The organism is Aeromonas sp. 602396, assembly GCF_049173735.1.
Classification (GTDB): domain Bacteria; phylum Pseudomonadota; class Gammaproteobacteria; order Enterobacterales; family Aeromonadaceae; genus Aeromonas; species Aeromonas veronii_A.
Window position 1 is genome coordinate 1 of record NZ_JAAKSD010000002.1, and the last position, 115,343, is coordinate 115,343.

General features: G+C 58.5%; 97 protein-coding genes, 3 tRNA genes, 2 pseudogenes and 1 CRISPR repeat array (1 of these 103 running past the window's edge). Of the genes and pseudogenes, 47 read left to right on the forward strand and 55 right to left on the reverse strand.

Translation table 11 applies throughout. From position 1 onward, the window contains the following. The first annotated feature begins 166 nt into the window (after positions 1 to 166). The 14 genes from G5229_RS03730 to G5229_RS03795 all read left to right on the forward strand — a co-directional run bounded on the left by G5229_RS03730 (position 167) and on the right by G5229_RS03795 (position 17,036). Positions 167 to 358 (forward strand): DUF3283 family protein, encoded by a 192-nt coding sequence (locus G5229_RS03730; RefSeq protein WP_064341176.1) that lies wholly within the window; start codon positions 167 to 169, stop codon positions 356 to 358. A 226-nt stretch (positions 359 to 584) separates the two neighbouring features. Next, positions 585 to 1,445 (forward strand): helix-turn-helix transcriptional regulator, encoded by an 861-nt coding sequence (locus G5229_RS03735; protein WP_421208537.1) that lies wholly within the window; start codon positions 585 to 587, stop codon positions 1,443 to 1,445. A 54-nt stretch (positions 1,446 to 1,499) separates the two neighbouring features. After that, positions 1,500 to 4,202, forward strand: a complete 2,703-nt coding sequence (gene cas3 / locus G5229_RS03740) for a CRISPR-associated helicase Cas3' (RefSeq protein ID WP_421208538.1) — start codon at positions 1,500 to 1,502, stop codon at positions 4,200 to 4,202. Positions 4,203 to 4,216: 14 nt separating this feature from the next. Next, positions 4,217 to 5,743 carry a type I-E CRISPR-associated protein Cse1/CasA gene (casA, locus tag G5229_RS03745; RefSeq protein WP_421208540.1) on the forward strand — a complete coding sequence of 509 codons (1,527 nt, stop codon included), beginning with the start codon at positions 4,217 to 4,219 and terminating at the stop codon, positions 5,741 to 5,743. Next, positions 5,740 to 6,255 (forward strand): type I-E CRISPR-associated protein Cse2/CasB, encoded by a 516-nt coding sequence (gene casB / locus G5229_RS03750; protein WP_421208542.1) that lies wholly within the window; start codon positions 5,740 to 5,742, stop codon positions 6,253 to 6,255. Before casA ends, casB begins: the two co-directional genes overlap by 4 nt. Before the next feature lie 19 nt (positions 6,256 to 6,274). Continuing rightward, positions 6,275 to 7,438 (forward strand): type I-E CRISPR-associated protein Cas7/Cse4/CasC, encoded by a 1,164-nt coding sequence (gene cas7e, locus G5229_RS03755; protein WP_258720296.1) that lies wholly within the window; start codon positions 6,275 to 6,277, stop codon positions 7,436 to 7,438. Between the two features lies 1 nt (position 7,439). Beyond that, positions 7,440 to 8,087 (forward strand): type I-E CRISPR-associated protein Cas5/CasD, encoded by a 648-nt coding sequence (gene cas5e / locus G5229_RS03760; RefSeq protein WP_064341170.1) that lies wholly within the window; start codon positions 7,440 to 7,442, stop codon positions 8,085 to 8,087. Then, positions 8,078 to 8,704 (forward strand): type I-E CRISPR-associated protein Cas6/Cse3/CasE, encoded by a 627-nt coding sequence (gene cas6e, locus G5229_RS03765; RefSeq protein ID WP_258720295.1) that lies wholly within the window; start codon positions 8,078 to 8,080, stop codon positions 8,702 to 8,704. Before cas5e ends, cas6e begins: the two co-directional genes overlap by 10 nt. Next, positions 8,704 to 9,618, forward strand: a complete 915-nt coding sequence (gene cas1e / locus G5229_RS03770) for a type I-E CRISPR-associated endonuclease Cas1e (RefSeq protein ID WP_207670612.1) — start codon at positions 8,704 to 8,706, stop codon at positions 9,616 to 9,618. Before cas6e ends, cas1e begins: the two co-directional genes overlap by 1 nt. Beyond that, complete coding sequence (gene cas2e / locus G5229_RS03775; protein ID WP_136501392.1) at positions 9,618 to 9,911, forward strand: type I-E CRISPR-associated endoribonuclease Cas2e; 294 nt, start codon at positions 9,618 to 9,620, stop codon at positions 9,909 to 9,911. Before cas1e ends, cas2e begins: the two co-directional genes overlap by 1 nt. An 84-nt stretch (positions 9,912 to 9,995) precedes the next feature. Continuing rightward, positions 9,996 to 13,688: a CRISPR direct-repeat array (repeat unit 29 nt; unit sequence CTGCTCCCCGCGCACGTGGGGATGAACCG). Positions 13,689 to 15,305: 1,617 nt separating this feature from the next. After that, positions 15,306 to 15,623, forward strand: a complete 318-nt coding sequence (locus G5229_RS03780; RefSeq protein WP_421208545.1) for a hypothetical protein — start codon at positions 15,306 to 15,308, stop codon at positions 15,621 to 15,623. Beyond that, positions 15,620 to 15,847, forward strand: coding sequence for a hypothetical protein (locus tag G5229_RS03785; RefSeq protein ID WP_421208546.1), 228 nt, complete (start codon positions 15,620 to 15,622; stop codon positions 15,845 to 15,847). Before G5229_RS03780 ends, G5229_RS03785 begins: the two co-directional genes overlap by 4 nt. A gap of 230 nt (positions 15,848 to 16,077) precedes the next feature. Next, positions 16,078 to 16,623 carry a Rha family transcriptional regulator gene (locus tag G5229_RS03790; protein ID WP_421208547.1) on the forward strand — a complete coding sequence of 182 codons (546 nt, stop codon included), beginning with the start codon at positions 16,078 to 16,080 and terminating at the stop codon, positions 16,621 to 16,623. Then, a complete protein-coding gene (locus G5229_RS03795; RefSeq protein ID WP_236269204.1) occupies positions 16,620 to 17,036 on the forward strand; it encodes a phage N-6-adenine-methyltransferase in 417 nt (138 codons plus the stop codon). The genes G5229_RS03790 and G5229_RS03795 overlap by 4 nt, the downstream gene beginning before the upstream one ends. A gap of 39 nt (positions 17,037 to 17,075) precedes the next feature. On the opposite strand, the gene G5229_RS03800 is transcribed toward G5229_RS03795, so the two are convergent. Beyond that, positions 17,076 to 18,092 carry a tyrosine-type recombinase/integrase gene (locus tag G5229_RS03800; protein WP_421208549.1) on the reverse strand — a complete coding sequence of 339 codons (1,017 nt, stop codon included), beginning with the start codon at positions 18,090 to 18,092 and terminating at the stop codon, positions 17,076 to 17,078. A 363-nt stretch (positions 18,093 to 18,455) separates the two neighbouring features. Further along, positions 18,456 to 19,427: pseudogene (gene glk / locus G5229_RS03805) on the reverse strand (glucokinase); the annotation flags it as partial. A gap of 344 nt (positions 19,428 to 19,771) precedes the next feature. Between glk and G5229_RS03810 the strand changes: the two are divergent. The 4 genes from G5229_RS03810 (at position 19,772) to G5229_RS03825 (ending at position 25,782) form a co-directional block, all read left to right on the forward strand. Then, positions 19,772 to 20,629, forward strand: a complete 858-nt coding sequence (locus G5229_RS03810; protein ID WP_005347620.1) for a MurR/RpiR family transcriptional regulator — start codon at positions 19,772 to 19,774, stop codon at positions 20,627 to 20,629. A gap of 174 nt (positions 20,630 to 20,803) precedes the next feature. Next, the gene (gene pyk, locus G5229_RS03815; protein ID WP_421208551.1) at positions 20,804 to 22,243 is read left to right on the forward strand and encodes a pyruvate kinase; all 1,440 of its coding nucleotides are present in this window, start codon (positions 20,804 to 20,806) and stop codon (positions 22,241 to 22,243) included. Between the two features lie 213 nt (positions 22,244 to 22,456). Next, on the forward strand, positions 22,457 to 23,233 hold the full coding sequence (gene befA, locus G5229_RS03820) for a beta cell expansion factor BefA (RefSeq protein WP_323912847.1): 777 nt from the start codon (positions 22,457 to 22,459) through the stop codon (positions 23,231 to 23,233). Between the two features lie 224 nt (positions 23,234 to 23,457). Then, the gene (locus G5229_RS03825) at positions 23,458 to 25,782 is read left to right on the forward strand and encodes a YgiQ family radical SAM protein (protein WP_421208553.1); all 2,325 of its coding nucleotides are present in this window, start codon (positions 23,458 to 23,460) and stop codon (positions 25,780 to 25,782) included. 101 nt (positions 25,783 to 25,883) lie between these two features. On the opposite strand, the gene G5229_RS03830 is transcribed toward G5229_RS03825, so the two are convergent. The 3 genes from G5229_RS03830 to G5229_RS03840 form a co-directional block, all read right to left on the reverse strand. After that, a complete protein-coding gene (locus tag G5229_RS03830; RefSeq protein ID WP_421208554.1) occupies positions 25,884 to 28,343 on the reverse strand; it encodes a DEAD/DEAH box helicase in 2,460 nt (819 codons plus the stop codon). Then, positions 28,340 to 29,107 (reverse strand): hypothetical protein, encoded by a 768-nt coding sequence (locus G5229_RS03835; protein WP_421208556.1) that lies wholly within the window; start codon positions 29,105 to 29,107, stop codon positions 28,340 to 28,342. Before G5229_RS03835 ends, G5229_RS03830 begins: the two co-directional genes overlap by 4 nt. A gap of 376 nt (positions 29,108 to 29,483) precedes the next feature. After that, positions 29,484 to 30,983, reverse strand: a complete 1,500-nt coding sequence (locus tag G5229_RS03840) for a histidine-type phosphatase (RefSeq protein ID WP_421208558.1) — start codon at positions 30,981 to 30,983, stop codon at positions 29,484 to 29,486. A 504-nt stretch (positions 30,984 to 31,487) separates the two neighbouring features. Between G5229_RS03840 and G5229_RS03845 the strand changes: the two genes are divergently transcribed. The 3 genes from G5229_RS03845 to G5229_RS03855 all read left to right on the forward strand — a co-directional run bounded on the left by G5229_RS03845 (position 31,488) and on the right by G5229_RS03855 (position 33,920). Next, a complete protein-coding gene (locus tag G5229_RS03845) occupies positions 31,488 to 32,438 on the forward strand; it encodes a transposase (RefSeq protein WP_421208560.1) in 951 nt (316 codons plus the stop codon). A gap of 187 nt (positions 32,439 to 32,625) precedes the next feature. Next, entirely contained in the window at positions 32,626 to 32,877 is a 252-nt protein-coding gene (locus G5229_RS03850) for a hypothetical protein (protein ID WP_421208561.1), read from the forward strand. A gap of 128 nt (positions 32,878 to 33,005) precedes the next feature. Then, positions 33,006 to 33,920, forward strand: coding sequence for a Gfo/Idh/MocA family protein (locus G5229_RS03855; protein ID WP_421208563.1), 915 nt, complete (start codon positions 33,006 to 33,008; stop codon positions 33,918 to 33,920). Between the two features lie 111 nt (positions 33,921 to 34,031). Here G5229_RS03855 and G5229_RS03860 read toward each other — a convergent pair whose 3' ends face one another. The 3 genes from G5229_RS03860 to G5229_RS03870 form a co-directional block, all read right to left on the reverse strand. Beyond that, positions 34,032 to 34,382: a TusE/DsrC/DsvC family sulfur relay protein gene (locus G5229_RS03860; protein ID WP_019446869.1), complete on the reverse strand. Its 351-nt coding sequence runs from the start codon at positions 34,380 to 34,382 to the stop codon at positions 34,032 to 34,034. Positions 34,383 to 34,406: 24 nt separating this feature from the next. Further along, entirely contained in the window at positions 34,407 to 36,560 is a 2,154-nt protein-coding gene (yccS, locus tag G5229_RS03865) for a YccS family putative transporter (protein WP_421208565.1), read from the reverse strand. 249 nt (positions 36,561 to 36,809) lie between these two features. Then, entirely contained in the window at positions 36,810 to 37,466 is a 657-nt protein-coding gene (locus G5229_RS03870) for a Bax inhibitor-1/YccA family protein (RefSeq protein WP_005338308.1), read from the reverse strand. Between the two features lie 208 nt (positions 37,467 to 37,674). Between G5229_RS03870 and G5229_RS03875 the strand changes: the two genes are divergently transcribed. Then, a tRNA-Ser gene (locus G5229_RS03875) sits at positions 37,675 to 37,762 on the forward strand. A gap of 138 nt (positions 37,763 to 37,900) precedes the next feature. On the opposite strand, the gene exeN is transcribed toward G5229_RS03875, so the two are convergent. The 17 genes and pseudogenes from exeN to G5229_RS03960 form a co-directional block, all read right to left on the reverse strand. Then, positions 37,901 to 38,668, reverse strand: a complete 768-nt coding sequence (gene exeN, locus G5229_RS03880; protein WP_421208567.1) for a GspN family type II secretion system protein ExeN — start codon at positions 38,666 to 38,668, stop codon at positions 37,901 to 37,903. Next, complete coding sequence (gene exeM, locus G5229_RS03885) at positions 38,665 to 39,156, reverse strand: GspM family type II secretion system protein ExeM (protein WP_335830924.1); 492 nt, start codon at positions 39,154 to 39,156, stop codon at positions 38,665 to 38,667. The genes exeN and exeM overlap by 4 nt, the downstream gene beginning before the upstream one ends. Continuing rightward, positions 39,153 to 40,337 (reverse strand): GspL family type II secretion system protein ExeL, encoded by a 1,185-nt coding sequence (gene exeL, locus G5229_RS03890; protein WP_335830923.1) that lies wholly within the window; start codon positions 40,335 to 40,337, stop codon positions 39,153 to 39,155. The genes exeM and exeL overlap by 4 nt, the downstream gene beginning before the upstream one ends. Before the next feature lie 122 nt (positions 40,338 to 40,459). Continuing rightward, complete coding sequence (exeK, locus tag G5229_RS03895; protein ID WP_421208570.1) at positions 40,460 to 41,461, reverse strand: GspK family T2SS minor pseudopilin variant ExeK; 1,002 nt, start codon at positions 41,459 to 41,461, stop codon at positions 40,460 to 40,462. Positions 41,462 to 41,573: 112 nt separating this feature from the next. Then, positions 41,574 to 42,221, reverse strand: a pseudogene (gspJ, locus tag G5229_RS03900) (type II secretion system minor pseudopilin GspJ); the annotation flags it as partial. Next, positions 42,218 to 42,577: a GspI family T2SS minor pseudopilin variant ExeI gene (exeI, locus tag G5229_RS03905; protein WP_058057786.1), complete on the reverse strand. Its 360-nt coding sequence runs from the start codon at positions 42,575 to 42,577 to the stop codon at positions 42,218 to 42,220. The gene exeI and the pseudogene gspJ, both read right to left, overlap by 4 nt. Positions 42,578 to 42,659: 82 nt before the next feature. Beyond that, on the reverse strand, positions 42,660 to 43,232 hold the full coding sequence (exeH, locus tag G5229_RS03910) for a GspH family T2SS minor pseudopilin variant ExeH (RefSeq protein WP_421208572.1): 573 nt from the start codon (positions 43,230 to 43,232) through the stop codon (positions 42,660 to 42,662). A gap of 38 nt (positions 43,233 to 43,270) precedes the next feature. Next, complete coding sequence (exeG, locus tag G5229_RS03915) at positions 43,271 to 43,702, reverse strand: GspG family T2SS major pseudopilin variant ExeG (RefSeq protein WP_005338297.1); 432 nt, start codon at positions 43,700 to 43,702, stop codon at positions 43,271 to 43,273. A gap of 97 nt (positions 43,703 to 43,799) precedes the next feature. Further along, positions 43,800 to 45,020: a GspF family T2SS innner membrane protein variant ExeF gene (gene exeF, locus G5229_RS03920; RefSeq protein WP_265783743.1), complete on the reverse strand. Its 1,221-nt coding sequence runs from the start codon at positions 45,018 to 45,020 to the stop codon at positions 43,800 to 43,802. A gap of 1 nt (position 45,021) precedes the next feature. Then, entirely contained in the window at positions 45,022 to 46,527 is a 1,506-nt protein-coding gene (exeE, locus tag G5229_RS03925; RefSeq protein WP_265783742.1) for a GspE family T2SS ATPase variant ExeE, read from the reverse strand. Further along, complete coding sequence (gene exeD, locus G5229_RS03930; RefSeq protein ID WP_159143319.1) at positions 46,527 to 48,566, reverse strand: GspD family T2SS secretin variant ExeD; 2,040 nt, start codon at positions 48,564 to 48,566, stop codon at positions 46,527 to 46,529. The genes exeE and exeD overlap by 1 nt, the downstream gene beginning before the upstream one ends. 21 nt (positions 48,567 to 48,587) lie before the next feature. Then, positions 48,588 to 49,421, reverse strand: coding sequence for a GspC family type II secretion system variant ExeC (gene exeC, locus G5229_RS03935; protein WP_322875131.1), 834 nt, complete (start codon positions 49,419 to 49,421; stop codon positions 48,588 to 48,590). 227 nt (positions 49,422 to 49,648) lie between these two features. After that, the gene (exeB, locus tag G5229_RS03940) at positions 49,649 to 50,344 is read right to left on the reverse strand and encodes a GspB family T2SS assembly factor variant ExeB (RefSeq protein WP_236301751.1); all 696 of its coding nucleotides are present in this window, start codon (positions 50,342 to 50,344) and stop codon (positions 49,649 to 49,651) included. After that, on the reverse strand, positions 50,344 to 51,912 hold the full coding sequence (locus tag G5229_RS03945) for an ExeA family protein (protein WP_421208576.1): 1,569 nt from the start codon (positions 51,910 to 51,912) through the stop codon (positions 50,344 to 50,346). The genes exeB and G5229_RS03945 overlap by 1 nt, the downstream gene beginning before the upstream one ends. 377 nt (positions 51,913 to 52,289) lie before the next feature. After that, positions 52,290 to 53,411 (reverse strand): beta-ketoacyl-ACP synthase III, encoded by a 1,122-nt coding sequence (locus tag G5229_RS03950; RefSeq protein ID WP_421208578.1) that lies wholly within the window; start codon positions 53,409 to 53,411, stop codon positions 52,290 to 52,292. Between the two features lie 54 nt (positions 53,412 to 53,465). Next, positions 53,466 to 54,629: a vWA domain-containing protein gene (locus G5229_RS03955; protein ID WP_421208580.1), complete on the reverse strand. Its 1,164-nt coding sequence runs from the start codon at positions 54,627 to 54,629 to the stop codon at positions 53,466 to 53,468. A gap of 3 nt (positions 54,630 to 54,632) precedes the next feature. After that, complete coding sequence (locus G5229_RS03960; protein WP_421208582.1) at positions 54,633 to 55,475, reverse strand: AAA family ATPase; 843 nt, start codon at positions 55,473 to 55,475, stop codon at positions 54,633 to 54,635. Positions 55,476 to 55,634: 159 nt separating this feature from the next. On the opposite strand from G5229_RS03960, the gene cysK reads away from it, so the two are divergent. From cysK to crr, 4 genes are all read left to right on the forward strand, one after another. Beyond that, positions 55,635 to 56,603 (forward strand): cysteine synthase A, encoded by a 969-nt coding sequence (gene cysK, locus G5229_RS03965; protein ID WP_005338267.1) that lies wholly within the window; start codon positions 55,635 to 55,637, stop codon positions 56,601 to 56,603. Between the two features lie 440 nt (positions 56,604 to 57,043). Beyond that, positions 57,044 to 57,301, forward strand: coding sequence for an HPr family phosphocarrier protein (locus G5229_RS03970; RefSeq protein WP_005338266.1), 258 nt, complete (start codon positions 57,044 to 57,046; stop codon positions 57,299 to 57,301). Positions 57,302 to 57,347: 46 nt separating this feature from the next. Beyond that, complete coding sequence (gene ptsI, locus G5229_RS03975; protein WP_421208584.1) at positions 57,348 to 59,075, forward strand: phosphoenolpyruvate-protein phosphotransferase PtsI; 1,728 nt, start codon at positions 57,348 to 57,350, stop codon at positions 59,073 to 59,075. A gap of 44 nt (positions 59,076 to 59,119) precedes the next feature. Continuing rightward, positions 59,120 to 59,629 (forward strand): PTS glucose transporter subunit IIA, encoded by a 510-nt coding sequence (gene crr, locus G5229_RS03980; protein WP_216953167.1) that lies wholly within the window; start codon positions 59,120 to 59,122, stop codon positions 59,627 to 59,629. Positions 59,630 to 59,728: 99 nt separating this feature from the next. Here the strand turns inward: crr and G5229_RS03985 are convergent, their stop codons facing one another. The 3 genes from G5229_RS03985 to pykF form a co-directional block, all read right to left on the reverse strand. Beyond that, on the reverse strand, positions 59,729 to 60,661 hold the full coding sequence (locus G5229_RS03985) for a GGDEF domain-containing protein (protein WP_216978329.1): 933 nt from the start codon (positions 60,659 to 60,661) through the stop codon (positions 59,729 to 59,731). 182 nt (positions 60,662 to 60,843) lie between these two features. Beyond that, positions 60,844 to 64,173, reverse strand: a complete 3,330-nt coding sequence (mscK, locus tag G5229_RS03990; protein WP_005359039.1) for a mechanosensitive channel MscK — start codon at positions 64,171 to 64,173, stop codon at positions 60,844 to 60,846. Positions 64,174 to 64,324: 151 nt separating this feature from the next. Next, complete coding sequence (gene pykF / locus G5229_RS03995; protein ID WP_031227651.1) at positions 64,325 to 65,737, reverse strand: pyruvate kinase PykF; 1,413 nt, start codon at positions 65,735 to 65,737, stop codon at positions 64,325 to 64,327. 308 nt (positions 65,738 to 66,045) lie between these two features. Here pykF and G5229_RS04000 point away from each other — a divergent pair, with 308 nt between their 5' ends. Together G5229_RS04000 and G5229_RS04005 are read left to right on the forward strand one after the other, a co-directional pair. Then, entirely contained in the window at positions 66,046 to 66,288 is a 243-nt protein-coding gene (locus G5229_RS04000; RefSeq protein WP_227342253.1) for a hypothetical protein, read from the forward strand. 167 nt (positions 66,289 to 66,455) lie between these two features. Next, positions 66,456 to 67,220 (forward strand): DODA-type extradiol aromatic ring-opening family dioxygenase, encoded by a 765-nt coding sequence (locus G5229_RS04005; protein ID WP_040065863.1) that lies wholly within the window; start codon positions 66,456 to 66,458, stop codon positions 67,218 to 67,220. A gap of 89 nt (positions 67,221 to 67,309) precedes the next feature. Here the strand turns inward: G5229_RS04005 and G5229_RS04010 are convergent, their stop codons facing one another. The 3 genes from G5229_RS04010 to G5229_RS04020 all read right to left on the reverse strand — a co-directional run bounded on the left by G5229_RS04010 (position 67,310) and on the right by G5229_RS04020 (position 72,817). Further along, complete coding sequence (locus G5229_RS04010) at positions 67,310 to 71,062, reverse strand: AAA family ATPase (RefSeq protein ID WP_421208585.1); 3,753 nt, start codon at positions 71,060 to 71,062, stop codon at positions 67,310 to 67,312. Further along, positions 71,059 to 72,285 (reverse strand): exonuclease SbcCD subunit D C-terminal domain-containing protein, encoded by a 1,227-nt coding sequence (locus tag G5229_RS04015; RefSeq protein WP_042081011.1) that lies wholly within the window; start codon positions 72,283 to 72,285, stop codon positions 71,059 to 71,061. The genes G5229_RS04010 and G5229_RS04015 overlap by 4 nt, the downstream gene beginning before the upstream one ends. A 103-nt stretch (positions 72,286 to 72,388) precedes the next feature. Further along, complete coding sequence (locus tag G5229_RS04020; protein ID WP_005338252.1) at positions 72,389 to 72,817, reverse strand: GNAT family N-acetyltransferase; 429 nt, start codon at positions 72,815 to 72,817, stop codon at positions 72,389 to 72,391. Between the two features lie 179 nt (positions 72,818 to 72,996). On the opposite strand from G5229_RS04020, the gene rdgC reads away from it, so the two are divergent. Both rdgC and ggt read left to right on the forward strand, forming a co-directional pair. Further along, complete coding sequence (gene rdgC, locus G5229_RS04025) at positions 72,997 to 73,908, forward strand: recombination-associated protein RdgC (RefSeq protein ID WP_005350107.1); 912 nt, start codon at positions 72,997 to 72,999, stop codon at positions 73,906 to 73,908. A gap of 191 nt (positions 73,909 to 74,099) precedes the next feature. Beyond that, positions 74,100 to 75,881 carry a gamma-glutamyltransferase gene (gene ggt / locus G5229_RS04030; RefSeq protein WP_421208588.1) on the forward strand — a complete coding sequence of 594 codons (1,782 nt, stop codon included), beginning with the start codon at positions 74,100 to 74,102 and terminating at the stop codon, positions 75,879 to 75,881. Between the two features lie 64 nt (positions 75,882 to 75,945). On the opposite strand, the gene G5229_RS04035 is transcribed toward ggt, so the two are convergent. Together G5229_RS04035 and G5229_RS04040 are read right to left on the reverse strand one after the other, a co-directional pair. After that, the gene (locus tag G5229_RS04035; RefSeq protein ID WP_005347462.1) at positions 75,946 to 76,416 is read right to left on the reverse strand and encodes an FKBP-type peptidyl-prolyl cis-trans isomerase; all 471 of its coding nucleotides are present in this window, start codon (positions 76,414 to 76,416) and stop codon (positions 75,946 to 75,948) included. A gap of 174 nt (positions 76,417 to 76,590) precedes the next feature. Then, entirely contained in the window at positions 76,591 to 77,739 is a 1,149-nt protein-coding gene (locus G5229_RS04040; RefSeq protein ID WP_005359054.1) for a sodium:phosphate symporter, read from the reverse strand. Positions 77,740 to 77,989: 250 nt separating this feature from the next. On the opposite strand from G5229_RS04040, the gene G5229_RS04045 reads away from it, so the two are divergent. Beyond that, positions 77,990 to 78,364, forward strand: coding sequence for a hypothetical protein (locus tag G5229_RS04045; protein WP_421171738.1), 375 nt, complete (start codon positions 77,990 to 77,992; stop codon positions 78,362 to 78,364). Positions 78,365 to 78,458: 94 nt separating this feature from the next. On the opposite strand, the gene G5229_RS04050 is transcribed toward G5229_RS04045, so the two are convergent. From G5229_RS04050 to G5229_RS04070, 5 genes are all read right to left on the reverse strand, one after another. Continuing rightward, a complete protein-coding gene (locus tag G5229_RS04050) occupies positions 78,459 to 79,805 on the reverse strand; it encodes an APC family permease (RefSeq protein ID WP_021230506.1) in 1,347 nt (448 codons plus the stop codon). Further along, complete coding sequence (locus G5229_RS04055) at positions 79,805 to 79,945, reverse strand: hypothetical protein (RefSeq protein WP_005338239.1); 141 nt, start codon at positions 79,943 to 79,945, stop codon at positions 79,805 to 79,807. Before G5229_RS04055 ends, G5229_RS04050 begins: the two co-directional genes overlap by 1 nt. A 647-nt stretch (positions 79,946 to 80,592) precedes the next feature. Further along, positions 80,593 to 81,942, reverse strand: coding sequence for an APC family permease (locus G5229_RS04060; protein ID WP_227343014.1), 1,350 nt, complete (start codon positions 81,940 to 81,942; stop codon positions 80,593 to 80,595). Between the two features lie 367 nt (positions 81,943 to 82,309). Continuing rightward, entirely contained in the window at positions 82,310 to 83,599 is a 1,290-nt protein-coding gene (gabT, locus tag G5229_RS04065) for a 4-aminobutyrate--2-oxoglutarate transaminase (RefSeq protein WP_421208590.1), read from the reverse strand. 124 nt (positions 83,600 to 83,723) lie between these two features. Continuing rightward, complete coding sequence (locus tag G5229_RS04070) at positions 83,724 to 85,187, reverse strand: NAD-dependent succinate-semialdehyde dehydrogenase (RefSeq protein ID WP_421208591.1); 1,464 nt, start codon at positions 85,185 to 85,187, stop codon at positions 83,724 to 83,726. Between the two features lie 418 nt (positions 85,188 to 85,605). Between G5229_RS04070 and puuR the strand changes: the two genes are divergently transcribed. Both puuR and G5229_RS04080 read left to right on the forward strand, forming a co-directional pair. Next, positions 85,606 to 86,142 carry an HTH-type transcriptional regulator PuuR gene (gene puuR, locus G5229_RS04075; RefSeq protein ID WP_337072501.1) on the forward strand — a complete coding sequence of 179 codons (537 nt, stop codon included), beginning with the start codon at positions 85,606 to 85,608 and terminating at the stop codon, positions 86,140 to 86,142. Positions 86,143 to 86,187: 45 nt separating this feature from the next. Further along, on the forward strand, positions 86,188 to 87,465 hold the full coding sequence (locus G5229_RS04080) for an NAD(P)/FAD-dependent oxidoreductase (protein ID WP_227342264.1): 1,278 nt from the start codon (positions 86,188 to 86,190) through the stop codon (positions 87,463 to 87,465). Positions 87,466 to 87,593: 128 nt separating this feature from the next. On the opposite strand, the gene G5229_RS04085 is transcribed toward G5229_RS04080, so the two are convergent. The 6 genes from G5229_RS04085 to tsaA all read right to left on the reverse strand — a co-directional run bounded on the left by G5229_RS04085 (position 87,594) and on the right by tsaA (position 92,547). Further along, the gene (locus G5229_RS04085; RefSeq protein ID WP_005347440.1) at positions 87,594 to 87,842 is read right to left on the reverse strand and encodes a DUF3297 family protein; all 249 of its coding nucleotides are present in this window, start codon (positions 87,840 to 87,842) and stop codon (positions 87,594 to 87,596) included. Positions 87,843 to 88,048: 206 nt separating this feature from the next. After that, entirely contained in the window at positions 88,049 to 88,537 is a 489-nt protein-coding gene (locus tag G5229_RS04090; RefSeq protein WP_040065876.1) for a TIGR00645 family protein, read from the reverse strand. A 181-nt stretch (positions 88,538 to 88,718) separates the two neighbouring features. Further along, complete coding sequence (locus G5229_RS04095; protein ID WP_216953180.1) at positions 88,719 to 90,101, reverse strand: ATP-binding protein; 1,383 nt, start codon at positions 90,099 to 90,101, stop codon at positions 88,719 to 88,721. Further along, positions 90,101 to 90,775, reverse strand: a complete 675-nt coding sequence (locus G5229_RS04100; RefSeq protein ID WP_216953181.1) for a response regulator — start codon at positions 90,773 to 90,775, stop codon at positions 90,101 to 90,103. Before G5229_RS04100 ends, G5229_RS04095 begins: the two co-directional genes overlap by 1 nt. A gap of 230 nt (positions 90,776 to 91,005) precedes the next feature. Further along, positions 91,006 to 91,554 carry a cytochrome b gene (locus G5229_RS04105; RefSeq protein WP_421208593.1) on the reverse strand — a complete coding sequence of 183 codons (549 nt, stop codon included), beginning with the start codon at positions 91,552 to 91,554 and terminating at the stop codon, positions 91,006 to 91,008. A 288-nt stretch (positions 91,555 to 91,842) separates the two neighbouring features. Further along, entirely contained in the window at positions 91,843 to 92,547 is a 705-nt protein-coding gene (tsaA, locus tag G5229_RS04110) for a tRNA (N6-threonylcarbamoyladenosine(37)-N6)-methyltransferase TrmO (protein WP_019445624.1), read from the reverse strand. Positions 92,548 to 92,760: 213 nt separating this feature from the next. Between tsaA and G5229_RS04115 the strand changes: the two genes are divergently transcribed. Continuing rightward, positions 92,761 to 93,759 carry an NAD-dependent epimerase/dehydratase family protein gene (locus G5229_RS04115; RefSeq protein ID WP_421208596.1) on the forward strand — a complete coding sequence of 333 codons (999 nt, stop codon included), beginning with the start codon at positions 92,761 to 92,763 and terminating at the stop codon, positions 93,757 to 93,759. Between the two features lie 160 nt (positions 93,760 to 93,919). On the opposite strand, the gene G5229_RS04120 is transcribed toward G5229_RS04115, so the two are convergent. The 4 genes from G5229_RS04120 to cydD all read right to left on the reverse strand — a co-directional run bounded on the left by G5229_RS04120 (position 93,920) and on the right by cydD (position 98,343). After that, positions 93,920 to 94,306: a DUF488 domain-containing protein gene (locus G5229_RS04120; protein ID WP_421208598.1), complete on the reverse strand. Its 387-nt coding sequence runs from the start codon at positions 94,304 to 94,306 to the stop codon at positions 93,920 to 93,922. A 9-nt stretch (positions 94,307 to 94,315) separates the two neighbouring features. Further along, a complete protein-coding gene (rcsF, locus tag G5229_RS04125) occupies positions 94,316 to 94,687 on the reverse strand; it encodes an Rcs stress response system protein RcsF (RefSeq protein ID WP_013723982.1) in 372 nt (123 codons plus the stop codon). A gap of 163 nt (positions 94,688 to 94,850) precedes the next feature. Next, on the reverse strand, positions 94,851 to 96,581 hold the full coding sequence (gene cydC, locus G5229_RS04130; RefSeq protein WP_421208599.1) for a heme ABC transporter ATP-binding protein/permease CydC: 1,731 nt from the start codon (positions 96,579 to 96,581) through the stop codon (positions 94,851 to 94,853). Then, entirely contained in the window at positions 96,574 to 98,343 is a 1,770-nt protein-coding gene (gene cydD, locus G5229_RS04135; protein ID WP_421208601.1) for a heme ABC transporter permease/ATP-binding protein CydD, read from the reverse strand. Before cydD ends, cydC begins: the two co-directional genes overlap by 8 nt. Before the next feature lie 201 nt (positions 98,344 to 98,544). On the opposite strand from cydD, the gene G5229_RS04140 reads away from it, so the two are divergent. Together G5229_RS04140 and G5229_RS04145 are read left to right on the forward strand one after the other, a co-directional pair. Beyond that, positions 98,545 to 98,618, forward strand: a tRNA-Gly gene (locus G5229_RS04140). Positions 98,619 to 98,633: 15 nt separating this feature from the next. Next, positions 98,634 to 98,708, forward strand: a tRNA-Gly gene (locus tag G5229_RS04145). A 162-nt stretch (positions 98,709 to 98,870) separates the two neighbouring features. On the opposite strand, the gene arcA is transcribed toward G5229_RS04145, so the two are convergent. Further along, entirely contained in the window at positions 98,871 to 99,590 is a 720-nt protein-coding gene (gene arcA, locus G5229_RS04150; protein WP_005338193.1) for a two-component system response regulator ArcA, read from the reverse strand. A 396-nt stretch (positions 99,591 to 99,986) separates the two neighbouring features. Here arcA and G5229_RS04155 point away from each other — a divergent pair, with 396 nt between their 5' ends. After that, positions 99,987 to 100,394 (forward strand): DUF3293 domain-containing protein, encoded by a 408-nt coding sequence (locus tag G5229_RS04155; protein WP_421208603.1) that lies wholly within the window; start codon positions 99,987 to 99,989, stop codon positions 100,392 to 100,394. A 42-nt stretch (positions 100,395 to 100,436) separates the two neighbouring features. Continuing rightward, positions 100,437 to 100,916 (forward strand): putative 4-hydroxy-4-methyl-2-oxoglutarate aldolase, encoded by a 480-nt coding sequence (locus tag G5229_RS04160; protein ID WP_019445630.1) that lies wholly within the window; start codon positions 100,437 to 100,439, stop codon positions 100,914 to 100,916. 1 nt (position 100,917) lies between these two features. On the opposite strand, the gene G5229_RS04165 is transcribed toward G5229_RS04160, so the two are convergent. Further along, the gene (locus G5229_RS04165; protein ID WP_064338427.1) at positions 100,918 to 101,397 is read right to left on the reverse strand and encodes a hypothetical protein; all 480 of its coding nucleotides are present in this window, start codon (positions 101,395 to 101,397) and stop codon (positions 100,918 to 100,920) included. Positions 101,398 to 101,554: 157 nt separating this feature from the next. Between G5229_RS04165 and G5229_RS04170 the strand changes: the two genes are divergently transcribed. From G5229_RS04170 to G5229_RS04205, 8 genes are all read left to right on the forward strand, one after another. Continuing rightward, the gene (locus tag G5229_RS04170) at positions 101,555 to 101,953 is read left to right on the forward strand and encodes an META domain-containing protein (protein ID WP_005359119.1); all 399 of its coding nucleotides are present in this window, start codon (positions 101,555 to 101,557) and stop codon (positions 101,951 to 101,953) included. Positions 101,954 to 102,192: 239 nt separating this feature from the next. Further along, a complete protein-coding gene (locus tag G5229_RS04175; protein ID WP_216978347.1) occupies positions 102,193 to 102,561 on the forward strand; it encodes an ArsR/SmtB family transcription factor in 369 nt (122 codons plus the stop codon). A gap of 4 nt (positions 102,562 to 102,565) precedes the next feature. Next, on the forward strand, positions 102,566 to 102,934 hold the full coding sequence (arsD, locus tag G5229_RS04180; protein WP_201909432.1) for an arsenite efflux transporter metallochaperone ArsD: 369 nt from the start codon (positions 102,566 to 102,568) through the stop codon (positions 102,932 to 102,934). Positions 102,935 to 102,961: 27 nt separating this feature from the next. Continuing rightward, entirely contained in the window at positions 102,962 to 104,725 is a 1,764-nt protein-coding gene (gene arsA, locus G5229_RS04185; protein ID WP_421208606.1) for an arsenical pump-driving ATPase, read from the forward strand. A gap of 109 nt (positions 104,726 to 104,834) precedes the next feature. Continuing rightward, entirely contained in the window at positions 104,835 to 105,899 is a 1,065-nt protein-coding gene (arsB, locus tag G5229_RS04190) for an ACR3 family arsenite efflux transporter (protein WP_005338173.1), read from the forward strand. A gap of 76 nt (positions 105,900 to 105,975) precedes the next feature. Continuing rightward, positions 105,976 to 106,401, forward strand: coding sequence for a glutaredoxin-dependent arsenate reductase (gene arsC, locus G5229_RS04195; protein ID WP_080741219.1), 426 nt, complete (start codon positions 105,976 to 105,978; stop codon positions 106,399 to 106,401). Positions 106,402 to 106,759: 358 nt separating this feature from the next. Further along, positions 106,760 to 107,971, forward strand: a complete 1,212-nt coding sequence (locus tag G5229_RS04200; RefSeq protein ID WP_216953192.1) for a NupC/NupG family nucleoside CNT transporter — start codon at positions 106,760 to 106,762, stop codon at positions 107,969 to 107,971. 466 nt (positions 107,972 to 108,437) lie between these two features. Further along, positions 108,438 to 108,587 (forward strand): hypothetical protein, encoded by a 150-nt coding sequence (locus G5229_RS04205; RefSeq protein WP_005347375.1) that lies wholly within the window; start codon positions 108,438 to 108,440, stop codon positions 108,585 to 108,587. A 182-nt stretch (positions 108,588 to 108,769) separates the two neighbouring features. Here the strand turns inward: G5229_RS04205 and G5229_RS04210 are convergent, their stop codons facing one another. After that, positions 108,770 to 109,546, reverse strand: coding sequence for a BPL-N domain-containing protein (locus G5229_RS04210; protein WP_139399422.1), 777 nt, complete (start codon positions 109,544 to 109,546; stop codon positions 108,770 to 108,772). A 334-nt stretch (positions 109,547 to 109,880) separates the two neighbouring features. On the opposite strand from G5229_RS04210, the gene G5229_RS04215 reads away from it, so the two are divergent. After that, complete coding sequence (locus G5229_RS04215) at positions 109,881 to 110,414, forward strand: metal-dependent hydrolase (protein ID WP_421208608.1); 534 nt, start codon at positions 109,881 to 109,883, stop codon at positions 110,412 to 110,414. Between the two features lie 183 nt (positions 110,415 to 110,597). On the opposite strand, the gene G5229_RS04220 is transcribed toward G5229_RS04215, so the two are convergent. The 4 genes from G5229_RS04220 to trpB form a co-directional block, all read right to left on the reverse strand. Beyond that, the gene (locus tag G5229_RS04220; protein WP_421208609.1) at positions 110,598 to 111,821 is read right to left on the reverse strand and encodes a hypothetical protein; all 1,224 of its coding nucleotides are present in this window, start codon (positions 111,819 to 111,821) and stop codon (positions 110,598 to 110,600) included. Positions 111,822 to 112,120: 299 nt separating this feature from the next. After that, the gene (locus G5229_RS04225; RefSeq protein ID WP_421208610.1) at positions 112,121 to 112,780 is read right to left on the reverse strand and encodes a hypothetical protein; all 660 of its coding nucleotides are present in this window, start codon (positions 112,778 to 112,780) and stop codon (positions 112,121 to 112,123) included. Positions 112,781 to 113,751: 971 nt separating this feature from the next. Further along, the gene (gene trpA / locus G5229_RS04230) at positions 113,752 to 114,558 is read right to left on the reverse strand and encodes a tryptophan synthase subunit alpha (protein WP_139411126.1); all 807 of its coding nucleotides are present in this window, start codon (positions 114,556 to 114,558) and stop codon (positions 113,752 to 113,754) included. After that, positions 114,555 to 115,343, reverse strand: partial view of a tryptophan synthase subunit beta gene (trpB, locus tag G5229_RS04235; protein WP_005338139.1) — the 3' portion only. 405 nt of this gene lie beyond the right edge of the window; the window shows 789 of its 1,194 coding nt (coding positions 406-1,194); the start codon falls outside the window, past its right edge; the stop codon is at positions 114,555 to 114,557. Before trpB ends, trpA begins: the two co-directional genes overlap by 4 nt.

The window sequence follows — 115,343 nt, forward strand, 5'->3', positions numbered from 1 at the left end:
CAGCGGGATGGTCACCTCGGCGGGTGATGGGTCTGGGGTTAACAGCTTCATGGCAAAACACCTGTATTTATATACAGGCATTATAGCGCACCACCTTTGAACCAGCGCAAGTCCCGCATGCCAGTGATGGCGTACCATGGCGCCAACAAATAACAAAGAGGTCAGTATGAGTCACAATCTGTGTGCCCTACCGAAAGAGCAGCAAGAACGGGTCGAGGTCGAGAAGGCCGCCGCATATGCGGTATGGAAGGAGCGCAACGGTCACTTGGCCAGCGCAGAAAGCGAAGCGAACCAACATCAAGGTGAACTGGGTCGCTACTTCCTCGAACAAGTAGCGAAATACAAGAAACTAAGATAACGCTCGGTCTTTAAAGGTCGCGTATATGTGAGACTCGATAGGGTTTTTCCATTCCTTAAGTGGTAGCCTAGTCGTTATTAACCAATAACTTAACAGAAGAATGGAACAACTTAACCGAGCCCTTGCCTTACACCAGTTACTATTGGACTTCCGTTACCCTGTTCCACGCTCCGTCATACTCGAACGACTTGCGTGCTCAGCCAGCACTTTCAAACGGCTGCTGGAATTGCTGCGAGACCGTTATCAGGCGCCAATAATCTGGGACCCGACCGCTCGTGGTTATCGTTACGATACCGATGATGGTCGATTTACCTTGCCGGGCGTCTGGCTTACCGAATCGGAAGCCTTTGCGCTCTTGATGGCCAATCGCCTGCTGCAGGATGTGCAACCGGGTCTGCAGCAGCAGGGGGTGGCTCAGTTGCAGGCACGTATCGGAGATTTGCTGGGTCCCCAGTGGCAGAATGAAGCTGACCGCCTGCGTGTGGAAAGCATCGGGCGCCAATACGTGTCCCCAGAGCTATTCCTACCTCTGGTACAAACGCTGTTTTCCAGGCGTCAACTCCACTTTCTCTATCACCCCACACAACATCAGTCCGAAGAGCGTCAAGTATCGCCACAGCGTCTCTGCTGGTATCGGGACAACTGGTATCTGCTTGCCTGGTGTCATGGACGAGAGGCCCTGCGCCTCTTTGCCTTGAGTCGAATAGTCGAACCCAAATCGCTGGATGAAGCCGCCTGCGAATGTGGGACGCCAGAGCTGGATGCACTCTTTGCAAATGGCTATGGCATCTTCGCCGGAGCTGATTTGCAACAGGCCGAACTGCGCTTTGACCCATCTGCTACCCCTTGGGTCAGAGATGTGCAGTGGCACCGGGAGCAGCTCCAGACCATAGAGCCAAGCGGTCATATTCGTCTCACTTTCCCCTATGCCGATCAACGCGAACTGGTACGCGACCTGATGCGCTTTAGTGGCGAGGTTGAGGTACTTGCGCCACTTGAACTACGTCAGAGTGTGATAGCGGCCATGGAAGCCGGATTAAAAAAACACGAGGCAGTGGCACCACTGGCTCAGCCGGTGAGCCAGTGAGAGGGGAATAATGACAGTCGAGAGTCACACTTGAGTGCCGGAGGCGACCCCGCAATGGATGGAGTAAATGAGCCTGTTCTGTTTTCAAACCTAGACCCACAGGCTGCGGTTCTCTGGGCCAAGAGTGGCGAGGATCAAGGCCACCCTTTGCTGGCTCACATGCTAGATGTCGCGGCGGTAGCAGAAGCTATCCTCGAGCTTGAACCCGCCACTACCCATCAACACCTGGCCAGTCAATTTGGTATGTCGGTTGAGGGGGCTCCCCGTTGGCTGGCGACGCTTGCTGGTTTGCATGATGTGGGCAAGGCCATCCCGGGATTCCAAGCAAAATGGGAGCAAGGGCAGGCACTTGCCAAGGCTCAAGGACTGACCTTTGCCAGTACATCGCTGCGCAGTAATCGCCATGACTGTGCCTCGACCGCCATTTTGAAGAAATGGCTACCGGTACACACAGGTGCCGAGACCCCTTGGTGCCTGAATGTGGCTGAGGCGGTTGGAGCTCATCACGGTTACCCGTTGACCACAAAGGAGGTTGGGGATGGCTTGCCGCTGCGTGAAGATAAGGCATGGCAGCAAGCCCGGCAGGCATTGCTCGATACCTACTGGAAGGTGCTGACCCCATCAGGAGTGATTACCGCTGACGAACTGGCGCTACCTGCCATCAATTGGCTGGCAGGGCTGACTTCTATTTCCGACTGGATCGGCTCTAACCCCGAGTGGTTTCCCCTCGGTATTCGTCACGACGATCTCAGGCAACACTACCTCCATGCCAAAAGACTGGCTCATAAGGCGCTGACGGCGATCGGCTGGCGTTCCTTTTCACCTTTGCTCGCAGAACCCGTCCCACTTGATAGGCAACTTGGCCAAATGTTGGCTGCCGATAAGCCTGTCATACCACGAGCCCTGCAGAGCCAGGGTATAGAGCTGTTACAAGCGAGCCAAGGGCCCGCTTTGCTGCTGGTGGAGGCCCCCATGGGGGAGGGCAAGACAGAGCTCGCCTTTATGGCGCATCTGCACTTGCAGCGTACGAATGGCCATCGCGGCTTCTATCTGGCCTTGCCAACCCAGGCCACCGGCAATGCACTGTTTGCCCGTGCTCGCCAGTTTATGGATGCTTTTGCACACGGTTCGGCGCCCGATCTGCAACTGATCCACGGTGGCGCCGCTCGTCACGAGATGATGGCAGCGCTCAAGGACGTGTGGGGTGACGATGGCAAGCAGAGTGAGGGAGTAGAAGCCGCCCGCTGGTTCTCCCGTCGCAAGCGACCGCTGATCGCTCCCTATGGAGTGGGCACCATCGATCAGGCGCTCTTCTCTGTGCTGAATGTCAAACATCACTTCGTGCGGCTCTGGGGGCTGGCCAATCGAGTGGTGGTGCTCGATGAAGTTCATGCCTACGACACCTATACCGAAGGGCTGATTGAAGCGCTGCTGCGCTGGCTAAAAGGCCTGGGCTGCTCAGTTATCCTGATGAGTGCCACCCTGCCAACCAAGCGTCGTGATGGTTTGCTCAAGGCATGGCGGGTTGACCCTGCAGTGCTGCCAGAGCTTGCCTATCCGCGGTTGGTGCTTGCCGATGACAGGGGCCTCGACTGGGATGACCAGATAGAAAGCCGAATGATGGAGCCCGTCCGGTTGGCCGGATGCGGTACTACACCCGAGGAGTTGCTCTGCGTAGCACTTGAGGCCCTGACCCACGGCGGTTGCGGCGCCATCATCGTCAATACGGTCGAGCGGGCACAGCAGCTCTATAGCCTGCTCAAGGCCAAGGCGCCGGAAGATCTCACCCTGCAGATTTTTCATGCCCGTTTCCCGTCCGATGAACGGGCACAGCGAGAAGCTGCCGTGCTCTCCACCTTTGGAAAAGAGGGGAAGCGTCCGGCCCGGGCCCTGTTGGTGGCAACCCAAGTTGTCGAGCAATCTTTGGACATTGATTTTGACTTTTTAATCAGCGATCTCGCCCCGGTCGATCTGCTATTGCAGCGGGTGGGGCGCTTGCATCGCCATCAGCGCCCAGCCCGCCCCGAGCCTCATCGTCAGCCGGTGTTGACAGTAGCCGGACTCTTACCCGGTGAATTACCCGATTTGGCGACCACCCGTTGGCGCTTTGTCTACGATCCCTACCTGCTCGCCATGACCTGGGTGCGGCTCCTCGGCGAAACCAGCTTGCAACTGCCCCAGGATATCGATCGGCTGGTTCAGGCCGTCTATGGCGATGGGGAGTTGCCCGATTCGGTGAGTGAGGCGCTACGCCAATATATCGAGGAATACAGCTACGCCACTTATCTGGCTGCAGAGCAACACCAGCGGCAGCTGGCCCGCAATATTGTTATCAGGGCCGATGCAGATCCGGGTACTGCCTATTCGAACAAGCCCAGAGGTTACGAAGAGGGGGAGGGCGAGGACAAAGGTTTAATTAACTGCACCCGGCTGGGCAAACCCAGCGTCACCGTGATCCCGCTCTTTGTCTCTGACAAGGGGGTGGCCTTGACGCCTGATGCTGAGCCCTTCGCGCTCGATGCAACTCTTTCAACTGAACTGGCCTGCCAGCTCTGCGCCCGCCAGCTCAGCCTCTCCAATCAGGCCCTGGTTAAGGCCATCAAGCAGCAGCCCGACGTGCAAGCCTTTGCTCAGAGCCCGCTGCTTCGCTACAGCTACCCGTTGTTGCTCGATAGGGAAGGAAGGGGGCGGTTGGATGGCGGGCTGGTGGTTCGGCTCGATGGGGAGTTGGGGCTTATCTACCGGAACAGGGAATAACCAAAGGAGTGACAATGACAATGCGTTTTAATCTGCTCGACGAGCCCTGGCTGCCGGTCAGGATGCTAAGTGGCGAGGTCAGGGAGCTGGGCTTGTTGGCCCTTTTTGAGCAGGCGCCGCAGATAGTGGCCCTGGCAGAGACGGCGCCGCCATCCTTGATGGCTCAATATCGTCTGCTGCTCGCTATCACTCATCGCGCGTTAAGTGCACAGACCCCGAACTGGGGGCAACGGGAGTTGCGTCATTGGTATAGTCAGGGACTCCCCACAGAGGCCATCATCTCCTACCTGGAAACATGGCGCGATCGCTTCTGGTTGTTTCACCCCGATCATCCATTTATGCAGGTGGCCGAGTTAGCCACAGCTCCCGAGACCCGTGACAAGTTCAAACCCTGGACCCAGATTGATCTGGCCAGCGTCAGCGGTAATGCTCCAGTCGTGTTTAACCACTCTCTGGATACAGTGCCGGGGGCCATCTTCCCGTCTCATGCCATTCGTCACCTGCTTGGTTTTTTACAGTGCACGCCGGGTGGTTTGATTCAAGTGTTTCGAGTATCAGACAAAATGGGCCCGCTAACCGATACGGCGGCCACCTTGCCTCTGGGGGATACCCTGGCCCAAACCCTTATCTTGGGTTTACATCCTGCCTCCCCTGATGGACATGAAGACCAGCCATGCTGGGAGCGGCCAGAACTGACCGTTGCCAATCTGAAAGCGGCGGCTGTGCTCGCCACTGGCCCCAACGATCGCTATACCCGTCAGACTCGCGCTGTGCTCTTTCACCGCGAAGAGGATGGTGCCATCCGCTGGTTGCGTTTTGCAGCAGGCATGGGGCTTGAAGAGGATTCACATGCCCCCGACCCCATGGCGAGCTTTCGGGAGGGGAGCAACGAGCCGGTACGCCTTACTTTTAGTGAAGGGCGAGCTCTGTGGCGCGATCTGCCAGCTCTATTGCCTGATGGGGGCTCACGTCCGGCAGCCATCCTTGAAAATGCCACCCGTTTAAAGAAATCGCTAGGCAGCAAACACCTGAAGTTACTTGTGGCAGGGCTGGCGTGCAAGCAGGCCAAGTTGCTGCGTTGGCGAGTCGAGCAGCTAGAGCTGCCGCAGGCTCTGCTGGATCAACCCGAGGTGACCCGAGCGGCCCGCATGATGTTGGAGATGGCCGAGACCCTGTTTGCGTCGTTTAAAGGAGCCGCAGTGCAGCTGATTGCGGATACCCTGCCAGACAGTCAGCAGAAAGATACCCGTAGCCGTGCTCGCACCCTGTTTGATGCAGGCCCCGCTACACCGATCTTCTTTGCCCGCGCCGAGCGCGCCCTGATGGCGACCCTAGCTCTTATCGAACAAGACCCCGATGCCGCGGAGAGGCAATGGCAGCAAGTGCTGAAAGAGGCGGCTATTGCTGCTTGGGAAGCACAACTGACCTGCTTGGGAGGTGGTGCCAGCGTATGGCGTGCCAATGCCAAGGTTCAGTCCCGCTTGTGGTTTGCCATTCGGGAGCAACTGACAGCCCTTAACGAAACAGGAGAAGTTCAATGAGTGATCAGCCCTTTGTTGATTATCTGCAGCGACTCGCACAGAGCAACCGTGGGGCGTTGGCCGAACTACGCCGCAGTCTCACCTTTGCCCCCGGCACGGCGCCGCGCGTCTTTCCCTACGTTGAGCCCTTTATCGCAGCAGACGAGCATCCTGATTCTGCCCGTCGTCAGTCGCACTACCTGGTGGCGGGGCTGTTTGCACTTCATCCACAGCATAGCGAGGTGACCTTGGCCAAGGCGATGGGGGGGCTCTATCGCAAGCAAGAACAAAGCCCATCCATCGAGGGGCGTTTTATCGCGCTGCTTGAGTGTGATGGCGAGACCTTGGCCGAGCCGTTACGCCACTGTGTCACCTTGTTGAGATCCCATGGTATGGCCATCGATTATCAGCGGCTGCTTTGGGATCTCACCGACTGGCTTAACCCCACTAACCCTGAGCGACTCGACCAATTGCGTCGCCGGTGGGCCACTGATTTCTACCGTGTAGCTGCCCATATCGCTTCAAACGACTAAATCTTCAAGGAGAGAAATTATGACCCTGTTTGTTGAACTGCATCTTATCCAGAACTTCGCCCCTTCCAATCTGAACCGTGATGATACCGGAGCACCCAAGGATGCAATCTTTGGTGGCCAGCGCCGAGCCAGACTTAGCAGCCAATGCCAGAAAAAATCGGTACGGGATTTGTTCAAAACATCGAATCTCATTGAAGCCGAACATCTGGGTACGCGAACCCGACATTTGGATCGTCTAGTGAAGGAAGAGCTTGAAAAGATAGGGGTAACTACAACCTCTACATTCAACGAGATCATCAAGCAAGCGTTGAAAAAGAAGAAAGATAAAGAAGAAAAAGAGACGGATAAAGAAGATGAAGCTTCGCCTGAAGCAACGCTCTCTTACCTGCTTTATATTTCAATGCCTGAAGTGAATGCACTGAAAGATCTCATATCTTCTCATGCAGAAGAAATAGTAAGCCTGAGTAATAAGAAAAAACTCAAACCGACCGATATATCTAAACAGTTCAAATCTGAACTGGAAGCATTACTTCATAGAAGTCGAGCTGTTGATATTGCCCTCTTTGGCCGAATGCTGGCCGACTTGCCTCAGGTGAATCAGGATGCTGCCTGTCAGGTAGCCCATGCCATAAGCACTCACAGGGTCGAGCGCGACTTTGACTACTTTACTGCTGTCGATGACGTGGGTGGCCCTGACGAAACCGGTGCAGGCATGATTGGCCAGGTCGAGTTCAACTCCGCTACCTTCTACCGCTATGCCGCGCTTGATGTGAGCAAGTTGTTGCAGAACCTGCAAGATGACAAGGAGCTGACAGCATCGGCCATTGAGTCTTTGATCCAGTCGATGGTCCGAGCCATACCGACTGGCAAACAAAACAGCTTCGCTGCCCACAACCTGCCTGAGTTTATCGGGGTTAGCCTGCGTAAAAGCCCTCTCAATCTGGCCAATGCCTTCGAGCGTCCGATCCAGCCGCGCCACGACAAGAGCCTCACCGAACAGTCTGTGGCGGCGCTTGGTGAGTACGAGAGCAAGCTGGCCCCCGTCTACGGAGATGCAACCGATCGCTGGGCCCATATCGATCTCACTGGCAAGTGGCAGCTCGAGAACAGTCAGGCCCGCAGCTCGGTAAGCGACTTGGCTGCTTGGGTACGCGATGTCGTCGAGACCCAGTGGGGAGAGTAACATGCCGACACTGCTACTGCGGCTGCAAGGGCCTATGCAATCCTGGGGGACTACTAGCCGCTTTGATGAACGCGACACCCAGCTGGAGCCTTCCAAATCGGGAGTGCTCGGGCTAATCTGCGCCGCCCTGGGGCGGGATCGAAGCGAGTCTGTCGATGATCTTGCGGCCCTTCAGATGGGGGTGAGGGTGGACAGGGAAGGGGTTGTGTTGCGCGATTATCAGACGGCCACCGGTATCGTTAACGCGGCTGGCAAGGTCGATATGAAGCGCACCGTGGTCAGCCCACGCTACTACTTGAGCGATGCCGCTTTTCTGGTTGGTTTTGAAGGGGAACGAGCTCTGCTCGATCAAATCCATCAGGCACTGAAAACGCCCCATTGGCCTCTTAGCTTGGGCCGCAAGGGGTGTTTGCCGTCACCGCCAGTGTATCTGCCTGATGGTGTGCGAGATAGCGCTTTGCTGGAAGCTCTGCGCGACTATCCCGAGTTGATCAAGGGGGCTGGTCTGCAAGTGCGTCGCTTGTTGTTGGAGGCGACAGAAGGGACGGTTCGCCTCGATCAACCGATAGCCCCTTTTGCAGATCGCCGCTTTGGCCCCCGTTTTGTGCTCACTGAGCAACTGGAGCCTGAGGAGGTGTCATGTCCCTGAATCAATTGCATCTGAGTCGATTGATCTTGAACCCAAGAAGCAAGGAGGCACGTCGTGACCTGGCCAATCCCTACGAGCTTCATCGTACCTTGGCCAGGGCTTTTGCTCCCGACGAAGAGACCGCGCCTGCACGCTTCTTGTGGCGTCTCGAGGCAACAGCCAATTGGCAACAGCCTCAACTGCTGGTGCAATCTCAAACCGAAGGGAACTGGGGGCCGTTACGCGATCTGCCTTACTACCTGCAAGGGGAAGTTCAAGAGAAGCGCTTTGCACCCGAGCAATGGCTTGAACAAGGTCTTTCCTATCGCTTTCGCCTGCAGGCTAACCCGACGGTAACCCGTGATGGCAAACGCAGAGGGCTGTGTAGCGAGGAAGAGCAGTTGGCTTGGCTTGCTCGGCAAGGAGATCGTCACGGTTTTAGTCTTGTCCATGCACTGGTCAGTAGCTCTGTGATGCAGCATGGGCGGAAGGGAACAAGCCGTCTTAGTGTCTTGACTGCGACCTTCGAGGGTTACTTGCAGGTTGTCGAGCCTGATGTCTTGCGAGCCGCCCTGTGTGCCGGTATCGGCCCAGCCAAGTCGCTGGGTTGCGGCTTGCTTTCTTTGGGAAAAGCCTGATGCTCCCCCCTCTAAAGCCACTCCCAATCAAGGATCGCCGGGCCATGCTGTTTCTTAAATATGGCCAGCTCGATGTGATCGACGGCGCCTTTGTGCTGGTGGACAAAGAGGGGGTACGCACTCACATACCCATTGGTACTGTCGCCTGTCTGATGCTAGAGCCCGGCACTCGGGTCTCTCACGCAGCCGTCAAGCTGGCAGCAATGGCTGGTACTCTGCTGGTTTGGGTAGGGGAGGCCGGGGTGAGGCTCTATGCTGCAGGTCAACCGGGAGGTGCCCGATCCGACCGGCTACTATTTCAGGCCAAACTTGCACTGGATGAAGAGCTGCGTCTCAAAGTAGTACGCAAGATGTTTGAGCTGCGCTTTGGCGAGCCACCTCCCAGCCGTCGTTCAGTAGACCAGTTGCGTGGGATCGAAGGGGCCAGGGTGCGTGAGACCTACAAACTGTTGGCTGCTCGATATGGGGTTAAGTGGCAGGGGAGACGCTATGATCCCAAGGATTGGGAGAAGGGCGACCTGCCCAATCAATGTATTAGCGCCGCCACATCCTGCCTCTATGGCATCACTGAGGCGGCCATCCTGGCTGCCGGGTATGCCCCCGCCATCGGCTTTATCCATAGTGGCAAGCCGCTCTCGTTTGTCTACGACATAGCCGACATCATCAAATTTGAAACCGTGGTGCCCCAGGCGTTTGAGATCGCAGCTAGGGGCGATGCCAACCCTGATCGCGCAGTACGCTTGGCTTGTCGCGACAGTTTTAACAAACTGCGCACCTTGGAAAAGCTGATCCCGCTAATTGAAGAGGTGCTTGCTGCAGGGGGGATCACCCCGCCTGAGCCTCCCAAGGATGCTCAGCCGCCCGCCATTCCCGAACCGATCGGCATGGGGGACGCCGGTCACAGGAGTCAGTGATGAGCATGTTGGTCGTCGTGACCGAAGATGTGCCCCCACGTTTGCGTGGTCGGCTGGCTATCTGGTTGCTGGAGGTCCGTGCAGGTGTGTATGTGGGAGATGTCTCGCGCCGTGCACGAGAGATGATCTGGCAGCAGTGTGAGGCATTGGTTGAGCAGGGCAATATCGTGATGGCATGGTCTGCTAACAACGACTCAGGGTTTGACTTTCAAACCTTGGGAGCAAATAGAAGGATGCCGGTGGACTTGGATGGCTGCCGGTTAGTCTCATTTCTACCCTTTGAAAATCAATAGGTTATTGTTCATTAACAATCTGGATTAGTTGGTGGCTTTTTTATGGTTTGAAAAAGCCATTTAAATCAATAACATCCATTAAGTCTGCTCCCCGCGCACGTGGGGATGAACCGGGTCAGGAACCATGAATGCTTGAGCAGCAGCACTGCTCCCCGCGCACGTGGGGATGAACCGGAGGACATTCTTGCCACCTTGCTGCCCCATGCCTGCTCCCCGCGCACGTGGGGATGAACCGTCACGGCTAGCGCGGTTCCCGTGCTTGCGCAGCTGCTCCCCGCGCACGTGGGGATGAACCGGGGGAGCTGTTCCGCTTTGCCGATGAAATCAACTGCTCCCCGCGCACGTGGGGATGAACCGCGTCACCTCAATGACCGGGACGGGGTACGCCACTGCTCCCCGCGCACGTGGGGATGAACCGCGACATGGAGATTTAATGATGACCGAGCAGCCTGCTCCCCGCGCACGTGGGGATGAACCGCAGCTGACAGAGTGGGAAAGCAGAGCCCGATTCTGCTCCCCGCGCACGTGGGGATGAACCGTTATTAGGGTTGCTCACATCTCGATTGCCAAACTGCTCCCCGCGCACGTGGGGATGAACCGAGGGATCAGGGTCGCCGAAGGCGTTCTTCTGACTGCTCCCCGCGCACGTGGGGATGAACCGGTAAATTTCGAGTACGCCAGCGGAATACTGGACTGCTCCCCGCGCACGTGGGGATGAACCGACTGCACAGGCAGCCGTGCCGATTGGCAGGGCCTGCTCCCCGCGCACGTGGGGATGAACCGACGCGCTCTGTGCCATCGAGCTGAAATTTGACCTGCTCCCCGCGCACGTGGGGATGAACCGCGACTTGATTTGGTAACGCTTGAGGCGGGTAGCTGCTCCCCGCGCACGTGGGGATGAACCGCCGGGATAGACTTGAGAACGGCGCCTTCCTTGCTGCTCCCCGCGCACGTGGGGATGAACCGGCCATCGACACCGTTCTCAGAATCGACGCTTGCTGCTCCCCGCGCACGTGGGGATGAACCGCCACCGGCCCTGTTACAGAGTTACGGAGGTTTCTGCTCCCCGCGCACGTGGGGATGAACCGAGTCCTTGTTGGATTGAGCCTTGGCTAATTCGCTGCTCCCCGCGCACGTGGGGATGAACCGCTGGCCCTGATGCTGGTTCTACTGCTGGTGAGCTGCTCCCCGCGCACGTGGGGATGAACCGCCTCGGTACTCGGGATCGGATGACAGACCCCACTGCTCCCCGCGCACGTGGGGATGAACCGCAATGCGCCAATCCATCGCGCTGGATAACAAAGCTGCTCCCCGCGCACGTGGGGATGAACCGGTCGGGCTCGGGGCGTAGGTAATGGTCCTAATCTGCTCCCCGCGCACGTGGGGATGAACCGCGATATGACGCCATCATCAAGCCGGCTGCTGGCTGCTCCCCGCGCACGTGGGGATGAACCGGCTGCATGACTCAGTTCAAGAACGCAGTGCTGCTGCTCCCCGCGTACGTGGGGATGAACCGTGGTCACTGCGAAGAGACTATCGAGATCCGCTCTGCTCCCCGCGTACGTGGGGATGAACCGGCATGCCGTGGCTGACAGACATGGTTAACCCACTGCTCCCCGCGTACGTGGGGATGAACCGTTGTAGCCCTTGGACGTGAGCGCTGTCTGCTGCTGCTCCCCGCGTACGTGGGGATGAACCGTCCATCGAGTGTCCGAAGTGCATGACTCAGAACTGCTCCCCGCGTACGTGGGGATGAACCGGTGCTGGTCGCCGCGATGCTCTACATGGCAGACTGCTCCCCGCGTACGTGGGGATGAACCGCGGAAGGTTTGAACGGTACCCAGAGAGCCAACCTGCTCCCCGCGTACGTGGGGATGAACCGGGGATGGCCCGTTTGTCCCGGGCGCTGGCTCTCTGCTCCCCGCGTACGTGGGGATGAACCGCTGGTCATCGTCCCTGCAGAGCAAGTCGGGAACTGCTCCCCGCGTACGTGGGGATGAACCGTCCAGTTCGAGTTCTTCGATAGAGTCCATTCTCCTGCTCCCCGCGTACGTGGGGATGAACCGCGGGAAATCTCACCGGCAAGCAGCGCGATATCCTGCTCCCCGCGTACGTGGGGATGAACCGACCGCATCCCGGTTGCCGACCGCCTCACCGTGCCTGCTCCCCGCGTACGTGGGGATGAACCGCGCTACTGCCAGGCCGAGCTCTACAACGTCGACTGCTCCCCGCGTACGTGGGGATGAACCGGGCACAGATTCCTCCACCCACCGCTTATCTGGCTGCTCCCCGCGTACGTGGGGATGAACCGCAATCCAGTCTGAGACTGCTGCATGTACCACTCTGCTCCCCGCGCACGCGGGGATGAACCGCTGTTCATGTTATTGCTTCCGGGCTTTATCAGCTGCTCCCCGCGCACGCGGGGATGAACCGCCGCCCGGCACCCGATGCCGCCCGACATGCATCTGCTCCCCGCGCACGCGGGGATGAACCGGCCGCCCACTGCTGTCCATTTTGAGGAAAGTGCTGCTCCCCGCGCACGCGGGGATGAACCGACGGCTAACGGGGTGTGGTTTGTTGAGAGTGTCTGCTCCCCGCGCACGCTGGGATGAACCGGCTCTCAGCGTTCTGAGGTAGGCAAACGCCTCCTGCTCCCCGCGCACGTGGGGATGAACCGTCGATGATGGGGTTGATGTAGATATCATCCAGCTGCTCCCCGCGCACGCGGGGATGAACCGAGCGGGGCAGGGGTCAATTACAACCTGTCCAACCTGCTCCCCGCGCACGTGGGGATGAACCGTGGGCATTCCGCCAAGTGCTGTCGATGTTTGGCTGCTCCCCGCGCACGCGGGGATGAACCGGGGAGCGAGTGCGAGCTGCAAAGACGGCAGAACTGCTCCCCGCGCACGCGGGGATGAACCGAACGTGAGCCGCGACGACCAGCTGGCGACCCACTGCTCCCCGCGCACGCGGGGATGAACCGCTGTTCACCCCGTCAGTGGCTACGCCGGAGGCCTGCTCCCCGCGCACGCGGGGATGAACCGTCAGTGTTAACCACCGTTTTCAGCTCTTCATGCTGCTCCCCGCGCACGCGGGGATGAACCGGAGTTCGAGAACGGGCGGGATCTCTACTACGCCTGCTCCCCGCGCACGTGGGGATGAACCGTCATCGAGCGTGGCGGGGTCGATGGGGTTATCCTGTTCCCCGCGTACGCGGGGATGAACCGGCAGAGAGGCGGGTTTGATTTCCGCACGGAGCCCGTTCCCCGCACCTGTGGGGATGAACCGCGACAGGAGCAGGCTCGCCGCAATGACATTCACCGCTCCCCGCGCACGTGGGGATGAACCGTTGCTGATGAACGGTCGGAGCTCTTTTGTCAGCTACTCCCCGCGCACGCGGGGATGAACCGTACGTGGCCAAGAAGATTGACGGCTTCGCCATCCGCTCCCCGCACCCGTGGGGATGAACCGCACGGGTTGGCTGCTGCCCCAGCGCCACAAACCTGCTCCCCGCGCACGCGGGGATGAACCGACGCTCAGCAGGGAGGGGGGTTGCTGTCGCTTCTGCTCCCCGCGCACGCGGGGATGAACCGTATCAGGAGCTTTGGCGCCGTTGGCATCATTGCTGCTCCCCGCGCACGCGGGGATGAACCGAACGCCTGCATGTGGTCGCGTCGGCGTGTGGACTGCTCCCCGCGCACGCGGGGATGAACCGTTGATGACATAGACCAGGATGTCTTTGTCTTCCTGCTCCCCGCGCACGTGGGGATGAGCCGCAGGAGGGCAAACGGATCTCTGTCTATCTGGACTGCTCCCCGCGCACGTGGGCACGTGGGGATGAACCGTGGGCATTCCGCCAAGTGCTGTCGATGTTTGGCTGCTCCCCGCGCACGTGGGGATGAACCGGCCGAACTGCTGGAAAGCATTGGCGCCGTAGTCTGCTCCCCGCGCACGCGGGGATGAACCGTGATGTCCGGACATACGCCAGCCATCCCAATACTGCTCCCCGCGCACGCGGGGATGAACCGCTGGTTGGCGAGTTCGTCAACACCGCGTTCGCCTGCTCCCCGCGCACGCGGGGATGAACCGGACATTCGCCGCGCCCTGGGTCAGTAACGCACCTGCTCCCCGCGCACGCGGGGATGAACCGTCAACGAAGGCTCCCGCACCATCCGCACCGTTCTGCTCCCCGCGCATGTTGGGATGAACCGTATTCCGGCAGCTACGCCAGCACAACGTCAGGCAGCTCCCCACACCCGTGGGGATGAACCGTATGTAGATGTTGAGCTTGATCTCGCGCGGCGCCCTTCCCCACGCTCGTTGGGATGGAGACCAGCTACAACTCTAAGTACTCAAATGTCTACCAGCTAATCAACGATGGCCACAGTGCGGAGGACGCATCCCGAATGCTTTGCCTACCGCTGCGAACGGTTAACGACATCCTGGGGATCGAGGAATAAACAAAGGGGCTCAAGGCCCCTTTGTTATTGGTTCATCCAGTGTAACCACTATCTCGACAGACTCACCGAAGTGAAGGCGGGCGAGTCTGATTAGTTCTGCCACATCTGGGTAGTTGTCACGGACGTACTGACGCCGTTCTTCCAGTGACATTTCAGCGGACACGCGGCCCCCCCTTTTTCAATTCACTTCGCCTTGGGCCTCTGTATCTCTTGAGGATTTTAGGTCTCTCAAAATCAAGAGGAAGCCAAGACTCCTTAGAACGCCTGCCTGACTTAGTGAAGTTTAGTCACGACCTTACGGAACCGCGCCAGCGGTGAAGTAAGGGAGTCGGAGGTTTTCAGGAGATCCAAGAAGTGAATTGAGGGTAGCATTTTTTTGACCAAAAGACAAAGACGATTGTTTGTTTTGTTGTCTCGATCGCGCCCATTAACCCTTTAGCCGTGCTGCATAAAAATACACTAGCCCATTTATGTTCTTTTAGGTTGCAACGGGATGAGTGTGTGGTATGTTTTTTATGCCTTGGTGTGAGAGGGAACTATGCCGAAGAAAACCAAACTGACGAACGAGCAACTTGATTGGCTCCGTTCGTTACCGCCAGAGAGCTTACCAGTACAGGCCGAGCGAGTAGGTGTGTGTGTTGACACCCTCAAAAGGATCTTGGTGCGCGAAGGCATCAGAGAGTTTGACGGCGCGAAGTTTGTCGCCCCTCTCAAGGTCAACTATTGGACTCGTCCATGCCTGTTCTGCAAGAAGTGCGTGAAGCGCCCGAAGTGGCAATTCATCTGCGACAGGTGTGCGAGGTCGATGAAGCAACGGGATAACTAACAAGGATCGTTATGTTGAAACAGCAGGCCCGCAGTGCCCTTGAGGGGTACTTCGATGTCACGCTCACCCAGTTGGCCGAGCGGCATCCATTCACTTATGCGGGCATCAATGAAGTTGGCCGAGCGGCATCCATTCACCTACGCGGGCTTCAACGAAGATGGCTGCGTGGACATCTTCATCTACTACGTTGAGCCCAACGAAGAGGTCATTCACCTCGACTTGGCTATCTTGAGCCACGCGCATGGTCTCAGTGGTGTGACCCTCAAGCATTGCATTCTCGTCTCCAATCAAGGCCCGAGTTTGCGTTACGAGTTCTTCACCAACTTGGCCCAAGCAAGACTCCCCATCCTGCCACATCACCCGCTTGGGATGATGATGCCGGTCGTGTCCGTGCCGGTGGCCTCATTGCAGGAGATCCCAGCATGAGCACCACCCTTGAGCACTGGAAGCGCCTCGTCACCCAGAAGCACCTGTTCTACCGCCCGTCCTTCACCTTCCAGTGGACGGATGAACTGGACGCCCGTTTGCGGGAGTGCATCGAGGAAGGTCTGTCGTATGGCAGCATCAACATTCTCTTGGGCCTGTCACCTGATGACGCCGTTATCGGGCGGCGGCGGTGGTGTGAACGAGCGAATGACCGGAGGGGCTGACCTAGTGGGGACGCCCCTTCTTCATGTCGAGGCCAAGCGCGTGGAGCGCCTCAACTTCTTGGAGGCGATGGCGCAAGCAGAGCGCAGCTTGGCCAGAAGCAGAGGGCCGGAAGTGCCGGTGGTCATCAACCGGCGCAACCGAATGACAACAGACGACAGCCTAGTCGTGATGCGCCTCAAGCACTGGCGCATTCTCTACTTGGCTCTCTTACATCTTGAAGGGATTCACCATGTTTGAAGTCACAGCGAATACCGTGGAAGACCAACTGGACGAGGGCGTGTTCCGCGCGTTGGTTTCGGTCAAAGGCGATCAGGTCGTGACCAACTCTCGCATCATTGCGGACATCTTTGGAAAGAGCCACAAGAACGTGCTGCGAGCCATTCGTCAGCTCCCATGCAGTGAAGTTTTTAGTCGTCGCAATTTTGAGCCGACTGATTTCATTGATAAAAATGGCGACATACAACCTCAGTACCTGATTACTCGCAACGGCTGTGTGTTCCTTATCATGGGCTTTACAGGAGCCAAAGCGGGCGCATTCAAAGAGGCGTTCATCAACGCCTTCGACTGGATGGAAACCATGATCCGCAAGCGTGACGAGTTGAATCGGCGCATCAACGATCACACTCTCCGCGCAATGGACTCGGCAAACGAGGGGAGTATCCACGGGCGCGGGTTGGCAAAGCGCAGGGTTGATAAGCGCACCTTGGCTCTCGAAGAGTTCCAACTCCGAGGGGAGGTGCAACAGAGCCTCTCGTTATCATTGGGGGCACAATGAACCGCGACCGCCACAACTCCTTGGCTACGCCGTGGACGTGGTTCGCTATGCCTGGGGAGTATGCGTGGTGCAATCCGCCGTACAGCAACATTGGCCCATGGGTGGACGCAGCGAACGAGGCCAGAGCGGAAGGCATCGGGACGGTCATGCTGGTCATGCTCGACCAATCAACCGGCTGGTTCAAGAAAGCGAAGGCGACTTGTCAGGAGGTGGTGGTTGTAACAGGCGGGCGCTTGTCCTTCCTGCACCCCGAGACCGGCGAACCGGCGCGAGGCAACAACAAGGGCAGCATGTTCTTGGTGTGGCACCCCTTCGGTCGGGGCGCTATGCAGACGAGCTACGTGGAGCGGGACGCCCTCATGGCTTGCAATGACGATCCATTGCTACCGGTGAAGGCCGTCTCTTCGTTCTAATAGAAAGCCCCTCAATCGAGGGGCTTTTTGTTGGCATGGTCAATCCCAATTTTCTTCTTTCACTTGGCCAACCTCGGTTCGCCGGACTCCCTTCATCTTGGCTCTCGCTACCTCCACCATCGGTTGTGTGTAGCGCATGACGGTCTTTTTATCTCGGTGGCCCGTGAACATCATTACATCCGAGACGGTTAGACCGAAAAAGTTCTGAGCCCTGGTGATAAAGCCGTGCCGGAAGTTGTGAGGGTGGACATGATCTCCAAGTCCTGCCTTCTCGCGGGATCTAATGAACATGACACTGATGCCATTAGGGCGACTAAATCGGCAGAGTCGCTCGGTATCCTTACGACCACTCTCCAAATGCTCTTTGATGACTTGCTCCAGCAAGAGTCGGCAATCATCGGTAAAGGTTCTCATTCGTTCGTCATGTGTTTTCGCATCGGGGAAGTCTGCAATGTTATCCTCTAGCCGCACATCGCAGGGACGCAAACTCCAGATCTCTGCTCGCCGCCAGCCGCTCTCCATCAAGAGCCGAATTATCCAGCGGTTCTTTTCCCTTGTGGCTTCTAGTAGCGCCTTGTAATCCGAGGCGGTAATAGGGCGCTTCACTGATGTGCTTTCGCCCTTTACCTTGAGGTTGGCAAGCGGGTTAGACTCCACTCGTTTGAGCAACGACTTGAGGTAGATTACCTCACGGCGGATCGTATTCCAGTGTCGTGTCTTCAATGCCTTCTCTATGTATTTATCCACATCGCTTTTGGTCAGTCGCTCTGGGATGCTCTTACCGAATGTTGGCTTGAGGTGCTTATAGTGGCCCTCTTCGCGCTCGATAGTCGATGGCCCAACAGCTCTTAGTAGGTGTGCTTTGTGCAGGTCATCAACAGTCACTGACTCTGGCACGTTACAAACAACTGCGTTCCTTGACTCAACCTTATCGACCCACACTCTTGCTTCCTCCATGGAAGGGAATGTCTTCTGTAATCTATCTGATTTTGAACCGTTTTTCACCAAAACACGAACTCTGATAGTTCCACTTTTCAGTGTGTCGAAACTTGCCATGATGTCTCTCCTTGTTCATCAATAACCCGAAAAGTAAATCAAATTATTCGGGTGACTGTTTTAATGTATATAAAGGGCGATACCAAGACAACATTTAGGTTGCTGTGACCATGAGATTGGTCACATGTGGTCATGAGGGTGGGTTAGCGAAGTTACAAGTGACTGCTTTTGAAGCAAAAAAAACCGGCCAAAAGGCCGGTTGAAACAGTTCAGGCTTGTCAGGTGACAAACGTATCCAGCGGATGAGAGTCGCTTTCCACTCCTTGTGAAGTACAACCCTCTTGGTTACGTGCCATTACTATATGCCATCCACACTGAATCGATGCTGAACCACGGATGTTTCAGTTTCACTCCACCTTACAATCAGATGGTAATCCCCATCGACTGGCGCAGGTAAGCGCCAGCGCCGAGCAGGCCAGGCCCTTCATGGGTGATCAGGAATACCGGAATATCCTTGAGGTAGGATTTGAAACGGCCCTTGTCTTCAAAGGCAACCCGGAAACCGGAACTGGTGAAGAACTCCTGGAAGCGCGGCACTATGCCCCCTGCGATATAGACGCCGCCAAAGGTACCCATATTGAGCGCCAGGTTGCCGGCAAAGCGGCCCATCAGCACGCAGAACAGGCTCAGGGTGCGGCGGCAATCCAGACACTCGCCCGCCAGCGCACGTTCGGTAATGTCTTTAGGGGCGAACGGCTCCGGCTCACGACCATCGGATTTCACCAGCCCGCGATAGAGATTGACCAGGCCCGGGCCGGATAAGAAACGCTCGGCCGAGACATGGCCCAGTTCGCCACGCATCACCTGCAGCACCGCATCTTCCTCTTCGGTGTTGGCGGCAAAATCCACATGACCCCCTTCGCCCGGCAGGCTCAACCACTGATCGCCCGCCTTGACCAGATGCGCAACCCCAAGGCCGGTGCCCGCTCCATAGATGGCGATGGGTTTGCCAGCTACCGGTGCGGCGCCGCCCAGCTGGATGCGATCCGATTCGGCCAATACCGGTACCGCCATCGAGACCGCGGTAAAGTCGTTGATTACTTGCAGGCGCGCCAGCCCGAGATTGCTCTGCATCTCGCTGATGGAGAACTCCCAGCTGTGGTTGGTCATGGCGACCCAGTCACCATTGATGGGGCAGGCGATGGCGATGCAGGCTTCAGCCACCTCGACCTTGTGTTCCTCCAGATAGAGGCGAACCACGGCTTCAAGGCTGGGATGGGCCAGACCTGAGTAGGTCTTTGCCTGAGAGATAGTACCGGTGGCCAGCTCACACAGGGCCAGACGCGCATTGGTACCGCCGACATCGCCGACCAGCGCATGGGTATGCTGCATAACAACTCCTTCGTTACAGGATGGGGACGACTGTGGTGTCCCGACATTATTGTTGGATTATGACGGCCCATTCTATCCGAGCTCAGGCTCACTCACCCGCCGGATCGATACAAACGTGCGCCTGCTCACAGTGTTGTTGCTTTGCAACATTTGTAAGCGGTTTCACAGTGAGGTGACGTTTTGTAACGAAAAGTACGAAATAATTAGAGATGAGTCATACTTTGTACGGCAGGCGTTAGTTGCGATAACCGCTTGTCTTGTATAGTCATCAGCTTGATTGGAAACCTGCTTAGCCGTAGATTTAGTGCAAAGACACTGAAGCTAAATTACAAAAACGTCTGGTGGTGATGATGAATACCCTTGATAAAATTACGAACAACCTGGAAAGTTTCAGTAAATCAGAACGCAAGGTTGCCGAGGTGATCCTGGCGTCTCCCCAGACCGCCATCCACTCCAGCATCGCCGCCCTGGCCAAAATGGCCGACGTCAGTGAACCGACCGTCAACCGTTTTTGCCGTCGCCTCGATACCAAAGGCTTCCCCGATTTCAAACTCCATCTGGCCCAGAGCCTGGCCAATGGCACTCCTTACGTCAATCGTCATGTGGAAGCAGAAGACGGCCCCGATACCTACACGGCCAAAATCTTCGAATCCACCATGGCTTGTCTGGATGCAGCCAAGAACAGCCTGGATATCTCGGCCATCAACCGCTGTGTCGATATCCTGACCCAGTCCAAGAAGATAAGCTTCTTTGGTCTTGGTGCCTCCTCAGCCGTTGCCCGCGATGCCCAGAACAAGTTCTTCCGCTTCAATATCCCGGTGGTGAGCTTTGACGATATCGTCATGATGCGCATGAGCTGCATCAACAGCAGCGAAGGGGACGTGGTGGTGCTGATCTCCCATACCGGCCGCACCAAGGCGCTGGTCGAGATCGCCGCGCTGGCGCGCGAGAACGACGCCACCGTCATCGGCATGACCGCCAAGGATTCCCCACTGGCGCGCGAGTGCAACCTGGTGCTCTCCATGGATGTGCCGGAAGATACCGATGTCTACATGCCGATGGCTTCCCGCATCGCCCAGCTGGCGCTGGTGGATGTGCTGGCAACCGGATTTACCCTGCGCCGGGGGATGAAATTTCGTGAAAACCTGAAGAAGGTAAAAGAGGGATTGCGCGAATCCCGCTTTGAAACACCACACTCTTCCTGAATCGTCGGGGGCTTTGGCCCCCGACTGTCTATGCCACCCTCCTTGGTGTAGTCTTGATGTGGTATTGTAACTTAATAACAAAAACCACCCGGATGGTTTGCAAGCGGGTGCATCGAGCCATCGGTTTGATGGGGCAGAATCTCAAGTTATCTCAACTTCATATTGGAGTCTTTCATGCCTAGACGTACAAAGATTGTAACCACACTTGGTCCGGCCACCGACCGCGAAGGGATCCTCGAAGGGATTATCCGCGCTGGTGCCGACATGGTGCGGATGAACTTCTCTCACGGCACTCCTGAAGATCATATCCAGCGCGCCAATCAGGTGCGTGACATTGCTGCCAAGCTCGGCCGCCACGTTGCCATCATGGGTGACCTGCAAGGCCCGAAAATCCGTGTATCCACCTTCAAGGATGGCAAGATCTATCTCGCCATCGGTGACAAGTTCGTGCTGGATGCAGCCCTAGGCAAGGGTGAAGGCTGTCAGGAGCAGGTTGGTATCGACTACAAGAGCCTGCCAAACGATGTAGTGCCGGGCGATATCCTGTTGCTGGATGATGGCCGTGTGCAGCTGAAAGTAGAGAGCGTCGAAGGCACACGTATTCTGACCACTGTCACCGTGGCTGGCCCGCTCTCCAATAACAAGGGCATCAACAAGAAAGGGGGCGGTCTCTCCGCGCCGGCGCTGACCGAGAAGGACAAGGAAGATATCAAGACTGCTGCCCGCATGAACGTGGACTATCTGGCGGTCTCCTTCCCCCGTTGCGGCGATGACCTGCGTTATGCCCGCGAGCTGGCTCGCGAAGCTGGCTCCAATGCCAAGATCGTGGCCAAGGTCGAGCGCGCTGAGACCGTCGCCACTGACGAAGCGATGGAAGATATCATCCTCGGCTCTGATGCCGTTATGGTTGCCCGTGGCGATCTGGGCGTCGAGATCGGTGACCCCGAGCTGGTTGGCGTGCAGAAGAAGCTGATCCGTCACTCCCGTCGTCTCAACCGTGTGGTGATCACCGCTACCCAGATGATGGAATCGATGATCAACGCGCCGCTGCCGACTCGTGCAGAGGTCATGGACGTCGCCAACGCCGTGCTGGATGGTACCGATGCGGTGATGCTCTCTGCCGAAACAGCAGCCGGTCAGTTCCCCATCGAGACAGTGACCTCCATGGCGAGCGTCTGTGTCGGTGCCGAAAAGCACCCGAGCCTGAACGTCTCCAACCACCGCATGAGCTACACCTTCACCTCGGTGGAAGAGGCGGTTGCCATGTCCACCATGTACGCAGCCAACCACCTGGAAGGGGTCAAGGCGATCGTGGCGCTGACCGAATCGGGCACCACTCCGCTGCTGATGTCCCGTATCAGCTCCGGTCTGCCGATCTTCGCCATGTCCCCCCACAACAAGACCCTGGCCTGGGCCAACCTCTACCGTGGTGTGACCCCGGTGCTGTTCGACGGTGACGAGACCAAACCGGTCTACGAAGTGTGCCGCGACGCGCTGGCCGTGCTCAAGGAGAAGGGGCTGCTGCAAAGCGGGGACATGGTACTGCTGACCCACGGTGACAAGATGGAAACCGTCGGCAGTACCAACACCTGCAAGGTGATGATGGTCGAATAAGCCCGTCCGGTTTCACAGTGTTCAACAAGGCTGCTCCTCTCTGATGAGCAGCCTTTTTATTAACGGCTGTCGCGCTTTGGCGGGATAAACAGGACTCAATGATTGCTTAACCGGATTCCCCTTCCGATAATGCGGGAGTGATTTTCACCGGGTAGCCCGTTGTAGGGGATCGCACCGGGTAACCCAGACACTCGACAATACGGGAGTGAAAAAATGAACAAGCGTAACTGGTTGCTGGCCCTGTCACTGACGTTGGTGGTGTCACCCAGCCATGCCGACTGGGAGAAACTGAAGGCTGCCGCCGCCGATCTCGGCACCGCCGTGAGTGAGACTAGCAAGGAGGTATGGCAGGATGTCAGCGACTTCTCCAAAAAGAGCTGGGCCTCCATCTCTGCCTGGGGTGAAGAGGCGTTCAATACCGCCGGGGTCTGGACCGACAAGAGCATCGCCACTGGCAAGGAGTGGCTGAAGGTAGCCGACAAGAAGCTCGACGAGATGCTGGAGCCCAAAACCCCGCAGGAGGCGCGGGTGGCGCTCAACACCATGGCCGACACGGCACTGGTGCGCCTGTTCAATGAACAGCCTTCAGCCAAGTTGCTGTTTGACAAGGCGTATGGCTACGCAGTATTCGATTCGCGCAAGTTCTCCCTGATGCTGCATACCAATCAGGGCGCCGGGGTGGCCATCAATCGCAAGAGTGGCAAACACACCTATATGAAGATGTTTGGCGCGGGGCTGGCGGCCGGTATCGGTGGCAAGTTCTATCAGCAGGTGATCCTGTTTGAAGACAAGGCCAGATTCGATGCCTTCGTGACCCAGGGTTGGGAGGCCACTTCCGAAGTGGGTGTGGTAGCTGGCAAGGAGAGCGCCGAGCTCACCGCCAAATACAACGGCGGCATGGCCATCTACCAGATCGGCGAGAAGGGATTGCTGTTCGATGCCAACATCTCCGGCTCCAAATACTGGATCGACAAGGATTTGAGTCAGTAACCATTCAGGCGGTGAGCCCTCGGCATTTGCCCGGCTCACCGTGCGGCAGTTGCAGTCAAAGATCGCCCGCACTCATCCTGCGGGCGTGCTTGTTTGTGGTGGCGTGATGCGGGTGTTGGATGGCAAAGCGCCTTTTCCCGTGCGAATGCTGGGGACAAAAAGCCATCGCTCCCCTTGGCCGCAACCGGTATAATGCGCGACCCGAATTGTTCCAGGTGGTTAAAATGCAGCCGGTTACCAACCTTTTCTCCTATCCCCGCTATTGGGCCGAGTGCTACGGCACGGCGCCCTTCCTGCCCATGTCCCGCAAAGAGATGGACAAGCTCGGTTGGGACAGCTGCGACGTCATTCTGGTGACGGGGGATGCCTATGTGGATCACCCGAGCTTCGGCATGGCGGTCATCGGCCGGATGCTCGAAGCGCAGGGTTTTCGGGTCGGCATCATCGCCCAGCCGGACTGGTCATCGAAGGATGACTTTATGCGTCTGGGCAAACCGAACCTCTTCTTCGGGGTGACCGCGGGCAACATGGACTCCATGATCAACCGCTACACCTCCGACAAAAAGCTGCGCCACGACGACGCCTACACCCCGGGGGATGTGGGCGGCAAGCGGCCGGATCGCGCGACTCTGGTCTATACCCAGCGCTGTAAAGAAGCCTTCAAAGAGGTGCCGGTGGTCATCGGTGGCATCGAGGCATCCCTGCGCCGCATCGCCCACTACGACTACTGGTCCGAGACCATCCGCCGCTCCATCCTGCTCGATGCCAAGGCCGATATCCTCATCTACGGCAACGCCGAGCGGCCGCTGGTGGAAGTCGCCCACCGCATCGCGGCGGGGGAGACCATCGAGACCATGCAGGATATTCGCGGCACTGCCGTCATCCGCAAGGAGCCGCTGCCGGGCTGGAAAGGGGTGGATTCGAGCAAGCTCGACCAGATTGGCCGCATCGATCCCATCATGAACCCCTATATGGAAGGGGCCCCATGCTCTGACGATGCGACCGAATCGGCACCTGCCGCGCAGGAAGCCCAGCCCGTGCTGGTGCAGCCGGCCAAACCCAAGCCGTGGGAAAAAACCTATGTGAAGCTGCCGGCGTTCGAGCGGGTGAAAGAGGACAAGGTGCTCTACGCCCACGCCTCGCGCATTCTGCACCACGAGACTAACCCCGGCTGTGCCCGCGCCCTGTCGCAGGCTCACGGCGATCGCATCGTCTGGGTCAACCCGCCCGCCTTCCCGCTGGAAACCGAGGAGATGGACGGCGTATTCGGCCTGCCCTACCAGCGGGTGCCGCACCCGGCCTATGGCAACGAGAAGATCCCGGCCTTCGAGATGATCAAGACCTCGGTCAATATCATGCGCGGCTGCTTTGGCGGCTGCTCCTTCTGCTCCATCACCGAGCACGAAGGGCGCATCATCCAGAGCCGCTCGGAAGAGTCGATCCTCAAGGAAATCGAAGATATCCGCGACAAGGTGCCGGGCTTTACCGGCGTCATCTCGGATCTCGGCGGCCCCACCGCCAACATGTACAAGCTGCGTTGCAAGAGCCCGAAGGCCGAGCAGACCTGCCGTCGCGCCTCCTGTGTCTGGCCCACCATCTGCCCGCATATGGACACCGACCACAGCCCGACCATCAACCTCTATCGCAAGGCGCGCGACCTCAAGGGGATCAAGAAGATCCTCATCGCCTCCGGCGTGCGTTACGACATCGCGGTGGAAGATCCCCGCTATATCAAGGAGTTGGCCAAGTACCACGTCGGCGGCTACCTCAAGATTGCGCCGGAACACACCGAAGAGGGGCCGCTCTCCAAGATGATGAAGCCGGGCATGGGCAGCTACTACCAGTTCAAGGAGCTGTTCGACAAATACTCCAAAGAGGCCGGCAAGCAGCAGTACCTGATCCCCTACTTTATCTCCGCCCACCCGGGCACCACAGATGAAGACATGATCAATCTGGCGCTCTGGGTCAAAGAGAACCGCTTCAAGCTCGATCAGGTACAGAACTTCTACCCGTCGCCGCTCGCCAACGCCACCACCATGTATTACACGGAGAAAAACCCGTTAAACAAGGTGAGCCGTACCGGTGGCGATGTCTTCGTCGCCAAGGGCGAGCGCCGTCGCCGCCTGCACAAGGCGCTGCTGCGCTACCACGATCCGGCTGGCTGGCCGATGATCCGCGAAGCCCTGCTCGCCATGGGCAAGGGCCACCTGATTGGCAGTGGCCCCGGCTGTCTGGTGCCTGCGGAAGGGCGCAACGAGCGCGCCGCCAGCGGCAAGGGGATGAAACCGGCCCTGACTCGCCATAGCAACATCAGTCACCAGCGTGGCAATGGCACAGGCAACAAGCCGGTGGGTTCCCAGCTGCAGAAAGGCGCTGGCAACGGCAAACCGGCCGCACAGGGCGAAGGCAAGAATGCTGGTAAGGGTAAACCTGCCGGAAAACCCGCTCATAAGGGCAAGGCGCCAACCCGCGCAGGCTCTGCCAAACCCGCCGCTCAGGGCGGCAAGCCAGCTGCCAAAGGAAATGGTGCCAAGCGACCGGCGCGGTGAGTTTTCCTGACTGGAAAACGATAGAAATAAAAAGGCGACCAGATGGTCGCCTTTTTATATTTTAAATACAGCGATATAAATAAGTTATCACCTATGATAGGTTATAAAGCCAGATACTTCTTAATTTCAAACTGTACTAAATCATCTTGTTTATTAAGATATTCCATAAAGGAATCGTTAACAAAAACATGCCCAAAAGAATCGATTTCTATATTATTTATTTGTCCATCCAGCTCAAATTTTCTTATTATCGCACCGCTTAACCCCAACCTTGTTAAATTAGTGCTAGCCTTCCTAACTGTACCATAAATAAACATGTTGTATTCATCTTCGGATACAATGCCAAACTCTTTTAATATGGCTACATATTCATTTAGTTTATATGAAAGAAAGTCACTTTCCATCTTAATTTTAACTAGAGCTAAATTCACCAATTCCTTTTTATTTTTCGTCGATAAATCTATATAAGTCCTTGTGCCGCTAGTGTTGCCATCCTTGTTAACTTCACCATATGAACGACCAATATAAAATAAATTATTGCCGGTATCGGTTGCATTTTTATAAAAATATCTGACTGTTGAGTTAATATGTTCTTTAAGGGTTAGCGTGTGAATATTTTTGACGAACGACCGGTAATAATTTTGGGCTTTTTCATTTTTAAGGCGAGAAAATGATTGATCAAGGATTTTATTTTCAAATCCAGAGATGAAAATATGATATAACTTCTCTATTGTATCCATATCAACAAAGTTAGGATGTGCTTTAATACTCTTAACATTATTCGTTATTTCATCAAATGCATCATCTGGATCAATATATGTTAAATGCAATCCTGACTCAAAAAAGAGAATTTTTAATCTCTCTAGTTCTGAGCTTGGTAGCTCAGTTAAAAAATTTTCCCTTTCAATGATAGATAAGGCTTTTTCTTTTGCCTTTATAGCTGCATCGATGGAATCTAAATTAGTTGATGTATCAATTATGTTTTCAAATTTCGTAATGTCAAAATTTAGTAATGTTGGGTTTTTAACTTCATCATCATTAATACGTCCTGCCTTTAACTCCTTAATTTTATTACTCATGTTGCTATTTTTTTTATTGAACTCCTCAGTGTTAATAAAGTGTACGGAGGGTTTTAATTTAGAAAGGTTAGGGGCGTCACCACTAAATACCTCATTAAGTCTGTTTACTCTACCAATCAGATTGGTGAGTTCTTTTGCACCTAGGGAGTGTGTATTTAAAATGTATAAATTATCTATAGGTAAATTCACGCCTTCAAGGATTACTGAGTTTGCAACTATAAAGTTCAGCTCGTTTATAGTACGGAATTTAAACTCCAAATACTCTTTTATCAGGTCAGGTAGTTTCCCATGAATATACAGCATTCCCCTTTTCACTAATTCAACGCAGTAAAAGTCTTCATGTACATTTTTCGATATAACTTGGGCCAATTCTTCTAGTTCTTTAGTGATTGAAAACGTCAGGGGGTTTGCTAAAAGTCCTGCAAATTCTTCAACCTTTTTAGGTGCTCTTAGATAAATGAAATTTTTACTTTTTGCATTGGAAAAAATATAAGAAAAGACGGTGGTTTTCTCTTGCTGTTCAAAAAATTCATTAAGGAAACGATTGTATTTGTATACAGAACCATCCAATCTAAATTCACTAATATCAGGTTCTTTAATATTGAATTGAATTTTTCTTGTTTCTATCCTTTGCTGCTCTTCAAATTTCAAGTTATTACTATCATTTATCAATGGTGAGAAATAATAGAGGTGAGAGTCTGATTTTCTCATTCTAACTCTACGAATTAATCGACTTAATAGAATACTCCTAGATGATGACTCAAAGAGATTATGAGCCTCATCAATTAATAGAACATCAACCTGCATATTATTTTGACTTTTTAAAAGTCGTAGCGCTCGTTCTTGAGTAAATACAGCTATGAAACTATCTTCGCCATCATACATTTCATCATGGAAAATTACTTTTCTATTTGTAAAGAAAGAGCTTATCAATTTGTAGGTTTGAGTGAGTAGTGACTTAGTTGGAACGATAATGAATATTTTTCCTGATGTTATATTTTTTATGAGTTCCACTATCATTGCACTTTTACCAAATGATGTCGGTGCTATATAACAATTATCATTTGCACTACTTTCAATTAATTGATTTCTATATTTGTTTTGCTCTAGTGTCTCTGTTATATCATTGTATTTGAATTTTTTCAGTCCATTGGCTACAAGTTCATTAGAAAAGCTATTTTCAATAAGGCCATTATCTATAATGAACTTAGAGATAGGATAAAATCCCAGGTTAGTACTTAGATCAAATAACGGAGTGTAATTATTACTTTGTAATGAGTATGATAGGATTAAGAAGTATCCAAACTCCAAGAAAGAAGCTCTCCTTCTATCTCTTTCAAACTCTTTAATTAGAAGAATGGCAACTGATAATGCATATGTGCTCTCCTTCTCATTTAAGTTAATGTTATTAGCTAATTTTTCATTTATTTCATAAAAACGTGAATCTTTACTTAACCAAGTTAACGTATCTGAATTGCTCACGATTCACCTCTAAGATATAGCAGGAATGAATTATAACTTGCCTTTGTTATACAGATAGCTTTCGTTGACTTAGCTGTTAATGATTCAAAAAAAACATCATCAGTTCTTAATATTTGATGAGAGAAATTAGAATCCCAACCGTTCATCAAAAAGATACTTGAGCATGGGATGATGTTAAACTTATCTACTTTTCCAAACTCACCGTTATCAAAAAGATCTGATAGTTCTTTAATTTTTTTTCTAATCGTTTTGCTAGTGCCAACATCCGCGTGGCATGCATGGTTATAAGCGTTTCTCCATGGGTTATTTTTACTTTTTCTACTATCTCCAGCTATTACAGATGATATGTCACTGTATGCTTCTTTTATTTTATTCTTGTGGCTAATTCCAACTGTAGAGGCCAATCCTGATTTACTTTCAACTAGATATTCTTCTGTTTCACTGGAAAAGAAACCATCAAATCCTTTTTTTATTGATCCTTCCTCAAGATTGAAAAATAGAAATTCTTGCTTTAATTTCATTTGCCTTAAATATAAATGAACAAAAAACTCTGCAACAGCTCCTATTTTAGTTCGCTCATCCTTGGTCTCGAGGAATTTGAGAAAATTAGACTTAACCAAATCCAGATCGGAGTCACTATCTCCCTCACATATTTGGACTAACTGGTCATCTATTTGTTTAGTGATTTCTGGTGTTAAATTAATGAAATCTAATACATGTAATTCAACATTGTTAGAAAACCTTTTAATTTCAGGAATAATCAAAATTAAATCCTTACTTAATAAGCCCAAAAATTAAGAAATCTGAGACACCCACCCTTCTTAACAAGGTGCTGTGCAGCCAAATTGCAGGCTACCGCCCGTGGATTACAGCTTCCAATATGCTCCATTGACCAACGAGGGCAGCAACCCATCGCAGCTCAACAGGTTCTGGATGGCTATGGTAAGCCAAACGAAACTGCCGAGGCGAGCCTTAAAATGACTTAACTATCAGAAATTAATCGTTTTTTGAGCTTGATCAGCAAATGGAGCCGGAAGGCGGCTTGATAGCCATATCTCGCTTTGACAAGCAGGGAAGGGGAGTGGATTGGGGCGACCTGCTGGCCGCCCCTGGTGATTGCCATATCCGGCGCGCGAAGGGTTAGCCGTTATAGCCGTAGCAGCGCTTGAGCTCCTCGAAGTCGTAGTAGTGGCTGCCGCTTCGGTAGGGCTGGCAGCCCGTTTTAAAGGCGATCTCCTTTTCGTTGTAGAGTATCTTGACCAGCACCTGCCGCTGCCCGTTCTGGTAGATATCCCACTGAATATTGGCGGTATAGGGGGAGACCCAGCCGCCGCGCCACTCGTTGTTCTGCTGGCTGAACAGCTGATCCGGGCTGGCCCCCTGACGGCTCCCTTCCAGCTTCATCAGGGCGGCGAGGGGGATAATGGCTTCGGCGTGGGCAAAGCGCAGGGTGGCCCGTCGGCTCTGCTCGCCCTCTACCACCTGACGCTGCACCTCGCCAAACAGGCCGTCGAGCAGCGGCTGGGCAATGGCGTAGGGGGCATTCTGGTTGGCAAAGCTCGGCCCCTTCTCGTAGAAATCTTCCGCATCGGAGAGGTAGGAGAACCAGGCAGACTCCTCCGGGGTCAGGAACTGCTCCAGCGCCCAGGGTTCGCTGCCCTGTGCCTGCGCTTCGCGGATCATGCCGGGGCCGATGATAAAGAGGTTGTAGAGCATCAGGGCGGCATCCACCTCGTCGCGCACATAGGTCATGCCGCCATCTTCCGGGTTGATAGCGACAAACTCGACGCCGCCCGCCAGATAGTCGACAAACCCCTTGCTGTAGATACGCTCCAGCATGCTGCGGGCCATCTCTTTGGTCTTGCTCAGGTTTTTAAGCTGATCCAGCGCCCTGGCCAGCTCGGGGGCCGGGGCGATTGCGGCATCTTCGTCGCCGATAAAGCGCTGGTAGCTCTCATAGGCGGGCAGGTAGCGGGCGTAATCCCCCTCGGGCGTGGTCTTGTGGAAGTAGAGCTCGAACTTGTTGACCAGCTTTTTGTCGATCTTCGAGGGGTCATCCTGCGTGAGGTAGCACTGCGCCGAGTCGCTGACATAGTTCACGTCGCGCTTGAGGCTCTCCATAAAGTAGAAGGCGCTTTCGTTGGCCCTGTCCTTGCCCGAGGTGACCACCTTGATGCAGTGGGGCTCGCTGCTGTTGAGCAGGGTCGGCAGCCGCGCCGCCAGCCGGGTGGCGAGATTGGCGTGCTCCTCCTTGCCCAGCGCCGAGAGCAGGCCATAGCCCAGTTTCTGGTTGGCGGCCGTCACCAGATCGACCTTGCCTCCCAGCCCCTGCCCGAGAGTGGTGAGCGCCCCCTGACGCTGCGCCTCTTCCCAGACCAGCTTGGTCAGCACGTCATATTTCGGGCTGGAGAGGGAGCGCGAGCCGTGGCGCGCCACCATCTCGGTAAAGACCGGGCTGAACCCCTGGGGCGCTGGCTCGTAGCTCTCCGCCTGCTGCTGCGGGCTGTAGACCGCTTTGGTGCTGTATTGATAGGCGGTTTTGCCCTGGCTGTCGGCAGACGATTCGTTCTCTGACTGGCAGCCTCCAAGCAAGACCAGCGAGACGGCCAAAGCCACATAAGAAGAGCGCGGGAAAGTCATGATGTTCCTTATCTATCCATATGAAAAATAAGTGAAAAACTCTATGACTTGAAAATGACCACGGGATGTCAGCCAGATGACAGGCTGATGACTTCTGATAAAGCAGTAAGCAAGGGGAGGGATAGAGGATGGCTATAGGGAGGGCAATAGAGGCTCAACCAACCACTGCGCCGGTCACGGCTGAGTGGTCAGTGAGCGCGTTTGGGATGGGGGCTTATTGTCTTACCTCCTGCCCCGCCATCTTGATCCAAAGGGGGGAGGCCAATTGAAGATTGCCAATTAAGGGTTGCTCAATACCACGCCAATAAGGCATCGAACATGCGGGTATGGGTCACTTGCAGGTTTGCCGCCTTGGTAGAAATGGCTGCGCTATAGAGCTGGACGCCGGGTTCGTTATGACTCTGCACCAGATAGTTTTTATAACATTTTTTTCGGGACACCCACCTTTTTGACAGTGGCGTAGGGCTGTTCTTGACTTAAGAGGTCACCGTTGAGGGATGTGCCATGACCATTGCCCGTTCACGTCAAATCAGCTTGCAGGATACGCCTTACTACCATGTGGTCAGCCGCTGTGTGCGGCGAGCCTTTCTGTGTGGTGACGATGCCCATTCTGGCCAGAGTTATGAGCATCGGCGTCAGTGGGTGGTCGACAAGTTGGGGCAACTATCGCGGCTGTTTGCAATTGGCATTTGTGCTTATGCGGTGATGAGCAATCATTATCATCTGGTGCTCAAGGTGGAGCCCGATACCGCAGCCAACTGGAGTGAGCGGGAGGTGGCTGAGCGCTGGGCGGGGCTACTCCAGTGGCCGCATTTGGTCAGGCGCTGGTATCAGGGGGAGACGTTGATCGAGCCTGAACTGGCTGTCGTGCAGCAATTGCTGGCCCAATGGCGGGAGCGGCTTCACTCCATAAGTTGGTTTATTCGGCTACTCAATGAAAATCTGGCCCGTCAGGCCAATCAGGAAGATGGTTGCAAGGGCCATTTCTGGGAGGGGCGCTTCAAGAGTCAGGCTTTGCTCACCGAATCCGCCTTGTTGGCCTGTATGGCGTATGTTGACCTCAATCCGATACGAGCTGCGTTGACCGATCGGCCAGAGCAGAGTGAATACACCAGTATCAAACAGCGCCTTGACGCGCCTGCTACTACTGAGGTTTTGCCACCACTTTTGCTGCCGTTTGCCCGCCAGGGTAAGCCTGAAGAGCTGCCTTATGCCTTCAGCGACTACCTGATGCTGGTTGATTGGACTGGTCGTGCTATTCGGCCCGACAAGCGGGGTCATATTCCGGCCCAATTTGGACCCATTCTGGAACGATTGGGACTCGATGCTGTTCGCTGGTTGAAGCAGGTGACGCTGTTCAGGCGACAAGGGATCAGAGTGGTGGGGGACAGATATCAATGTCAGCAGTTTGCCCGCCACTGTGGCCAGCGACGATGCCATCAACCAAGGCTGTGATAGCTTTGCATCCACCCTGCTGATAGCTCCGGGTATTGCACATAGTCCAATAAATGGCTGTGCAGGGGCTGTTGCTTTCTAAACCTGACAATCTCTCCCACCAGCCTACTTTTGCAGGCATCAGCTCGGATACACACCCCTTATTGGGCCTGCAAGTAGCCTGATAGTGGCTTGCTCAAAAAGGTGGGTGTCCCAATTTGATTCGGCGACGCTCCCCTGTTACACCTCGCTGCAAGCCTTTATGTCGGTCAATGACGTGGCGGCCTGCATTCCGTCGGCCATCGCCACCCTCGGCGATTTTCGCATGCTGGAGCTGGCCGGGGCGCCGCAGCCGTTCGAGGTGGTGGTTGGCAGACATCGCAAAAGCCAGGGCAATCTCGCCATCGAGTGGCTGGCCGAGGTGATCAAGTCGGTCTGCGATCTTGCCATGCCCAAATAACGTCGCCGTTTGCACAGGGCTGCGTACGCCAGCCAGTTTGCTAACGGCAGGCTGGATCTGCGGGACAAATCCTGCGATGGTGCGGGCAGTTATCCGCTTGTCCCGTTATCGAGTGAAAAGGAGTTGAGATGCGCATTGCCATGATTGGTCTGGGGGATATCGCCCAAAAAGCCTATCTGCCGCTGCTGGCGAGTGACGAGCGGGTCACCCCGCTGCTCTGTACCCGCAATCCGGCGGTGCTGGAGAAGCTGGCCCGCCAGTATCGGGTCGCCGAGTGCTTTACCGATGTGGCGGCCATGCTGGCCAGTCGCCCCGACGCCGTGATGATCCACGCCGCTACCGCCGTTCACCGCGAGCTGGTCGAGCAGTGCCTGCGGGCAGGGATCCCTACCTTTGTCGATAAGCCCCTGTGCGACAATCTGGCCGAGGCCGAGGGACTGGCCAACCTCGCCATTGCGCAAGATTGCGCCCTCTTTACCGGCTTTAACCGCCGCTATCTGCCCGCCATGGATGCTGCCCGTGCCCAGCCGCTCACCGAGCTTAACTGGCAAAAACACCGCTTCGCTCTGCCGGGCAAGGCGCGGGATTTCCTGTTCGACGACTTTATCCATGTGCTCGACAGCCTCTGCTTCTATGGCGGCGTGCCGGGCGGCGACTTTCATGCGGTATTGCGACCTGATACGAAGGACAACAGCTTGCTGGCTGGGGTAAGCGTCAGCTGGCAGAGCGGCGATCGTGCCATCAGCGGCAGCATGAACCGCAGCGCCGGGATCACCGAGGAGCGCATCGATGCCTACGGCGACAACCTCTCCCTGCACCTTGAGAACTGCACTCGCGGCATCATCGCCCGCGATAAGCAGGCCGAGATGCTTAGCCCCAACGACTGGCAGCCGGTGCTGGCCCAGCGCGGCTTTGCCGCCATGCTGGCGCACTGGTATCAGCAGGTTGAAATCGGCAAGGCGGATAGCGAGCTGATCGCCTCCTACCTGCACGGTCACCGGCTGGCGGAGCAGCTGGTCGTGCTGGCTGACAAGCGGGGATAAGGCTGGCTGGAAGTGCGCGTGGCATGAATGCGCGGTGCGTGAGAAAGACGCATGAAAAACAACGGGGGCCGCAGTTGCGGCCCCCGTTGTTATGGGATGAGATGCATGGGATCAGATGCACTTTACCGGCTTGGGCAGGCCGCCAATCTTGGTCGCCTGCTTGGCGGGCCCTTCCGGGAACAGCTTGTAGAGGTAGCGGCTGTTGCCCTTCTCGGGGCCGTACTGCTTCTCCATCGCCTTGACCAGCGCGCGGATGGCGGGGGAGGTGTTGAACTCCAGATAGAAGGCGCGCACAAAGCGCACCACTTCCCAGTGCGGCTCCTCAAGCGTGATCCCCTCCTGCGCAGCCAGTACCAGCGCCAGCTCCTCGCTCCAGTCGTTGCTGTTGAGCAGGTAGCCCTTGGCATCGGTCTCGATGAGTTGGCCGTTGAATTCCAGCTGATGTTTTTCGGACGCAGACATGGGGGCTCCTCGCTAATGGGGCTATCAGGATTGGGCGGGCATGGTAGCGCCTTGATCCCCGGTGAGCAACCGGCTCTCGTTGGCCAGATGCAGCAGCTGATCCGCCAGCTCGCTGATCAGGTTGAGCTGCTGGGTCAGCATCAGCTGCTCCTCGCTGCTGTCCGTGCAAAGAATGGGGCACTGACCACCGATGGAGCTGGAGGGGTTGCCCGCCAGATGACCGGCGGCCTGCTCCAGGGTGTGGCAGATGTGGTGGCGCACCTCATCCAGCCCGCTGATGGCCTCCAGTTTGTCGCGATGGGCCCCCAGCGCCGAGATGTAGGAGAGCAGGGCGTGGTTGCGCCAGGTGAGGGTAAAGCAGAGATCGAGGAAGCGGCGGCGTTTTTGCGGCTCCACCAGCATGCTCTGCCAGGCTGTGGCCAGCTCGCTGTCCGCCAGATGGGCGCTTTTGCGCGCCACCCGATAGTCGATGGACTCGTCCCGCTGCTGCTTGAGGCTCGCCAGCACCGCCGAGAGGTAGCGGGCGTTGGCCGAGAGCGAGTTGGCGATCAGGGTCGGCAGCCGCTTGTACTGCCAGTCCGGCCAGAGCCAGGCCACCAGCCCGTAGGAGATCAGGCAGCCGAGCAGGGTATCGAGCAAGCGCGGCCCCAGAATGGCAAAGCCGATACCATCGAGCAGGTTGAACGCCATCAGCACGTAGAGGGTGATAAAGCAGACCGCGGCACTGTAGTTGTTGCGTACCTGAGTAAAGAAGAGGAAGGCGGCCAGCCCCATCACCACCAGCTGAATGTGCAGCTCGGGGAAGAGCCAGAGCACCGGAATGCCCACCAGTATGCCGGCGAAGGTGCCGAGCATCCGCTGCACCAGTCGGCGGCGGGTGGCGCTGTAGCTGGGCTGGCAGACAAACAGCACGGTCAGCAAAATCCAGTAGCCCTTTTCCAGATCAAAGGCTTGCAGTATGCCGTAGCCGATCACCAGCCCCAAGGATAGGCGCAGCGCATGGCGAAACACCATTGAGTGCAAGGTGAGGTGCTGCTTGAACTGGGTCAGCAGCGGCAGGCGGGGCGGCTTGGCCAGCGCGGGCAGCTCCTGCTCTGGCTGCTCGGGGTTTTGCAGCACTTCGGCGCTGCCGAGCAGCTGGTTGATGCTGGCCAGATTGCGGCGCAGGAACTTCATCGGCGTCAGCAAGGTTTTCGGGTAGTGCTGCTTGAGATTGGTGAACTCCAGCTGATCGCCGAGGGCCTCCAGCGTCCAGTGGATGCGCTTGTTATGGGCGTAGGGCTTGTGGACCAGAATGGCGTAACCGAGCCGCTGACATGCCTCGGAGAGTTGCAGGAATACCTCCTGAAACCCTTCCAGTACGATGCCCTGCTTGAGCTCCGCTTCCAGCCGGCTGTAGGGATAGTGGCTGGAGGTGGCGCGCTCGTGAATTTCCAGCGCCAGCAGATAGAGGCGCAGCAGGCTGGCCAGCTCGGGGCTTGCCGGATGGCGCCGGCTCAGGCGGGCATTGAGGGCCGATTTAGTGAGGGTCAGCGCGCTCACCAGATTGATGTTGAGCTGGGCCAGATTGTGGCGAATGGCCTGGGCGCCGTGCTCGTCCGCCGGGAAGAAGCGGGACTTTTCCAGCAGGTAGCGACCAAGGGCGAAGTAGCTCTGGGCCAGCTGCTCGTGCAGGGTCTTGTAGGGCAGCAGCCAGAGCCAGATAAACGAGACCAGTCCGTACCAGAGGGCGCCAGCGCCGAGGGCCAGCGGCTGGTAGAAGAGATCCGGCGCCTTGGCGGCACCCAGCATGGTGTAGATGGCGATGAGCAGTGAGCCGAAGCTGATGGTGGCGTAGCGGGCGCCGAGCGCCCCCACCATCACGAAGATAAAGGTGGAGCTGGCCAGCCCGATGGCAAACAGCCAGGGGGTGGGGTAGAGATACTGCACGCACAGGGACGCGAACATGAAGCAAATCAGCGTCATGGCGAGGTTTTTAAGGCGTCCCCACAGGCTGTCGTCGGTTTCGGCGATAGCGCCCGCCACTACCCCGAGGGAGAGCAGCACGGTGAGCTGGATATTGCCGGTGGCCAGGGTGAAGGCGAGCAGACCGAGAATGGCCAGCAGCACCTTGAGAGCGAAGTAGATGTGACTATCGGTCAGCAGTCGGCGTAACAAACCGGAGAATTCCATGGGCATGCTAGGCACCACCCTTGAGCGAAGCAAAATCGATGTGACTATCAATCAGCAGTCGGCGCAGCAGGCCAGAGAGATCCATCGGCATGAGACAGGTGAAACCCTTGATCGAAACGAGAGCGAGATAGTAACCCGCCAAGCGCGAAGTGGCCCTGATCCAAATCAGGGCCACTTCGCTTCATATCCTTGATTTACAACTTATCCTGACAAAAATCGGCGCCAATAAAAACCCCGCCGAAGCGGGGTTTCTGATTAGTTGCGGTTGCCGCCAAGCAGGCTCAGCAAGCTCAGGAAGATGTTGTAGATGGAGACATACAGGGTGACGGTGGCAGAGATGTAGTTGGTCTCGCCGCCGCGCACGATCTGCTGGGTAGTCAGCAGGATGGCACCGGAGGAGAAGAGCATGAACATGGCGGACAGGGCCAGGCTCAGGGCGCTCATCTGCAGGAAGATGTTGGCAATCATGGCCACCAGCAGTACCCAGAAACCGACGAACAGCATGCCGCCGATGAAAGAGAGGTCACGCTTGGTAGTCAGGGCATAGGCCGACAGACCGAAGAAGGTGAGCGCGGTGCCGCCAAGGGCGGTCATCACGATCTCGCCACCACCATTGTTCATGTACATGTTGATGATGGGGCCCAGGCTATAGCCCAGCAGACCGGTCAGGGCGAAGGTGAAAACCAGCCCCATGCCGTTGTTGCGATTCTTCTCGGTCAGGAACATCAGACCGTAGACACCGATCAGGAACACGGCCCAGTGCAGCGGCGGCATGTTCATCACGGTAGCGACCCCCGCCACCACGGCAGAGAAGCCCAGAGTGAGGGAGAGCAGCATATAGGTGTTACGCAGTACCTTGTTGGTATCGCGTACGGCACTTTGGGTGCCAGTGTAGATAGAACGGGTATCCATCTTGGGTGTCCTCTTGATGTCCGGGTGAGACGGCGAGCAGCCGCCTCGTGATCGCTGTTTGTTACTGCATGTTTACGCATTGTATGTAGAACAAATAGGGATGACGAGGAACAATTTCAAGCCACCTGCCATTTTGCTCCCGCACACTATCCCACAGGAAATATGTATTGCATATGAACAAGGGCTTAGCGTAGTATGCACGCCGTTCGGAGGGGTGGCAGAGCGGCTGAATGCACCGGTCTTGAAAACCGGCGATGGGCGACCATCCGTGGGTTCAAATCCCACCTCCTCCGCCATATTCAAAGAGAAAGCCCAAGCGGTCACCTGCTTGGGCTTTTTTGTATCTGCCGTATTTGGCATTTCAACTGATATGTCACATGGACGATAAAAATGGCTCGGGTTGTCCCTGAGCCATTTTCACCTTGAATGATGGCTTAGATCCGCCCCTGATAGCGCAGGGGGAAGCGGCCCTGACTGTCGGGCTGGCCGAGGAAGGGGAGCCCTTGCTGCATCTGCGGTGGCAGTTCCGGGCCCGGTTTCAGGGTGCCCTGGAACAGGTATTGGCCATTGGGTTGCAGCTCGAGGCGACCCATGGTCTGCACCGCATCGGAGCCCTGCTTGAGTTCGGCCACCAGTTTGGAGTCGAGGCAAGTGAGCTTCAGCTCGGGGTCGGCCAGATCCAGCTTGCCCGCCGGGGTATCGGCACTGGCATTGTACCAGTCGAGGTTGCCGTAGAGGTTGTCACACCAGGGGTTGCCCTGGGCAAATTGCTCCACTTTGAGCTGCAGCTGACCGCTGACGGTGAGCGGGATCGGCAGGCGCATCGGCACCCGGCTCAGCAACCAGGGGGCGGGGGCGTTGAGGGTCAGGTCCCGGCCGAAGGCGGCGCCATTCCAGCCGACAATGCCCTGACCGTTCAGCCCGTTGCGATCGCCAAAACGTATGGCCACTTCGGGGGCGAAGCGCAGCAGCGACCAGCCGTTGAGATCCCAGCGCAGCTGGTTCACCGATTCGCTGGCATATTGCAGTCGGGCAATCTGGCCACTCCAGAGGGTGCCGCTCACCCCTTCCAGTTTCAGCAGGTTGGCAATGTTGGCAGGCAGCGGCAGATGGCGAGCCACCAGCGCTGCAGGCAGGGTGGCCAGCAGAAAGACCAGATAGGCTGCCAGAAACAGACTGGCAATCAGGATGCGTTTTTTCATTGTGGACGACTCAACTGCAAACGTCTGACCTTGACCAGACCCGGGGCCAGATCCTCGCGGGCGATCTCGATGATTTGAACCTGAATGCCGTGCTGCTCCACCAGCGTGGAGAGCCAGAGCAGCAAGTCATCGAACTGGACCGTGTCGATCCACACTTGCAGCTCCTGCGCCTGGGGTTGCAGCCGGGCAATCTTGATCTTGTGGTTGAAGGCGGTGCGGTTGACCACCCCTTCCAGGGTGCCGCTGGTATCGATCTGGCGACCCGAGCCACCCTGCATGGTCAGCACCTCTTCCCCCTTCTCCTTGAGCCAGGCGAGGGTCTGCTGCTGGTTCTGCACCTGCCGCTCCCGCTCAGCGATGCGGTTGGTGATGGGCTGCCAGACGCTCCAGTAGAAGAGACCGACCAGCAGCAGAACGCCACCTGCGGCCACCAGCCGCTGTTCCCGTGCTGTGATGCCGTGCCACCAGCTCTGCAATTTTTCCATCATGATGATTTACCCTTGAGCACCAGTGCGCCCTCTACCTTGCCCTCGGTGCTGCGCACCTCGCCTTGCTGTACCTCGAATTGCTTGCCAGCCAGCTCGCGGAACCGCTCGATCTCGGCAAAGCCGGGAGCGGTCACCTGCAGCCGCAGCTCGCGGCGACTGGCATCAAAGCGCATCACCTGCGGCTTGAGGCCGGGTACTTCGGCAAAGGTGGGGGCCAGCTCGGTGAGCATCAGCAGTACGCCGTTTTGCGGGGCTTGTCCCATCTGTTGCAGATGCTGGTTGATCTGGCTGCGCACGTTCACGATGCGGCTCTCACCCGGGAAGATGCGGGTATAGACGGCACGGATCTCCGCTTTCAGCGCCTTGTCCTGCTCGGTGAGCTGATAGAGTTGCACGCCGCGCTGGCCGAGGGCCACCAGCAGTAACAGACCGGCGGTGATGGCTACCTTGCGCCACTGCAACCAGTAGCGGGCATATTCGGTCTGCGGCCGGTAGGGGCCGGTCAGCAGGTTGGCGCGGCAGGTGAGGGCCCCTTTGGCCAGCAGCAGCATGGGCAGTTCGGGCTCGGCCGGCTGCCAGTTGGCCGCCGCAATGGCGGGCACCGGGGTGTGGCTGTGGATGGTGACCGGCTCGGCTTCGGTTGCCAGCAAGATAGCCAGCAGCGGTTCGTCAGCCACTATCCCCTGACAAGGGCCCTGGCGTACCAGCCACTCGCTGCCGAGTTGCAGCGCAGACCAGCCATCCGCGGCCTGTGGCAGCGCCAGCACATCGGGCAGCAGTTGCAGGCTCTTGAGGCCAGCGGCATCGAGCCAGCCGAGCCACTCGGCCATCTTCTGCCGATCCACCGCCATCAGGTCGACCTGTTGCCCTTCGTGGGCCAGCACCACCAGATGGAGCTCGTCCACGTCGGAGGCGATCTGCTCCTCCAGCAGGTAGGGGAGGGCTGCCGCCGACTGGCGGTTGTAGCGACCCGGCAGGGTGACGCGCCGGAAGATCAGATCGCTGCCCGGCACTAGCGTGACCACGGGGCGGCCACCGGCCCGCTCCTGCAGCTCGCCCAGGGCATCGGCCGAGGGCAGGGTGCCGGAGGCGATGATCTCCTGCTCCTGACCGGACCAGACCAGCCAGGCTACGGGTTGTTGTTTATTGGTCCCCAGTCGGATGACCAGACTTTCGCTCACGCATCTCTCTCCTGCGATACCGGTTTGCAAATGGCGTTGTGCGCCCTGGCAACCGGTGCGCAGCCCGCAGGCTGCATCCAACATCTCTCGTACCCGCGGGCGAAGGCCCGCCGGTGCGCTGTTTATTCGGCGCCGCTACTGAGGCGGCGCAGCATCACCAGTTTATTGTCCTTGCCCCGCTGGAACAGGGTTTCGAGCCAGGCCCGGTTACCGCCGACCTCGGCCACGACTCGGGCTTCGAAGAAGTCGCTCTTGACCACCAGCGCATCTTTCAGTCCTTTCACCGAATCGACCGGAGCGAGCATGTCTGTCATCAGCTTGCTCTCTTTCCACCCCTTCTGTGGCCGCTCGTTCAGCACCCGCTTGGCGTCATCCAGCCCGATAGTACCCAGATAAAGGGCAACCAGCAGCTCGGGGCGCTGGGGGGCAAGGGTATTGATATTGATCTTCAACTTGTCGTTGGGCAGGGTGCAGACATAGGGAGCCAGTTTGGCATAGACCCTGGCCGTCACCCCGCGCAACGCCCTCAGCTCGTCCTTGCCCAGCATCCACTGGTTGGCGGTCAGATAGGGTGGTTTGAGCCCCTCGTAATAGGCGTCCTCTGCGCCAAGGCTGGATACCAGCACCGTATCCTTGTCAGTCCAGTCACGGATGGCATCGGTGAGCTGGGCCGCCTCGTAATCATCCATCGCCAGCTGCTTGAGCAGTTCGCGAAACACTTGCACCGGATAGGGCTGCTGCGCCAGCTCCTCGCCGCTCCCCGCCTTGGAGGCCACGCTCAGGCTGTTGAGGTTGAAGCAGGATTGCAGGTCGGTCACCTCGCCCTTGAGCTGGCCATCGTCCACCGGAAACACAGTGTTCTTGCGGGCCCAGTTCTGGCTGAGGTTGACCACCTCGGGGTTGTCCTTGAAATCCTGCGTTAGCACCTTGCTCACCAGCGCCTCCGCCGAGAGGGCATACCACCACGCCTGTTTGCCTGTGGTGATGTTGGCGGTGCGGCGCAGCTCAAGCTGCAGGCGGCCGCTCATATTGCTGGCGATGATCACCATCACCGAGAGGATCAGCAGCACCACCAGCAGCGCCATGCCGCGCTGGCGACCGGGGGCGGCGAGATTAGCCCGCATTGGCGCCCCCTCCGTTCTGGCTGTCACCATTACCGCCATTGGTATTGCCGTTGCCGCCGTTGTTCCCGTTGTTGTTGTTGTTGTTGCCACCTTGGTCGGGGTTACTGCTCTGGCTGTTCTCTTCGGCGCGCTGGCCACCGGCACCAATCAGGAACTGGCGACGAATGGTGCCGTAATCTTCCAGATCCAGCTCCACTGCCAGCCCGTGGGGCAGCACGCTGCGCTGGGTCCACTCCTCTTTCCAGTTGCCCTTGTCGAAGAAGTAGAGGCGAAACGCCGTGACCCCTGTCAGCACCGGCTGGATGCGCGGCTCGGTGCCGATCACCGGATCCGGATAGAGGTAGCTCAGGCGCTCCAGCTTCTGATCCTTGAGACGCCAGCCGACCCGCTGCAGATGGGAGCGGGGCAGCATGCCGTCCGGGTTGAGCCAGCCGCTGCGCATAAAGGCCATGCCCCAGTCATCGCTCTGCTGGCCGAAGCGGGAAGCCGCTAGCAGCACCTTGTTGTTCTCCCCCTCGATGCGACCGCTGCGCGGCACCATCTGGGTGACGTCTCGCTCCAGCAGGGTGAAGGCGAGCTGCAATTCGTTGAGGCGGGCCTCCTTGCGCTTGGCTACCTCGTCGCTGGTGAGCACCCCCTGCAGCACCTGATAGGCGCCCATGCTGAGAGTGGCGAAGATGGCGATCGCCACCAGCATTTCGAGCAGGGTAAAACCGGCGTGACGGACGGGGCGAGGCGTGCGGGCAACGTGCTGGGTCATCGGCTGATATAGGTCCGCATCATGGCGACCGGGTTCTCGGCCTTGGCCTCGGTGCGCACTTCCATATCGAGTGCCCGGAAGTTGTTGTCGGCGGTGGCGACACCGCGATAGCGCCAGTACCAAGTCTGCCCGGCCATCTGCTCATCCCCTTCCACCCAGCTGTCACCGGGCCACTTGTTCTCGAGCTTCTGTTGCACCAGCTGGTTCTCTACCACCCAGGTGGCGAGTGTCTTCTGCTCCAGATAGTTGAGGGCCGAGAGGTGTTCGCTGGCGGTTTTCATTACCGCCAGACCCGCTATGGCAAAGACTGCCAGCGCCACCATCACTTCGAGTAAGGTCATGCCACGCGCGTTCATCGTGTCACCTGTTGAGGGTGTGGTTGGCACAGAAGTAGCGCCACCATCACACCTTTCTCAAACAACGTCATGCCGCGAGTGTTCATTCGCTCACCTCTTCATCTTCATCGCCGGTGAGCAGGGTGAGGCGGCCGAACTCGTCTCCTTTGACGATGCGGGTGTAGCGGGCATCCTCATCCTGCTGGCTGAAGGTGAGCACGAACGGGCTCAGCTCGCCGCCCGGGAAAATAAGCAGTTGTGGCGTGCGCTCCTTCTCGTCGCGCTTCTGTTCGGTTTTCTCGTCGGAGTCCGGCTGCCAGCCAAAGCCTTCCAGCTCCAGCGCCAGCGTCATGTTCTCGGCCAGTTGCACCGGCCCCAGTTGCTTGTCGCCAGTCAGGGCCAGCCACTTGCGATCCTTGGCTTGGCGCTGCATAAACTGCCAGCCGTTATCTTCGATGCGAATGCCTACCAGCCGACCATCCATCACCGCATACTCCTGCGCCAGCTGCAGGGTTGCCATCAGGCGGCGCGCCTGCTTGTCGATCTCCCTGTCACCTTTTGCGCCACCCATGCTGAGGGTGACGGCTGTGGCCACCAGCCCCATCAGCATGGCGACCAGCAACACTTCCAGCAGAGTAAAGCCGGATTGGCGATGAAAGGAGAGAGATCGCTTCATGCAGTCTGCTCACAAGGAGTGCGGTGGCGACATATCACTTATTGGAAATCCTTCAGGTTCCAGTTGCCGATGTCGTCATCGGTACCGGCTTCACCATCCAGACCCATGGAGAAGATGTCGATCTTGCCGAACTGGCCCGGGCTCAGCAGCTGGTAAGGGTTGCCCCAGGGATCTTGCGGCAGGCGCTTGATGTAGCCGCCATCGCGGTAGCTGCGCGGCGCCGGATCGATGGAGGGCTTGGTCACCAGCGCGTCCAGACCCTGTTCGGTGGTCGGGTAGCGGTTGTTGTCCAGCTTGTACATGTCGAGGGCGTTTTCCAGCGCCACGATATCGGAGACCGCTTTCTGCTGGTCAGCCTTCTCCTTGTTGCCCATCAGGTTGGGCACCACCAGACTGGCCAGAATGCCGAGGATCACGATGACCACCATGACTTCCAGCAGGGTAAAACCGGATTGACGACGTTTGTTCATGAGTTGCTCCGTAACGAATGAGATGGGATAGCCCATCAGAGAGTGATCACTGGGTGGGTTCGACGGGCCGCCAGCGGGGCTATCGAACGCCGGAAACTTACATATTCACCATATTGTTGAGCTCGAGGATCGGCTGCAGGATCGACATCACGATAAACAGCACTACCCCGGCCATGGAGACCACCAGCATGGGTTCGAACACCCCGAGGGCGATGTTGACCTGGGATTCAAACTCCCGATCCTGGTTGTCCGCCGCCCGCTCCAGCATGCTGTCGAGCTCGCCGCTCTGCTCGCCGGAGGCGATCATGTGCAGCATCATGGGCGGGAAAATCTTGGTCTCAGTCAGCGACTTGCGCAGACTGGTCCCCTCGCGCACCCGTTCGGCGGCCTCGAGAATGCGCATTCTGGCAAAGTCGTTGGAGAGTACTTCGCCGGAGATCTTCATCCCCTCCAGCAGCGGCACCGCACTGGCGTTGAGGATGCTTAACGTGCGAGCGAAGCGGGCGGTGTTGAGACCGCGACTGACCCGGCCAATCACCGGCAGGCCGAGCAGCACCTGATGCCAGCGTCGGCGACGCTTTTCATCGGTGAGCCACCAGCGCCAGACAAAGCTGCCAAGGAAGATCAGCAGCAGGAACCAGAGGCCGTAGGCCTGCATCAGTTCGCTGGTGCCGATGAGAAAGCGGGTGGTGCCCGGCAACTGTTGACCCATGTGTTCAAACTGGGCCACCACCTTGGGTACCACGGCGGTAAGGAGGATCGAAATAACCCCGATAGCGACACAGGTGAGCACGATGGGGTAGATCATCGCCTGCAGCAGCTTGGTGCGCATATGCTGGCGCTGCTCGGTGTAGTCGGCGAGGCGGTTGAGCACCTTCTCCAGATGGCCCGATTTTTCACCGGCCGCCACCATGGAGCGGAACAGCTGATCGAACACATGGGGAAAAGCCCCCAGCGAGTCGGCCAGCGAATAGCCTTCCACCACTTTGCTGCGCACGGTCGCCACCAGAGAGCGCAAGTGCGCCTTTTCGCACTGCTCGGCCACTGCCTTGAGCGCCTCTTCGATGGTGAGACCGGCACCGACCAGGGTGGCCAGCTGGCGAGTGATCAGGGCCAGCTCTGCTGTGCTGGCACCGCGACGAAACAGGGCGAAGCGGGTCGCTTCCCGTTTCGCCTTCTCGGTGGTCTCGTTCACCTCGAGGGGAGTGAGCCCCTGTTCGCGCAGCAGCTGGCGCACTTGACGGGCCGAGTCGCCCTCAATTACGCCGCTCTTGCTGCGTCCCTTGTTGTCGAGGGCCTTGTATTCGAATGCCGCCATCTCAATCTTCCCGGGTCACGCGCAGCACCTCTTCGAGGCTGGTCTGCCCCTTGAGGACCTTGTCGATGCCGTCACGGCGGATGCTGGGGGTGTGGCCGCGGATCAGCCGCTCGATGGCGAGCTCGCCGCTGGCGCTGTGAATGGCTTCACGCACCGCTTCATCGATCACCACCAGCTCGTGGATGCCGGTCCGGCCACGGTAGCCGGTGTGGTTGCACAGCTCGCAGCCGACCGGACGCCACACCTGCTGATCGGGGGCCAGCTCGATGCCCATGGCGAGGCGCTCCTGCTCGGTGATGGGGCGCGGGGCACGGCAATCGGGGCAGAGGGTGCGCACCAGCCGCTGGGCCAGCACCGCCAAGAGCGACGAGGAGAGCAGGAAGGGTTCGATCCCCATGTCCCGCATCCGGGTGATAGCACCGATGGCGGTGTTGGTGTGCAGGGTCGACATCACCAGGTGACCGGTCAGCGACGCCTGCACCGCAATCTGGGCGGTTTCCAGATCTCGAATTTCCCCCACCATCACCACATCCGGATCCTGACGCAGGATGGCGCGCAGGCCGCGGGCGAAGGTCATGTCCACCTTGCTGTTGACCTGGGTCTGGCCCACCCCTTCGAGGTCATATTCGATGGGATCTTCCACGGTCAGAATGTTGCGATCCCGCGAGTTGATTTCAGACAGCGCCGCATAGAGGGTGGTGGATTTACCGGAGCCGGTCGGGCCGGTGACCAGAATAATGCCGTGGGGCTTGCGAATAAGCTCGCTGATGATGGTGCGGTTGGCCGCGGTCATCCCCAGTTGCTTGAGTTCGAGGCGCACGTTGTTCTTGTCGAGCAGACGCAGTACCACCCGCTCGCCGTAGCTGGACGGCATGGTGGATACCCGCACGTCGACGGCGCGGCCGCCGATACGCAACGAGATACGGCCATCCTGCGGTACCCGCTTCTCGGCGATATCCATCCGCGACATCACCTTGATCCGCGAGACCAGCAGTGATGCCAGCTTGCGATGGGGGCGCAGGATCTCCCGCAGCACCCCATCGATGCGAAAACGAATGACCAGTGCCCGCTCGAAGGTCTCGATATGGATATCGGAAGCCTCCTCCTTGATCGCTTCGCTCAGCATGGCGTTGATGAGACGAATGATGGGGGCGTCGTCATCGGCATCCAGCAGATCTTCGCTCTGGGGCAGCTCTTCGGCCAGGGCGAAGAAGTCCATCTCGTTGCCGAGATCTTCCATCAGCTGGCGCGCTTCGGAGGAGTCTCTCTGGTAGTGAGCCATCAGCAGCTCTTCGAAGGCCTCGTTGTCGAGCTGCTCCACTGCGAAGCTGCAACCCGCTACCCGCCGTACTTCCAGCAGGGCCTGCGGGGTGACGCCGGGGCGGCACTGCAGCACAGGAGCGCCGTCCCGCTCAATCAGGATCACCCCGAAGTTGCGGGCAAAGACAAAGGGGAGCTCGGGCAGTGGCGCAGGCCCGGCGCTTCCATCCAGATGGTAGGCACTCATCAGGGCTTACTCTGCACAAACGGGGTGGTGGTTTCGACAGTGCTTTGCTGTCTGCTCCGCATCTCGTTGATCTGCTTCTGGATCTCTTTTTGCAGCTCGGGCGACACCATCACATCCTGGCCATAGGCAGGCAATACCTGACGGGCGGGGGAGGTGAGATACCCCTCCTGCGAAGCGGCATTGAGCTGCTCGGCGCGGAACAGGGAGTACTTGTTGCTGGAGACACCGGTATAGACGTCCGCATCACGCAAGATGGTTGGCCGGATAAAGACCATCAGATTGCGCTTGGAGGTGGTGTTGGAGGTGGAGCGGAACAGATAGCCCAGCACAGGGATATCGCCCAGCAAGGGCACCTTGGAGACCTGCTCCTTGGTCTGTTCGTCCATCAAACCGCCCAGCACCACAGTTTCGCCGCTTTTGACCAGCACCGCGTTCTTGACGGTACGGGTATCGAAAGTGGGGCCAAGGTTGGCAGTACCGGTCGCCTGGGTCTGGGCGACGCTGGAGACCTCCTGCTCGATATTGAGCAGCACAGAATCCCCTTCGTTGATCTGCGGGGTCACCACCAGCTTGGTTCCCACCGTCTTGCGCTCGATGGTGTTGAACACCTGATCGCTGGTGGTGGAGCTTTGCGAACCGCTCTGGACCGGGACCTCCTGACCGACGTTGAAGGAGGCCTCCTTGTTGTCCATGGTGACGATACTCGGGGTGGAGAGAATATCGTTCTTGGTATTGGAGGCCAGCGCCGTGGCCAGCATGGCCCAGTCGCCGTGATAGAAACCGGCGGCCATGCCGTTGAACTCTTTCAGCAGACCGGCAGCGGTGTCGGTCTTGCCATTCTGGTAATCCTTGCCCGCCGCAATGGCGCTGCCGAGAGGCAGACCTGAGTTGGTGAACTGGGTGCCACCGCCGTTGGCATTGCCCCACTGGACGCCAAGGGTGAGGCCGTCGCCATCCTGCATCTCGACGATGATCGCCTCCACCAGCACTTGGGCGCGGCGGATATCGAGCTTGGCCACCACCTGCTCCAGTTCGGACATCACGTCCGGCTGGGCGGTGATGACCAGCGCATTGGTGGTCTCGTCAGCGGAGATGGCCAGCTTGCCACCGCCGATGCTGGCGCCACCTGTGGTTGCGCCGCCGCCCTTCTTGTCGGCCTCAATGCTGGAGCTGACCCCCTTGAGCACTTCGACCATATCTTTGGCCTTGCCATATTTGAGGTAGAAGACCCGGGTGTTGCCCTGGCTTTGCAGGTCGCGGTCGAGCTGGCGCACCATCTGGATGATGCGGGCGCGCGCTTTCGGCTCACCACTCACCACCACAGAGTTGGTGCGCTCGTCGGCCACCACCTTGGGGGAGAGCAGCAGGGAAGCGGTGCCCCCCTGGGGGTTGCCATCCTTGTTGAGGTTGGTCACCAGCCGCACCATTTCCCCCGCCGAGGCGAATTTGAGCTTGATGATGTCCACATCCTGATCGCCTGCGCGGTCGACCCGGTTCACCACCTCCACCAAGCGGTTGACCACGGCGGCGCGGCCGGTGATGAGCAGCACATTGGAGGGCTCGTAGTGCACCACGTTGCCACCGCCGGCGTTGTCGTTGAGCTGGCGCAGCAGCGGCGCCAGTTCACGGACCGAGACGTTGCGCACCGGAACGACCCGGGTCACCATCTCGTCGCCGGAGCCCGGGTTGCTGCCATCCACCACCGGAATGGCGGAGGTCTTGGCATCCCGCGAGCGCAGCACCTTGAGCACCCCGTTGTCCATCGGCACCACGGCAAAGCCGTAGACGTCGAGCACGCTCAGGAAGAACTGGTAGTACTGCTCCTCATTGAGCAGGTCGTAGCTGCGCACGTTGATCTTGCCGCGCACCGATGGCTCTATGATGATGGTTTTATTGAGGTTCTTGCCCACCGTATTGATGAATTCTTCAATGTCGGCGTTCTTGAAACTGGCAGAGTATTCGGTGGCCCATGCTGAGCCCGCCATCATCAGTGCCGCTGCGATAGTGGCCAGACGCCAGCTTTTCCCTTTAGTGGTCATTATTGGTACGACTCCAAATCATTATTCTGACAAGCGCACATAGATGTCGAACTGTTCGCCCTGTCGCTCGACGGTCACTGTCATTTCCGTTGCGCCAGCCATCTGCTGCATCGCCTGCATGGCTTGCATGTTGTCCCGTAAATCCAGCCCGTTGATGCTGATGGCCAGGTCATTGGCCTGCAGCCCGCTCTGGTTGAAAAACTCAGGATTGCTGCCCGGATTGAGGCGATAACCGGTCATGCGGCCATCCACCTGAACCGGTGAAATATTGAGGTAATCGGTGATCTTGCCCGGATCGGCCATCAGCTCGCTGCGCAGGGAGCCAAGGGGGGCGGCGTTGGTCTGCGGCAGCGGCTTGCCATACTCCTCGCCATCCAGCATCAGGGTCTCGTCGCGGCCATCCCGCTCGATGATCACCCGATCCGGATAGACCTGCCGGATCCGCGCCTGGGTGCCGTCAATCATGTCACCGACCCCGTAGGAGTTCTGGATGCCGGACATGGCGATGATGGCGATGGATTTGGCGGGATCCGAGCTGGCCAGCACCCCGTTGAGCTGGGCATTGAGCTGGGTACGCGGCGCATTGGCGGCCACGGCGGCTTTGGCTTGCGCCTTGGGGATCGCCTTGCCAAACAGCGCCAGTCGGCTTACCTCGCCCAGTTCAAGGCGCGGGTTGCTCTGGCCGCTGACCGCCATTGCGGAGGGTTGCCACGGTTGGCTGGTTTGCGGGTTTGCCAGGGTGAGCAGACGCCAGGTGAGGGCGGCGCTCTGCTGGGCCAGTATGATCAGCAGCGCCAGAAAGGCCACCTGGGTGACTCTGGTCATGGGAAGCCGCCGGCACTGGGCCAGCAGCATGGTCAAGATGTCATCCCTGAATCGTAGCGTCATATTAATCAACAAATTCCAGGCTCTGGGGCGGCTGCGTATTGTGTACGGCCGGTGGCTGTGACACAACGGGTCGGGGCGCGCCAAACCGTAAAAATGGATATTTCATCACACCGTAAACCTTTGAATGCTCACAAAAGTGGCACTCAGGTGAGGTGCATCCTGCTTGCCAGCGAACATCAGGGTACGGTGCGTACTCACCCTCGCCAATCCTGCAGCGCCTTGAGGGTCACGCTCTGTCCGGCGACCTGCAGCACTATGTATTGCTGGTCGATGGTGGCGAGCACGACTCCCGGGGCTATTTCGCTCCCTTCCCGGTATTCCCGGCCATTAAGCACCACGGCCCGCTTGGCGGGGTTGGAGGAGAATACATGAGAGCCATAGCTCAATTGCGGTACCTGCTGGCGCACCGACTGGGGCGCCGAGCCCAGCGCCATCAACTGGGCCGGTTGCACGTTGTTCTGGCCGGTGGCGTGTGGCGTCTCCTGCAATGGGGTTTCATTGAGGGCTTTCATCAGCTGCTCGGCCAGAGTCAGCGCGGGGGTATTCCCCTGACTGGTCCCTTCGTTTTTGGCTACTGCTCTGGGTTGGACCACCGGCTCCGGCAGGGGCGGGGGTAGCGGACGGGTCACCATCGCCTTGGGTTCGACCCGCACGAAGGGCGGGGTGATCACCTCTTTCACCTCCACCTTCTCCTCGATGGGGCGCAGGTGGATCAGATGCCAGCCATAGTTGGCGCTCGCCCCCAGCAGCAAGGCCAGGGGAGCCAGCAGCCAGCCGATGCGGCGTGGGCTGCGCTCCTCTTCCCGGGGCATGGGCAAGCCCATGGCCGGAATATGGGCGGAGAGTTGCGGTTGCTGCGCACGGCGCAGCGCCTTGAGCAGGGTAGACATCAGGAGGCCTCCTCCAGTCTGGGCATGGGTTCACCGGAGAGGGCGTTGAGACGCAGCAGGGTGTTGCTGCCCGCGATGCCATCAGGGGTGAGCCCCTGATCCCGCTGGAACTGCTGCAGCTTGTTCTTGAGCTCGCCATCGAAACGGCGCACCTTGCGCTCGGGTTGTTGCAGCGCACGGCTCAGGGCGTTGTCGAGCCACTGGATCTGGGTCTGACCGGCATTGCTGGCGATCAGGCTGACGCCCCCTTTCGGCATGCGCCAGAGCAGGGTGTAGCTGCCGCCCCAGTTGTCGCTGAGCCACTGGCGATCCACCTGCCAGCTCTGGTCACCGATCATCAGGCTGGCCTTGTTTGGCCCCAGATTGACCAGGGTCGCGTAGTAGAGGCCGCCAGTCTGGTCAGTGAGCGTGATCATGGCGGGATACTGCAGGGCGCGCAGCTCGTCGAGGCTTGCCTCTCCCTCCTGGCAGCGCAGACCGGCACGGGGTGCGTTGTCACAGGTTGCCTCGAACGGTTCCGGTTCATAACCCCAGACCCGATAGAGATTCTGCATGGCGCTGTCGGGGTCGATGGCCTGATTGATCGCCTCGGTCAGCTGCTCCTGCTGCTCGGCGGTCTCGTCGATGGTGACCGGCACCTCGACCTTGACCACAGGCCGTTCGGGGAATACGCCGAAAAATTGCCAACCCCACCAGCCTGCAGCTACCAGCAAGGCGCCAGCCAGTGTCACCATCAGACCGGAAAGCCAGCTCCCCTCATCACGGACGCCGCTCACCTCGAACGCTGCCTGGCTGATGTCGCCATGAACAATCTTGTAGCTGCCACGGGCGAAGGCGGCGAGCAGGGCGCGATCGCAGATGAGGTTGAGCAGGCGCGGAATGCCGCCGGAGAGCCGATGCAGCGTCTGGATCGCTCTGGGGGTAAAAATGGGCTGCACACAACCGGCTACTTGCAGCCGGAAGCGGACGTAGGCATCCACATCGGTGGCGGAGAGGGGCAGCAGGTGGTAGCGGGCGGTGATGCGCTGGGCCAGTTGGCGCAACAGGGGCTGGCGCAGCATCTGTTGCAGTTCGGGTTGGCCGATCAGCACGATTTGCAGCAGTTTTTTCTCGTCGGTTTCCAGGTTGGTGAGCAGACGCAACTGCTCCAACACCCCGGGCAACAGATGTTGGGCCTCGTCCACCAGTACCACGCTGCGCTTGCCTGCGGTCAGGTTGGCCAGCAGGTGGTCGCGGATCAGGTCGAACAGTTGCTTGATCCCGGCCTCGGCGGGGTAGGGGAGTTGAAACTCGTCGCAGATGGCTGCCAGCAGATCCCGTTCGGTCAGGGAGGGGTTGAGGATGTAGGCGATCTCGGTATCTGCTGGCAACTGCTGCAGCAGGCAACGGGAGACGGTGGTTTTGCCGGTGCCCACTTCGCCGGTCAGCAGCACAAAGCCGCCACCATCCTGCAATCCGTAGTTGAGGTGAGCAAGGGCTTCGCCGTGGCGCTCACTCATATAGAGGTACTTGGGATTGGGCGAGATGGAGAAAGGCGGTTCCGATAGGCCGAAGAACTGTGTGTACATGAGGGGATTCTTTTGTAGCCGGCGACAGATAAGAAATGTCTCCGGATGATAGCAAACCTCGAATTCATTGGAAGCCATCATTGGCAAAGGATGACAAATTGCAGCCTTTTCCTGTCATCTTGTGATCCAGATATCGCCCCGTTGCACCATGGTACTCAAAAATTGCAACCAATCTGAAAAATAAGTTTTTCATCAATGGCTTGTCGGTATGCGTTGTCACAGTAGTCCGGTGTTTTCGGATCAATAGTCATGGTCTGGCCACTATTTATGCCCGTTTTCTCCTCTCGTAAGGGTGAACCGAGAGAGGGGCTAGCGGCGAAACAGCGCCAAACCCCAATCAGAGTACAGGGCGCGGGCCACTCTCCCCGCGCACTCTGTTACTGTCGTTGTAGCAGCAGGCTACCGATGGAGTAGCCTGCGCCAAAGGAGCACAGTACGCAGCGGGCTCCCGCAGGAAGGTCGCGATTGTACAGATGAAACGCGATGATGGAACCCGCCGAGCTGGTATTACCATAGCTATCAAGAATGACCGGCGCCTCCTGCTGGCTGGCATCGTGGCCCAGCAGCTTGCGGCCGATGAACTGGTTCATGGTGAGGTTGGCCTGATGGAGCCAGAGCCGGTTCAGGCTCTCGGCGGGCCAGCCCTGCTCATCGAGCTGGTTGGCTATCTGCTCGCACACCAGCGGCAACACCTCCTTGAACACCTTGCGCCCCTGCTGGCGGAACAGCTTGTCGTCGCCGTAGCGGGTGCGCGGGCTCAGCCGGTTCAGAAAGCCGAAGTTGTTGCGGATGTTGTTGGAGTATTGGGTCACCAGCTTGCTGGCTACCAGTTGCCACGGATTGGCCACCTTGCAATCGGCCTCCCGCTCCAGCAGCACCGCGGTGCAGGCATCGCCGAAGATAAAGTGACTGTCTCTGTCCCGGAAATTGAGGTGTCCCGAGCAGATCTCCGGATTGACCACCAACGCCACGTTGGCAGTGCCTGCCGCCAGCATGTCGGCGGCTGTCTTGATGCCGAAGGTGGCGGACGAGCAGGCCACGTTCATATCAAAGGCCATGCCGCTCGCCCCCAGATAGTGCTGCAGCTCGATGGCCAGCGCCGGGTAGGGGCGCGGCATGTTGGAGGCGGCGACGATGACCAGATCGATCTCGCCGGGCTCGCGGCCGGCGGCGATCAGTGCCTGCTCGGCGGCGGCCACCGCCATCTCCACCATGATGGAGGGCATCTCATCGGGCCGTTCCGCCAGCAGCGGCTGCATGATGTCGGGGTTGAGCACTCCCTCTCGGCTTACCAGATAACGGCTCTTGATGCCGGACGCCTTCTCGATGAACTCGCAGCTGGAGTGCTGCTTGGCGGGGAGCTGGCCGGCGTCGATGGCGGAGGCGTTCTCCTCGTTGTAGAGATCCACATACTGGTTGAAGGCGGCCACCAGCTCTTCATTGCTGACGGCAAAGGGTGGGGTATAGAGGCCTGAGCCACTGATCACGATAGAGGTCATCTTTGCTCCTCGCCGGGTGCGTTCCCGGCTTGTCGGTTTATAGGGTAGAGAGGGTTACAGCTGGTCGATCGCTGCAGCGAGACCCGCCAGGGTCAGCGGATGCATCCGTCCGCCAACCACGTCATTCATCAGTTTGATGGAGGGATGCCAGAGCCACTCCCGCCGCGGGGTGGGATTGATCCACACCAGTTTGGGGAAGTGCTGCTGCAAGCGGGTAAGCCATACCTGACCCGACTCCTCGTTCCACTGCTCGACGCTGCCGCCGGGCCAGGTGATCTCGTAGGGGCCCATGGTGGCATCCCCCACCAGGATCACCCGGTAGTCGCTGCCATAGGTGCGCAGCAGGCGCAGGGTATCGAAGCGCTCCTCAAAGCGGCGCTCGTTATCCTTCCAGACGAAGTCGTAGAGGCAGTTGTGAAAATAGAAGTACTCCAGATGCTTGAACTCGTGGCGCAGAGCCGAGAAGAGGCGCTGTACCTCGGCCACATGGGCATCCATGGAGCCTCCGACATCGAAGAAAACCAACAGCTTCACCCCGTTGTGGCGTTCGGGCCGCAGCTTCACATCGAGCCAGCCCTGGCGGGCCGAACTTTTTATGGTGTCGTCGAGATCCAGCTCATCGGGATTGCCTTTGCGTACCCAGCGTCTGAGCTTGCGCAGCGCGAGCTGGATGGCGCGCTGGCCAAGCGGTGAGTCGTCGCTGAAGTTGCGATAATGACGGGCCTCCCACACCTTGGCCGCCTTGCCATGCTGCCCCTCTCCACCCATGCGCACCCCCTCGGGGTGAAAACCGCCATGGCCAAACGGGCTGCTGCCGCCAGTCCCTACCCACTTGTTGCCACCGGCGTGGCGCTCTTTCTGCTCGCGTAACCGTTGGTTGAGGGTCTCCAGCAGCTTGTCGAGTCCGCCGAGGGATTTGAGCAACGCCTGCTCCTCTGGGCTCAGCAGCCGTTCGAACTCCTTGCGCAGCCACTCCTCGGGCAGGCTTTCCGGCAGCAGGGGGATGGCGTCCAGCCCCTCGTAGTATTCGGCGAAGGCGCGATCGAAGCGATCGTAGTGGGCCTCGTCTTTTACCAGCAGGCAGCGGGAGAGTTGGTAGAACTCGTCCATATCGGCAGCGACCAGCCGGGCTGCCAGCGCGGCGTGCAAGTCCAGCAGCTCACGCAGGCTGCAGGGGAGCTTGTGGCGGCGCAGGTGGGTAAAAAAGTCGATCAGCATGGGTCAGCTGCCGCGCCGGGCCAGAAAGGCGAGCTTCTCGAAGAGATGCAAATCCTGCTCGGTCTTGAGCAGGGCGCCATATAGCGCGGGCACCAGCTTGCCGGGCTCGCGGGCGCGCATCGCCTCGGGGGCGATATCGTCGGCCAAGAGCAGGCAGATCCAGTCCAGTAGTTCCGAGGTGGAGGGCTTCTTGCGCAGCCCCTCTACTTCGCGCAGTTCGAAGAAGAGCTCCATTGCCTCGCCAAGCAGGCTCTCCTTGAGGTCGGGGTAGTGGAGTTTGACGATGGCCTGCATCTCGGCCTTGTCGGGGAAGCGGATGTAGTGGAAGAAACAGCGGCGCAGGAAGGCATCCGGCAGCTCTTTTTCGTTGTTGGAGGTGATGATGACCACCGGCCGCTGGCGCGCCTTGACTCGCTCGCCGGTCTCGTAGACGTCGAACTCCATCCGATCCAGCTCCAGCAGCAGATCGTTGGGGAATTCGATGTCGGCTTTGTCTATCTCGTCGATCAGCAGCACAGGTCGCTGCTCGGCGCTGAAGGCCTGCCACAACTTTCCTTGACGAATGTAGTGACTGATATCGGCCACTCTGGGGTCGCCGAGCTGGGAGTCCCGCAGCCGGGCCACCGCATCATATTCGTAGAGTCCCTGTTGGGCCTTGGTGGTGGACTTGATATGCCAGGCAATGAGATCGGTGCCGAGATGGTCGGCGACCGCTTCCGCCAGCACCGTCTTGCCGGTGCCCGGCTCCCCTTTGATCAGCAGCGGTTTTTCGAGGGTGATGGCGGCATTGACCGCCATCTTCAATGCATCGGAGGCGAGATACTGGCTGCTTCCTGAAAATCCCATAACGTCGGTTCCTTTGACGATTGGCGCCTGGAGTCAGGGGCCAGAGAGAATAAGCTCTATATGTTGTAATACCATATGGTTATAACGAATAGTCACTTCTCATTCAGAAACCACAGGGTAATCTTGTTTCATCGTCGTAACAAACACAGGGATAGCGCCATGAGCAAAATTTTTGAGGACAACAGCCAGACTATCGGTCACACCCCGCTGGTTCGTCTCAACCGTGTTACCAAAGGTCGCGTGCTGGCCAAGATCGAGAGCCGCAACCCCAGCTTCAGCGTCAAGTGCCGGATCGGTGCCAACCTGATCTGGGATGCCGAGAAGCGCGGCATCCTGACCAAGGGTAAGGAGATCATCGAGCCCACCAGCGGCAACACGGGTATTGCTCTGGCCTTTGTCGCGGCAGCTCGCGGCTATCCTATCACCCTGACCATGCCGGCTACCATGAGCCTGGAGCGCCGCAAGTTGCTCAAGGCGCTCGGTGCCAATCTGGTGCTGACCGAAGGGCCGCTTGGCATGAAGGGGGCCATTGCCAAGGCCAACGAGATCCTCGAATCCGAGCCGGGCAAGTATGTGTTGCTGCAACAGTTTGAAAACCCGGCCAACCCGGAGATCCACGAAAAGACTACCGGCCCCGAGATTTGGGATGCCACTGACGGCGAGGTAGATGTGTTCGTGGCCGGGGTCGGTACCGGCGGCACCATTACCGGTGTCTCCCGCTATCTGAAGCAGACGAAAGGCAAGGCGGTGGTCTCTGTTGCGGTCGAACCGGCGGAGTCGCCGGTCATCAGCCAGAAGCTGGCCGGGGAAGAGATCAAACCGGGCCCCCACAAGATCCAGGGGATCGGCGCCGGCTTTATCCCGGGCAACCTGGACCTCTCCCTCATCGACCGGGTGGAGAAGGTGACCAGCGATGAAGCCATCGAGATGGCCCGTCGTCTGATGGAGGAGGAGGGGATCCTGGCCGGTATCAGCTCCGGTGCTGCGGTGGTGGCAGCCAGCCGTCTTGCCGAGCTGCCGGAATTTGCGGGCAAAACCATTGTGGTCATCCTGCCGAGTGCGGCGGAGCGTTACCTCTCCAGCGCCCTGTTTGCCGGGGTGTTCAGCGAGCAGGAACTGCAGCAGTAACTGATCGGAATCTTTCAAAACAGCGGCGCTCCCAAGAGCGCCGCTTCTTTATGGGCTAGACTCAACCCCTGATAGTGTCACTTGATCCTTATTTTTTGGGGTAAAATAACAAGCTTGGGAGTGAGAAAAAAAGCAGACATTCCGCTCTAAATCTCATATCCTGTGCGGCGTCACGCGGTGTTTGCTGGCTGGGTATCACAAAGTAACAAAGTGTTATTTTTCGTTATAAAATAATTTCAGGCCAGTCCTGATGCGGCTTGTAGCCCAATAACTGAAAATTGCCAACCAGCGCGCCGATTACTGCACAGAAACTTGACCTGGATTAAACCATTGCGGGTCTGCTTTCGTTACTTTACAACATATCCATACTGACACGGTGGGTCAGGTTGCTTCAAAAACGACCAATCCACCAAAAAATATCAATAATATGGGGTGAAACCATGTACGAGAAGTCTGTTGTTATTACTGCTGAAAACGGCCTGCACACCCGTCCGGCAGCTCAGTTCGTGAAAGAAGCCAAAGAATTCCAAAGCGAGATCACTGTGGTCTCCGGTGGCAAGTCCGCCAGCGCCAAGAGCCTGTTCAAGCTGCAGACCCTGGGCCTGACCAAGGGTACCAACGTAACTATCCAGGCTGATGGCCCGGATGCTCAGCAAGCTGTTGAGAAGCTGGTTGCCCTGATGGACGAGCTGGAGTAATCCAGCTTTAGATTCCTCCCCCACAGTCGTTTTAATAGGAAGGATTATGATATCTGGCATTCTTGCGTCCCCCGGTATCGCATTCGGTAAGGCGCTTCTTCTTAAAGAAGATGAAATCGTTATCAATCAGGGCAAAATCTCTGCTGACCAGATTGATGCCGAGATCAACCGTTTCCTCGAAGCTCGTACCAAGTCAGCTACCCAGCTGGAAGCCATCAAAGAGATGGCCGGTCGCACCTTCGGTGAGGAAAAAGAGGCCATCTTCGAAGGCCACATCATGCTGCTCGAAGATGAGGAGCTGGAAGGGGATATCAAATCCTTCATCAAAGAGAACAAGGCTTCCGCTGACAAAGCCATCTATGAGGTGATCGAACAGTACGCCAAGATGATGGCCGAGCTGGATGACCCTTATCTGCGCGAACGCGCTACCGACTTCCGTGACATCGGTACCCGTCTGGTCAAGAACGTACTGGGCATCGCCGTTGTCAACCTGAGCACCATCGACGAAGAGGTGATCCTGGTCGCCAAAGACCTGACCCCGTCTGAAACCGCTCAAATCAACCTGAAATATGTGCTGGGTTTCGTCACCGACATCGGTGGCCGTACCTCTCACACCTCCATCATGGCCCGCTCCCTGGAGCTGCCGGCCGTGGTAGGCACCAACGACATCACCGAGCGCGTCAAGAACGGTGACATGCTGGTGCTGGATGCGATCAACAACCAGATCATCATCAATCCGACCGCTGAACAACTGACCGAAGCCAAGAAGTTCCAGGCTCAGTTCCAGGCCGAGAAAGATGAGCTGGCCAAGCTGAAAGATCTGCCTGCCATCACGCTGGATGGTCACCAGGTCGAAGTGTGCGCCAACATCGGTACCGTCAAGGATACCGAAGGTGCCATCCGTAATGGCGCCGAAGGCGTGGGTCTGTACCGTACCGAGTTCCTGTTCATGGACCGTGACGCGCTGCCGACCGAAGACGAGCAGTTCAAAGCCTACAAAGAAGTGGCCGAAGCGATGCCGGATCAGCCGATCATCGTGCGTACCATGGACATTGGCGGCGACAAAGAGCTGCCGTACATGAATTTCCCGAAAGAGATGAACCCCTTCCTGGGCTGGCGTGCCGTGCGTATTTTCTTCGACCGCGAAGACATCATGCACGCTCAGCTGCGGGCCATTCTGCGTGCGTCTGCCTTCGGCAAACTGCGCATCATGTTCCCGATGATCATCTCTGTCGAAGAGTTCCGTAGCCTGAAAGCTACCGTGGAGACGCTGAAAGCCGAACTGCGTGCTGAAGGCAAAGCCTTTGATGAATCCGTCGAAGTGGGTATCATGATCGAGACCCCGGCCGCTGCCGTGATGGCTCATCATCTGGCCAAGGAAGTGGATTTCTTCAGTATCGGTACCAACGACCTGACCCAGTACACCCTGGCTGTCGATCGCGGTAACGAGATGATCTCCGCTATGTACAACCCGCTGTCACCCTCCGTCCTGACCCTGATCAAGATGGTTATCGATGCTTCCCACGCCGAAGGCAAGTGGACCGGTATGTGTGGTGAATTGGCTGGTGACGAGCGCGCCACCCTGCTGCTGCTGGGTATGGGTCTGGATGAGTTCTCCATGAGCGCCATCTCTGTACCGCGTATCAAGAAGCTTATCCGCAACACCAGCTTCGAAGATGTGAAGGCAATGGCTGACCAGGCATTGAGCTTTGCCACCGCTGCTGAAATCGAAGCGTGCGTAGATAACTTTATCAAGCAGAAGGCAGTCTGCTAAGATCGGCTGCAAACAGCGACAAATCATCTTTAGGAGCTTTTACTATGGGTCTGTTCGACAAACTGAAGAAACTGGTGTCCGACGATAGCGCTGATACCGGCGGCATCGAAATCTTTGCTCCGCTGTCTGGCGAAATCGTGCCGATCGAAGATGTGCCTGACGTTGTCTTCGCCGAGAAGATCGTGGGTGACGGCATCGCCATCAAGCCGGCTGGCAACAAGATGGTTGCTCCGTGCGACGGCACCATCGGCAAAATCTTCGAGACCAACCATGCGTTCTCTCTGGAGTCCGACTCTGGTATCGAGCTGTTCGTTCACTTCGGTATCGACACCGTTGAACTGAAAGGCGAAGGCTTCAAGCGTATCGCTCAGGAAGGCCAGCAGGTCAAGCGCGGTGACACCATCATCGAATTCGATCTGGCCGTTCTGGAAGCAAAAGCCAAATCTACCCTGACTCCGGTGGTCATCTCCAACATGGACGAGATCAAAGAGCTGGTGAAGATGACTGGTGCCGTGACTGTGGGCGAGACTCCGGTTATCCGCATCAAGAAGTAATGGTCGGCTGGCCTATGCCAGTGGCCGCAGTAAAAAACCGAAGCCTGGTGCTTCGGTTTTTTTATGGTTGCGTGCGAGCTTCCCTTTCTGGCTATCAGGCTATTGTGCCGAGATGACCACCCGGTTACGTCCCTGCTCCTTCGCCTGATAAAGGGCCCGGTCTGCCATCATCAGCAGATAGTCGATGCTCTCCTGACCCTTCATGCCGGCACACCCCAGACTGATGGTTAGCGCGATCTGTTCTCCTTGCCATGGCAAGCGGGTGGTACTGACATGCTGGCGCAGTTGCTCGGCACGTTGTGCCGCCTGCTCAATGCTGCAGTCTGGCAGGATCAACAGAAACTCCTCTCCACCCCAACGGGCCAGGCTTTCCCCGGGCAACAACTGGCCCGCCATGGCATGGGCGACGGCGCAGAGTGCGGCATCGCCCGCAGGATGGCCGTAGCGGTCGTTGACCTGCTTGAAATGGTCGATATCTCCCAACACCACCGAGAGGGGCTGGCCCTGCAACCAGAGAGCCTGCAGCTGTTGCTGGGCGCCACGCCGGTTGGTCAGTTCGGTGAGGGGATCGGTGCAGGAGAGGCGGCTCACCTCTTCTACCATGCATTGCAGGTCGTGGATATCGCGAAAGGTGACGATATGGCTATCCGGGATGGCATCTGCCCCCAGCTGGGCGGTGACGATAAACCAGCGAGAGTGGCCACTCTTGCATCGGATCAGCGCCGGCATCTCGGCGACCTCCAGTCCATGGTGCAGGCTCTGCTCTATCTGGTTATGCCAGGCCTGAATTACCGAGTTGCGATAGCTCTCATCGGGATAGGCGAGGTGAAACCAGCTCTCCATGTCCGGCAGATCCTGCAGCTCATAGCCCAGCTGTTCGCGAAAGGCCCTGTTGAGGAAGAGATGGCGACGCAGGGGGATCCGGTCGGGTGACATATGACCCTGGCTGGCTGTCGACTCGGACACCAGGATTGGGAGCGGGATCACATCAAAGGAGCGAAACAGAATGTGCTCTAGTTGTTGGTCATCCATGGGCGAAAACGCGGCTCCCTGCTCTCCCGTTCGTCAGCCTACATTAGGTGAGAGACCGCAGCGGGTAAACTCATTTATCACTCTCCGGCGGTTGCCTGAGTGGACGGTCGTGGCAACGGGAACATAAAAAAGCCGCTCACCTGGGTGAGCGGCTGTTGTCATCAGATCAGTGCAGTTCGCTATCAGGCTGGCTGCTTGCCATCTTCCGCGGGAGGTGGCAGAGCGGCGGAGTTGGACTCCACCTTCTGCTCTTCGCCCTGCATGTTCTTGATGTAGACATCCATCTGGTTGAAGGCGATCTCGATGCCGTTCTCGCGGAACAGCTGGTCGATCTTGCGGTTCAACTCGTCTACCGCCGGGTTGCGATCACCCAGTTCGCTCACGAAGAAGCGCAGCTCGTGATCCAGCGTGCTGGCGCCAAAGGTGAGGAAGTAGACGATGGGGGCTGGGTCTTTCAGCACGCGGCTGTTTTCGTCGGCCGCCTGCTTGAGCAGGGTGCGGGTCAGCTCGAGATCCGAGCCATACGCCACGCCCACCCGTACGATCACCCGGGTGACGGTGTCACTCAGCGACCAGTTGATGAGCCGTTCGGTCATCAGCTGCTGGTTGGGGATGATCACCTCTTTGCGGTCGAAGTCGGTCAGGGTGGTGGCGCGAATGCGGATCCGCGAGACGGTACCGGAGAAGGAGCCGATGGTGACGGTGTCACCGATCCGCACCGGACGCTCGAACAGGATGATGATGCCGGAGACGAAGTTGGAAAGAATTTCCTTCATGCCGAAACCGATACCGACTGACAGACCACCCGCTACCCACTGCAGCTTGTCCCACTGTACGCCCATCATGGAGAGAGCGGTGAGGGAGCCAAAGCCGATCAGCACGTAGTTGAGCATGGTGGTGATGGCGTAGGCGGTCCCCTGAGCCAGGTTGAGCTTGGAGAGCACCAGCACCTCCAGCAAGCCCGGCAGGTTGCGCGCCAGTGACCAGGCACCGCCGAGCAGCAGGAAGCCGATCAGCACGTCACTCAGGCTGATGGGGAACAGCACGGCGTTGGCGCCGGTGCCTTCACTGCGGTGCCACAGCACCATGCTGTCGAGGTAGGAGAAGACCGCGACCAGATCGGACCAGAGCCAGTAGAAGGCGACACCGAAGATCAGCATCAGCACGGTACGGGTCAGACGCAGGGATTGCTGGCTGACATCCTCCAGGTCCATGGGCTGCTCTTCGATGGACTCGCCACCTTCCGCATCTTCCGAAGATTTGTGCTCACGCTTGGCCACCGCTCGGCGGTAGGCCAGACGACGGGCAGCCAGCTCCAGACCACGCAGGGCGGTGCGGTAGACCAGGCTCCAGATGATGATGAGGTAGAAGGATTCGATCAGGCGACCGGTCAGCTTCAGCGCGGTGTAGTAGTAACCGAGCACTGCCAGCACGATCAGCGCCACCGGCGCCAGCGCCAGGGCGATGGCGATCAGCGACTTCTGCATGCTCGCCTCGCCCTTGATGCGGGCGCGGGAGATGGGGAACACCAGATAGGCGGCCAGCCCCAGCAGGGTCAGGGTCATGGCCTGACCGATCACGTCGTTGCCCAAGGTGGAGGGTTCAACCACCGCCTTGGTTGCGAGCATGATGAGCGGCAGCAGTGGCAACCAGATGTAGCGCATGCTGTTGCGCTTGGCCTGCAGCTCCGCTTTCGGGATCCGGAAGTGGGTTTCGGCGATGCCGCCCGGGCGCATCACCGCCAGATAGACGCTGAACACCAGATAACCGAGGGCGAGGTTCAGGGTGATCTGGAACATCAGCTTGGGACTGAGCAGACCGCAGTAGGTGAGCAGCAGACCGCCAGCCAGAATGAACATGCTGCCCGGCAGGCGTTGCAGCACGGTATAGAGCAGGGCGCGCGGGGTGTGCCACTGGCTGTCTTGACGGAAACGGCCAAGGTCCTTGGTGATCTTCTTCTCGCGCTCAACCAGCGCCGGACGTTTCCAGACCAGCAGGCCGCCGATCAGCAGCAGCGGGAAGGCGAGCAGGGAGATCCCCAGCAGCTCTTCGCGCCAGCGTTTCCAGTCCGGTTTCAATACCCAGTCGGAGGCCTGTTTGTAGGCCTGGGCGGGCCAGCTGATAAACCACTTGCTGTCGATGGGCTTGTTGCTGCTTACCCAGAAGATGTGTTGCTGCAGGGTAAATTCGATAGAGGCATAGACCCGCGCCAGCTGCTGCTGGGTCAGCTGCAGGCTGATGGCGTTGGTGAGCTGGCTGTCGAGTTGGCGGTTGAGCTGATCGAGCAGATTGATGCGGGTGTCGAGCAGCTTGGCAAGGCTCTCCTTGTCCTCTTCGCTCACCGGATCCTTGCTGCCGGCGATCAGATTGTCCAGATAGAGGTTCTTCTGGAACAGTTGGTCACGCTGCTGGCTCAGCTCGAACTGGGCCAGATGCAGATCGGCGATCTGCTCTTCCAGGTTTTTGACGGCGATGGTGGGTGCCGCTTCCAGCTGCTGGTAGAGCTGATAGAGGATGCGTGATAGCAGCAGATTGCCCTTGAGCATCTGCACCTGTTCATTGAGGTTGCGCTCGGTCTGGATGCCGCGCTCCAGCCAGCTCTTGGCTTGCAGGTTTTTCTGTACCAGCGAGTTGAGGCTGGTGGTGGCACCGATCAGCTGCTGGCTGAGCTGGTGGTTGAGCTCCTGCTCTTTTTGCACCAGCGGGCTGTCTTCGGTCGCCACCAGTTCACCGGTCTGCTCGGCGGTTTTTTCGGTGTCGCCGAGGCGCTTGGCGCTGCTCTGATCCTGCAACAGCTGCAGTTTCTGCTCTTCGCTGGCGAGACGGGCACTCTGGTAGTCGCGCTGCTTGATCGCCAGATCTTGCATGCTGGTACGGTTATCCAGCTCCTTTTGCAGGTGGGCCAGTTGCAGGTCGAGCAGGGCCAGCTCGGCACCGAGCTTCATCTTCTCGGCGCTGGAGACGCTTTCACCGGCGTTGAGGCGGGTACGGATCTCCTGACTGCGCTGGTAGGCGCGGCTCATGCTGGCCTGGGCGCGCTCCGGCAGGGTCTGCAAGCTGGTGAGCTGGCTGCCGATGGCGCCGAGGGCCTCCTGGGCCGCCTGCATGTTGGCCAGCACTTCCGGCTGACGGCTGTCGAGCTCTGCCAGACTCATGCTGGCGTATTCGCTCTTGATCTGCTCGGCACTCTTGCCCTTGGTCAGGGCATCGAGCTTGGCACTGATCTCTCTGAGTTCGGTGGGCAGGTTGCGGATCCGCTGGGCCTGGGTCTTGGCCTTCGCCTCTTCCTTGTCGATGCTGTCGAGCAGACCGAGGGTTTCGGTCAGCAACTTCTGATCCGCTTGCTGACTGACGGTCAGGGTCTCTGATTTACCCAGACCATCCAGCGCTCGCTGAACTGCGTTGCGAGAGGGGACATCTTGCGCCATGGCTTGCGGCACGCAGAGGCTGGCAAGGAGACAGAGCAGCGGCAACAGGGTGGCCGAGACTCTTTTAAAACGTATTGAGGGCATATAACTTCCGGGTTATTACGCGATATTCGGGAGATTTCCCGCATAGATTAAATTCGCGTGGATTCTAACACCGGGCTTGTCAGGTAAGCAGGGGGGAGGGACAAAAAAAAACGGCGCCCGCAGGCGCCGTTTTCAACTCGTTCAGCTCTGATTAAAGAACGTGAACAGAAGCGGTGTTGGTGGTGCCGCTCGGTACCAGAGCACCGGAGACCATCACAACCACATCACCTTTCAGACCCATGCCGATTTCCAGCGCGGCTTCTTTACCGATGCGATAGAAATCGTCGGTAGAGGCGATGCTGTCAACCACGTGAGCAACTACACCCTTGGTCAGAACCAGTTGGGCAGCAGTTTTCTTGTTGGTGGTGATAGCCAGGATCCAGGCTTTCGGGAAGTACTTGCGAATGGCCTTGGCAGATTTGCCGCCTTCGGTAGCGACCACGATCAGCGGGGCGTCCAGCTTCTCGGAGGTCTCTACGGCGCCTTTACATACGGCTTCGGTGATGCGCAGCTTGTTGCTGTCGTTGGCAGCAGACAGGTTGGACGGCATCACGGCATCGGTACGCTCGCAGATGGTGGCCATGATGGTCACGGCTTCCAGCGGGTACTTACCCTTGGCGGATTCACCGGACAGCATGACTGCGTCGGTACCGTCCAGGATGGCGTTGGCCACGTCACCAGCTTCGGCGCGGGTCGGACGCGGGTTCTTGATCATGGAGTCCAGCATCTGGGTGGCAGTGATAACCACTTTGCGGGCTTTGTTGCACTTGGCGATGATCATCTTCTGGGCGAAGATAACTTCTTCAACCGGGATCTCTACACCCATGTCGCCACGAGCAACCATGATACCGTCGGAAACAGCCAGGATCTCGTCGAAGTTGTCCAGACCTTCCTGGTTTTCGATCTTGGAGATGATCTGGATGTTCTCGCCACCGTGGGCTTTCAGGTGCTCACGGATTTCCAGAACGTCTTCTTTCTTGCGGATGAAAGAAGCAGCAACGAAATCAACACCTTGCTCGCAACCGAAGATCAGGTCGCGCTTGTCTTTCTCGGCCAGGGCCGGCAGCTTGATGGAGACGCCCGGCAGGTTAACGCCTTTGTTCTCGCCCAGGTCACCGTTGTTCAGCACTTTACAGATAACTTCGCGCTCGGTGATTTCGATAACGTCCAGACCGATCAGGCCGTCATCAACCAGGATGCGGTTGCCGACGCGCAGATCGTTGGCGAAACCTGCATAGGTCACGGCCACTTTGTCTTTGTTGCCAACCACGGTCTGGTCGGTGGTGAAGGTGAAAGTCTGGCCAGCGACCAGCGCGACGTCGTTGCCGCCTTCCAGCTTCATGGTACGGATTTCCGGACCCTTGGTGTCCAGCAGGATAGCTGCGTGCTTGCCGGTCTCGGCCATTACAGCGCGCAGGTTGCTGATGCGGCTGCCGTGCTCGGCGTAGTCACCGTGGGAGAAGTTCAGGCGCATGACGTTCATGCCGGCGTCCAGCATTTTGGCCAGCATTTCTTTGGATTCGGTCTTCGGACCGATGGTGCAGACAATTTTGGTCTTTTTCATGTCAATCTTCATGGTTAAGGAATTTCCGCCGAGCAATATACACCAGTTTTTGGAATCTTTTTATGATCCAGAAACAACGTTTTGACCAGATAACGTTTTCTTTTCAGGGATAACGTTTTCCTGTGAGTCACATTTTAGAGCATACGGCCACAGGTTCGGGCTGAAGGGATACAAATGTTGCCATCTGTGGTTGTTTGGCCGGGTTGAGGTTCAGATGTTGTAAAATGACCACCCGTCCGCTGTCACCGTCTTGTCACCGGCTTGCGCAAAAATGTTAGTTCATTGGCGCACGGGTGAAGGAGGCCGAGATGAAAAACAGCCATGAAACCGGATGGGCTCTGCTCTTGCTGGGCGCCGCCCTGCTGCTGGTTCAGACACTGCCAGCCCGCTACTGGCCTGATAATGCGCGACTGCTGGCGATCTTCTCCCATCCGGTGAAAGGGGAGGTGGCCGCCGAGGGATTGGCGTGGCGAGAGTGGCAGGATCACAGTGCAGCGACCCGGATGGCGCTTCGCGCAGTCCGACTGCAGCCGGAAGCGTCGCAGCCTTGATATCTATTGCTGCTTACCGGTCGTGAAAGCGTGAAATTATCAACCATTGGTTGATAGTTCTTATCTATCTTGCTGGATTGTCCACCTTTCATGGCGGGAGGATAATCGATTCCAACAGCGATATCCCCTCCGGTATCGCCCCCTGATACTTTGTTGGAGTCTGCTTTATGTCCCTCGCCCCTGTCTGGTTTATCTCCCACGGCGCACCGGATCTGGTGCTGCGTGAGCAACCCGCCACCCGCTTTCTGCGAACCCTGCGTCTGGGTGAGCTCAAGGGGCTGGTGGTCATCTCCGCCCACTGGTTCAGCCGCGAGCTACAGATCAACGTCGAGCCCAAACCGGCCTTGATGTACGACTTCTATGGCTTCCCCGAGCCCCTCTACCGGATGCGCTGGCCTGCCAGCAGCCCCGAGTGGCTGCAACAAGGGGTGAGCGACCAGCTGGCACTGGCCGGACTGACCGCCACCCCGGTGCGGCGCGAGCTGGATCACGGGGTCTGGTCGCCGCTCTCCCTGATCGACCCAAACAGCGAGATCCCGCTGGTGCAGATCTCCATTCCCGCCAGCTTCACCCCGGCCCAGTTGTGGCAGTTGGGAGAGGTGTTGGGGGCGTTGCGCAGTCAGGGGATTGGCATCCTCGCCTCAGGCGCCATCACCCACAACCTGCGGGCGCTGGCACCGGAAGGCTCGCCGGTGCCGGAGTGGGCCAGCCAGTTTGTCGACTGGCTGGAGCAGAAGATGGCCGACGAGGATCGGCTGGCGCTGCTCGACTATCGCCAGCAGGCTCCCGGTGCGGTGGAGTCCCATCCCCACGACGACCACCTGCGCCCGCTCTTTGTGGCGTTGGGGGCGGCCGACGGTGTGGCGCCCACCCGGCTGCACGAAAGCTGGGATGGCGGCAGCCTCTATATGGGCGCCTACCGCTTCGGCTGATAGCCTCTCAACAAGACCCCGCCAATTGGCGGGGTCTTGTTATTTACGGCGTGGTGGACCGATGGTAGTGGTGATTGAGCCGAAGGCTCTCAGGGAACCACTACCCGGCTCTCGCCGCCGCCGAGGGCTTCGACTCTGATCTGCACGCCAATCCGCTCTACAAGCGTCTGAACGTGGGAGATGACCCCGATCTGGCGACCGGCGGCCTGCAGGGAGTCGAGGCTGGCGAGCGCCAGATCCAGACTGTCTGGATCGAGCGTGCCAAACCCTTCGTCAATAAACAGCGACTCGACCTGGGTCTGCCGTGACGAGAGGCTGGAGAGGGCCAGCGCCAGCGCCAGCGATACCAGGAAACTCTCGCCACCGGAGAGGGAGTCCACCGAACGCACCTCGTCCCCCATGTCGAGATCCACCACTTGTAGCGCCAGATCGGTACCGGGTACCCGCTCCAGCCGGTAGCGCGGCGAGAGCTCGGCGAGCTGGGCGTTGGCCTCCAGCAGCAGGCGCTCGAGGGTGAGGCTCTGTGCGAAGGTGCGGAACTTGGCGCCGTTGGCTTGCCCGATCAGATCGCACAACTGCTGCCAGTGGTCGGCCACTGCCTGCTGGGCGGCCAGCTCCTGTTGCAGGCTGCCTGCTTTGAGAGCGGCGGCTTCGGCCTGTGCCAGCTTGCTCTTGCACTCGAACAGCTGCTCTTCAAGGGCGCGGCAGCGGGCATCGAGTGCCGCCAGTTGATCGCTCAGCTCTGCATCCGGCAGGGCGGCCAGCTCGGGGTGATGTTCCCGATAGCGATCCCGCTTGCTCTCCTCCAGCGCCAGCGCCCGTTGCCGCTCGGCAAGGCGGGTGCGCGCCTCGCCAAGGGCATCTTCCAACCCTTGCAGGGCAGAGCGGCGAGCCTTGAGTTCATCGGGGCTGATGGCGAGCAGGCGGCGAAGGTCGTACTCGGCAATGCCAAGGGTGCTGGCGTGGGCGGCCCAGCGGCCTAGCACCTCCCGCTTGCGGCGGCTGCTGGTCTGCTTTTCCTGCTCCACATGGGTGAGGCGGGTTTTGAGTTCAGTCTGCCGCTCCCGCAGAGCACGGCCGCCGCTTTGCATCAGCTCCAGTTCGCTGGCGAGTTGTTGCAGACGCTGTTGCCAGCGGCTCTCGACCAGCGGGATCTCCTCGCCACCGAGACAACCGCTGCGGCTGGTGAGCAGCCCCTGCCGTTGCTGTTCGTGCTCCTTGTAGTCCCGCTCGAGTTTGTGCAGCAGCTCGCGCTGGGTCTGCAGGCGTGCCTCCTGCGCACTCAGGGCGGGGGTGAGGCTGGCGATCTCGCTGGCCAGACGCTCCCACTCGCTCTGGCCGTGCAGCCAGGCTTCGCAGGCTCGCTGCCACTCGTGCCACTGCTGGCTGCCGAGCCATTGGCGCCAGGGTTGGCCAGCCATCTGCTCATCGAGACGGTTGCCCCCCTGTTCGAGGCGCTGGCGCAGGGTCGCCTCCTGCTCGCCCATTGCCTTCACTTCTCCTTCCAGCGCGATGCGCTGGCGGTCGGCCTCTTGCCACTGCTGGTCAAACTGCTGGTGCTGGGCAGCCAGTTGGCTCAGTTGTTGACGCACCCCTTGCAGCTGTTGTTGGCCAAGCTGGGCCTGACGCAGCTGCTGCTGGCTCTGGGCCAACCCTTGCTCCAGCGCCTGACCACGGCCAAGCAGGGTGCTCATCAGCTCGTTCCACTCAATGGGGCTCTGGCGCAGCGGCAGCGGATGGCCCAGCAGGGTATCGCCCCCCAGCTGTTGCCAGCGCTGGGTCAGCTGCTCGGCGCGGGTTTCCAGCTCCGGCAGATGTTGCTGACGCACCGCCAGCTGGCGGGCCAGCTCCTGACGCTCGCTCTCGCACTGAATGTACTGATGGTTGAGCCGCTCCCACTCCAGCTCCAGACTGCGGGTCCGTTCCGCCAGTTGACCAAGAATGCCAGCCACCTGTGGCTGGCTCTGGCTGTAGGGGTGCTCCCCGGAACCGCACAGCGGGCAAGGTTCGCCATCGCTCAGGATATGGCGATACTGCTCGAAGCTGGCGATGGCGCGGGACTGCTCCAGCGCGTGGCGCGCTTCATCCCGCTGCAGGGCGAGCCGCTCGCGGGCGGGGGCCAGCTCTTCGCCAAGGGTGGCGAGCTTGCCCAGCGCTTGCTCCAGCTGGGCAATCTCCTGCTGCAAGCGGCCATGCTGTTCGCCGTGGTTGCGGCCATAATCGGCCAGCTCCAGCAGCTGGCGCAGCTGACCCAGCTGTTCGGCTTGCTGCTGCCACTGCTCCTGCGCCTTGGCGAGGCGGCCCTCCCACTGCTGCTCCTGCAGCTCGTTCTGTTGCTGTTGCAGCCGAGCTTGTTCATGTTGCCAGTAGTCGCGCTCCTGCTGGCCTTGCTCCAGCTGGCGCTGCAACTGTTGCAGGGCGCGCAGCTTGTGATCCCGCAGGGTGAGCAGCTGTTGTAACTTGTCGGCATCCTCGGCCCAATCTTGCATGGCGGTGAGCAGGGGTTGCCACTGACGGGCCACCGGTGCCAGCTCCTTATGCTCTTCGAGCCAAAGGCCCCACTGCTGGTGCTGCTGCTTGAGCAGTTCTACCTGTCGGCTCTGCTCGCGCCAGCCCTGCTCCAGCGTGAGTTGCACTTCTCGCTCCTGTGCCCCCTCCTGCTGGATCTTCTGCAACTGCTGCACTTTTTCCCGGATGCGGGTATCGAGCTCCTGCGCCCGCTTGAGTTCGGGTTGCAGGGCACCCCATTCCCGCTCGGCGGCGATCTTCTCCGCCAGCAACTGCTGTTCGGTCAGCGCGCTCTGCTGGGTCTGCTCCTCGAGTTTGGCCAGCTCAGGCCCCAGCTCGGCGATCACCTTCTCCTGCTGCTGTACCTCAAGGGTGAGGCGGGCCAGCTCGTCGTGATCGGCGCGGGCCACCTGGGCCTGTTCGGCACGGGCAAACTCCTCGCGCTCGGGGGCCGCGGCGCCGTGGGCCTGCAGGGCGGCATCGAGCGCCGCCTGTCCCTCGGCGCAGCCCTGCAGCTGGGCGGCAATGCGGCTGTTGAGGTCGCGCAAGTCCTGCATCAGCTGCTGCTGTTGCTGTTCATGCTTGAGGGTGGTGGAGAGGCTTATCTGCTGACTTACCCACTGTTCGCGGGTGGCCTCGTCCATCAACGCCACGTCGCCGAGGCGCTGGGCAATAGTGGCCAGCTTCTGCTGCTCTTCCCGCGCCCGTTCATAGGTCTGGATGGAGATGGCGGAGTAGAGCTCGGTGCCGGTCATCCGTTCGAGCAGGGCGGAGCGCTCGTTGGCATCCGATTTGAGGAAGGCGGCAAACTCCCCCTGCGGCAGGATCACCGCGCGGCGGAACTGCTCCCAGGAGAGACCCACCAGCTCGTCGATGCGATCCTGCAGCTCCCGCTTGCTGCCGGAGAAAACCTGCCCGGACTCCACATCGGTCAGGGTGCGCTCCTGCGCCTGAAAGCGCCCCTCCGAGCGGTTTCGCGCCCGGCGCACCGCCCAGCGGGCCAGCCAGATGCGACCATCGCAACCACGAAACTGCACCTCGGCAAAGCCGCTGGCGTGGCCGCGACTGAGAATGCCGCGCACGTCGTTGGCCTTGAGCTTCTCCTCGTCATCCATGCGGCCCACTTCGGCCACGTTCTTGCGATTGGCGATAAAGCGCGGCATCTCGTCGTATAAGGCCAGACAAATGGCGTCGAGCAGGGTGCTTTTGCCTGCGCCTGTGTTGCCGGTGATGGCAAACAGACCCGCGGCGCCGAGCGCCCCCCTGGTAAAGTCGATGGTGAAGGGGCCGGTCAGACTGGCCAGATTCTCACCTGACAGAGACAAGATTTTCATTGGTTTGACTCCTTCACCTGCTCCAGGATCTCTTCAAACGAGGCAACCAGCCCAGCCTCGGGCTCCCCTTCAAACTGGCGCTGATAGCAGAGGCGAAACACCTCGGTGGGGGAGAGCTCATCGAGCCTGCGCCGCTCGCGACCATCGGCCAGCCCTTCGCCAGAGCCCTGATATTGGGTGCTGATGCGGGCCAGACGCACCGGCTTGTCTGCGATAGCGGCGAGAATCCGCTCGCGAATGCGCGCCTCTGGCTTGGGCAGCAGCAGCCGCACTTCGAGGAAAGGCTGTGCTTCTTGTGGACAAGCAGGCAGCTCGAGCGATGCGATGGCTTTGAGTGCGTCGTCGAGGCTGCTCTGGGGCAGGCGGATCATCTCCACCGCGCGGGGTACCGGGATCCGCTCCAGCCCAGCCTGTTTACCCTCCGCAAAGGTCACTTCCAGCACCTGATGGTTGTAGTTGGCTTCGGCGAGCGAAAGCGGCAGCGGCGAGCCGCTGTAGTGCACCCCCTCGGCTGGGCTCTGGGCCAGATGGAGGTGGCCGAGCGCCGTGTAGTCGGCACCGGCAAAGAGTTCGGCAGGCAGGGCGTGCTGGTTGCCACCAAGCACCCGCCGCTCCGACAGCTCGGAGAGCTGGCCCGCCGCCAGATAGGCATGGCCCATGGCGATGAGCGGCAGATCCTCCCCGCAGCGAGCGCGCCCTTCGGCCAGTACCTCGGCGTAGACCTGCCGTACCCCTTCGATCAGCCTGTCCTGCCCCTCTGCCAACTGCTCCACCCGCAGATCGCTGCTGCGTAGGAACGGCACGGCAGCGCACCAGGCAGCAATCTTGCCTTCTTTGTCTTGCAGCGGTACCAGCAGGCGGTCGGTCTCGAGCTTGCCCTCACTGTCGCGGCTGATGCTGCCCACCAGATGCAGATCAAAGGCGCGCAGCAGCTCGTGGGGGGCATCGAGCTTGGAGGGGGAGTCGTGGTTGCCGCCGATCAGCACCATGTTGAGGCGGGGCATTTCGGCGCGCAGCCGCGCCAGAAAACGGTAAAGCTGTTGCCAGGCGCTGGCGGGGGGATTGGCGGTATCAAACAGATCACCCGCCACCAGCAGGGCGTCGATCTCGCGCACCTTGAGGGTGTCGCTCAGCCAGTTGAGGAAGGCATCGTGTTCAAAACGGCGGTCATGACCATGAAGTTGATGGCCAAGGTGCCAGTCGGCGGTATGGAGGATTTTCATTGGAAAGCAGCCCGGTTGCAGGGATGGTGCCCGCGGCACCCGATGAGGACAAGATGAGGATGCCCCTTGCTTTTTTCAAGTAAAACAGGGGGCTGGCATCGATTCAGGCAGGTTCGCAGCACATCCGGTATTGGGGGTGGCCGGTGAGGGGATCGGACTCCTCGGCCTCGATGACAAAACCGTGGCGGCGATAGAAACGCACCGCCTGATCGTTCTCGACAAAGACCCGGGCGTGGAGCGACGCCCCCTGACGCTTCGCCTCCTGCAGCAGGGCGTGGCCGACGCCGCGGCCCTGACGGTCGGGGCGCACGAAGAGTGCGGCGAGATAGTTGTCCACCAGCGCCATAAAGCCGAGCAGATCGCCGCGCTCCTCGAACACCCAGATGGCGGCACGATCGAGATAGCGGGTACGCAGATCCTCCTGGGCCTGCCACCAGCAGGAGGCATCGACGAAATCGTGGGCCTGCAGGGAGGCCAGCAGCCAGATTTCGACGATCTCTTCCATATCTTCCGGGCGACTGGGCCGCAACATAAATCCATCCTTGGTAACAACTTGTACACTCGCAGTCTAGGGGAACTTGACGGCCGTTCAGGTGATATAAATGAGACCCTGTGAGGTCGATCGCCCTTTATTTAGCGAGAATGATTGGCTGATCACAAAGCGCCTCTCTAGTACAATGCCCGCCGGACAATCTAGAGACCGAGGACGCCATGTGGTTTAAAAACCTGCAGATTTATCGCTTTACCCGCCCCTTTGACCTGACCGTGGATCAGCTGGAAACCCAGCTGGAAGCCTGTGCCTTCACCCCTTGCGGCAGTCAGGACATCTCCCGTTTCGGGTGGGTCAAGCCCCTTGGCAAATTCGGCTCAACCCTGACCCACTCTGCCTCCGGCCACATCCTCATCTGCGCCCGCAAAGAGGAGAAGATGCTCCCCGGCACCGTGGTCAAGGAGATGCTGGCCGAGAAGGTAGAAGCGATCGAGTTCGAACAGGGACGCGCCCTCAAGAAGAAAGAGAAGGAAGCGCTGAAAGAGGAGATCCTCCACACCCTGCTGCCCCGTGCCTTCAGTCGCACCAGCCAGACCTTCGCCTGGATCAATCCGGCCGACAATTTGATGGTGGTGGATGCAGGTTCTGCCAAGAAGGCGGACGATCTGCTGGCGCTGCTGCGCAAATCCATCGGCTCCCTGCCGGTGGTGCCGGTGGCCCTCAAGAACCCGCCCGAGATCACCATGACCGAGTGGCTGAACGAGGGCAATCTGCCAGCCTCCTTCACTCTGGAAGACGAAGCCGAGCTGCGCAGTGCCATGGAGCACGGCGGCATCATCCGCTGCAAGCAGCAGGATCTGATGACGGATGAAATCAAGAACCACCTGGCCAACGACAAGCTGGTGACCAAGCTGGCCCTCAACTGGGGCGAGACCGTCAGCTTCGTGCTGGGGGATGATCTCTCCATCAAACGCCTGAAATTCAGCGAAGAGCTGCGCGAGCAGAACGACGATGTCACCAGCGAAGATCCGGCCGCCCGTCTGGATGCGGACTTCGCGCTGGTGACCTCCGAGCTGTCCCAGTTTATCCCGGCGCTGTTTGCTGCCCTGGGTGGCGAAGAGCAGTCCATCTAACCGGACTTGCGCCTGTTTGGCCTCTGCCATTCCATCGTAAAAACCGCCTTCGGGCGGTTTTTTTATATCTATTGCGGATTGCCATTATTGATAGATGAGTAAGATATTGATCTGGTTCAATAACTTGAGCTGTCAGCGCCAATCGTGACATAGTCCCTCTTCATGGTCATAAAACAGACAAGGAGAGTGTCATGTTGCGCAAACCTCTGGGGCTGGCTGTCGCCCTTGCCCTGCTGGCCGGTTGTGCCAGTGACAACGGCTTTCACTACACCCCGCCAGCCCAGACCCTGATCGCACCCGAAGCCGCCAGTGGCTGGACCGACAAACAGGGCTGGCAGGGCCATGATTTCATGGTGGCGGCCGCCAACCCGCTGGCGGTGGATGCGGGCTACCAGATCATCAAGGCCGGTGGCAGTGCTGTCGATGCCGCCATTGCGGTGCAGTTGGTGTTGACGCTGGTGGAGCCGCAATCTTCCGGGATCGGTGGCGGGACGCTGCTGCTGGTGTGGGATGGCCGCAAGGTGAGTGCGGTGGATGGCCGCGAGACGGCGCCGGCTGCCGCCACCGACCAGCTGTTTATGCAAGATGGCAAGCCGCTGGCGTTTTATGACGGGGTGGTCGGGGGCCGCTCGGTCGGCGTTCCCGGCACCCTGCGCGCTCTGGCACTGGCCCATCAGCGTTATGGCAAGTTGCCCTGGGCTGCGCTGTTCGAGCCCGCCATCACGCTGGCAGAACAAGGATTTGTAATAAGTCCACGGCTGGCCACATTGCTGGCCAAGGATCCCTATCTGGCACGGGATCCGCAGGCGCGAGCCTATTTCTATCAGACGGATGGCAGCCCCAAAACGGCGGGCACCCGGCTGACCAACCCGGCGCTGGCCAGGGTGTTGCGCACTCTGGCCACAGAGGGGGTGGATGCCTTCTATCAGGGGCCGCTGGCGGATGCCATGGTGGCCAAGGTTCGCCAGCATCCCACCAATCCCGGGGTACTGGCGGCCACCGATCTGGCCAGCTATCAGGCCAAACTGCGGGATGGCCTCTGCTTTGACTATCGCCAGAGCAAGATCTGCGGTTTCCCCACTCCCTCGTCCGGCACTCTGGCGCTCGGCCAGATTTTCGGCATGCTGGAGAGCCGTGATATGGCTGCCCTCAAGCCGATCACCACGAAGGAGGGGGGACTGGCTGCCTCCAGCGAGGCTATCCACCTCTACAGCGAAGCTGCGCGTCTGGCCTTCGCCGATCGCAACCAGTACGTCGCCGACAGCGATTTTGTCAGCGTGTCGGTGCAGGGGTTGCTGGACAAGGGCTATCTGGCCGAGCGCGGCAAGCTTGTCGGTCAGCACTCCATGGGGATTGCCAAGCCCGGTACGCCGCCACTGGCGCTGGCGCGCGGCAAGGATGCGACCCCGGAACTCCCCTCTACCAGCCATGTCTCGATCGTCGACAAGGCGGGGATGGCCATCTCCATGACCAGCTCCATCGAGGATGGTTTCGGATCGCGTCAGATGGTCAACGGCTACCTGCTCAACAACCAGCTCACCGATTTCTCCTTCACCTCGGTGGATGCCGCCGGTCTGCCGGTGGCAAACCGGGTGGAGCCGGGCAAGCGGCCCCGCTCCTCCATGTCACCCCTGCTGGTGTTTGACAAGCCAAGCGGCGAGCTGACCATGACGCTGGGCTCGCCGGGGGGCTCCGCCATCATCAACTATGTGGGCAAGACCCTGCTCGGTACTCAGGATTGGGGCCTGAACCTGCAACAGGCCATCAACCTGCCCAACTTTGGCAGCCGCAACGGCCCCACCGAGCTGGAAGCGGGACGCACCCCCATGTCGGTGGTCGAGGGATTGAAGGAGAGGGGACACGAGGTGGTATTGAACGAGCAGACCTCCGGCCTGCAGGGGGTTGAGCGCAACGCTGGCGGCTGGTTTGGCGCTGCGGATCCGCGCCGGGAAGGGATCGCCAAGGGGGAGTGAGATTCCCATAGCAACAAGGCCAGCATGATGCTGGCCTTGTTGTTGATGGAGCGTGACGGAGCGCTTACTGGATACCCAGCAGCTCCACGTCGAAGATCAGGACTGATCCCGGCGGGATTTTGCCAGCGGCGCGGTCGCCGTAGGCGAGGTTGGCGGGGATGTAGAAACGGGTCTTCTCACCTTCCACCATCAGCTGTACCCCTTCGGTCCAGCCAGCGATCACCTGATTGAGGCCAAACTCGATGGGCTCGCCACGGGCGACCGAGCTGTCAAAGACGGTGCCGTCCAGCAGCTTGCCCTCGTAATGCACCTTCACCTTGCTGGTGGCGGTGGGGTGAACGGTGCCGGTGCCCGGGGTCAGCACTTCGTACTGCAGGCCGGAGGCGGTGGTGGTTACCAGCGGCTTCTCCTTGTTGCTGGCGAGGAACTCGGCGCCAATCCGCACGTTGTCAGCCGCCAGCTTCTTGTTGTTGCTGCTGGAGTAGAAGTAGTAGGCCACACCGGCGATGAGCAGCGCGATCAGTATGAATTTCATCGGTTTTTCCTGTTCCATGAAATGTAAAAAGTGCAATGAGGACGCCATCTTATCGCGCACCGCCCCTGATGGCGAGCCACAGGGCGGGAGGATGTGAGCGGGAAGGCAAAGCCCGGCGAGCTGGACGCAAAAAGGGGCGAGTCGCTGACTCGCCCCTTTTCATGGCAGCTGCGCTTACTTGGCGGCCACCATCATCAGGGCGGGCAGGGCGAAGAAGAGACCCGTTACATAACCCAGAGCCAGCAGCTTGTTCTCGCTGCCTACCCGGGCCAGCCCCTCGGCGGCGCGCACCGGCAGGTCGCGCAGGAAGGGGATGCCATAGATGATGACCACGGCAAAGAGGTTGAACAGCACGTGGACCAGCGCGATGGTCAGGGCCAGCTGGGCACCGGCTCCACTGATGGCGGTGGCAGCCAGCAGGGCGGTAATGGTGGTCCCGATATTGGCCCCCAGAGTGAAGGGGTAGAGCTGACGGGTGCTGAACACGCCGCCGCCGGCCAGCGGGATCATCAGGCTGGTAGTGGTGGAGGAGGACTGCACCATGATGGTCACCAGCGCACCGGAGGTGATGCCGGTCAGCGGGCCACGGCCCAGCGCCTTGTGCAGCACCTCTTTGGCACGGCCAACCAGTACCTGTTGCAGCACTTTGCCGAGATAAGTGACGCAGGCGAGGATCAGCAGGATACCGATGACGATAGTGGCGATGGCGGCACCCTTGCCCGGCAGGAAGGCGACGGCGCTGTCAATCAGCTGCTGGGCCGGTGCGGTCAGCGGCTTCATGAAGTCCATGCCCTTCATCGACATGTTGGCGGAGCCTACCAGCAGGTTGGCCAGCCACTCGGCGCTGTGTTGCAGCAGGCCGAACATCAGCTCCAGCGGCAGGAAGATGAACACCGCCAGCAGGTTGAAGAAGTCGTGCACGGTGGCGGCGGCGAAGGCGCGGCGGAACTCGGCGCGATCCCGCACATGGCCCATGGAGACGATGGTGTTGGTGATGGTGGTGCCGAGGTTGGCACCCATCACCATGGGGATGGCCATGCTGATGGGCAGGCCGCCAGCCACCAGACCGACGATCACCGAGGTGACGGTGCTGGAGGATTGCACCAGCGCGGTAGCGAGAATACCCAGCAGCAGGGCGACAAAGGGGTTGTTGGCAAAGGCGAAGATCTGGGCTGCGCCCTCGGCGCCGCCGGAGAAATCTTTGAAGCCGTGGGAGATGGCGCCCACGGCAACCAGGATCAGGTAGACCAGTACGATGACACTCATCCAGTTGAACAGGGCGCGGGTCGCGGGCGGCTGTGACAAGGAGTGATGGTGTTGCATAAAGCCTCTTGAGACGGTCGTTCCGTCTTGGGTTGTTGATGACCCGCGCATTTAATCAGTGGTTAATGACAGAAATATGACAACGTGACATTTCGATGATGTTTTTATGACGACGAACTGCGGCGACAGGCGCTGACCGAGCCGGTTGGCTCTGGGGTGGCAAAAGGGGGGGACGAAAGCACTGCCGCCTTGTCAGCCGGAATGTGATCGCTACACTGCGCCCCTTTATTGGCAAGCAGGAGTAAACAAGATGATGCGTGCATGGATCCTCTCTCTGTCGCTGGGGCTGCTCTCGGCAGGGGCACAGGCCAGCCTGTTGAAAACCGACTGCAACCTCGACAAGGCCCTCAAAAACGAAGCGGTGAATGCCACTCTGGGAGTCAAGGGCAACTGTGATACCAGCAAGCTGGTGAAGCAGGAGAAAGAGAAGGTGAAAGCTGAGGTGCAAAAAGGCCGCACCGACCTGCTGGGCGAGAAGCGTGCCGACCTCAAGGAGAGCGGCAACGGTATGCAGCAGAAGATGGACAAGGCAAACCAGCAGCTGCACAAGGCGGAGCAGGATGCCAAGAGCATCGCTCGCGATCCGCTCAAGGCTGCGGCGACCGCCGTACTGGATAAGCAGTAAGCAGACCGGGCCCAAGCCCGTGTGACCGGCCACAGACCGGCAGCAAAAAGGGGAGCCATGGCTCCCCTTCTGTCTATCCATTATCCGCAAAGGATCAGGCGTCAGCCGCCTCTTCGTACTGGCGGAACGGGATGCGGAACACCGCCAGACGCAGGAACAGATAGGTTGCGCCGAGGCCCGCCCAGATCAGGCCCAGCTCCAGCGAGCTCTGCTCCAGGTTGATCCACAGAGCACCTATGGTGGCGGCGCCGAGCAACGGCATCAACAGGTAGATGACGTGATCCTTGAGGGTCTTGTTGCGCTTCTCGCGCACCCAGAACTGACCGATCACCGACAGGTTGACGAAGCTGAAGGCCACCAGTGCGCCGAAGTTGACCAGCGCCAGCGCGGTATCCAGATCAAACGACACGGCGGAGAGGGCCAGACCGCCCACCATCAGCACGTTGATAGCCGGAGTACGGTATTTCGGGTGGATGTAGCCAAATACCCGCTCCGGGATCATGCGGTCACGACCCATCACGTAGAGGATGCGCGACACACCGGCGTGAGCCGCCATGCCGGAGGCCAGTACCGCGACCGTGGTGCAGACCAGCACTACGGACTGGAAGAAGGTGCCGCCAACGTAGAGGGCGATCTCCGGCAGTACTGCATCCGGATGCTGGAAGCGGGCGAGGCTCGGGAAGTAGAGCTGCAGGCAGTAAGAGACCACCACGAAGATGATGCCGCCGATAAGGGCAGTCAGCACGATCGCTTTGGGGATCACCTTGCCAGCGTTCGGGGTCTCTTCGGAGAGGGAGCTGAGACCGTCAAAGCCCAGGAACGAGAAGCAGAGGATGGTGGCACCGGTAAAGAGCGGTACCAGCTGTGCTGACTCGAAGTGGAACGGACGGCTGCTCATCAGGGTGCCAGCCCCTTCACCGTGGTAGATGCCCCACGCCATCAGGCCGATAAAGAGGGTGATGATGGCCAGCTGGATCACCACGATCAGACCGTTGAAGTTGGCCACCAGATTGATGCCGCGCAGGTTCAGGAAGGTCATCACGGTCACCAGACCGAAGATGAACACCCAGGGCTCGACGCCCGGGAACATGGCGGTCAGGTAGATCTTGGCCAGCAGAATGTTGATCATCGGCATGAACATGTAGTCGAGCAGGGATGACCAGCCGACCATGAAACCGACGTAGGGGTTGAACACCTTCTGGGCATAGGTATAGGCAGAGCCCGCAGAGGGGAACTTGCGTACCAGATGACCGTAGCTGAAAGCGGTGAGCAGGATGCCACCCAGAGCCAGCAGATAGGCGGTGGCGACCCGGCCATCGGTGATGTCACCGACGATGGCGAAGGTGTCGAAGACAGCCATGGGGGTCAGATAGGCCAGACCCATCACAATAACTTGTGTCAGGGTAAGGGTCTTGAGCAGCTTGGCGTTTTGCGATGCCATTACGCTTTCTCCTCAATCAGTGCCGCAGCACGTGCTTGCAACGAGCGCAGGGATACGATGGATTCGCAAGCCTGTACATCAAGGGCGCCGGGGAGGCGCATACCGGGCTGTACCGGCAGGAAAGCATTAAAACGCCCCATTGTTATCCTCTCAACGTCGGGAGATTGTTTGGCAATCTCGGATATCACTTCCGGAAATGTTCCGGCCTCTTGTGGTGGGTTTGTACTGCACTTCAAAATAGAAAAACCGATGTCGCAGTGAACATCGGTCCTTTATTGGCGGCGTATTGTGCATTCGGTCAGCCCCCTTGACAAGCAAAAAAGGGCGGATTAACGCATTTTTTTGCATACGCAGGGGGCGGGTAAGTGGTCACTCGCCCCCGGCAGCCGTCCCCGAGCCGCTCCCCCCTTTTCGGGGGGGAAGAGAACCCTGTCGTAACGTATGAAAAGTCGGCAAATTGGGGCTGCAGGGGGCATAGCGCCTCAACATTGATCCTGATCATATTTGCCGGCGTTCCCCCGGGCTCGAGTCCAGCGATCTTATCGGCTGGCGGGGGATGGGAGGGGGTGAAATGGAAAAAGAGTTATTGCATATCCATTCACATTAGTGACTAATGATAGGAGGCGACGCGGCTCGGGCCATGGCACGGCGAGCGGTCCGGCTGGGTAGTTATTTGAAATCAGTCACACTTCCTGCAGAAACCGCGTTTCTGGCAACCAGCTCGCCGCAAAAACAACAAGGAGCCCGCAGGCTCCTTGTTTTGTATGGCGGTATGGTTGAGCCGCGATTACTGGGCGATCTCCACCTTGTCAGCAGGTTGTAGCGGGATGCGGAACACGGTGAGGCGCAGGAACAGGTAGATGGCACCCAGCGCCGCCCAGATCAGCCCCAGCTCGAAGGAGGCGGGTTCCAGATTGAGCCACAACACCCCGATGCAGGCGGCGCCACAGAGCGGCAGCAGCAGGTACATCAGGTGATCCTTGAGACACTTGTTGCGGCCTAGCTTCACATAGAAGTGGGCAATCACCGCCAGATTGACGAAGGTGAAGGCCACCAGGGCGCCAAAGTTGATCAGTGCCAGTGCCATCTCGAGATCGAACGATACCGCGGAGAGGGCCAGCAGACCGACCAGCAGCACATTGCATGCCGGGGTCTGCCACTTCGGATGCACATAGGAGAAGAAGCGACTCGGCAGAGCGCGATCACGACCCATTACATAAAGCAGGCGCGACACCCCGGCGTGAGAGGCGAGTCCCGAGGCCAGCACCGCCACCGTAGTGCAGACCAGTACCACCGCCTGGAACAGTTTGCCACCGACATAGAGAGCGATCTCCGGCAGGACTGCATCCGGTTGCTTGAAGCGGGAGATGTCCGGGAAGTAGAGCTGCAGGAAGTAGGACGTGCTGACAAACAGCACACCGCCGATCAGCGCCGTCAGCACGATGGCGCGGGGGATCACCCGATCCGCGTCCGGTGTCTCTTCCGACAGGGTGCTGATGGCATCAAAGCCGAGGAACGACAGACAGAGGATGGAGGCACCCATCAACAACGGCGAGATGTTGATCTGCTCGGAGAAGAAGGGACGGCTGCTGGCCACGGTCCCCAACCCTTCACCGTTGTGGACGCCCCAGGCGATCAGGCCGATGAAGACGGCGATAATACTGAACTGCATGATGACGATCAGGCTGTTGAAGTTGGCCACCAGCTTGATACCGCGCAGGTTAAGGGCGGTCATCACCGCCGCCAGACCAAAAATATAGGTCCAGGGCTCCACCTCGGGGAAGAGAGCCTGCAGATAGATCTTGGCCAGCAGCATGTTGATCATCGGCATGAACATATAGTCGAGCAGGGAGGTCCAGCCCACCATAAAGCCGACATAGGGGTGAAACACCTTCTGGGCATAGGTATAGGCGGAGCCTGCCGACGGGAACTTGCGTACCAGATGGCCGTAGCTCAGGGCTGTGAACAACATGCCGATGAGGGCAAAGAGGTAGGCGGTCGGCACATGGCCTTCGGTAATTTCGGTGACGATGCCGAAGGTATCGAATACCGCCATGGGAGTGAGGTAGGCAAGACCCATGACCACGACCTGCCACAGTTTCAGGGTCTTTTTCAGACCAACCGGTTGGGCGTTCATCATGCCTGTTCCTCACGCGGTGCCAGGGCGGCACACTCCATCAACGAAACCGGGAGAGAGGCCCGGGAATCAAGGGCGCCGGGGTGGCGCGCGCCGGTCAGAGCCGGCAGGAAAGCATAGAGATGCCCCATGTTGTTCCTCACAGAATGTGGTGTCGGGAGATTGCTGCCAATCTCGCTATCTTTTCCGGGGGTTATCCGGCCTCGTTTATGGGTTTGTTCGCTGCACAAAAAAGGACCGGTGAGATGTGGTGATACCGGTCCTTGCAGTGGCGGCGCATTGTGCATTTGCAGGGCCCCCTTGACAAGTAAAAAAGGGGGGCGAAACTGCATTTTTTTGCACAGGTTAGCGATTGCTTTCCTGCTGGTCAGTCCAGCACGGCCTCCAGCGATTTTTCAAGGAGTCGCAACCCTTCGTCAATCACTGCCGCAGGGGCGGTCAGGGGGGCGAGAAAACGGATGACATTTGCGCGCACCCCGCATGAGAGCAGGATCAGACCGCGCTTGCCCGCCTCGGTCACCAGACGTTTGGTTAGGTCGGGATCGGGCCGGCTGGCATCACGTTGTTTCACCAGTTCCATGGCCACCATGGCTCCGGGTCCACGAATTTGACCTATGCAGTCAAAACGCTCGGCTATGCGTTCCAGTCCCGCCTTGATCTGCTCACCTTGCGCCTGGGCCTTCTGGTTGAGCTGCTCCTCTTCGATCACCTGCAACACCGCCAGCGCGGCGGCGCAGGCAATGGGGGAACCGGCATAGGTGCCACCCAGGCCCCCCGGCTTGGCGGCATTCATGATCTCTGCCTTGCCGACTACTGCAGAGAGCGGGAAGCCCCCCGCCAGACTCTTGGCCAGGGTCATGATGTCCGGCTCGATGCCGGCATACTCGGTGGCGAAGGTCTTGCCGGTGCGGCAGAAGCCGCTCTGGATCTCGTCACAGATGAGCAGAATGCCGTGCTGATCGCAGATGCTGCGCAGCTTTTGCATAAAGCTCGCGGAGGCAGGATAGAAGCCCCCTTCTCCCTGTACCGGCTCGATGATGATGGCGGCAACGCGGGAGGGTTCGATGTCGGCGCTGAAGCAGAGATCGAGGGCGTGCAGGGCATCCTCTTCACTTACCCCCAGATAGTCGGCGGGGAAGGGGATGTGGTAGACCTCACCCGGGAAGGGGCCAAAGCCGGTCTTGTAGGGGACCACCTTGCCGGTGAGCGCCATCCCCATCATGGTGCGGCCGTGAAAGCCCCCCTTGAAAGCGATGGTGCCGCTGCGACCGGTATGGGCGCGGGCGATCTTGATGGCGTTCTCGACTGCCTCGGCACCGGTGGAGAGAAACAGGGTGCGTTTCGGAGTCGGGCCGGGCACCAGGGCGTTGAGCTTTTCGGCAAGCTCGATATAGCCCGGGTAAGGGGTGACCTGAAAGCAGGTGTGGCTGAATTTTTCCAGCTGCTCGCGCACCGCCGCCACCACCTTCGGGTGGTTGTGGCCGGTGTTGAGCACGGCGATGCCGGAGGCAAAGTCGATGTAGCGGTTGCCCTCCACATCCCACAGCTCGGCATTTTGCGCACGGTCGATAAAGACCGGCAGCAGGGTGCCGACGCCGTTGACCACGGCCGCTTCACGGCGTGCTTGCCACGCCTTGTTTGATTCTGACTGACTCATCTTTCCTCCCTGAGGGGCCGCAGCCCCGGATATTCCCTGAAAATGTGGTGGGCGATCTGGCGCCCATTACCGCCGAACAGCCCATCGGGCCAGATCGGCGGCCTGTCGTCTCTGTTTTACTGCCCTAGCGAATGGCGCCAAAGCAGAGATATTTGGTCTCCAGATACTCCTCCAGCCCCTCGGCGGCCCCTTCCCGGCCCAGACCTGACTCCTTGATGCCGCCGAAGGGAGCCAGCTCAGTTGAAATGATCCCCTCGTTGATGCCGACCATGCCGTATTCAAGCTGCTCGGCGACGCGCCAGACACGGGCGATATCGCGGCCATAGAAGTAGGCGGCGAGCCCATAAGGGGTATCGTTAGCCAGCGCGATGGCTTCAGCTTCCGTCTCGAAGCGCACCAGCGGGGCGACCGGGCCGAAGATCTCCTCCTGCAGGATGGGGTTGGTTTTATCCACCTTGCCCAAAATGGTGGGTTGGTAGAAGAGGGGGCCGGCGGGGTGGGCTTCGCCCCCCTGCAGCACTTCGGCACCGGCGGCGACTGATTGCTGCACCAACTCGGCCACCTTGCTGGCGGCAGCCGGGTTGATAAGCGGGCCGATCTGGGTGCCCTCCGCCATACCATCTCCCACCTTGAAGGCTCTGACGGCAGCGGTCAGCTTCTCGGCGAAGGCGTCATAGACACTGGCCTGCACCAGAATGCGGTTGGCACAGACGCAGGTTTGCCCGGCGTTGCGGTATTTGGAGGCGAGTGCCCCGGCCACGGCGGCGTCGAGGTCGGCGTCGTCAAAGACGATAAAGGGGGCGTTACCGCCCAGCTCCAGCGACAGCTTTTTCATGGTGTCGGCGCATTGGCGCATCAGCAGCTTGCCGATGCGGGTGGAGCCGGTGAAGGAGAGCTTGCGCACCACCGGATTGCTGCACAGCTCGTTGCCCACCGCGCTCGCCTGATGGCTGGTGACGATATTGATGACACCGGCGGGGATGCCCGCCTGCTCGGCCAACACCGCCAGCGCCAGCGCGCAGAGCGGCGTTTCTGCGGCGGGTTTGATGACGATGGTGCAACCCGCTGCCAGCGCAGGGCCCGCCTTGCGGGTGATCATGGCAATGGGGAAGTTCCACGGAGTGATGGCGGCGACTACCCCGACCGGCTGCTTGATGGTGGCCAGCCGGCGATCGCCGCTAAAACCCGGGATGGTGCGGCCGTAGGCGCGCTTGCCCTCCTCGGCGAACCACTGGATAAAGCTGGCGCCATAGGCCACCTCGCCCTTGGCTTCCGCCAGCGGCTTGCCCTGCTCGCAGGTCATGATGCGCGCCAGCTCGTCGCTATGGGCTGTGATGGCGGCAAACCAGGCGTAGAGCTTGTTGCTGCGCTCCTTGGCGGTCAGCGCAGCCCAGGCGGGTTGCGCCGCGTGGGCGGCCGCGATGGCGCGGCGGGTATCCTCGGCATCCATGTCGGGCACCTGGGTAATGACGGCCCCGCTGGCAGGATTGGTCACCTCGAAGGTGCGGCCGCTGGCGGCCTCGCACCAGTGACCAGCTATATAGGCACGGGATTTGATCAAGCTTTGATTGGAACTGGTAGCGGACATGGCAAGCCTCGATGATGAAACCTGGCAGCAAGGTGGCGATGATGCGGCTCATCCTGTACTGCTGCCGTATAAAATAATAAGCACAGAGAGACCATAAATTGAGCGCAAATGTTTTTCAAGTGTTAAATATATTTGAATTGTTGGTGTGTTGCATGCTAGAAATTGGGCTGTGTAGCGCAGTTTAACCAGATGAACAGGGTATCGCACGATAAGTGGTGTGCAAAATAATGAACGCCAGGCTGTGTAAGATAGCAAACAGTGATGCCATGGCTGGTCCGCTATTTTAACCAGTGGCAACAGGGAGGTGGCCAATGTACCAACGTGACAAGGGAATCGATGGCGGAGGCCTGCCATGAGCGGGGCGCCAACCCAGAGCAGCAGTACCCGCTCCGGTCAGGGGGCTGCACGGCAGGCTAGCATGGGGGAGCGGCTGGCGGCGGTGCGTCATCAACTGGGGCTCTCCCAGCGGAGGGCGGCCGAGCTGAGCGGCCTGACCCACGGTGCTATCTGCATGATCGAGCAGGATAAGGTGAGCCCCTCGGTCGCCTCGCTGCAAAAGCTGCTCACCGTATATGGCTTGCCATTGTCACGCTTTTTTGCCGAAGAGGAGCTGAGTCGCCCGCCGCAGGTGGTGATCAAGGGTGATCAGTTGATCGAGCTGGGCAGTCAGGGGGTCTCGATGAAGCTGGTGCACAACGGCAACAACCGCCGCCAGCTCGGCTTTATGCTGGAGACCTACCCCCCGGGCACCGACACCGGTGGTCAGGTGACCCACCAGGGAGAAGAGGTGGGCACTGTGCTGGAGGGTTCGGTGATCCTGACCGTGGCAGGAGAGAGTTATCAGCTGGAGGCGGGTGACAGCTATGTAATCGACACAGGCGAACCCCACAGCTTCAGCAATCCGTCGGGGGAGACCTGTCGCATCGTCAGTGCCCATACCCCGGCCAGTTTTTAATCTTGGAATAGGGTTTGCCAACCAAACCGGTAAGGAAACAGGATCATGACCGAACATGTAAACAGTTACTACGCAGCCAGCGCCAATAAACACGCGCCCTACCCGACACTGACCGAGCAGCTGGAGTGCGATGTCTGCGTCATCGGGGCGGGGTATACCGGCCTCTCCAGTGCCCTGCATCTGGTGGAGAAGGGCTACAAGGTGGTGGTACTGGAGGCAGCCCGGATCGGTTTTGGCGCCAGCGGCCGCAACGGCGGCCAAATAGTCAACTCCTACAGCCGCGACATTGACACCATAGAAGCGAACTGCCCGCCGGATCAGGCCAGGCTGCTCGGTTCCATGCTGTTTGAGGGGGGGCAGATCATCCGCGAGCGGATCAAACGCTACAACATCCAGTGCGATCTGCAGGAGGGGGGCGTCTTTGCCGCCGAGACCGAGAAACAGTTCCACGAGCTCAAGGCGCAGCAGGCGCGCTGGCAGAAGTGGGGCAACGACAAGCTGGAGCTGCTCGATGCCAGAGGCGTGCGCGAAGTGGTGGCGAGCGATCGCTACGTCGGCGCCCTGCTCGACAAGAGCGGCGGCCATATTCACCCCCTCAATCTGGCTCTCGGCGAGGCTGAAGCGATCCGCATGCAGGGTGGGCAGATCTTCGAGCAGTCTGCCGTTACTAGCATCACCCCGGGCCAGCCTGCTCTGGTCAAGACCGCCAAAGGAGCGGTGAAGGCGCGCTACATAGTGGTGGCCGGTAACGCCTACCTCGGCAATCTGGTGCCCGAGCTTGCCGGCAAGAGCATGCCTTGCGGCACCCAGGTGATCGCCACCGAGGTGCTGGGGGAGGAGCGGGCCCGCGAGCTGCTGCCGCAGAATTACTGCCTGGAGGATTGCAACTACCTGCTCGACTACTACCGCACCAGCGCCGATCACCGGCTGATCTATGGCGGCGGCGTGGTCTATGGCGCACGGGATCCGGCAGATATCGAGCGGCTGATCATCCCCAAGATGCTCAAGACCTTCCCCCAGCTTAAAGACGTCAAGGTGGAGTACACCTGGACAGGCAATTTCCTGCTCACCCTGTCGAGGCTGCCACAGTTTGGTCGCATCGGCCCCAACATCTACTACATGCAGGGCTACAGCGGCCACGGTGTCACCTGTACCCATCTGGCGGGCAAGCTGCTCTCCGAGGTGCTGAGCGGTCAGGCGGAGCGCTTCGATGCCTTTGCCAAGCTGCCGCACTACCCCTTCCCGGGCGGTCGCCTGTTCCGCATTCCCTTCACCGCCGCGGGCGCCGCCTGGTACACCTTGCGCGATCGGTTGGGGGTATAAGGGCTGCCCGGCGAGAAATATGGTCTGGTGCTGGCGACGATGCGAGCGCAGATGCCAGCACAAATGCCGAAAAACAGAAGGCCACCGCGAGGGTGGCCTTCTGTTTTACCCGAAGCGGGTTGCCGCGATTAGCTGTAATAGGCTTCGACGGTGCCCTTGAGTTTGATCAGGATGGGTTGACCACGGCGATCCAGCGCCTTGGGGGAGGGGATCTTCACCCAGCCTTCACTGATGCAGTACTCCTCGACATCGGTGCGCTCTTTGCCGTTCAGGCGAATACCGATCGGGTGCTCGAAGCAGGCTGCCACATAGTGAGGGCTGCGGGGATTGCAGGAGAGGTGATCCGGCAGAGCCGGTTTGGTGCTGGTATCGCTCATCGATATAACCCGAAATGAATAAAAAGTGGGTCATTGTAGAGAATGCCGCCATGGCATTCAAGGCGGCCACAATACCGGCCAAGGCGGGCGGCCATTTATGTTGGTGACTTGCTTATCCCCGTTGCCAATCCATCCCCAGCTCGGGGCGACCGCTATGCCCGATCCGGATTGCGTTATCGGGCATAGCGTCTATTACAGGCTGACTTCTATTTGCGGGTCAGCTTGTCGAGGTAGCCCATGGCGAAGGCCGAGAGGACAAAGGTGATGTGGATCAGCAGGTACCACTTGATCTTGTCGTTGGGGAGGTTTTCGGCATTCATAAACACCTTGAGCAGGTGAATGGAGGATATGGCGACAATGGAGGCGGCGACCTTGTTTTTCAGGGAGCCGGCATCGAGCTTGCCGAGCCACACCAGTTTGTCGCTCTCATCCCCTACATCGAGGCGCGAGACGAAGTTCTCATAGCCGGAAAACATCACCATCACGATAAGTCCCCCCACCAGGGTGATATCGATCAGCGACAGTGTGACCAGCACCAGATCCACCTCTTTCATCTCCAGAATGTTGGGCAGGATATGGAGGATCTCCTGAAAGAATTTCACCCCCAGTGCCAGCAGTATGAGGCTGAGCCCAAGATAGATGGGGGCCATGATCCAGCGGGATGCGTACATCAATCTTTCAAACATGTTTTCCATAGTGCGATTAAAGATCCATCAAATGGTTAACAAACGAGTCGGCCATAGCTTAACCGAGATGCCTCACATCTCAAGCATCTCGATAGCATATTGCTGAATTGGGTGGTGCCAGGCAGGATTTTTTAACCCCGGGGAGGGCGATGGAGCGGTTGGCAGGGCTCGTGGCCTTGCCCATCCGGTGTCAGGGAAGATCCAGGGTAAAGCGGGCACCGCCGAGGGGAGATTCATCGACCCGGATCTGGCCGCCGTAGCTGTGAACGATCTCGGTCACGACAGCCAGACCGATGCCCTGGCCGGGCGAGCTGTCAGCGCGCACGCCACGCTGAAAGATCTGCTCCGATTTGGCCGGATCGATGCCCGGGCCATCATCTTCTACCTCGATGCGTAACCGATCGAGATGGCGGCGTACCGTCACCTTCACTTCGCTGATGGCAAATTTGCAGGCGTTGTCGAGCAGGTTGCCCATCAGTTCCATCAGATCGCCCTGTTCGCCGTGGAAGAGGGCATCATCATCGAACTGGAAGTGGGTCTGCAGCTTCTTGTGGCGATAGACCTTGGCCAGACTGGCCAGCAGCTTCTCGATGAGCGGTACCGGCTCGGTGCCCTTGCTGGCGAGGCGCTGGCGACCGGTGACGGCTCGTCTGAGTTGGTACTGGATCATCTGATCCATGGTGAGGATCTGTTCATTGATGTTGTCGTGGATCTCCCTCCCCAGCTTCATTTCGCGGGTGGTGATCTGGATCAGCGCCAGCCGTGTTTTCAGGCTGTGAGCGAGATCGTTGAGGGCATGCTGGTAGCGCTGGGTCTGCTGGCGTTCGTTCTCCAGCAACTGGTTGATGGAGTCGGTCAGCGGGGCCAACTCCCGTTCAAAATCATGGGCGATAGCATCCCGCTTGCCTGCCCGGATATCGTCGAGCTGATTGGCGATAGTGCGCAGGGAGCGGAGGCTCCAGAAGGTGGTGAGCAGCAGCAGCCCGGCAAGCAGCAGATAGGCGAGCAACGCCTGTTTGGCCGTCTGGTAGAGGTAGGCGCGGGACTCTTCGTGATAGCGTTTGGCCGAGTCAATCATCACCACGTAGTAGGCTGTGGTGCCGCTGCCGGGATTGCGGGTAAAACGCAGGCTGTAGACAAAGTAGCTCTCGCCGTTCTTGATGGTGTGCTTCTTGAAGAAGTAGTCGAGATCCATTCCCCCCAGATACTTCATCAGGTCCCGACAGATGGTCTGTTTGGCCTTGATCACCTCCGGCATATGGAGGCTCGACCAAATCAGCTCGCCATCGGCACGACAGATCAGCGTATCGAGATTGCTGTTACTGACCTGGCGGGAAATGCGCCCGATCTCGGTGGCTTCGCTGTTGACTGGCTTGGTAGAGGAGAACATCTTGGCCAGGTTCTCCTGCATGCCGGCGCTCGCCTTCTGGCTCTGCTCCTCCATGTGGCCGAGGTAGAGAGCATAGACGGCGAACCCCATGCTCAGTGCGATGACCAGCAGCGAACTGAGCAGCAGTTTGATGTGCAGAGAGCTGCGGAGCATCCTGATGGGACGTGGCAGATGAAACTGCATCAGCTACAGGAGAGGTTGAAGATGTAGCCCTGACGACGGATGGTCGAGATGGGTTGAATCGTCCCTTCCGGATCCAGCTTTTTGCGCAGGCGGCTCACCATCACCTCTATGGTGTTGGGATCCCCCTCTCCATCGCCGTAGAGCTGGTCGAGTAACTGCTGCTTGGAGACCACCTGACGGGCGTTGCGCATCAGGTACTCCAGAATCAGGTATTCAAAGCTGGTGAGCACTGCCACTTCACCATCGATGGTCAGCTCCTTGCGGGAGAGATCCAGCTCGTAATCACCGGCCTTCACTCTGGGGGAGATAAAGCCGGCGCTGCGGCGCATCAAGGCATTGAGGCGGGCCAGCAACTCATCTTTCTGGAACGGTTTGACCAGATAGTCATCAGCCCCCGCCTCCAGTCCTTCGACCTTGTCCTGCCAGTTGCCACGGGCGGTCAGCACAATGATGGGGAAGGGGATCTGCCGTTCGCGCAGTTGGCGGATCAACTGCAAGCCATCCATATCGGGCAGACCGAGATCGATGATCGCCACATCAATGGGGTAGTCGGCGGCATAGTGCAACGCAATTCCGGCCTGATCGGTGCTGTATACCTGATTGTTGGCTTCGGTCAGCAGAGAGGAGAGGTGGTGATTGAGCAGCTTGTCGTCTTCGACCAACAGAATTTTCATGATGTGAACGGTCATAGGGGTCCAGACTGTCAATTAGAAAGTGTATGTCGCTTTGAGTCAATTCGAATCCTATCGTGCAGCTCCTGTATCGGGACTGAATCATAAGGCGTTCTGCTTGTAGAGACCTGTCAGAGGCCTGAGCAGTGGGCCGCTTCAGAGACACCGGTCTTGTCGCGTTCAAAAAACAGAAGGGGCAATGTGTGCCCCTTCTGTTTTTGTTCTGCTGCTTGTTAGCTGCGGCGCGGCGGCAGCATATTGGTGAGGGTGCTGTCTTTGAGAATATGGTGGTGATAGAGGGCCGCCACCGTGTGCAGGCCGATCAGGGCGTAACCGATATTGCCCAGCGTCTCGTGTACCTCCTTGATCAGTCCCTTGAGATCCGGACTTGGGGAAAGCAGGGCAGGCAGCTCAAGCCCGAAGAAGGGGATGGGCTTGCCCGCGGCGCTCAGCAGCAGCCAGCCAAACAGCGGGGTGAGAATAAGAAAACCGTAGAGGGCGAGGTGGGCCAGTTTTGCCAGCTTGTGCATGAGCGGGGATAGCTCGGGCACGATACGGGGTGTCGGGCTCATCCAGCGCAGGGCCAGTCTGACAAAGACCAGGGCGAAGATAAGCAGCCCCAGCATAAAGTGCCACTCCTTCATCAGATCCCGGCCAGGGTCCCCCTTGGGAAAGATATCGCGAAATTCGATCAGGGCGTAGACGGCGATCATGGCCCACAGGGTCAGCCAGTGCAGCCCGATATTCAGGGTGCCATAACGTTGTTCACTGTTCATCAGCATAGGTTTGTTCCTTCGAAGTGTTGTCACATCCGTGTGGCATCCCCGCACTCAAGCGTGTCGGGGCGAGGCCTGATCCCTTGGCGGCAATAGCCGGGCTGCCATGCTTGCCATCAACCGGCAGTCTGCCGCTGGCATCAGTCAGAGAGGAGATGCCCTCTGCTGTCTGCATGGTATCACTGGCAACCGGGTGGATAGTCTGATCAATGCCACACAATTTACAGGCTCATTAAGCCCCTTGTGACGTGAAGAAGGCGTGAAATAGCATCAGTGATGTCAGCCCGCCAAGGTTCAGGCGGGCTCGATGGCCAGCACCACGCAATCCGGCTCGCTGATGCGAAAACGGACGTTGCAGTCAAACAGCCGCACCCCGTACTCCTTCTCATCGGGCTTGCCCTTCTTGTAGGCGGGGCGCGGATCTTGTGCCAGCACTTCGCTCACCAGCTGGCGCAGCTCGGGATGGGCCTTGAGCCAGGGTTGCAACTGCTGCTCGGCCTCGGCACTGAAGCTCACCGCCAGCGGCGGGGTGGGGGCGTCGGGGGCAAAACCACCACGGGCATCCGGCAGGCTGTCGGCATAGGGAATATAAGGCTTGATATCGACGATGGGGGTGCCATCGAGCAGATCCACCGCCCCCAGCTCCAGCCACAGCTTGCCCCGCTCACGGCCGATCCCGTGCAGCTCGACCACCGAGAGCCCTAGCGGATTGGGGCGGAAGGTGGAGCGAGTGGCAAAGACGCCGACCCGCTCGTTGCCGCCAAGGCGCGGCGGGCGCACAGTCGGGTGCCAGCCCTGCGCCATGGTCTGATGAAAGACGAAGCTGAGCCACAGATGGGAGAACTGCTCGATGCCGCGCAGCACATCCGGCTGATCGTAAGGGGGGAGCAGCTCGAGGCGGGCGCGGGCCGATTTGACCAGTCCGGGCTGGCGGGGGATGGCGAACTTCTCCTTGTAGGGAGAGCGGATGATCCCGAGGGTGTCGATTTCGAACTTCATGGCGGATCCTGACTGAAAACCCCGGCAATTTAGCACAGACAGCCCCAAAACGCAGGCTTGGCCTCGATACGCCCTTTTCTGCGGCGCTGCCGTGATCCCTGTCCCATCCCGGCCAGTCGGGGGCTGTGCCCGCGCACCAAGTTGCGTAGGGTGGAGGCAACTGGCGTGTCAGGATGAAATATGCGCATTCGCGCTGAAGGGGGAGGGAGAGGGATGAAACTGCTGATTATCGGTGGCACCGGCTTTTTGGGGCGCCACCTCACCGCGCTGGCGCTGGATTGGGGCCATGAAGTGACCCTGTTCAACCGCGGCCTGCACCAGCATCCGGACTGGCGCGATCTGGTGCAGCTCACCGGCGACAGGGACAAGAGCCTGAGCGCCCTGCAAGGGGCCGGGTTGCAGTGGGATCTCGTCATCGATACCTGCTGCTATCGCCCCGAGCAGGCGGCGAGCCTCTCGGCAGCTTTGCTCGGGCGCTGCGCGCGGTTGATCTTTATCTCCACCATCAGCGTCTATCGCGATTTCTCAATGCCCGGGATGAATGAGTCGGCGCCGCTGCATGCTATCCCCGAAGGGGAAATGCCCACTGACTATGGCCCGCTCAAGGTGTTGTGCGAGCAGGAGTATCGTGCCCGCTGGGGCGAGCGGCTTTGCATCCTTCGCCCGGGCGTGTTGTGTGGCCCCCATGATCCTACCGGGCGCATGACCTGGTGGATTAAGCGGGTGCAGCAGGGCGGGCCCTGGTTGCTGCCGGGCAGTGGCGAGGATCGCTTGCAGTATCTCGATGTGCGCGACTGCGCCGAGTTTGTGTTGCGCGCGGCCGAGCAGCAGCTATCGGGCATCTTCAACCTGCTCAAACCTGGCATTACCCTGAGTGACTGGCTGGAGCGGTTGAGCGCCCGCTTGCAGCCAGCTAGCCCCATCCAGTCCGAGTGGTTGCCCTGGTCGACCCTGATGGCGGCCGGAATCGAGCCCTGGCAGAGCTATCCCACCCTCTTGCCCTGCGCGCAGGCGGAGTTTGCCGGTTACGGCTCTATAAGCGCCGAGGCGGCCATCGTCCACGGGTTGAACTTCCGGCCGCTGGAGGAGACCGCCGCCGATCTTGCTCATTGGCTGGCCATCGAGCCTGCCGCCGAGGTGGCGGAACATGCCATGACTCAGGCAGAGGAGATTTCGCTGCGGCAGCAGTTGCTGGAGCCCAGTCTGCAATAGGAGAGGGAGCATCGAGCCGCTGCTGCCGAAAATTGCTGCGATAGCGCGAACACAACGAGAGAGGGCATCCTGCGGGTTGCCCTCTCTGTCTATCCAATGTCTGATGGTTGCCGAATAGAGGCTGACGCGATTCCCCATCCCATCGTTGTCGCTCGCCGAGTTAGCGAATGGCGGCCCCCGCGGCTACCAGCAGCTCTTTCAAGATGGCGCGATGGCAGCGCGACTCCTGCTCGCAGTAGCAACCGACCGAGAGGTTGGTGGTATGAGAGAGGGCGGCCAGCAGCGCCAGATCGTGCCTGGCGGCAGGTTGCGCCATCTCGGCCTTGTACTGTTTGCCAAACGCCGCCCACTGGGCGGGCGTCTCGGCTGCCTGCCCCAGCTTCATGGTCTCGCTGCTGGGGGCCAGGTTGGGAAACCAGACATCGTACCAATGCTGGTTGGCAAATTCGCTCTTGGGTACGCCGCGGGGCGGGCGGCGCACAGTGCCGATCCGCAGCCCCTCATCGGGCTGGCGCGGGCTGCCAAGGCGAACGATAGCAAGGGCCATGACAGCGGGTTACTTCTCTTCGGCCACTTTCAGCGCCTGCCCGTAGCAGATCACCTGTTTCAGGCAGCCCGGGGTGTCGCTGAATTCGGCGCATTTGTCGATGGTGACGCCGTTGCCACCCATGTCGGCTGCGCGGCGGCGGGCCAGGGTGCGCGCTTCACCGGCGTTGGGCACCGGCTGGTTGGCATCGGCCTGGCAGGATTCACCCTCGATGGTGCCAAGGTAGAGGTAGTTGAGGTCAGCCAGCTCATCCTGTTCATAGATGCGCACGCTACCGGGTTTGAAGTATTCGTCGAAGTTCTCTTTATCCAGATTGCTGTTGAAGGCGTAGTTGGCACAGCCGGAGGCAATCAGGGGCATCATCAGGATCAGGCGTTTCATCGTCTCGTATCTTGTGTCGGTGATGAGGACAGTAGAAATGCGCAGGCGCTCCATGTCGGCATCTTGTTGAATAATGAGGGGGACATTATAGGGGCCAGCCGCCTGCGGCGACCAGCCCCGTTTTGCGCCCGGTTGTCAGGGTGTGCCCCCCATCAGCCTGATATCAAACCGGAGCCAGCCGCTGATAGAGGCTGCGGTAGTAATCATCCGCCAGCAGCTCGTTGTGAGGGGCGCAGAGGCGGATCTGCCCCTCTTCCATCAGGGCAATCCGGTCCATCTGCTCCATCCCCAGCAGGCGGTGGGAGATAAGCAGCAAGGTGCGATCTGCCCCAAGCTTGAACAGCAGATCCATGATCTCCCGCTCGGTCTGGCTATCGAGCCCTTCGGTCGGTTCGTCCAGCAGCCAGAGCGGCGCATCGTGCAGCAGGGCGCGGGCGATGCCGATACGGCGACGCTCGCCACCGGAGAGGGGGCGGCCGCCGTCACCGAGCCAGGCGTCGAGGCCCGCCTCATCTTCCAGCAGATTGGCCAGTCCGACCTGAGTCAGTACCGCAATCAGCTGCTCGTCAGTGGCGGTCGGGGCGGCCAGTTTGAGGTTGCCCCTCAGGGTATCGGCAAACAGATGCACCCGCTGGCTCACCACCGAGATGGAGGCGCGCAGCGCCCCTTCGCTATAGTCTGTGAGCGGCTTGCCACCCAGCAGGATCTTGCCAGCCTGCGGGCTCCACTCACGGGTCAGCAGCCCCATCAGGGTCGATTTGCCGCAGCCGGTCTGGCCCAGCAGCGCCAGCTTCTCACCGGCGTGCAGTTGCAGGGTGCAGCCGCGCAGCACCGGCTGAGGGTTGTCGGGGTAGCCAAAATAGAGGTCATTGATCTGCAGGGCGCCAGCGGTGGCATGGGTCTGTTCGTCGCCCCACACAGGGGCTTTTGCTTCTTGCAGGATCTCGTTCAAACGACGTGCCGAGGTGAGGCTGGTGGAGAGGTGCTGGAAAGCCCCCGCCAGTGGCATCAGTGCCTCGAAGCTTGCCAGGGTGGCAAAGACCATCAGTGCGGTGATGGGGTCGGGCGCCGCACCCGCTACCCCATGACCGGCCAGCCAGAGCATCAGGGTCAGGGTCCAGCCGCTCAGCAGTTGCACCGAGAAGTTGGCCAGCCCGCTTACCTTGGCCATCCGGGCCTGCGCGACGAGCAGCGCCTGTTCGGCTTGTTGCAGCTCAACCAGCGCCTTGGGGGCGGCGGCAAACATCTGCAGTTCGGCCTGACCATCCAGATAGTCCACCATCCGGGTACGCAGGGTCGATTTTTCGGCAATCAGCGCCTGACCGGGGCGACGGCCGAGGAAGTAGAACACCAGCGGCAGGGCGATCATGCCAAACAGCAGAATGGCACCCAGGGTGAGGGCGAGACGGCTGTCGAAAAACGACAGGAAGAAGACCAGTCCGGCGGTGCTGAGCAGGGCCGCGCCTATGGGGGTGATCAGCCGCAGATAGACGTGGTCCATCGCATCGATGTCGGCCACCAGTCGGTTGAGCAGGTCCGCCTGACGGAAACCGGCCAGGGTACCGGTGGAGAGCGGCGAGAGTTTTTGCCAGAACCAGACCCGCAACCGGGTCAGAACCCGGAAGGTGGCGTCGTGGCTCACTACCCGCTCACCCCAGCGACCGGCTGTGCGGACGATGGAGAAGAAGCGCACTCCGCCCGCGGGGGTCATGTAGTTAAAGGCATGGGTCGTCGCAACGGTCATCCCCGCCACGGCAGCGGCGGAGAGGAACCAGCCGGAGAGGGAGAGCAGCCCCATGCCGGCGGCCAGGGTCACCAGCGCCAGCAGCAAACCAATGGTGAGGCTGAGCCAGTGTTGGCGATAGAGGCGCAGAAACGGCAACAGATCACTCATCGAGAGAACCTCCGGAACGTTGGGAGAGCAGGCGGGCAAAAAGCCCCTGCCCAGAACTAAGTTGCTGGAAGCTGCCTTGCTCCACCAGCTGGCCGCGGGCCAGCACCATTATCTTGTCCATCTTGGTAAGTTGGTCGAGGCGGTGGGTGATCATCAGCAGGGTCTGGCCAGCCATCGCCTGCTCAAGGGTGCTCATGATGGCGCGTTCGGAGTGGCGATCCAGACTGGCGGTCGGCTCATCGAGCACCATCAGCTGGGTTGATTTGAGCAGGGTTCGCGCCAAGGCGAGGCGCTGAGCCTGACCGACCGAGAGGCCGCCTGCCTGATCGCCGACCGGATAGTCGAGACCCTTCTCCATGGCAAATTCCCACGCCTGCGCCCGTTTCAGGGCATCTTCCAGCTCTGCATCGCTGGCCGTTGGCTTGGCCAGCAGCAGGTTGTCGCGCAAGGAGGCGTGGAACAGCTGCGGGTTTTGCGAGAGCCAGCCCAGTTGCAGGCGCCACTGGCTCATGTCGAGGGTGGCGAGCTCCTGCCCGTTGACCTTGAGTTCACCGCGATAGGGCGCAAAGCCGAGCAGGGCATTGACCAGCGAGCTCTTGCCTGCGCCGCTGACGCCGATGAGGGCGGTACGCGAACCGGCCTCCAGAGTGAAGTCGATGGGGCCGACCAGCACCTTGCCTTCGGCGCTGAGCACTTCAAGCCTTTTGGCTTCTACCTTGACCGGGCTGTCGGCATGGAACGGCGCTGTGCCTGCGGCCGGTTCGCTCACCTCGGCTTCGAGGAATTCCAGCAGCTGTTCGGCGGCGCCAATGGCCTGCGCCTTGGCGTGGTAGTGGGCACCCAGTTCCCGTAGAGGGGCATAGAACTCGGGGGCGAGAAACAGCACGAACAGGCCGGTAAAGAGGGTGACCTTTACCCCATAGCTACCAAAGTTCAGATGGTCGATATAAGAGAAGCCGAAGTAGACGGCGACCAGCGCCACTGAAATGGCGGCGAAGAACTCCAGCACGGCGGTGCTCAAAAATGCCAGGCGCAGCACCTCCATGGTGCGCTCGCGAAAGTCTTCCGAGGCGTCGCGAATGGCGTCACCTTCCGCTTGGGTCCGCATAAAGAGTTGCAGGGTACGCAGCCCCTTCAGGCGATCGAGGAAGTGGCCGGAGAGACGGGCCAGCGCCTGAAAGTTGCGGCGGTTGGCATCGGCGGCGCCCACACCCACCAGGATCATAAAGATGGGGATGAGGGGCGCAGTGCCCAGCAGGATAAGGCCCGCCGCCCAGTTGACCGGGAACACGGCCACCAGAATGACTACCGGAATAAAGACGGCGATGGCCATCTGCGGCAGATAGCGGGAGAAGAAATCCTGCATGTTTTCAATCTGTTCCAGCAGCAGGCTGGCCCAGCTACCGGCCGGACGGCGCTGGATATAGGCAGGGCCGAGGCGACTTAAGCGCGTGAGCACCAGCTGGCGGATGGTCTGGCGCACCGCGCTGCCCGCCTTGAAACTGGCCACTTCGCGGCCATAGGCCAGAGCTGCCTTGCCAAGCGTCACCAGCAGCAGGGTAATAAAGAGTGTGATGGATTGCTCAGGCGTGGAGCCTTCGATGATAAAGCCGTGCAACAGGGTCGCCAGCAGCCAGGCTTGCGCCACTATCAGAATGCCCTGGCCAAGGCCAACAGCGATGGATATCGTGATCCAGCGGCGACCGTGACTCGATTGCTTGCGCAACCAGCCATAGAGACGTTTTTGCGTTTTTTTATCCATTACCACCATCCTCGCGTCGAGTGGCGCAAGACTATCCTTGCCGTTTGGCCTTGGCAACCTTGTAAATTATCTGTGTTGAAAATGTTTGATTGAAAAAGCAACCGTCTGTTCAATCCTTGTCCGAACAGATTGATTTATTGAAAAAAGTGGCAAAGGCGCCATTGCGCTCGGCGGCAAAATGCATATAGTAGGAGCCCTGACGCGGGTGTAGTTCAATGGTAGAACGGTAGCTTCCCAAGCTGCATACGTGGGTTCGATTCCCATCACCCGCTCCAAATTTCAGATGCCAGGCGGGCATCGTATAATGGCTATTACCTCAGCCTTCCAAGCTGATGATGCGGGTTCGATTCCCGCTGCCCGCTCCAGCTTCAAAACAAAAAGCCCACTCCTGCGAGTGGGCTTTTTGTTTTTCATCTGTCTTGTGCGCCGTTCGACGTCACGCTCACCGTTTCTCAGCTTTTAAGGCAAATCGCAGAGACAGAAAAGGCGCCCGAGGCGCCTTTTCAGATCAACAGCGTAGCGGGAGCTTATTCCTGCTCCAGCTCACCACAGAAACGGTAGCCTTCACCGTGGATGGTGGCGATGATCTCCGGAGTATCGTTGACGCTTTCGAAGTGTTTGCGAATGCGACGGATGGTCACATCGACGGTACGGTCGTGGGGCTTGAGCTCGCGGCCTGTCATCTTCTTCAGCAGCTCGGCACGGGTCTGGATCTGGCCCGGGTTTTCGCAGAAGTGCAGCATGGCGCGGAACTCGGAGCGCGGCAGCTTGAACATGTCGCCAGTGGGGCTGACCAGTGCGCGGCTGTTGATATCCAGCGCCCAGCCGTTGAACAGGTAGCGCTCAACCAGCTTCTTCTCTTCGCCACCGGCAGCCACGTTCATGGTGCGGCTCAGCAGGTTGCGGGCACGGATGGTCAGCTCGCGCGGGTTGAACGGCTTGGTGATGTAATCATCGGCGCCGATCTCCAGACCCAGGATCTTGTCCACTTCGTTGTCACGGCCGGTCAGGAACATCAGGGCGATGTTGTCGTTCTCACGCAGCTCACGGGCCAGCAGCAGGCCGTTCTTGCCCGGCAGGTTGATGTCCATGATCACCAGATTGATGGTGTGGGAAGTGAGGGCCTGATGCATCTCGTCGCCGTTGTTGGCTTCGAGCACGATGTAGCCTTCGGCTTCAAAAATGCTTTTCAGGGTATTGCGTGTGACCAGCTCGTCTTCGACGATCAGAATGTGTGGTGTTTGCATGAGTATTCCCAGATTCTTATCAGTTAATTATCTTAAATTTAACACTCTTTGGCGTTTCAAACCGATTTCCTGACTGATCCTGAAAATTTATTACGTCATCCTGGGTATGAGAGTCAGGTCGGAATATCGCGAATTAGGCATCAGTACCGGCAAGTATCCCTGTGCCACTTATAGGTTCCCGACAAGTCTGGTCGAGCAGAGCCTGGAAAGGTCGTCCATTACGAAAGTGGCCGCATTTTATCAGTTAACAGGAGCATAACAACACTCTTTGCCGTCAGATAGCAACTTTTTAACTCTGATTTGATATAGGTCAAACCCTGGGACAGCTGCATCATACTTGGCCTGAACCGGGTTTTCGCCCCTACAAAATGTAATGGAATGTAACATGTGATTGACATGAATTTGTGGGAAAACTACAAGAAAATCTGCTTTATCGCGCCATTTGAGCCACCAGAGTGGTCTGCTTTTGCCATCATCACAGCCTGGAATCCGGCCAGCCAGTGGGTCACAGAACGACGCAATATGCGGCGGGAACGGGCGATGTGGCGCCATCTGACCGTGGATTTGCAGGTGCCCGTGGTGGGGCCGTTTTGGGGATCTGACCCGGACGAACGCTGGCAGGAGTCATCGCTGGCGGTGGCGCTATCTCTGCCACAAGCCCGTCAGCTGGCTGCTCGTTTTGGCCAGAACGCCATCTACTGGGTGGAGGATGGCCAGCTCTGGCTGACACCAGTATTGACGGATAAATCAGCAGTTTGTCTGGGCAATATTGAATCCTTCTGGATTGCCAGAAAACTTGCCTGATGAAAGAATGAACATCTTCATGCATCTGAAAGGAATCAAATCATGCTGGATCTCCTGCCCGACCTCTGCGATCAACACGGCGACTTGCTGCAAGTAGCCGACCCGGTGTTTCAGGATTTTGGCGGCAAGGCCCTCTTTTATGGTCGCGCCGTAACGCTCTCCTGTTATGAAGACAACAGTCTGGTGCGGGATCTGGTGACCCGCCCCGGTCACGGCAAGGTGATGGTGATCGACGGCGGCGGCTCGCTGCGCCGTGCGCTGCTTGGCGATCAACTGGCGATCAAGGCGGTGGAGCAGGGGTGGGAGGGGATCCTGATCCACGGCGCGGCGCGGGATGTGGGCACCCTGGCGACACTGGCGCTCGGGGTCAAGGCGCTGGCGGCCTGTCCGGTCAAGACCGAGAAGCGAGGATTGGGAGAGCTGGGGGCCGTGGTCAGCTTTGCCGGGGTGACCATCCACGAAGGGGATTACGTCTATGCGGATCGCAACGGCGTGGTGGTGAGTGCCACGCCGCTGATCTGATTCAGAAGTTGAAGCCGACCCCCAGACTCAGTGCCTGATCGGCAGTGATGGCGCTGACGCCGTAGTTGGCGGTGAGGGAGAGTCTGGGGGTCAGCAGCAGGCTGGAGTTGAGCTCCAGCAGGGTGCTGGCCTTGTTGAGATCGAGATGCTTGATCTGGCTGCCGATATTGAATGCCGGAGAGAGCTGGTAGCGCACCCCCGAACTCATATTGAAACCGGATGTGCGATTCTGATCCGCTACCGCCGGGCCCGCTTCCATAAAGAGGGTCACATCATCCACCACCGGATACTGATAGCCGCTATTGACCAGCCAGAGATCAAAACTGTCGCTGTGATGGCTATGGCCATTGAGCAGCACACCCGAGTAACTTTTGACATAGAGAGACGGGTTGGATTGCGGCTGAACCACTGCCCAGTCGGCGGCCTGTGCGGCCATGCTGGCGCAGGTTGCAAGCAGTGTGATGATGAGCGATTTGACCATTCGTTTCCCCTCCCTGGGTCCGGAACTGAGCCTAAGCATGGCACATGCCAGCTGGTAGTAAAGTGAAGGGAGATCACAATAAAATCCTTTGGCATGGGCGTCAGCCATGTTAAACAGGCTGCCGTATTGATGGCTCTAATCATTAAGAGGTGAATCCATGAACAAGAAACTGACTCTGCTGGCCGCGCTGGCACTGGGAGGCTGCGCAATGGCAACGGGTTCCAGCATGGCTCAACTGCAAGCATCCAGCTGGCAGCTGCAAGGCGCCACCGGCGATACCTTCACCCTGCAAGTGGTCGACGGCAAGGTGGCGGGCAAGGGCGGCTGCAACCGCTATTTTGGCGGTATCACCAAGCAGGGTGACGGTGTCTTGACGCTGGGCGCCATGGGCTCCACTCGCATGATGTGCATCGGCGACGCCATGAACAAAGAGACCGAGTTCCTGCAAAAGCTGGAGAAGGTGGCAACCTACTCCATCAATGGCAACCAGCTGACTCTGAGCGATGCCAACAAGGCAGCCCTGCTCACCTTTAACGCTGTGCCTGCTGCCAAATAAGGCACGCGTTTGTCTGATTGCCCCGACAGCTCTGACTGTCTGATACGCCCTCCGTCTGGAGGGCGTCTGTTTATCTGCGACGAGCCCTGTGTGCTCGTCCGCAACGGTTGTTCACTCGTCGATTCCCCTTTCTGCCCGGTTTGATGTCAGAACCTCGAATTTTTGCTTCGGTACGCATTTTGATCATTTCAATAATTCTTGTATAGTTGAAATGAAAGGTCGCACCAAGGGGAATGAAGATGAACAAAGAGATGGCCACCAAGGTCTTTGAATCGCTGGCATCCGGCATCCGGCTCGATGTATGGCGGCTGCTGGTGAAGGCCGGGCTGGAGGGGCGGGTCGCTGGTGAACTGGCCAGCGAGATCGATATTGCCCCCAATACCCTCTCGTTTCACCTCAAGGCGATGCTCAATGCCGGTCTGCTGTCGGTGGAGCAGGAGGGGCGCTTTCTGCGCTACCGCGCCAATATACCCCTGATGCTGGATGTGATCGCCTACCTCACCGAGGAGTGCTGCGCCGGTCATCCCGAGGCGTGCGGCGTGATGCGTGCCGAGTCAGCCTGCTCCCCCCATGTTCTGCCTGCGCAGCCCTGCTGCAACAAGGAGTAATGCCATGTCCTCCATTCAGATTTTTGATCCCGCCCTCTGCTGCTCCAGCGGTGTTTGCGGTACCGAGGTTGATCAGGCACTGGTCACCTTCGCTGCCGACCTCGCCTGGGCCAAGGAGCAGGGCGTTGCCATCGAGCGTTTCAATCTGGCCCAGCAGCCGATGCAGTTTGCCGAGACACCTGCCGTCAGCGCTTTTCTGACCCACGCCGGGGAGGAGGGGTTGCCACTGGTGCTGGTGGAGGGGCAGGTGGTGTTGACCGGCCGTTATCCGAGCCGTAGCGAGTTGGCTCGTTATGCCGGGTTGCCTGCGCCTCAAGCGACCATCAAGGGGATTGTCAAGGGCGGCTGCTGCTCCGGCAGCGGTTGCTGCTGAGTCGTGACGCACCATTCGGGAGAGGCTATGTACCATTTTCTGACCAATCCACCGCCGTTTCTCTTTTTCACCGGCAAGGGCGGGGTGGGCAAGACCTCGCTGGCCTGCGCCAGTGCGGTGGCTCTTTGTGATATTGGCAAGCGGGTGCTGCTGGTGAGCACAGATCCTGCCTCCAACGTGGGGCAGGTGTTTGCCACCGAGATCGGCAATCGCGTCACTGCCATCGCCGCGGTGCCCGGTTTGTCGGCGCTGGAGATAGATCCCCCTGCGGCGGCCAAAGCCTATCGGGAGCGGATTGTCGGGCCGGTGCGCGGCAAGTTGCCCGAGAGCGTGGTACGCAGCATCGAGGAGCAGCTCTCCGGCGCCTGCACCACCGAGATCGCCGCCTTTGACGAATTCACCGCCCTGCTGACTGACCAAACGCTGCTGGCCGAGTATGACCATATCGTCTTTGATACGGCGCCAACCGGCCACACCATCCGGCTGCTGCAACTGCCGGGAGCCTGGAGCGAATTTCTGGAGCAGGGCAAGGGGGATGCCTCCTGCCTAGGCCCGCTGGCGGGGTTGGAGAAACAGCGCAGCCAGTATGCAGAGGCGGTCGCCGCACTGGCTGATGCCACTCGCACCCGGTTGGTGCTGGTGGCGCGGGCCCAGCAATCCACTCTGCGGGAAGTGGCCCGCACCCACGAGGAGCTGGCCGCCATCGGCTTGTTGAATCAGCAACTGGTGATCAATGGCCTCTTCCCCGAAGGCGCCATTGCCGGAGATCCGCTGGCAATGGCGCTCTGGCAGCGCGAGCAACAGGCTCTTGCCGATATGCCGCAGGGGATAAAGGGGCTGGCGCAGGATCAGATCCCGCTGCTGGCCACCAATCTGGTGGGGGTCGACAGTTTGCGGCTGTTGCTGCAAGCAGAGGGAAGAGCTGCTCAATCCTCGACAGTACAGTCCACTGTCAAGCAAGCCCAGCCCGAGTTGAGTTCGCTGGTGGACGAGCTGGCCGCCGATGGTCATGGCCTTATCATGCTGATGGGTAAGGGCGGGGTAGGCAAGACAACCTTGGCGGCCGCCGTGGCGGTGGAGCTGGCCAGCCGCGGCTTGCCGGTGCACCTCACCACCTCGGATCCCGCCGCGCACCTGAGCGAGACGCTGGCAGGTAGCTTGTCCCATCTTGAGGTGAGTCGCATCGACCCCCACGCCGAGACCGAGCGTTACCGCGCCCAGGTGCTGGCCAGCAAGGGAGCGGCCCTGGACGAGCAGGGGCGGGCACTGCTGGAGGAGGACTTGCGCTCCCCCTGCACCGAGGAGATCGCCGTGTTTCAGGCCTTTTCCCGCATCATTCGCGAGGCGGGCAAGCGCTTTGTGGTGATGGATACCGCCCCCACCGGCCACACCCTGCTGCTGCTTGACGCCACCGGCGCCTACCACAGGGAGATCGCTCGCCAGATGGGAAACAAGGGGCTGCACTTCACCACCCCCATGATGCAGTTGCAGGACCCCAAGCAGACCAAGGTGTTGATTGTGACGCTGCCCGAGCCGACGCCGGTACAGGAGGCGGCCAATCTGCAGGCCGATCTGCGCCGGGCTGGTATCGAGCCCTGGGGCTGGCTTATCAACCACAGCTTGCAGCAAGCCGCGGTCAGCTCACCGCTGCTGCAACTGCGGGCCGAGCGCCAGTTGCCCCATATCGAGGCGGTCGAGCAGCAACATGCCAGCCGCTACGCCGTGGTGCCGCTGCTCGCCGAGGAGCCGGTGGGGCCCGATGCCCTGCGCCGTCTCTGCCAGCACCATTGAGTCGCCGCCCCGGTCTGCTGCCGGGGCGGCTTGAATATGCCGTTACTTGTTATAAACCTGTGTTTTGAACCAATAGAAGATGCGGGATTGCGCCGCATCGGGAGCTGTGATGTCTGCAACATGTGATGCCAAGGCCGTGCCTGCCATCGGCTTTTTTGAACGTTATCTGACCGCCTGGGTCGCCCTCTGCATTCTGGTGGGGATTGGTCTCGGGCAGGGGTTGCCGGATCTCTTCAAGGCGATCGGCGCCATGGAGGTGGCCAAGGTCAACCTGCCGGTGGGGCTGCTGATCTGGGTGATGATCATCCCCATGCTGCTCAAGATCGATTTTGGCGCCCTGCATCAGGTGAAGGGGCACATGAAGGGCATTGGGGTCACCCTCTTTATCAACTGGCTGGTCAAGCCCTTCTCCATGGCCTTCCTCGGTTGGCTCTTTATCCGCGTGCTGTTTGCCGACTGGCTGCCGGCTGATCAGCTCGACAGTTACGTAGCGGGCCTGATCCTGCTGGCGGCGGCCCCCTGCACCGCCATGGTGTTTGTCTGGAGTCGCCTCACCAACGGCGATCCCTACTTCACCCTGTCGCAGGTGGCGGTGAACGACCTCATCATGGTGTTTGCCTTCGCACCGCTGGTGGCGCTGCTGCTCGGGGTCTCCAGCATCATAGTGCCCTGGGATACCCTGCTTACCTCTGTGGTGCTCTATATCGTCATTCCGGTCATCATCGCCCAGCTGCTGCGCAAGGCCTTGCTGAAAAAGGGAGAGGCCCATTTTGACGGCGTCATGACCCGCATCCAGCCCTGGTCGGTGGCGGCCCTGCTGCTCACTCTGGTGCTGCTGTTTGCCTTTCAGGGCAACGCCATCATCGAGCAGCCGCTGGTTATCGCCCTGTTGGCGGTGCCCATTCTGATCCAGGTGCTGTTCAACTCCGGGCTGGCTTACTGGCTCAACCGCAAGGTGGGGGAGAAGCACTCGGTTGCCTGTCCTTCCGCCCTGATCGGTGCCTCCAACTTCTTCGAGCTGGCGGTGGCCGCCGCCATCAGCCTGTTCGGCTTTCACTCCGGCGCGGCGCTCGCCACCGTGGTCGGGGTACTGATCGAGGTGCCGGTCATGCTGCTGGTGGTGCGGGTGGTTAACGCCAGCAAACCCTGGTACGAAGCGGGGCTGAGCCGTTAACTGATGGCCGCTAACAGCTGGCCGCGAACTAGATGCTATCCATTTTCTATTCACTTGATTAATGAGAGACACGCAAATGAGTGCAATCACCATCTATCACAACCCGGAATGTGGTACCTCCCGTAACACCCTGGAGCTGATCCGCAACAGCGGCGTCGAGCCCACTGTCATCCACTATCTGGAGACGCCCCCCTCCCGTGACCAGCTGGTGGCGCTGATCGCCGCCATGGACATGCCGGTGCGCGATCTGCTGCGCAAGAACGTTCCACCCTACGAGGCGCTCGGTCTGGCGGAAGATCGTTTCAGCGATGATGAACTGATCGATGCCATGCTGGCTCACCCCATCCTCATCAACCGCCCCATCGTCGTTACGCCGCTTGGCACCAAACTGTGCCGTCCGTCGGAAGTGGTGCTCGATATATTGCCCGATCAGCAAAAAGGGGCCTTCGCCAAGGAGGATGGCGAGCAGGTGGTGGATGCGAGCGGCAAGCGCCTCAAGTAATCATCTGAGTACTCAAGTACGGATTGAAACAGGGCCAGCGTCACGCTGGCCCTGTTTCGTTGTGTGAACAAGTTGAAAAAGTTATTCCGGCCAATCGTTTTACCGCTTTTTCTGCGACGATGATCACTGTACCATCGCCGCCCGACCTGCCACCCGGCCGCATCTCCCCCTGCGACGGCGCTGGCGTCACCCGATACATGCTGTCACCCGGAACGTGAATGACCCCAGGATGGGACCCGCCACTAACCTGTAGGTTTGTGGTCTGCGTGTCGCGTGGGTCGGCACCTCTCCCGCCGGATCTCCCGCGACGCCTGTCTGCAGACTTGCCATATGAAACTCCTCTCTTCATAGGTGCAAGATGACACTGTTATTGAGTCTGGTCGGTATGCTGGCCCTGATGTTTATCGCCTGGCTGGCGAGTGAAAACCGCCGAGCCATCCGCTGGCGAACCGTGCTGGGTGCGCTCACCCTGCAAACCGGTTTTGCTGCCCTGGTGCTCTATTTCCCCCCCGGACAAATCATGCTCGGTGCCATGAGCAATGGCGTCTCCGCCCTGCTCGGCTTTGCCGACAGCGGCATCCGTTTTGTGTTTGGCGATCTCGCCAGCAACGGCTTTATCTTCGCCGTGCGGGTGCTGCCGCTGGTGATCTTTATCAGCGCGCTGATCGCCGTGCTCTACCACTTCGGCATCATGCAGTGGGTGATCCGTGTATTGGGTGGCGCCGTGCACCGCCTGCTCGGCACCAGCCGCGCCGAGTCGCTGGTGGCCACCGGCAATATCTTCCTGTCGCAAGGGGAGTCGCCGCTGCTTATTCGTCCCTTCCTCGCCGGTATGACCCGCTCCGAGCTCTTTGCGGTGATGACCTGTGGCATGGCCTCGGTGGCGGGCTCGGTGCTGGGCGGTTACGCCGGTCTGGGTGTGGATCTTAAATACCTCATTGCCGCCTCCTTTATGGCGGCGCCCGGTGGCCTGCTGATGGCCAAACTGCTGGTGCCGGAGCAGCAGCAGGTGAGCGATCAGACCGAGATCACCCTCGACAAGAGCGACTACAGCAACGCCATCGACGCGCTGGCGGGCGGCGCCATGGGCGGCATGAAGATCGCCGTGGCCATCGGCACCATCCTGCTCGCCTTTGTCAGCGTCATCACCATGATCAACGCCGGTCTCACCACCGTAGGCGAGTGGTTCGGCTGGGCCGATCTCTCCCTGCAGCAGCTGCTGGGCTATCTGTTTGCTCCGGTGGCCTGGCTGATTGGCGTGCCCACCAGCGAGATGATGGCGGCAGGCTCCCTGATTGGTCAGAAGGTGATCATGAACGAGTTCGTTGCCTATCTGGACTTTGCCAATATCAAGGCAGATCTGAGCGCCCACACCCAGATCATCATCACTTTCGCCCTCTGTGGTTTCGCCAATCTGGGCTCTATTGCGGTGCAGCTCGGCTCCATCGGCACCATGGCACCGGAGCGCCGCCACGATGTGGCCAATATGGGCTTCAAGGCGGTACTGGCGGCGACCCTCGCCAACCTGATGAGTGCCACCCTGGCCGGGATCTTTGTCTCGCTGGCCTGATAGCGTGAGGCAATAGCCGGCTAGCCGGCGGCTCAAACAAAAGACCCCCTCTTACCGCTGGGCAATAGGGGGTCTTTTTATTGGTTTCGCCGGTTGGGCAACTGCGCTGCCTGCCTTTGAAAATGGTAGTAGCACTGCTTAACGCCATTTCGGCGCAGTGCCAGATAATCCGGTTCGGCGATGAGATCTGCTCCAGCATGGGACTACGCCAAACCGGGTTACTGCGTATGTCTTTATCACCTTTTTGGCGGGGGACGTGGGCCTCGTTGCGTTTCGCGTAACGGGGCGGCAGCCGCTGCTACAGCGTGTCACCGTGCAGAATGAATAGTTTTTTAGATTGAATGTTGCATATTCAATCGATTATTTAGTTGGGCGTTTGGGGGATGAGTGGTGTCTGAATAGGGGAGCAGGTTGGCCAATGCGCCGTCAGCCAGTCTTTAAGTGGTCATACAAAGGAGACACTCTGATGGAAACACTTGACCTTAACATCGACACCATGCGCGAAGAGTTCCAGCTTCAGGAGCGCAAAAAAGCCCAAGAGAAGTGGCAAGCCCGAGTCGATGAGCTGCAACAGTTGCGGGGTGGGGAGAGACAACCGGAGGAGCAGGAGGAGTAGTACTCGCTCCCGGGCGAAAGTTGAGGTAGCGAACGCTTCGTATCGGCTACCCGTTATCTACCACCGATAAAAAAACCACCGACCTTTTCAGGTCGGTGGTTTTTTTTATGGATTGCGGCCGATTGGCTGGCCTGACTTCCGGGCCGAGCAATGGGGTCACATCCAGGGGCGTAGGGATGTGACTACTTCGAATGGGTGACGGGCTCTTCGGAGAGCAACTCGTTAACGAGTCCTGCAGCCAGATGAATATTCGACTCCATCTTGTCGCCATCCACCGCATTCTCTTTCCACGATTCGGGGGCTTCGGGGTGTGGCCCGGAAACGGCCACCTTGCCTTTGCCGTATGAGCTGATCAGCGCGGCAATATGATGGTTTTGAAAATGGGCGATGACCTTGACCTGCTCGGGGCTTGGCACCGGCGTAAATTGCGGGCCGGCCTGGTAATACATCTGGCGCTCTTCACCAAGCCAGGTGATCGGGAAGATCCTGGCGCTAAAGTCGCCGTCATAATCATCGGATGTGGCAGGGACGAGGCCCAGCGCCGGCACAAAGCCTTCGTCCTCAGACCAGCCAGTGGATGCCACAAAGGCCCCCCCACAGATCCCGAGGTAGCGGCCACCGTTTTGCAGATAGGTTTTTAATGCCGAGCGCGCGTCTGCGGTGAAGGCGTTGAGCAGCGGCTCAACATCGTCCTCAGTGCCGCCAACGATAAACACCCTGGCATGATCGAGCTCTGCAGGCAGCGCCTCGATATTGGAGAGATACCTGACCGGCAAGCCCACCTGCTTGACCACATCCGCAATCGCTCTGGTGCTATCCCCATCAGATACCGGCCCGTTATAGATCAGCGCATACGGCTCTTGCTGCGGCTGCGCAGAGGCGGCCTCTGCCATGCATCCAGTCACTAACCAAAGGCTGATAACGCTCGCAATCAGCCTGATGCCTTTTGATACATTCATCGCTGCCACTATCCCTGTGATGTGAACCGAAGAGACTACTTATCACGATCCCGTTCTGCATGTCAGCCGCTGTTAAATGAACATTTCAAGTTAACGCGCCAACGCTGATTGGGCCTGCGTTCGACACACAACGAACGAGCCAATACAGAGGGACAAACCACAGGATTTCGGCCCCTGCTTCGGAGCGCGTGCAACAGCTTTCCTGTGTGACGCCTCTTCTGGCTGATGGCTAAGGATTTGAGGGGGAATACAGCAACATAAGAGGAGGCACTTCACCTTCACTTCACCGAACGGGGGTAGGGTAGGCTCACGTTTTCAGTTGGAGCTTTATCCTATGCCCACCATCGTCACCCACGCCGCCGTCCCTCTCTGCCTTGGGCTCGGGCTTGGCAGCCGGATCATTCCGCCCCGCCTGCTACTGGCCGGTGTCGCCATCGCCATGCTGCCCGATGCCGATGTGCTTGCCTTCAAACTGGGGGTCGCCTACGGCCATGTCTTTGGCCACCGCGGCTTTACCCACTCACTGCTGTTTGCCTTTGCCTTGCCCACACTGGCCATGCTGTTTCACCGCCAATTTCGGGCCAGCGCCGCCACCATCTGGTCGTTTCTGCTGGTCTCTCTGCTCTCCCACAGCCTGCTCGATTCCCTCACTACCGGCGGCAAGGGGGTTGGCTGGCTCTGGCCGTGGCGTGACGAGCGTTTCTTTGCCCCCTGGCAGGTGATCCGGGTTGCCCCCTTCAAGCTGGAGGCCTATTTCACCACCCGAGGTGAGGCGGTGATCCTCTCCGAGCTCTACTGGGTCTGGCTGCCGGGGGTTGTAGTGATGCTGGTATTGATGGGGTGGCGGGTGTGGGAAAGGGGGCGGTAGTGGTGGGATTGGAAAGGGATATTGTGTATATCGTGGGTGAGACAAAAGTAAAAAATTGGACACTCATTTTTTGGGCTCTGACTGCAATGTTTTGCTCAGAAAGTGGATGTCCCATTTACATCCTGATTTCCTCCTTATATTTACAATGTGGTACGAATCCATTTTGAACGCTTAGTTAGAATTTTATATCACACATTTCGATACACCAGAGCTAGAAAACTTAAAGATCATAGCTGTTTGCGCTAACCCTGTGAGTAGTTTTTGGCTAGCTATTGGTGATAAGTGTTTATTTTTATTTGTCGATGATACGAAAAACTTCACCTTTGAGCATTTTGAAAAATGTTCATGCATACTTATAGGTGAAGAATTTTTTATGTTTATATCTATATTCCCAGAATTTCTTCCATGATGTGATGGCTTAAATACAAACCAGTCATCTAAATCTCTTAAATTGAAATTAATCTTGCTTCCAGCAACTGTTTCTGCATCGCCAAATAAGTTAATTGAAAATTTACCTTTTTTGCCTGAAATGTATAAGCAATGACTTGAATCATTGCTACTTATATCGTTTGTTATACATTGAGTTCGGCGTTCATCATAAGGCCACATCCAAGTGACTTGTAATGAAGGAATTAAGCTAGACATATCCCCTAGTTTACTTTTTTGGGGAATTATCACATATTTTGATATCTTACCTTTATACGCCAATTTATCAATTTTAGCTAAGCCATTAACCCATGATGGTTTAGGAAATGAAGAAATATAATTGTAGTATAAAAAGCAATTTGATGTTGTATCAAAGTAACTAATTGCCTCAATCACTCCTTTAAAATGGTCTCCATCGCAATGAGATATGAAAAAGCCGCTTATTTTTTTTGATATTTTTATTTTGTTTTCTTCGAAATACTTGATTACTTTATCTATTTTTGAACAAATATCTTGATTTAAACACCCTCCATCAAAAAGGTATAAATTACCATTGGGGGCGATCACCAGGTTGCTTTCACCATTTCCGACATTGAAGATGCACACATACCAGTCATATCCTAAATCTGGGTTTATGTTGGTGTCTTCAGATAATTCAAGTAATTTACTTCTGTTTTTTTTATTAAGGGATTGGAGAGTTCCTCTCAATGAACGAGCTCGAGGATCGTTGCCGCCTTTCTCAGCATTTTGGAAGCCATTCTGACTAATGTCGAACTCTTTTTCGAAGAGCATAAATCTGTCTATATATAATTTAGGACTTGTGTACATTTTATTAAGTGGTATCCGAACTTCAAATTCTTCAATATCTTGAATGTCGAGAATATTATCTACCACTTCTTTAGTGACATCTTCATAGCGAACCACAAAATTGTTGCCATCTTTATAGCATTCATTTACATATATTAATTTGCTATCCTTCATATAATCTCTTTAGAATGGTTATATCTGTTTAAATGGTTGATGGTGAAGCATAACAAGCATAACAAGCATAACAAGCATAACAAGCATAACACTATAGCTCAGCAGTGCTGGGATACGCATCTTTTTAAATACTGGCTATTCTACGCCTTGCCCAGAAAGGTGGGGGCTCAAATTTACCTTTACCCTCAAGAAAAGGCTGAAATTTATACTGAAGGAAGTGCGTGCTAAAGTAGCGTAAACAAGACACCGGTTTGAGGCCGGTATCTATTGATAACTATATTGGTACAAATTTTTAGGCATCAGGTTTCTGAGTGTCCGCCTGCAACGCGCAGCTGACCGTTAATACTTCGCCACACATTTGGAACAAATGTGGGGTCTTGGGAAACTTCGGACTCTTTTCTGAAACTGGTTTTTCCTTTGGAAATTACTGACACATACCCTTCGGGTAGCTTTGTAAACATAAATTGATCACTGTGCCCATGAAGGAGAGTAAGGCCCATACCCTCAGTTGCAAGTGAACTCAGCAGATCTTGTTTGTCCTTTATCTCTTTTACAACTTCGTGATAGTCCAATTCAGGTGCGTCATCAATGCCGTTAATGCTATGGCCTCTGGGGTGAGTGCAATGTCTGCATTTGTCTTGATGACCAGTGCAATGACGGCATCTATCCTCGCCTGGGTGGCGACAAGATGAATCCTTCCCGTCAATTTGGCCAAGCCAACCTATTGGTAATGTTGGAAATTCATCTTCGAGATCATCCTCGCCATTCTTGCTTACAGAAATAACTAAATCCCTCTCTGTTTGAGAGTAGCCTTCCAGCATTGGCTTTATCACTCCTTGGTCTTCATACACGGGAATGTACACTCCAAAATCAGAGTTATCCAAGTGCTGAAGGTATTTATCCAATTTTCCAGATTGGATACTATCAATAGCTGATTTGATCTTATCGTCGATTTGCATGACTCTTTCCTTTTGCGGTGGTTAATAACTGCCTTTGTGAAGATGTCTAAAAGTGATTAGATAGAAGGCGGCATTAATCCGATAACAGAGCCTTCCATATAGCATCATGCGGTCCTTGTAACAAATAAGAAGCATTAACTTTAAACAATTACATTGTCATATCGTATTTTAGACTAAAAATAGTAGATTGGTGTTAATGGAAATAAAGCCCAGCATTTGCCGTGAATATATCATAAACTCTGTTTGACGGTTTTGCCACATCCTTATTTATCCCGATCTGGTTGGTGCAATAAGGCTCGCCTGTTGGGCTTTGCTACACGCTGCGTCAACCTACAAAAACCACGCTACCGCCCCTGAGTGACAGCCCCCAGTTCGCTGCTGTTAACCTGCGAGATTGCAACAATCGCTGTCATGGCGTTCTTCCGAGAGGTTGATTGTCATTCGGGTATCTTAAGGGGGCTGGTGGCGCGTTGAGAAGCGTGTTTTGGCGGGAATCTGTGCTGGATCAATAAATTAGTCATCAGTAGTATTCAATTTGAGCAAATTCGGTTGCAGTAGCTTCCCCTCACCCCAACCCTCTCCCAAGGGGAGAGGGGGCTTGTTCACTGTTGCACGGTAGCCTCAGGCGGGCACGGTTTTGATCCCCCTCTTATTCGCTGAGCCGAAGGTACCCGACGTCAGTCGGGCAAATAAGCGGGGGAGAAGACCTTTGGTGTTATTTGCCAAAGAGAGCGGGTCCTTCCAAAGTCACTCGCCCCAGCCAGAAGGGCGGGCGAAACCCCGTCGAGGGCTGCGCCCTCGTGTCCTGCGTGGCGAAGCCGCGCCATAGCATCAGCATCAATTCCGCGAACATCTGATTACGCTTCGCTAATCAGACCTACAAGGGTGGCACCAACCAGGGATGGTGGATAACAAAGGGAGCCCGCTTGGGCTCCCTTGCTTGTCATGGGGGTGGGCGTTTGACTGAACGCTTAGCGCAGGGTCGCGGCCTTCATCCCTTCCACAAACTCTTTCAGACGGGTGAGCATATGTTCCGGGTTTTGGTGGTGGGTCTCGATGATCTTCACCACGGCAGAGCCGGAGATGGCACCGGCGGCGCCAGCGGCAATGGCTTCACGCACCTGAGCCGGTTCGCTGATGCCAAAGCCGAGCAGGGCGGGGGGGGCGTTGAACTCGCGCAGGGTATTGATCAGCCCCTCCACCGGCATGCCGGCCTTGGTCTCGGCACCGGTGACACCGGCGCGGCTCACCAGATAGGTGTACCCATTGCCGAGCTCCGCCACCTGTTTCAGGGTCTCGGCGTCGCCATTGGGCGGGGCGATAAAGATGCTGTCGATGCCGAACTTGTCGGCGGCCGCCTTGTAGGGGGCGCACATCTGCACCGGCACGTCGGCGACCAGCACCGAGTCCACGCCCGCCTGCTGGCACTTCTCGTAGAAGCCGTCAATTTTGCGCACATAGACCAGGTTGGCGTAGACCAAGAGGCCAATGGGCAGCTGCGGGTACTTGGCGCGGATGCGGCCAAGCAGCTCGAAGCAGTCGTCCGGGGTGGTGTGGCTGGCAAACGCGCGCAGAGCGGCGCCCTGAATGGTGGGGCCGTCCGCCACCGGATCGGAGAAGGGAATGCCGAGTTCGAGGGCATCGGCGCCCCCTTCGACCAGCGCATCGACGATGGCCAGCGAGAGTTCAGGAGTGGGGTCACCCAGCATCACGAACGGCACAAAGGCGCCCTGATTGGCTTCATCCAGACGGGAGAAGAGTTGTGCGTAACGGTTCATGACAAGGTTCCTTCTTTTTCAAAGATGTCGGCAACGGTGAAGATATCTTTGTCGCCACGGCCGGAGAGGTTGACGATGAGCACCTGCTCTTTTTCCGGTTCACTGCGGGCCATCTTGAGGGCGTGGGCCAGTGCGTGGGAGGACTCCAGCGCGGGGATAATCCCCTCGGATTTGGCCAGCTCCTGGAAGGCGTCCAGCGCCTCCTTGTCGGTCACCGAGGGGTACTCGGCGCGGCCGATGGCGGCCAGATGGGCGTGCTGCGGGCCGACAGAGGGGAAATCCAGCCCCGCCGAGACGGAGTAGGACTCCTGAATTTGGCCCTGATTGTCCTGCATCAGATAGGAGTGCATGCCAAAGAAGACCCCCTTGCTGCCGTGACCGAGCGGCGCACCGTGCTCGCCGCTTTCGATACCGTGACCACCCGGCTCGACGCCGATGAGGCGCACTGAAGGCTCATCGATAAAGTCGGCAAACATGCCGATGGCGTTCGAGCCGCCGCCGACACAGGCAATCACCGCATCGGGCAAGCGCTCTTCTTTCTCGAAGCACTGGGCCTTGGCCTCCTCGCCAATCATCTTCTGGAACTCCCGCACGATAGTGGGGAAGGGGTGCGGGCCGGCGGCGGTGCCGAGCAGGTAGTGGGCCGACTCGTAGTTGGCAGCCCAGTCGCGCAGCGCCTCGTTGCAGGCATCTTTCAGGGTGGACGAGCCGGAGTGCACCGGAATGACGGTGGCTCCCATCAGCTTCATGCGAAATACGTTGGGTTTCTGGCGCTCGCAATCCTT

Coding starts and splice junctions, on each gene's coding strand:
- G5229_RS03730 (WP_064341176.1), top strand. CDS start 167: ATGAGTCACAATCTGTGTGCCCTACCGAAAGAGCAGCAAGAACGGGTC.
- cas3 (WP_421208538.1), top strand. CDS start 1,500: ATGGATGGAGTAAATGAGCCTGTTCTGTTTTCAAACCTAGACCCACAG.
- casA (WP_421208540.1), top strand. CDS start 4,217: ATGACAATGCGTTTTAATCTGCTCGACGAGCCCTGGCTGCCGGTCAGG.
- casB (WP_421208542.1), top strand. CDS start 5,740: ATGAGTGATCAGCCCTTTGTTGATTATCTGCAGCGACTCGCACAGAGC.
- cas7e (WP_258720296.1), top strand. CDS start 6,275: ATGACCCTGTTTGTTGAACTGCATCTTATCCAGAACTTCGCCCCTTCC.
- cas5e (WP_064341170.1), top strand. CDS start 7,440: ATGCCGACACTGCTACTGCGGCTGCAAGGGCCTATGCAATCCTGGGGG.
- cas6e (WP_258720295.1), top strand. CDS start 8,078: ATGTCCCTGAATCAATTGCATCTGAGTCGATTGATCTTGAACCCAAGA.
- cas1e (WP_207670612.1), top strand. CDS start 8,704: ATGCTCCCCCCTCTAAAGCCACTCCCAATCAAGGATCGCCGGGCCATG.
- cas2e (WP_136501392.1), top strand. CDS start 9,618: ATGAGCATGTTGGTCGTCGTGACCGAAGATGTGCCCCCACGTTTGCGT.
- G5229_RS03780 (WP_421208545.1), top strand. CDS start 15,306: ATGAAGTTGGCCGAGCGGCATCCATTCACCTACGCGGGCTTCAACGAA.
- G5229_RS03785 (WP_421208546.1), top strand. CDS start 15,620: ATGAGCACCACCCTTGAGCACTGGAAGCGCCTCGTCACCCAGAAGCAC.
- G5229_RS03790 (WP_421208547.1), top strand. CDS start 16,078: ATGTTTGAAGTCACAGCGAATACCGTGGAAGACCAACTGGACGAGGGC.
- G5229_RS03795 (WP_236269204.1), top strand. CDS start 16,620: ATGAACCGCGACCGCCACAACTCCTTGGCTACGCCGTGGACGTGGTTC.
- G5229_RS03800 (WP_421208549.1), bottom strand. CDS start 18,092: ATGGCAAGTTTCGACACACTGAAAAGTGGAACTATCAGAGTTCGTGTT.
- G5229_RS03810 (WP_005347620.1), top strand. CDS start 19,772: ATGATGAATACCCTTGATAAAATTACGAACAACCTGGAAAGTTTCAGT.
- pyk (WP_421208551.1), top strand. CDS start 20,804: ATGCCTAGACGTACAAAGATTGTAACCACACTTGGTCCGGCCACCGAC.
- befA (WP_323912847.1), top strand. CDS start 22,457: ATGAACAAGCGTAACTGGTTGCTGGCCCTGTCACTGACGTTGGTGGTG.
- G5229_RS03825 (WP_421208553.1), top strand. CDS start 23,458: ATGCAGCCGGTTACCAACCTTTTCTCCTATCCCCGCTATTGGGCCGAG.
- G5229_RS03840 (WP_421208558.1), bottom strand. CDS start 30,983: ATGACTTTCCCGCGCTCTTCTTATGTGGCTTTGGCCGTCTCGCTGGTC.
- G5229_RS03845 (WP_421208560.1), top strand. CDS start 31,488: ATGACCATTGCCCGTTCACGTCAAATCAGCTTGCAGGATACGCCTTAC.
- G5229_RS03855 (WP_421208563.1), top strand. CDS start 33,006: ATGCGCATTGCCATGATTGGTCTGGGGGATATCGCCCAAAAAGCCTAT.
- G5229_RS03860 (WP_019446869.1), bottom strand. CDS start 34,382: ATGTCTGCGTCCGAAAAACATCAGCTGGAATTCAACGGCCAACTCATC.
- yccS (WP_421208565.1), bottom strand. CDS start 36,560: ATGCCCATGGAATTCTCCGGTTTGTTACGCCGACTGCTGACCGATAGT.
- G5229_RS03870 (WP_005338308.1), bottom strand. CDS start 37,466: ATGGATACCCGTTCTATCTACACTGGCACCCAAAGTGCCGTACGCGAT.
- exeN (WP_421208567.1), bottom strand. CDS start 38,668: ATGAAAAAACGCATCCTGATTGCCAGTCTGTTTCTGGCAGCCTATCTG.
- exeM (WP_335830924.1), bottom strand. CDS start 39,156: ATGATGGAAAAATTGCAGAGCTGGTGGCACGGCATCACAGCACGGGAA.
- exeK (WP_421208570.1), bottom strand. CDS start 41,461: ATGCGGGCTAATCTCGCCGCCCCCGGTCGCCAGCGCGGCATGGCGCTG.
- exeI (WP_058057786.1), bottom strand. CDS start 42,577: ATGAACGCGCGTGGCATGACCTTACTCGAAGTGATGGTGGCGCTGGCA.
- exeH (WP_421208572.1), bottom strand. CDS start 43,232: ATGAAGCGATCTCTCTCCTTTCATCGCCAATCCGGCTTTACTCTGCTG.
- exeG (WP_005338297.1), bottom strand. CDS start 43,702: ATGAACAAACGTCGTCAATCCGGTTTTACCCTGCTGGAAGTCATGGTG.
- exeF (WP_265783743.1), bottom strand. CDS start 45,020: ATGGCGGCATTCGAATACAAGGCCCTCGACAACAAGGGACGCAGCAAG.
- exeE (WP_265783742.1), bottom strand. CDS start 46,527: ATGAGTGCCTACCATCTGGATGGAAGCGCCGGGCCTGCGCCACTGCCC.
- exeD (WP_159143319.1), bottom strand. CDS start 48,566: ATGACCACTAAAGGGAAAAGCTGGCGTCTGGCCACTATCGCAGCGGCA.
- exeC (WP_322875131.1), bottom strand. CDS start 49,421: ATGCTGCTGGCCCAGTGCCGGCGGCTTCCCATGACCAGAGTCACCCAG.
- exeB (WP_236301751.1), bottom strand. CDS start 50,344: ATGTCTACCCTGCTCAAGGCGCTGCGCCGTGCGCAGCAACCGCAACTC.
- G5229_RS03945 (WP_421208576.1), bottom strand. CDS start 51,912: ATGTACACACAGTTCTTCGGCCTATCGGAACCGCCTTTCTCCATCTCG.
- G5229_RS03950 (WP_421208578.1), bottom strand. CDS start 53,411: ATGACCTCTATCGTGATCAGTGGCTCAGGCCTCTATACCCCACCCTTT.
- G5229_RS03955 (WP_421208580.1), bottom strand. CDS start 54,629: ATGCTGATCGACTTTTTTACCCACCTGCGCCGCCACAAGCTCCCCTGC.
- G5229_RS03960 (WP_421208582.1), bottom strand. CDS start 55,475: ATGGGATTTTCAGGAAGCAGCCAGTATCTCGCCTCCGATGCATTGAAG.
- cysK (WP_005338267.1), top strand. CDS start 55,635: ATGAGCAAAATTTTTGAGGACAACAGCCAGACTATCGGTCACACCCCG.
- G5229_RS03970 (WP_005338266.1), top strand. CDS start 57,044: ATGTACGAGAAGTCTGTTGTTATTACTGCTGAAAACGGCCTGCACACC.
- ptsI (WP_421208584.1), top strand. CDS start 57,348: ATGATATCTGGCATTCTTGCGTCCCCCGGTATCGCATTCGGTAAGGCG.
- crr (WP_216953167.1), top strand. CDS start 59,120: ATGGGTCTGTTCGACAAACTGAAGAAACTGGTGTCCGACGATAGCGCT.
- G5229_RS03985 (WP_216978329.1), bottom strand. CDS start 60,661: ATGGATGACCAACAACTAGAGCACATTCTGTTTCGCTCCTTTGATGTG.
- mscK (WP_005359039.1), bottom strand. CDS start 64,173: ATGCCCTCAATACGTTTTAAAAGAGTCTCGGCCACCCTGTTGCCGCTG.
- pykF (WP_031227651.1), bottom strand. CDS start 65,737: ATGAAAAAGACCAAAATTGTCTGCACCATCGGTCCGAAGACCGAATCC.
- G5229_RS04000 (WP_227342253.1), top strand. CDS start 66,046: ATGAAAAACAGCCATGAAACCGGATGGGCTCTGCTCTTGCTGGGCGCC.
- G5229_RS04005 (WP_040065863.1), top strand. CDS start 66,456: ATGTCCCTCGCCCCTGTCTGGTTTATCTCCCACGGCGCACCGGATCTG.
- G5229_RS04010 (WP_421208585.1), bottom strand. CDS start 71,062: ATGAAAATCTTGTCTCTGTCAGGTGAGAATCTGGCCAGTCTGACCGGC.
- G5229_RS04015 (WP_042081011.1), bottom strand. CDS start 72,285: ATGAAAATCCTCCATACCGCCGACTGGCACCTTGGCCATCAACTTCAT.
- G5229_RS04020 (WP_005338252.1), bottom strand. CDS start 72,817: ATGTTGCGGCCCAGTCGCCCGGAAGATATGGAAGAGATCGTCGAAATC.
- rdgC (WP_005350107.1), top strand. CDS start 72,997: ATGTGGTTTAAAAACCTGCAGATTTATCGCTTTACCCGCCCCTTTGAC.
- ggt (WP_421208588.1), top strand. CDS start 74,100: ATGTTGCGCAAACCTCTGGGGCTGGCTGTCGCCCTTGCCCTGCTGGCC.
- G5229_RS04035 (WP_005347462.1), bottom strand. CDS start 76,416: ATGAAATTCATACTGATCGCGCTGCTCATCGCCGGTGTGGCCTACTAC.
- G5229_RS04040 (WP_005359054.1), bottom strand. CDS start 77,739: ATGCAACACCATCACTCCTTGTCACAGCCGCCCGCGACCCGCGCCCTG.
- G5229_RS04045 (WP_421171738.1), top strand. CDS start 77,990: ATGATGCGTGCATGGATCCTCTCTCTGTCGCTGGGGCTGCTCTCGGCA.
- G5229_RS04050 (WP_021230506.1), bottom strand. CDS start 79,805: ATGGCATCGCAAAACGCCAAGCTGCTCAAGACCCTTACCCTGACACAA.
- G5229_RS04055 (WP_005338239.1), bottom strand. CDS start 79,945: ATGGGGCGTTTTAATGCTTTCCTGCCGGTACAGCCCGGTATGCGCCTC.
- G5229_RS04060 (WP_227343014.1), bottom strand. CDS start 81,942: ATGAACGCCCAACCGGTTGGTCTGAAAAAGACCCTGAAACTGTGGCAG.
- gabT (WP_421208590.1), bottom strand. CDS start 83,599: ATGAGTCAGTCAGAATCAAACAAGGCGTGGCAAGCACGCCGTGAAGCG.
- G5229_RS04070 (WP_421208591.1), bottom strand. CDS start 85,187: ATGTCCGCTACCAGTTCCAATCAAAGCTTGATCAAATCCCGTGCCTAT.
- puuR (WP_337072501.1), top strand. CDS start 85,606: ATGGGGGAGCGGCTGGCGGCGGTGCGTCATCAACTGGGGCTCTCCCAG.
- G5229_RS04080 (WP_227342264.1), top strand. CDS start 86,188: ATGACCGAACATGTAAACAGTTACTACGCAGCCAGCGCCAATAAACAC.
- G5229_RS04085 (WP_005347440.1), bottom strand. CDS start 87,842: ATGAGCGATACCAGCACCAAACCGGCTCTGCCGGATCACCTCTCCTGC.
- G5229_RS04090 (WP_040065876.1), bottom strand. CDS start 88,537: ATGGAAAACATGTTTGAAAGATTGATGTACGCATCCCGCTGGATCATG.
- G5229_RS04095 (WP_216953180.1), bottom strand. CDS start 90,101: ATGCAGTTTCATCTGCCACGTCCCATCAGGATGCTCCGCAGCTCTCTG.
- G5229_RS04100 (WP_216953181.1), bottom strand. CDS start 90,775: ATGAAAATTCTGTTGGTCGAAGACGACAAGCTGCTCAATCACCACCTC.
- G5229_RS04105 (WP_421208593.1), bottom strand. CDS start 91,554: ATGCTGATGAACAGTGAACAACGTTATGGCACCCTGAATATCGGGCTG.
- tsaA (WP_019445624.1), bottom strand. CDS start 92,547: ATGAAGTTCGAAATCGACACCCTCGGGATCATCCGCTCTCCCTACAAG.
- G5229_RS04115 (WP_421208596.1), top strand. CDS start 92,761: ATGAAACTGCTGATTATCGGTGGCACCGGCTTTTTGGGGCGCCACCTC.
- G5229_RS04120 (WP_421208598.1), bottom strand. CDS start 94,306: ATGGCCCTTGCTATCGTTCGCCTTGGCAGCCCGCGCCAGCCCGATGAG.
- rcsF (WP_013723982.1), bottom strand. CDS start 94,687: ATGAAACGCCTGATCCTGATGATGCCCCTGATTGCCTCCGGCTGTGCC.
- cydC (WP_421208599.1), bottom strand. CDS start 96,581: ATGAGTGATCTGTTGCCGTTTCTGCGCCTCTATCGCCAACACTGGCTC.
- cydD (WP_421208601.1), bottom strand. CDS start 98,343: ATGGATAAAAAAACGCAAAAACGTCTCTATGGCTGGTTGCGCAAGCAA.
- arcA (WP_005338193.1), bottom strand. CDS start 99,590: ATGCAAACACCACACATTCTGATCGTCGAAGACGAGCTGGTCACACGC.
- G5229_RS04155 (WP_421208603.1), top strand. CDS start 99,987: ATGAATTTGTGGGAAAACTACAAGAAAATCTGCTTTATCGCGCCATTT.
- G5229_RS04160 (WP_019445630.1), top strand. CDS start 100,437: ATGCTGGATCTCCTGCCCGACCTCTGCGATCAACACGGCGACTTGCTG.
- G5229_RS04165 (WP_064338427.1), bottom strand. CDS start 101,397: ATGGTCAAATCGCTCATCATCACACTGCTTGCAACCTGCGCCAGCATG.
- G5229_RS04170 (WP_005359119.1), top strand. CDS start 101,555: ATGAACAAGAAACTGACTCTGCTGGCCGCGCTGGCACTGGGAGGCTGC.
- G5229_RS04175 (WP_216978347.1), top strand. CDS start 102,193: ATGAACAAAGAGATGGCCACCAAGGTCTTTGAATCGCTGGCATCCGGC.
- arsD (WP_201909432.1), top strand. CDS start 102,566: ATGTCCTCCATTCAGATTTTTGATCCCGCCCTCTGCTGCTCCAGCGGT.
- arsA (WP_421208606.1), top strand. CDS start 102,962: ATGTACCATTTTCTGACCAATCCACCGCCGTTTCTCTTTTTCACCGGC.
- arsB (WP_005338173.1), top strand. CDS start 104,835: ATGTCTGCAACATGTGATGCCAAGGCCGTGCCTGCCATCGGCTTTTTT.
- arsC (WP_080741219.1), top strand. CDS start 105,976: ATGAGTGCAATCACCATCTATCACAACCCGGAATGTGGTACCTCCCGT.
- G5229_RS04200 (WP_216953192.1), top strand. CDS start 106,760: ATGACACTGTTATTGAGTCTGGTCGGTATGCTGGCCCTGATGTTTATC.
- G5229_RS04205 (WP_005347375.1), top strand. CDS start 108,438: ATGGAAACACTTGACCTTAACATCGACACCATGCGCGAAGAGTTCCAG.
- G5229_RS04210 (WP_139399422.1), bottom strand. CDS start 109,546: ATGAATGTATCAAAAGGCATCAGGCTGATTGCGAGCGTTATCAGCCTT.
- G5229_RS04215 (WP_421208608.1), top strand. CDS start 109,881: ATGCCCACCATCGTCACCCACGCCGCCGTCCCTCTCTGCCTTGGGCTC.
- G5229_RS04220 (WP_421208609.1), bottom strand. CDS start 111,821: ATGAAGGATAGCAAATTAATATATGTAAATGAATGCTATAAAGATGGC.
- G5229_RS04225 (WP_421208610.1), bottom strand. CDS start 112,780: ATGCAAATCGACGATAAGATCAAATCAGCTATTGATAGTATCCAATCT.
- trpA (WP_139411126.1), bottom strand. CDS start 114,558: ATGAACCGTTACGCACAACTCTTCTCCCGTCTGGATGAAGCCAATCAG.